Here is a 112,368-nt window from a genome sequence, read left to right on the forward strand (position 1 = left end):
AGTGCACCTTCTCGGGGAAGCGCGAGCGGCGGTTGTAGCGCGGCTTGTGCTCCGCGATCAGCCGCAGCTCGCGGACCTCCGCCTCGAGCGGGGTCGCGCACTCGAGGCCGGTGACGGTGGCGGCCAGGTTGACCATCTCGCCCATCCGCGACCGCGTCTCGGAGGCGGTGAAGTAGGAGCGGACCCGGGTCCGCAGGTCGCGGGAGGTCCCGACGTAGAGCACCTGGGAGCGCTCGTCACGGAAGAGGTACACGCCCGGGGCGTGGGGCAGGGCCTCGGCCAGGTGGCGCTTCTTGCGCTGGGCGGTGCTGACCCGCGAGGAGAAGGTCTGCAGCTCCTCCAGGGTGTGCACGCCGAGCCCGCCGAGCCGCTCCATCAGCCCGTGTAGCACGTCGACGGTGGCGCGAGCGTCGGACAGGGCGCGGTGGTTGGGGGTCGTCGAGGCCCCGAACAGCACCGCGAGGGACGACAGCTTGCAGTTGGGCGCGTCGTCGCGGGTGATCACGCGTCGTGCCAGCCGGGCGGTGTCCAGCACCTCGAAGGCCGGCCAGGCCCGCCCCTGGGCGGCCGCGAAGTGCTTGAGGAAGCCGACGTCGAACGGCGCGTTGTGGGCGACCAGGACGCAGCCGGCCGCGAACTCGAGGAAGGCGGGCAGCGCGGAGTCGATGGCGGGCGCGTCGGCGACCATCGAGTTGCTGATGCCGGTCAGCACCGCGATGAACGGGGGGATCGCGGTGTGCGGGTTGACCAGGGTCTGGAACTCGCCGAGGACCTCGCCGCCCCGGACCTTGACCGCGCCGATCTCGGTGATCATCGAGCCGCCGGCGGCGGAGCCGCCGGTGGTCTCGAGGTCCACCACGCAGAAGGTGAGGTCGCGCAACGGTCGGCCCAGCTCATCGAAGCTGCGTTGAGACTCCCAGCGGCTGGTCGCACTCTGAACGGCACTGCTCATGGCGGTGACGCTAGAGGCGGCCACCGACAATGCGGGTCAGGACGCGCGCATAGGGTGGCCGTGTGACCCAGGCCCCGCATCTGCCCGGCGTGCTGCGAGCCCGCGTCGTCGCGCTCGCGGCACAGGTGCTGCCCGAGGTCACCACGCTGCCGCCCGCCCTGCGCAAGGTCGCGGCCTTCGCCCCGCAGCGCCGGGCCCGGCTGGGAGCGACGGCGATCGAGCGGGCGCTCGGCGACGACGCCTTCAGGACCGCGGTGGCCACCCAGCTCGCCGCCGTGTCGCCGCTGGCCGCGGCGGTGCGGACCGGGCAGGCGGGGGCGCACGAGGGCGGCGACCACGACGGCGGCGACCGCGACGGCGACGACCACGACGGCGACGACGTGGAGGTCGGGGCGCTCATCTGGCTGCTGCGGCCGGCGGGGTGGTGCGAGGAGCTCGAGGAGGTCGTGGGACGTCTGGAGCAGCGCGCGGAGGCCCTCGCCGAGCAGCGGGAGTCGGCGGCCCTGGCGCAGCTGGCGCGCAGCCTCGAGGACGCCGAGGCGCTCAACCGCGAGCTGCGCGCCGAGCACCGGCGCACGGTCGAGGAGCTGAAGGCGGAGAACGCGTCGTTGCGGCGCAAACTGGGGGAGTCCCGGCTTGCGGAGCGCAGGGCCCGCGAGAGCGTGGCCGCGGCGAGCAACGAGGTCGCGGGCGCCTCGGCCCGGGTGGAGTCGGTGGTCTCGGCCGCGGAGGCCGAGAACCGGCGACTGCGTCGGCGCATCGAGGAGCTCGAGGGCGCGCTGGCCGCCGCGCGTCGCGCCGGCCGCGACGCGCAGGAGAGCGCCACCCTGCGGGCCCGGGTGCTGCTGGACACCCTGCTGGACTCCGCGCACGGGCTGCGCCGCGAGCTGGGCCTGCCCACCGCCTCGGGCTCTCCCGGTGAGCGGCTGGAGGCGGAGCTCGCCGCGGACGGGCAGCGGGGAGCGGCGCCGATCCCGGCGGCTCCGGCGCCGACCCCGGCGCTGCTCGAGCAGCTGTTGGCCATGCCCCGCGCCCGGCTCATCGTCGACGGCTACAACGTGAGCAAGAGCGCCTGGCCCGACTCCTCGCTGGACGCGCAGCGAGCGCGGCTGCTGAAGGCTCTCGCCCCCGTCGCCGCCCGTGGTGGCGCGGAGACCACGGTCGTCTTCGACGCCGCCTCCTCGACCACGCGGCCGCCCGCCACGGCGCCGCGGGGCGTGAAGGTGCTGTTCAGCCCGGTGGGGGTGATCGCCGACGACGTGATCCGCGACCTGGTGGCGGCGGAGCCGGGCGGCCGGGTGGTGGTGGTGGTCTCCAGCGACCGGGAGGTGGCCCGCGACGCCGCGCGCAACGGCGCCCGGCCGGTGCCCGCGGAGGTCCTGGTGCAGCTGCTGACCCGACAGCAGTAGAGGTCCCGGGGCGCCCGCGGGGCGTTCGTACGCCGGCGCGACACGCCGGGGGAGGCGGCTGGGGGCCGCATTGTCGGTGGCCCCTGCGAGCGTCCCCGACATGACGACACGAATCGACTGCGACGACTGCCAGGTGCGGGGGCTGCACTGTCACGACTGCGTGGTGACGGTGCTGCTCGGGCCGCCCCCGGAGCTGGAGTTCGACGACGACGAGCAGCGTGCCCTCGGCATCCTCGCGCAGGGAGGACTGGTGCCGCCGTTGCGGATGGTGCGCCCGGCCACCGGCCCCCAGGTCGAGTCCGCGTGAGACGCCACACGCGTGGGCCCGAGCCGGCGAGGTGGCGACGGCCACTGCGGCGGGCGCGCCCGGGCGGTCAGGCGGCGCGTTGACCGGGTGGGTGGCCCGGGTGGACCGGCAAGCTGGACCGGACAAGTGGGCGGAATCACGTTTGGGTTGTGGTGGACGGTTTGCCGCTGCCGCGACGGCGCACTAACGTGAGCCGCTGGTGCCCGTGGAAGCAGATCAGACCGATCTGCGCGGGCTCCGCGCCGAGTTCGGGGCTGGTCAGCTCACGCTGAGAAGCTCCGGAGCCGGGGAACCACGTTTCCCCTGGGGTGAATCCATCGCAAGGCGTGCGCACGTGCGCGTGGAGCGGTGGTAGGGCAGTCGTGCCCGAATCCGTCAGCTCACCCGGTAGGCGTACGACACGCAAGGGAGAACGCCCGCTCGTGCTTCACGGCCGGAAGCGACTCATCAGTGCCCTCACGGGCATCACAGCCATCATCGCGGTCGGGCTGGTCCCCGCCACCCCCTCCTACGCCGAACCGGACCTCGACACCGTCAAGGAGCGCGTCGACCGGCTCTACCACGAGGCCGAGCAGGCCTCGGAGCGCTACAACGACGCCAAGATCGAGCTGGCCGAGCTGACCAAGGACCTCGACTCGCTCAAGGCCGACGAGAAGCGCCAGGCCAAGGACCTCGCGGGCGTGCGCGAGCAGGTCCAGGAGTCGGTCGTGCGTCAGTACCAGGGTGAGTCGATCTCCACCGTGGGCCAGGTCGTCGTCTCCGAGGACCCCGAGTCGTTCCTCTCCCAGCTCTCGACCATGTCGACCTTCAACGACATGCAGACCGGCCTCTTCGACGACTACTCCACCGAGCTCGAGGCCCTCGACATCCGCCGCGAGGCCACCGAGGAGCGCGTCGAGGACATCGACGCCACCAAGAAGCGCCTCGGCAAGGAGAAGGCGGCGATCGACGCCAAGGTCGAGCAGGCGGAGAAGCTGCTCAACGAGCTCGAGGCCGAGGAGCGCGAGCGGCTGACGCGGACGGCCTCGCGCAGCGAGACCCGGCTGCCCGCGGACGCTCCCGCGGCCTCCGGTCGCGCGGGCGCGGCCATCCAGTACGCCATGGCGCAGGTGGGCGACGCCTACGTCTACGGTGCCGCCGGCCCCGACGCGTTCGACTGCTCGGGACTGACGATGATGGCCTGGGCGCAGGCCGGGGTCGGTCTCCCGCACTCCTCCAGCGGCCAGTCCGGCTCGGGCACGCGGGTCTCCTCCGACGACCTGCAGCCCGGTGACCTGGTGTTCTACTACAGCCCGATCAGCCACGTCGGGATGTACATCGGCAACGGCCAGATTGTGCACGCCGCCAACCCGGGCTCGGGTGTGACGGTCGCGGGCGTCTTCTCGATGCCCTTCTCCGGCGCGGTTCGCCCTGGCTGAGCCCGTCTCGTCGAAGGCCGGCCGTCCACTTCGGTGGATGGTCGGCCTTTCGCTGTCCCTGGCACTGCTCGCCGCCCTGGTCGTCGCGTTGCTGCGCGACGACGCGTACGTCGCCGATCCCGGTGCCTCCCCGGCCCCCACGGTGAGCGCCGGAGCCGCCGCGAAGGCGCTCGCCGACCTGGTCGACGCCGTGCGCGCGGGCGATCCGGAGGCGGCGGCCTCGCTGGCCGGTGCCGACGACACGGCCGCGGCGCCGCTGCTGCGGGCGGTCGTCGCCAACGCCGAGGCCCTCGACGTCACCGACTTCTCGCTGCGCTACGTGGACGAGACCGACACCTCGGGCGTCGACGGGGCCTGGTCGGCCGCGGTCGCGGCGACCTGGCGCTTCCGTGGCTTCGACCGGACGCCGGCCCGGGCCGAGATCGTGGTGGACTTCCGGGCCGACGGCCCCGGCGTCGAGGTCACCGGCATCGGCGGTGAGCAGGGCCGCTCGCCGCTGTGGCTGACCGAGGAGCTCGAGGTGCGTCGCAGCCCCACCACGCTGGTGCTGGTGGCCGGGACCCCGGATCGGGCCGACGCCTACGCGCGGCGCGCGGTGCGCTCGGTCGCCGTGGTCGGCGCGGTGCTGCCCCGGTGGCGTCCGCGGCTGGTGGTCGAGGTTCCCCGCTCCGCGGACGCGCTGCACCGCAGCGTCGGTGCCCCCGAGGGCGCCTACGACGCGGTGGCGGCGGTGACCACCACCGTGGACGGGTCGCTCAGCCCGACGGCGCCCACCCACGTGTTCGTGAACCCCGACGTCTACGGCAGGCTGCGCGGCCACGGCGCCCAGGTGGTGATGAGCCACGAGGCGGCGCACGTCGCCACCGGCGCCGCCACCTCCGCGTCGTTGCCGCTGTGGCTGCTCGAGGGGTTCGCCGACCACGTCGCCCTGCGCGACGTCGGGCTGCCGCTGACCACGACGGCCGCCCAGATCGCCGAGCAGGTACGCCGCGACGGCCCGCCCGCGGCGCTGCCGGGGGTCGAGGAGTTCGACACCGGCGCCACCCACCTCGGCGCCTCCTACGAGAGCGCCTGGCTGGCCTGCGAGGTCGTCGCCGACGTCGCCGGCGAGACGGCGCTGGTCAGCCTGTACCAGCGGGTCTCCGAGGGCGAGCCGCTGGCCCGGGTGCTGCGGCAGGAGACCGGTCTCGAGGTGGGCGAGCTGACCCGGCTGTGGCAGGCGCGCCTCACGGACCTGGCCCGATGACGCGCAGCGAGCGTGGCGTGGGCGTGGCGACGCTGCTCGTCGGCGGTGTCGCGTTCGTGGCCCTGGCCGCCGTGCTGGTGCCCTGGGACGCAGGTGGAGGCGGCGCCGTGTCGGCGCAGGAGGCGTTCAGCGCCGACCAGATCGCGCGGGGGGAGGAGTTCGCCCGCGGATCGCGGCTGCTGAGCTGGTCCTCGCTCGCGGTGTCGCTGCTGGTCTCGGCGGTGCTGGGCTTCACCCGGCTCGGCCGTGCGCTGATGGCGCGGATCCCCGGAGCCTGGTGGCTGCGGGTGGTGCTCGGCACTGCGGTGGTGCTGCTGATCGGGCGGCTGGTGACGCTGCCGTTCGGGCTCGCCCTGCTCGAGCGCCGGCGCTCCTACGGGCTCTCCTCGCAGAGCTGGGCCGGGTACGCCGTCGACGTGGCACGCAACGAGGCGGTCAGCGTGGTGGTCACCTCGGTGGTGCTGCTCGTGCTGGTGGGCAGCGCCCGGCGCTGGCGCCGTGCCTGGCCGGCCGTCGCGGGCGTCGTGCTCGCGGCGTTCGTGATGCTGGGCTCGTTCGTCTACCCGGTGCTGGTGGAGCCGCTGAGCAACGACTTCGCGCCGCTCCCCGACGGGGAGCTGCGCACCGCGGTCCTCGAGGTCGCCCAGCGTGAGGGCGTCGACGTCGACGAGGTGCTGGTCGCCGACGCCTCGCGGCGCACCACGACGCTGAACGCCTACGTCTCCGGTCTGGGCAGCACCCGGCGGGTGGTGCTCTACGACAACCTGGTGGACGACGTGCCCCAGGAGGAGGTTCTCGCGGTCGTCGCCCACGAGCTCGCCCACGCCGAGCACCACGACGTGCTGGTGGGCTCGACGCTGGGCGCTGTGGGCGTGCTCGTCGCCGTGGGTCTGCTGGGGGCGCTGCTGGGCTCGGGCGCCCGGTCCGACCCGGGGTCCGGCGCACGGCGCGGCAGCCGGGTCGCGGACCCGGCGGTGGTGCCGCTGGTGCTGGCGCTGGTCGCGGTGGGCACGCTGCTGGCCAGCCCGGTGGAGAGCACGATCAGCCGGAAGATCGAGACCCGCGCCGACGTGGTGGCCCTGGAGGCCACCGGCGACCGCTCCAGCTTCGTGGAGATGCAGCGTCGGCTGGCGCTGCGCTCGCTGTCCGATCCGACGCCGCCGGCCTGGTCGCAGTTCTGGTTCGGCACCCACCCCACGGTGCTGGAGCGGATCGCGCTGGCCGACCGGGTCGGCGACTGAGTCGCCTGCCCGGCCGACCGGCGAGGCTCAGGGCACGTAGAGCGCGGCGACCTCGTCGCGGAACTCGCGCATCACCACGTTGCGCTTGAGCTTCATGCTGGCGGTGAGCTGCCCGCCCTCCTCGGTCCAGTCCTGCGCGATGATCCGGAACTTGCGGATCGCCTCGGCCTTGGAGACCGCCTTGTTGGCGTCGTCGACCGAGTGCTGGATCGCGGCGCGCAGGTCGGGGTCGTCGACGTTGTCGGCGATCTTGGCGGACTTGCCGTGGTGCTCGGCCCACATCGGGAACACGTCGGGGTCGATCGTGACGAGCGCGGCGATGAAGGGCTGGCCGTCACCGACGACCATCACCTGGTCGATCAGGTGGTGCGAGCGCATCCGGTCCTCGAGGACGGCCGGGGCGACGTTCTTGCCCCCGGCGGTCACGATGATCTCCTTCTTGCGCCCGGTGATCCGGATGAAGCCCTCGTCGTCGACCTCGCCCACGTCACCGGTGTGGAACCAGCCGTCGCTCTCCATCGCCTCGGCGGTGGCCTCCTCGTTGCGCCAGTACCCGGCCATCACCTGGCCGCCCTTGAACAGCAGCTCACCGTCCTCGGCGACCCGCACCGACGTCCCGGGGAGGGGGCGTCCCACGGTGCCGATCTTCTGCTGGACCGGCAGGTTCGCGGCCAGCGCGGCGGTGGTCTCGGTGAGCCCGTAGCCCTCGCAGACGATCAGGCCGATGCCGCGGTAGAAGTGGCCCAGCCGCTCGCCGAGCGGGGCGCCGCCGGAGACGGCGTACTTGCAGCGTCCGCCGAGCGCCGCGCGCAGCTTGGCGTAGACGAGCCTGCTGAAGAGGGCGTGGCGTGCCCGCAGCAGCGGGGAGGGACCGCGCTTGCGGTCCAGGGCGCGCGAGTAGGCGATCGCGGTGGCCGCGGCCATGTCGAAGATCCGGCCCTTGCCGTCGGCGGCGGCCTTCTGGGAGGCGGAGTTGAAGACCTTCTCGAAGACCCGCGGGACGGCCAGGATGAACGTCGGGTGGAACTCGCCCAGGTCGTCGACGAGGTTGGCGATGTCCGCGCTGTGGCCCATCTTGACCCGTGCCTTGACGCAGCCGATCTGGATGATGCGCGCGAAGACGTGCGCCAGCGGGAGGAACAGCAGCGTGGAGGCGCCCTCCTCGAAGACCTCGTCGAGCTCGTGCACCGCCACGCCCAGCTCGAACATGAAGTTGCCGTGGGTCAGCATGCAGCCCTTGGGGCGCCCGGTGGTCCCGGAGGTGTAGATCAGGGTGGCCAGGTCGAGCGGGGTCGCGTGCGTGCGACGGCTCTCCAGCTCGGCGTCGTCGATGTCGGCGCCGAGGCTCTTGAGCACGTCGACGGCGTTGTCCTCCAGCGACCAGAGGTGGTTGAGCTGGTCCAGCCCGCCGCGCACCTGCGCCACCCGGGCGACGTGGTCGGAGTTCTCCGCGACGATGCCGCGGGCGCCGGAGTCCGAGAGGATCCAGGAGACCTGCTCGGCCGAGGAGGTCTCGTAGATCGGCACCGTGACCGCGCCGGCGAACCAGATCGCGTAGTCCAGCAGCGTCCACTCGTAGCGGGTCTTGGAGAGCAGGGCGATCCGGTCGCCGATCTCGATGCCGGCGGCGATCAGACCCTTCGCGACCGCGCTGACGTCGGCGAGGAACTCGGCCGCGGTGACGTCAACCCATCCCTGAGCGGTGTTGCGGCTGAAGACGACGGCGTCGGCCGCCTCGCGGGCGTTGGCCACGACGTCGTCGGTGAGATTCCCCGTTTGGGGGATCTCGATGTTCAGGGGCGTGGAGAACTCACGCACGAATTGCCTCCTGGAAGTCACCGGGTGTTGCCCACGGGCGGTGGCGGACGGCAGTGTCATGAGCGTCGGCCCGAAGGGTCTGCTGCGCAGGCTACCGCTGCTCGTCATACCGGTGGTATCCGGTACGCTCGCAGGTCTTGATCACCTGCGGTGGCCGACGGGCCCACCGCTGAGCACCGGGAGTCTCACGATGGCCGAGCAGACCACGTCCACTCTCCTCATCGAGGCCACTCCCGGCGAGGTGATGGCAGTGATCGCGGACTTCGAGTCGTACCCCGCCTGGGCCAAGGGCGTGCAGAAGGCCGAGGTGGTGAAGCAGAGCCCTGGCGAGCGCGCCGAGGAGGTCTTCTTCGCCCTCGACGTGGCCCCGATCAAGGACGAGTACACGCTCTCCTACGTCTGGGACGGCGACCGTCAGGTCACCTGGACGCTGGTCGAGGGCAAGATGCTCAAGGCCCTCGACGGCGCGTACGTGCTGCGCGACCTCGGTGACGGCACGACCGAGGTCACCTACCGGCTCTCCCTCGACGTCACCATCCCGCTGATCGGCATGCTCAAGCGCAAGGGGGAGAAGATCCTCATCGACACGGCGCTCAAGGGGCTCAAGAAGCGCGTCGAGCAGGGAGGCTGACCCCCGGGTCAGGTGCCAGGGTGCGCATACTTCTCTTCACCGGCAAGGGTGGGGTCGGCAAGTCCACCGTGGCGTCCGGTACCGCCGCGCTCGCCGCGGCCCAGGGCAGTCGCACCCTGGTCCTCTCCACCGACGCCGCCCACTCCCTGGCCGACGCCTTCGGCGCCAGTGTCGGGTCCGAGCCCACCGAGGTCGCCGAGAACCTCTTCGTGCAGCAGATCGACGCGCAGCTGCGCTTCGAGCAGTCGTGGGCCGAGATCCAGACCTATCTGCTGACCGTCCTCGACGTGGCCGGGGTGGACCGGGTGGCCGCCGAGGAGCTGACGGTGATCCCGGGCGCCGAAGAGGTGCTCGCGCTGCTCGAGCTGCGCCTGCACGCCCGGTCGGGGAAGTGGGACGTGATCGTCATCGACTGTGCGCCGACCGCAGAGACGCTGCGGCTGCTGGCTCTCCCCGAGGCGCTCGGCTGGTACATGGAGCGGGTGCTGCCGATGGAGCGCCGGGTGGTCAAGGCGCTGCGCCCGGTGCTCAACCGGGCCGCGGGCGTGCCGATGCCCGGCGACACCGTTTTCGACGCCGTCGAGCGGCTGCACGACGAGCTGCTGGAGGTCCACGAGCTGCTGTCCGGCCCCGAGGCCAGCGTCCGGCTGGTGCTGACCCCCGAGAGCGTGGTGCTCGCCGAGGCCCGCCGCTCCTACACGTCGCTGTCGCTGTTCGGCTACCGCGTGGACGGCGTCGTGGCCAACCGGATCTTCCCGGCCGAGGGGGCCGACGCCTGGCGCACGGGCTGGGTCCAGGCCCAGGACGCCGTGCTGGAGCAGGTCGAGGAGTCCTTCGCGGGGCTGCCGGTGTGGCGCTCGGTCTACCGCAGCGAGGAGCCGGTGGGCGTCGCGGCGCTGACCCGGCTGGCCGCTGAGGTGTACGGCGAGGACGACCCGTTCGCCGCTCCCTTGGGAGAGGGCCCGTTCCGGATCGCCCGGGGGAGCAGCGGCGCCCTGCTGCGCCTGCGTCTGCCCTTCGTCACCCGCCCCGAGGTCGACCTGGCCCGCAACGGCGACGAGCTGGTGGTGACCGTTGGCTCCTACCGGCGCCTGCTGTCGCTGCCCGCGAGCCTGTCGCGGCTGCGCGTCGCGGGTGCCCGGGTCGTCGACGGCGAGCTCCAGGTGCGCTTCGAGGAGACCGAGCGGTGACCGGCCCGAACGGTACCGACGACCGGAGCCGCCCGGGCGACCCCGGCGCCGAGCAGATCGGCGGCGTCGCCGAGGAGGCGGCCAAGCTGATGGGTGCGCTCGCCGGATGGGCGCGCGAGCACGGCAGCGACCTGGGACACGGACTGGGACACGGATGGGGCGACCTCGCCGGCCACGCCGGCGCAGCGGCCCGGCAGGCCGACGAGCACCTCGCCACCGGAGCGCGCGAGTGCAGCTGGTGCCCGGTCTGCCGCACGGTGCACGCGCTGCGCTCGCTCAGCCCGGAGGTCTGCGAGCACCTCTCGGTGGCGGCCTCCGCGCTGCTGCAGGCGGCCGGGGGCGTGCTGGCGACGGTGATGGCGGACGCGCGCGAGGGACGCCGGGAGCCCGACGTCGAGCGCATCGACCTCCAGGACGACTGGTCCGGGGACGACTGGCCCGAGGACGACTGGTCCGAGGACGAGTGGCCCGAGGACGACTGGTCGACCGACGGCTCCGGATCGGGCAGCGGATCAGTGAAGGACGAGCCCGCTACCGGGGCTCCCGAGCACGAAGGGCCGGTCGGCTGATGGCACTGGCATGCGGCATCGACGTCGGCGGCACCAAGATCGCCGGCGGGGTCGTCGACGAGCAGGGGCGGGTGCTGGCCGAGGCCCGCGTCGAATCGCCGGCGACCGACACCCAGGCCATCGAGGAGGCCATCGAGGTGCTCGTGGGCCGTCTGCGCCGCGAGCACGCGGTCCAGACTGTGGGCGTGGGCGCGGCCGGCTTCATCGACCGGACCCGCTCGACGGTGCTGTTCGCCCCGAACCTCGCCTGGCGCGACGAGAACCTCCGCCTCGACCTCGAGAAGCGGCTCGACCTGCCGGTCGTGGTCGAGAACGACGCCAACGCGGCCGCCTGGGGCGAGTTCGCCTTCGGTGCCGCGGCCGACGTCGACGACCTGGCGCTGGTCACCGTCGGCACGGGCGTGGGCGGCGGCATCGTCATCGACGGCAACCTGGTCCGCGGGGCCTTCGGCGTGGCGGCTGAGATCGGTCACGTCCGGCTGGTGCCGGGAGGCCGGCCGTGCGGCTGCGGCAACCTCGGCTGCTGGGAGCAGTACGCCAGCGGCAGTGCGCTGGTGCGCAACGCCCGGGAGGGCGCCGAGCGCGGAGACCCCGCCGCCGCCCCGCTCCTGGAGCGTGCCTCGGGCCGCGTCGAGCAGATCACCGGGCCGCTGGTGACCGCCGCGGCCCGCGCCGGGGACCCGTACGCGATCGAGCAGCTGCGCGAGATCGGGCGCTGGCTCGGCGAGGGCCTGGCCACGCTCGCGGCCGTGCTCGACCCGTCGGTGGTGGTGGTCGGCGGCGGTGTCTCCGAGGCCGGCGAGCTGCTGCTGGAGCCCGCCCGGGAGGCCTTCCGTGCCCACCTCACCGGTGGCGGGCACCGTCCGGTTCTCGACATCCGGCGAGCCTCGTTGGGCAACACCGCCGGCCTGATCGGCGCCGCCGACCTGTCTCGGCGCGCGTGAGCCCCGCACCACCCGCGCCGGTCTGGGTCGGCGTCGACGTCGGCGGCACCAAGGTGCTGGCCGGGGTCGTCGACGAGAGCGGCCGGGTGCTGCGCACGGCCCGGCGCTCCACGCCCGGGCGGCGCGTCTCCGTCGGGCTGGTCGAGGAGAGCCTGGTGGAGGCGGTCCTCGAGGCGGCGGCGGGGGCGCCGCTCGCCGGGGTCGGTGTCGCCGCGGCCGGGTTCGTCGACCGCGAGGGCGAGCGGGTCGTCTTCGCCCCGCACCTGCCCTGGCAGGGCGAGGAGGTCCGCTCCCGGCTGGCTCGGCGGTGGGACGTCCCGGTGCTGCTGGACAACGACGCCAACGCGGCCGCCTGGGCGGAGTGGACCTACGGCGCGGCCCGCGGGAACGGCGACACCGTGCTGGTCACCCTGGGCACCGGGATCGGGGGAGCGCTGGTCCTGGGCGGGCGGGTGCACCGGGGGCGCAACGGGATGGCCGGCGAGTTCGGCCACATGCAGCTGGTGCCCGACGGCAGAGCGTGCGAGTGCGGGGGGCGTGGCTGCTGGGAGCAGTACGCCAGCGGCAACGCCCTGGTCCGGTTCGTCCGCGCCCGGATGGTCGACGAGCCGACCTCGCTGCGCGAGAGCTGCGCGGGAGATCCCTCCTTGCTGACCGGTCCGATGGTCACCCGGGCCGCGGCCCAGGGGGACCCGGTGGCGCTCCAGGGGTTCGCCTCGGTGGGTGCCTGGCTGGGCGTGGGACTCGCCAACCTGGTCGCCGCGCTCGACCCGGACCGCGTGGTCGTCGGCGGCGGCGTCTCCGCGGCCGGCGAGCTGCTGCTGGCCCCGGCGCGCGCCGCGCTGGCCGGCTCGCTCGTGGCACACGGACACCGCGTCGTGCCCTCCGTCGAGGCAGCGCTGCTCGGCCCGCAGGCGGGCCTGGTCGGGGCCGCGGACCTGGTCCGCCGTGCCCACGTGGCGAACGGCGTCGCGGCGTCGCCGCCCTCTCGCTGAGGGGCCCTCAGAGCACCGCGCCATCGTCGAAGGGGTCCTGGCGGTCGCGCGGCATGTGGACCACGAGGTAGGCGAACCCGGCCACGAAGGCCCCCACCAGCAGGTAGCCCAGCCAGGCCGGCAGCGAGACGCCGGCGATCAGGCAGATCAGCAGCAGGGTCGGACTGCCCAGCAGCCCCAGCCACGACACCAGCCGTGGCAGTGGCACGTGCGGGATCGGCGGCGGGGGCGGCGGGACGAAGGCGTCGTCGTCGCGGTAGCCACTCTCGAGCATCTCCTCGGCCGCGTCCTCGGGGTGCTCGGCGGGGAAGTCCCCGGGGCCGGCCGCCACCGGTGCGGCGGGCTCGGGGGCGGGCTGGGACTGAGAGTCGGGCTGGGGCTCGGCGTCGATATCCGCGCGCTCGCCGAAGTTCTCCACGATCGCGCGCCAGGCGTCATCCTCGCTCTGCCGGTTCACCCCCTCGACCTTACGCCAGTGTCCCAGCGGCCGCCCGGGCGTTTCAGCGCCCGACGCGCGAGACGAACGCCGCCGACTCCTCGAAGATCACCGGCGCGTCGTTGTCCAGCGTGGCGACGTGGAAGCTGTCGTGCAGCAGCCGCTCGGTGACGTCACGCGAGGAGATCTTCGCCGCGATCATCCCGGCCGACGACGGGTCCACGACGTGGTCCTCGACGGAGCGGAACAGCAACAGCGGTGCGGTCACCTTCGCGAGGTCCGACTGCAGCGGCCGCCACGCCCGGACCATCGTGTCCAGGGCCCGCAGCGGGGTCCGGGCGTAGCCGTGCTCGTCCATGCCCGGCTTCTTGATGTCGTTGCCGATGCCGGGCATCGAGGGGATCACGTGCTTGAGCAGCGGCAGCGCGAGCAGCTGGCGGTTGGTGCTGGTCACCGCCGCGTTCACCACCATCACCCCGGCGACGTCACCGCCGCGGTCCGCGGCCAATCGCAGCGCCAGCGCGCCACCCATCGAGAGCCCGCCGACCACGACCGCGTCGCTCTGGGCGCACAGCCGGTCGAAGACGCGCGAGACCTCGCCGTACCAGTCGTCCCAGGTGGTGCGGTTGAGCTCGCGCCAGCTGGTGCCGTGCCCGGGGAGGCGGGGAACCTCGACGGCGTAGCCGCGGCACGCCAACGACTCGCCCCACGGCCGCATCGAGGCGGGGGAGCCGGTGAACCCGTGGCTGAGCAGGACGCCGATCCGGCGGCCTGCGGTGAGCTCGGGACGGGCGGGCGCGGAGAACGGCAGCGCCAGGGGATCGATCGCCATGCGCGGCATTGTGCCGCACGGCCCCGGGCAGCACCCCGCGACACGCACTCCTGCGCGGCCGCCTGCTGGGCGAGCAGGTGGGCGCTGGGGCGGGCAGGGTCTAAAGTGCCCCCGACGGTGGTCGCTGCGACCTCTCGTCAGCGAGGAGGTTCGAAGGTGCTGTACTGGTTCCTGAAGTGGGTGGCGCTCGGGCCGCTGTTGCGACTGGTCTTCCGACCGGTCGCCGAAGGCACGGAGAACGTGCCGTCGACCGGCCCGGCGATCCTCGCCAGCAACCATCTCTCGTACGCCGACTGGCTGTTCATGCCGCTGACGCTCACCCGGCGGGTGACGTTCGTGGCCAAGGCGGAGTACTTCACCGCCCCCGGCATCAAGGGCCGCCTGCAGAAGGCGTTCTTCGGCGGGTCCGGCCAGGTGCCCATCGACCGCTCGGGCGGCGGCGCCGCCGAGGGCGCCCTGCTGTCGGCCAAGAAGGTCCTCGCCGAGGGGGAGCTCTTCGGGATCTACCCCGAGGGCACCCGCTCCCACGACGGCCGGCTCTACCGCGGCAAGGTCGGCGTCGCCCGCCTCGCCCTGGAGACCGGGGTGCCGGTGATCCCGGTGGCGGTCGTCGGCACCGACCTGATCGCCCCGCCGGGCCGCAAGTTCGGCAGGATCACCCGGCCGATCGTGCGCTTCGGCAAGCCCCTGGACTTCTCCCGCTACGAGGGTCTGCAGAACGACCGCTACGTGCTGCGCTCGATCACCGACGAGATCATGTACGAGATCATGCGCCTGTCCGGGCAGGAGTACGTCGACATGTACGCCGCCAAGGCCAAGGAGCTCGCGAAGACCCAGCGACCCGGCCACAGCGACCCGACGGCGGAGAAGAAGGCATCCTGACCCGATCGCGCGGACCCTCGCGCCCCGCCGCGATGTGGCGCGAGTCGGCGGGTGCCGTGGCCGTCGAGGACCGGATGTTCCGGGCCCTGGCGGTGCTGCGCGTCGTGGTGCTGGCCAACGCGGTGGGCCTGAACCTGTGGCGGATCGGCAACTTCACGCACCCGGTGGCCGGGATCGCCGTGGTGGTCGCGATGGGGCTGTGGACGGGCTTCGCGATCTGGGCCTACGCCGCGCCGCGCCGGCGCGTCACCGCGCTGCTGGTGCTGGACCTGGCCCTGGCGATGGCCGCGCTGGCCGCCTCGCCGTTGCTCAAGGGCGAGGACTTCCGCGCCACCGTCCCCGGCTTCTGGGTGGCGGGCGCACTGATGGCCTGGGCCGTGCACTGGCGCGCGCTCGGCGGCCTGGTCGCCGGGGTCTGCCTGTCGGTCGTCGACCTGGCGGCCCGCGCCGAGATCACCCAGACCAACTACGGACACGTGTTCCTGCTGCTCATCGGTGGGCCGATCGTGGGCTACCTGTGCGGGTCGCTGCAGCGGATGGCGGTCGAGCGCGACCGCGCCGAGAGGGCCGCGGCCGCCGCCGAGGAGCGCGCCCGGCTGGCGCGCGCCGTGCACGACGGCGTGCTGCAGGTGCTGGCGCTGGTGCAGCGCCGCGGCGCCGAGCTGGGCGGCGCCGGTGCCGAGCTGGGTCGCCTGGCCGGCGAGCAGGAGGTCGCGCTGCGCGCGATGATCCGCCAGCAGGACTCGGTCCCCGACGCGGCGCAGGAGACCTCCGCGGGCGAGACCCTCACGGACCTGGTGGGTGCCTTCGAGCGGCTCGGCACCCGGCGCCCACCTCGTACCGTGGTCTCGGGGCCGGGCACGCCGGTGCCGATGCCCCGCTCGGTGGTCGAGGAGCTCGTGGCCGTCGCCGCGGCCTGCCTGGACAACGTCGCCCGGCACGTCGGCGACGACGCGCCGGCCTGGGTGCTCCTCGAGGACCTGGGCGACCGGGTGGTGGTGACCGTGCGCGACGAGGGCCCCGGCATCGCCCCCGGCCGGCTCGAGCAAGCCGTCGACGAGGGCCGGTTGGGCGTCAGCGGATCGATCCTGGGCAGGATGGGCGACCTCGGCGGCACCGCCGAGCTCGGCACAGGGTCCTTCGGGACCGAGTGGGAGCTCACCGTGCCGCGCACCCCAGCCCTGATGGAGGACGCGTGACGATCCACACCGAGCACCCCTTCCTGGACCCCGAGCCCGACCGCGAGCCGACCCGGCGGCTGCGCGCGCGGCTGGGCGGGGTCGTCAGCCTCTGGACCGCCGGTGACGAGGAGTCCGGGCGGGCCGGGCTGACGGTCTCCTCGCTGATGGTGGCCGGCGGCGAGCCGGGGGTGGTGCTGGCACTGGTCGACCCCGACTCCGACCTGCTCGACGTGCTCGAGTCCACCGGCCGCGCCGTGGTCGGCCTGCTCAGGTGGCCGCATCGCGACCTGGCCGACATCTTCGCCGGGACGGCACCCGCCCCCGGCGGGATGTTCGCCCAGGCCGAGTTCACCGGGACCCGGTGGGGTCCGCTGCTGGACTCGGTCACCACCTGGGCCGGGGTGCGGCTGGAGGAGACCACCGAGGTGGGCTGGTCCACGCTGGTGACCTGCGCGATCGAGCAGGTCACGATCGGCGACGAGCCGGATCCGCTGGTGCACCGACGTGGGCGCTACCAGCGCCCGATCACGGGGGAGTGAGATGAGCACGATCGACGGCGCAGGTCAGGTCATCCGGGTGATGGTCGTCGACGACCACCCGATGTGGCGCGACGCGGTGGAGCGCGACCTGCTGGCCGCGGGCCTGGACGTGGTCGCGGTGGCGGCCAACGGCCACGAGGCGATCGCCCGCTTCCCCGCCGCCCGGCCGCAGGTGGTGGTCCTGGACCTGCAGATCCCCGGCCCGAACGGCGTCGAGGTGACCGGGGAGATCCTGCGCCACGACCCGTCCGCGCGGGTGCTGATCCTGTCCGCCTCCGGGGAGCAGGCCGACGTCCTGGCGGCGGTGAAGGCCGGTGCCACGGGCTACCTGGTGAAGTCCGCCTCCCGCGAGGAGCTGCTCGACGCGGTCCGGCGGGTGGCTGCCGGCGACACCGTGTTCACCCCGGGGCTGGCGGGCCTGGTGCTGGGGGAGTTCCGCCGCCTCGCCGACGGGCCGGCGGCCCCCGACCCGGACGCGCCGCAGCTCACCGAGCGCGAGACCGAGGTGCTCAAGATGGTGGCCAAGGGGATGAGCTACAAGCAGATCGCCGAGCGCCTCGTGCTGTCCCACCGCACCGTGCAGAACCACGTGCAGAACACGCTGCGCAAGCTGCAGATGCACAACCGCGTCGAGCTGACCCGCTGGGCCATCGCGCAGGGACTCGACGGCGACGCGACGTGAGCGATCCGGTGCGCGGGCGGGCGGCGCCGATCCGGTGGCGCGGTGCCGGCCCGGACGACGCCTGGGCGCTGACGGACCTCGAGCGCAGCGCCAACCTGGCCTCGCTGGGCCACGTCTTCGCGCCCGAGCGGCACCCCTACCCGCTCGACGACGTGCTCGCCCGCTGGACGCTGATCCTCACCGAGCCGGGTGCCGTGGTGGAGGTGGTCGAGGGCGAGCAGCGGCTCGCCGCGGTCACGGCGTACGACGAGAGCACGCTGCGGATCCTGGCCGTGCATCCCGACGACTGGGGCCGCGGACTGGGCCGGGCCGGGGTGGAGCGGGCGGCCGCGGCCATCCGGCAGGGCTCGGCGCGGCGCGCGAGTCTGTGGTGCCTGGTGGAGAACCATCGCGCACGCGGGCTCTATGAGCACCTCGGGTGGCGGCCCACCGGCCAGCGCCGGCCGGCTCCCTGGCCGCCGTACCCCGTCGAGATGGAGTACGACCTCGAGCTGTGAGGGCTCAGCCGCGGGCCGGGTGCGGCCGGCCGCCGTCGGGGGAGGCGTCGACGAGGTCGTGCTGCACGCCGTAGCGGCTGCGCAGCCGGGCCTCCTGGTGCTCCCGCATCCGCAGGCCGCGCCGGGTCCGCAGGGCACGCAGCCGGGCGCTGCGGTCCAGGGTGGCGTTGACGCCGGCCAGCACCGGCCCCGCCGCGCGCACCAGGTGCTTGAGCCGGGTGTCGGGGATGGCCAGCTCATCGGCGATGTCGTCGCCGATGAACACCCGCTCCAGGGCGTGCACCACCGGTGGGGCCAGCCGGCGCAGCCAGGCGGGGCGCCCGGGCAGCAGCTGCTCGATCTCGGGGACCAGGAACTCGGTGTTGATGCTGCCGACCAGGCGGCGGCAGTAGTCGTCGACCTCGGGCCGGGTCAGCAGGTAGAGCTCCTCGAGCCGCTCCTGGTCGGCCCGGTCGTGGGGGAGCAGCGCCTCGTCGACCCCCATCAGGTAGCCCACGTAGCGCCAGCCCTCGTAGTAGGAGGCGACCTCGTGGGGCAGGTAGGGAGCCCCGATGGCGCGCATCCCGCGCACCGGGATCAGGCAGAACTCGATCAGCGTGTAGGCGAGGTAGGACTGGCAGATCGGCACGCCCCACGCGGCCTCGTCCCACTGCGCCGCGTCGCGCAGGTGGTGGCGCACCAGCGCGTGGATGATCCGCACCCGGACGGTGAGCTCGAAGCCCGCCCCGTCGCGGCGCAGGCCGCCGACGCGGTTGGTCTCCAGCAGCCAGGAGCCCACCTCGATGGTGCGCACCCCGGCGCTCTCGATGTAGCGACCGGTCATCTCCAGCGGCCGCGAGGCCGCGGAGTTGGCGTAGCCGGAGACCAGCGACGCGGCGCCCAGCACGATGCCGGCCTGACGGGCGTAGCGCGCGGTCTGCGCGTTGCCCGCCTCGACGCGGTCCAGGTCGACCCAGGAGGGCACGTGGTCGAGCTGGGCGAACAGCGCGCGCAGCGAGTCCGGCGCGTCCGCGACCGCGTCGATGCCCTCGCGGCAGGCCTGACGCAGCATCCGCATCGCCCGGCCGTGTCCGATCCGGGCGAAGTCCGCCACGAAGGCGTCGGCGAGCGGGTCCCCGTCCCACATCCCGGCGAAGTACGCCGCGGCGTGCTCACCGTGGCGGCGCAGCGCCTCGGCACGGTTGCGCACGCTCGTCGGCACCTCGGGACGATCCACGATGACAGTCATGCTGTCAGGATAGGGACTCGTGTGCTCCGCGTCACGCCGTCGTGCGCGGCCTATGCTCACCGGCGTGCCCTCCGATGCGCCCGACTCCCCGGCCAGCGCCCTGCTGAGCGTGGCCGACGCGCTCTACGCCTTGTCCCTGGCGGAGTTCACCGCTACCCGCGACGCCCGCGCCAAGGAGCTCAAGGCCGGCGACAAGGAGCTGGCCGCCCGGGTCAAGACACTGCGCAAGCCGTCGGTGGCCGCCTGGGTGGTCAACCTGCTGGTGCGCCGCGAGACCGACGAGGTGGACCAGCTGGTCGCCGTCGGCGAGGCGCTGCGCCAGGCCCAGGCCGACCTGGACGCCGGCCAGCTGCGCGAGCTCACCAAGCAGCGGCGGATGCTGACCGCGGCGGTGACCACCCGCGCTCGGCGGCTGGCGCGCGAGGAGGGCCACAAGGTCACCGAGGCCGTAGCCGAGCAGGTGGAGGCCACGCTCACCGCGGCGATGATCGACGCCGACTGCGCCCGCGCCGTGCGCAGCGGGCTGCTGGTCGGCGCGCTGGCGGTCACCGGGGTCGGGGAGGTGGAGCTCGCGGACGCGGTGGCGCTGCCGGACGCGCTGGGCTTCGAGGCGTCCCGTCAGGAGCGCGCCCACCCCGGGGAGGCCGGCGAGGCGCGCCCCGAGCTGCGCGTCGTACCCGATCCGGACGCGGAGGCGAAGGCGCGGCGGGCGGCCGAGGAGCGGCTGGCTGGCGCCCAGGAGCGACTCGGCGAGGCCGAGGCGGCACTGTCTTCGGCGACTGTGGAGGTCGAGGAGCTCGAGGCGCGCGGGCTGCAGCTGCACGGTGAGCTCGAGGAGCTGCGTCGGCGCATCGCCGAGCTCGAGACCCGGGCCGAGGAGGTCGAGGACGAGCTGGCCGACGCCGAGGACGTCCGGACCGAGGCCGAGCAGACCGTGGCCGAGGCGACCCGGGCGGTCGAGACGGCGCGGGCCGCGCTGAGCTGAGCTGAGGTGGGCTGAGCCCGGCTCAGCTCAGCTCGGCCCACCCCTTGGACCGCTCGACGGCCTCGCGCCACCGGGCGTGGGCGGCGTCCGCGTCAGCCCGGTCGCCGCTCGGCGCGAAGCTCCGGTCGAGCTGCCAGGTCTCGCGCAGGTCGTCGGTGGAGGACCACACGCCGGTGCCGAGGCCGGCCAGGAACGCCGCCCCCAGCGCCGTGGTGTCGACGATCCGGGGCCGCTCGACGGGCACGCCGAGCTGGTCGGCCTGGATCTGGCAGAGCAGGTCGTTGGCGCTGGCACCGCCGTCGGCGCGCAGCGAGACCAGCCCGGGCATCGTGTCCAGGACGTCGCGGACCTCGAAGGCGATGGCCTCGAGGGTCGCGCGGACCAGGTGCGCCCGGGTGGTGCCCCGGGTGATGCCGAGGATCGTGCCGCGCGCCTGCGGGTCCCAGTGCGGGGCGCCCAGCCCGGTCAGGGCCGGCACGAACACGACGCCCCCGCTGTCGGGCACGGTGGCCGCGACCGCCGCGGTCTCGGCGGCCGAGCCGACGATCTGCAGCCCGTCGCGCAGCCACTGCACGGCCGCGCCGGTGACGAAGATGGCGCCCTCGAGGGCGTAGGTGAGCTTGCCGTCGGGTGCGCGCCAGGCCGCGGTGGTCAGCAGCCCGGCGTCGCTGCGCACCGCGGTGCCGCCGGTGTTGGTGAGGATGAACGACCCGGTGCCGTAGGTGCATTTGGAGTCGCCCTCGTCGAAGCAGGTCTGCCCGAACAGGGCCGCCTGCTGGTCGCCGGCGAGGCCGGCGATCGGGAGGCTGAGGCCGGCGAAGACCCGGGGGTCGCTGGTCGCGATCTCGCCCCAGTTGGGCACCAGCTCCGGCAGCGCGTCGCGCGGCACCCCGAAGAGCTGGCACAGCTCGTCGGACCAGTCGCCGGTGGTCAGGTCGAAGAGCAGGGTGCGGCAGGCGTTGGAGACGTCGGTGACGTGCCAGGTGCCGCGGGTCATCCGGGCGATCAGGTAGGAGTCGACCGTCCCGATCGCGTACCGCCCGGACTCCACCAGGGCCCAGGTGTGCGGCTCGTGCTCGGCCAGCCAGCTCAGCTTGGTGCCGGAGAAGTAGGGGTCGAGCCGCAGCCCGGTCAGCTCGCGGACCCGGTCCTCGTGGCCCGCGTCGCGCAGCCGCACGCAGATGTCGGCGGTGCGCCGGTCCTGCCAGACGATCGCGCGGCGCGGGGACGACAGCGTCTCCCGGTCCCACAGCACGACGGTCTCGCGCTGGTTGGTGATGCCGATCGCCCGCAGGTCGTCGCCGTCGTACGCCGCGAGGACGCTGCGGGTGGCCTCGAGGGTGGCCTGCCAGATCTCCTCGGGGGAGTGCTCCACCCAGCCCGGGCGCGGGAAGTGCTGGGCGAACTCCTGGTAGCCGCGGGCCGCGATGGTGCCGGAGGAGGTGACCACGAGCGCGGTGACGCCGGTGGTGCCGGCGTCGATGGCGAGCACGCTCATCCGCGGGCCCCGTCCTGCCGGCCACCCTGCTGGCTGCCCTGTGCCCCGGCCCGCTCGCGCAGGAGGCCCAGCACCCGACGATCGATCCAGGACCCGGAGGGGGCCACCCGCATCTCGAAGTTCTCGGTGCCCACCCACTCGTGCAGGTCCGCGTGGCCCAGCGCGCGCACCATCGTCTGGATCTCGGCGGCCAGGTCCTCGGTGACCGCGACCTTCTCCTCCTCGCTCGAGGCGGTCAGGAAGAGGTCGTTGAGGTCGAGCAGGCGCTGCAGCTCGGTGCACGGCGCGACATGGTCGTCGACGCGCAGGTCGACCGCGACGTCGTCGAGGCCGCCGTACCCGGCATCCTCGCGGACCACCAGCAGCGCCGCCGACTGCCGCCCGCGCCGGTCCCCGCCGGCCTCGTCGCCGGCCACCAGCGCTGCCATCAGCCTGCGGGCCAGCGGCGCCTCGGGGTCGCTGGACTCGAAGGCCTGCTGCATCGCGGCGACCACCTCGGGACCGGTGAGGATGTTGCCCTGGATGGCGTACCCGTCGCCGACGATCCCGCCGGCCCAGTCGTAGCAGTTGGCCCCGGTGTGCGTGGCGGCCACGCCGTCGAGGTCGACGATGCCGACCTGGCGCTCCTCGCGCAGCTCGTCCTCCTCGAGCAGCCGCTGCAGCGCGACCGGTGCGGTGGCGCCGTCGTCGAGGTGCGCCAGGGCGAGGCCCTTGTAGGCGACGTTGGCGTGCGCCTGGGTGGCGATCGCGCCGATCCCGGCGACCGCGGCCGGCACGGCGCTGCCGACCGCCAGGAACTTCGAGGCCACGGCGACCCCCCAGGACTCACCGTCGGCGGAGCGGGCCACGATCGAGAACGTCATGGCGCTCAGGCTAGTGGCTCGCATCGACCGCGAGGCTGGTGACTCTGGTCATGCGACCTCGGTGCGTTGGTCCCCTCTGTGTCGACCGGCGACGTGGCAGGCTGTTGTCTTGAAGTCCGAATCGACGAGGCAAGAGGAGACACGATGCGCGTAGGTGTGCTGACCGGAGGCGGGGACTGCCCCGGTCTCAACGCGGTGATCCGAGCAGTCGTCCGCAAGGGCGAGACCGTCCACGGCTTCGAGTTCGTGGGCTACCGCAACGGGTGGGCCGGACCGCTGGAGGGGCTGACCATGCCCCTGGCGGTGGAGACCACACACGGGATCCTGCCGCGCGGCGGCACGATCCTCGGCTCGTCGCGGACCAACCCGTTCAAGATCGAGGGCGGCGTCGAGCGGATCAAGGACAACCTCGCCGCGGACGGTGTCGACGCGCTGGTCGCGATCGGTGGCGAGGACACCCTCGGGGTGGCCACCAAGCTCGCCGACCTCGGCGTCAACGTCGTCGGCGTGCCCAAGACGATCGACAACGACCTGTCCGGCACCGACTTCACCTTCGGCTTCGACACGGCGGTGAACATCGCCACCGAGGCGATCGACCGGCTGCACACCACCGCGGAGTCGCACAAGCGGGCCCTCGTCGTCGAGGTGATGGGTCGCCACGCCGGCTGGATCGCCCTGCACTCCGGCATCGCCGGCGGCGCGGCGATCGTGCTGATCCCCGAGCAACCCTTCGACATCGAGTCCGTGTGCGCTCACGTCGAGAGCCGTTTCGAGCACGAGTTCGCACCGATCATCGTGGTCTCCGAGGGCGCCACGCCCAAGGGCGGGGAGATGGCCCTGCAGACCGGCGAGCTCGACGCCTTCGGGCACGTGCGCCTCGGCGGCATCGGCGAGCGGCTCGCGCAGGAGATCGAGAGCCGCACCGGCAAGGAGGCCCGCTCCGTGGTCCTCGGTCACGTCCAGCGCGGCGGCACGCCGACCGCGTTCGACCGCTGGCTGGCCACCCGCCTGGGCCTGGAGGCCGCCGACGCCGTGGCCGAGGGCGACTGGGGCAAGATGATGGCGCTGCACGGCACCAAGATCGCCCGGGTCGACCTGTCGGTGGGCACCGGCGAGCTCAAGCTCGTCCAGCCCGACGACTACGCCGCCGCCGAGGTCTTCTTCGGCTGAGGCTGCGGTGCCGCTCTGACGGCACCGCCTGAGGGACAAGCGCGACTGACGCCGTACCGCCTGGGAGCAGGGGGTACGGCGTCAGTCGTCGTGCGAGGTCAGGCGTCGGCGATCTCGCGGAACCGCGCCGAGCGCGCCGCGTAGTCGCTGAACTCGTCGAAGCTGGTGGCGCCGGGGGAGAGCAGCACCACCCGCGCCGGGTTCTGCTCCGAGCGGGCCCAGGTGGCGGCCGCCTCGAGCCCGGCGAACCCGAGCAGGGTGGGCCCGTCCGGGCGCTGGCCGAGCACCGCCGGCGCGGTCTGGAGCAGCCGGGCTCCGGCGGCGCCGATGCACAGCACCGTGACCGGGGCCGAGCGCTCGGCCAGGTGCTCGAGCAGGGGCGAGAAGTCCAGGCCGCGGTCCTGGCCGCCGAAGACCAGCGCGACGTGGGTGTCGGGCCACGAGCCCAGCGCCGCCACCACCGCCTCGGGGGCGGTGGCGAGCCCGTCGTCGACCCAGACCCGCCCGTCGCTGGAGGGCACCGTCTCCAGGCGGTGCGCCAGCGGCCGGAAGGTGGTGACGGCGGCGAGCGCCTCGGGCTCGCACCCGGGCGGGATCAGCCCCAGGTCGCGGACCAGGAGCAGGGCCATCGCGATGTTCTGCGCGTTGTGGCGACCGGGCAGCGGGAGGTCCCCGGCCGCCAGGGTGCCCACGCCCGGCCACACCACGTCTCCGGCCGCCGAGACGTGCGGCGTCTCGGGCCCGGTCAGCGCGACCCGGGTCCCGGGGCCGGTGTGCTCGGCCACCCGCGCGCACAGCCGCGCGTCGGCGCCGTTGCTCACCACGAGCTCCGGGCCGAAGTCGAGCAGGTGCAGCTTGTCGGCGTAGTAGCGCTCGACCGAGCCGTGCCAGGGGAGGTGCTCGGGGAACAGGGAGGTCACCAGCGCCGCGTGCGGGGACACCGACAGCGACTGCGCCTGGTAGCTGGAGACCTCGACCACCGCCCAGGCCGGGGCCGGCGGCGCGTCGAGGACCGGGACGCCGATGTTGCCGACCAGGGCGCTGGGCACCCCGAGGTGGGCGAGCAGGTGGTGCACCAGGCTGGAGGTGGTGCTCTTGCCCTTGGTGCCGGTCACCGCGATCGTGCGCTCGCGGTTGTCGCTGAGCCAGAGGTCCAGCATGCTCGTCAGCGCCACCCCGCGCTCGGTCAGGGTGCGGTAGAGCTCGGAGGTGGCCGGGATGCCGGGGGACTTCACCACGACCTCGGCGGCCTCGAGCGCCGCCGCGGCCTCGGCGCCGTACGTCGTCGGCAGGCCGGGCTGCGCGTCGTACGCCGGGGCCGGGGGCCGGCCGTCGAGGTGGCTCTCGGGCCGGCTGTCGGGTAGCGCGATGACGGCGTCGATGCCGAGCGCGACCAGGTGGCGCTCGACCGCCCGGCCCTCGGTGCCGTAGCCCCAGATCGCGACCCGGCGCCCGATCAGGTCAGAGAACCGCACGGGCGGCCTTCTCCAGCGCGCCGGAGAGGAAGTGCCGCTCGGAGAACGAGAAGACCTCGGCCATCTCCTCCTCGCTGACCTGCACGTCGCGCAGCACCGGCAGCGCCAGCGTGGGGTGCTCGGCCCAGTCGGGGTGCCGGCGCAGCAGCGCCAGCGCGGCGCGGCACTCCAGCGGCTCGCCGACGCACTCGAACGGCTTGTGGCCCTCGCCCACCGCCAGCAGGTCCAGGAAGCCGGAGAGCTGCGCGGGGTCGGCGAGCAGGTCGGCGCCGAAGATCGCCAGGAGCTTCTCCCGCGGCAGGTACGGCGCGAGGGTGAGGAACACGAAGCGGCACTTGTCGCAGTCGGCGCACCAGGACCGGCGCTTGGACTCGTCGAGGTGGAAGGAGCGGTTGCAGCTGGTGAACACCGGGTGGTAGTCGGTGAGCGTGGCGAAGCGGCGCATGATCGCCAGCTCCGAGAGCGGGCGCAGGAACGACACGTACTCCAGCGGCGTGCCCAGCTCGGCCAGCGCCTCGCGCAGCAGCGACTCGAAGGCCAGGCCCTTGGACCACTGGTGGTTGACCTCGAACCCCTGCCAGGTGAGGTTCCCGTAGGAGGAGGACGCCTCGTTGGAGAACACCACCGCGTCGAGACCCGAGCGCAGCGCGGTCAGGCAGGCGATCACCGAGTTCATCGCGGTGACCGGGACGTGCCCGTTGTGCGCGCCGGCGGCGTTCCACTCGTGCAGCCGGGGGTCCAGGCGCCGCAGCGCGGTGAGCAGCGGCAACCCCGCGGCCTCGGCGGTCCGGGTGATCGGGTCGTAGGTGTTGACCGAGAACAGCCGCACCGAGAGGGGCAGCGAGCGCAACGACTCGATGGTGACGATCGAGTCCTTGCCGCCGCCGACGGCCACCAGCGCGCTGGCCGGCTCCGCGGGCGAGACGGTCTGCCCGGCGGCGCGCGGGGCGGCGCCCGCCCGCTCCGGGGCCTCGATCCGCGGGGTCAGGGCCGCGGGCAGGTCGTTGCGATAGGCGAACTCGCCCAGGCCCTTGCGGACCGTCTCGGCCAGGAACTCCCGCTCGGAGACGGTGAGCCCCGAGGGCACCTCGACGAGCTCCGGGACGACCGTCTTGTAGTAGCTGAGTCCGGCGACCAGCCACAGCCGGCGGGCCAGGGCGCGGAAGACGTCCTCATCGACGTCCGGGCTGGGCGGGCCGGGCAGGGTGACGACCTCGACGAAGTCGGCTGACTCGGCACCGTCGGTGATCCGGTAGTGGAGCTCGACGCGGGAGAGGTCCGCGGAGATCACGAGATCCTCGTAGACGAACCGCAGGGCGGAGGGCGAGGCGCTCAGGAGTTGCTGCACTCTGGCCAGTATAGGTCCGCCAGAGTTGGGAACGCTGCGGAGACGGGCCCTCGACCGGCGGGCCTAGGAACCGGAGGCCGAGATGGACCCGACAGCACAGGTGCAGCCCACCGCATCCGACGACGGCGCACCGGAGGAGCTCACCCGAGCGCTCGGCCCCAAGTTGTTGCTGCTCTTCATCGTCGGTGACGTGCTGGGCGCCGGCGTGTACGCCGTGACGGGGCAGATGGCCGGCATCGTCGGCGGCGTGGTGTGGCTGCCGTTCCTGGTCGCGTTCATCGTGGCCACGCTCACCGCGATGTCCTACCTGGAGCTGGTCACCAAGTACCCCCAGGCCGCGGGCGCTGCGCTCTACGCCCACAAGGCCTTCGGCCTGCACTTCGTGACGTTCCTGGTCGCGTTCGCGGTGATCTGCTCAGGCATCACCAGCGCCTCGACGTCCTCCAACGTGCTGGCGCAGAACCTGATCGGCGGCCTCGAGGGCGCCGGCTGGGAGACCGGGCTGGACCCGACGGGCACCGGCGCCATGCTGGTGGCGATGGCCTTCATGGTCCTGCTCGCGCTGATCAACCTGCGCGGGGTGGGGGAGTCGGTGAAGTTCAACGTGGTGCTCACCCTGGTGGAGATGACCGCGCTGGGCATCGTCATCGGGGTCGGGTTCTGGGCGATGACCCAGGGCGACGGGGACCTCAGCCGGATCACGATGTTCGAGTCGCCCGAGGACAAGGGGATGTTCCTCGCGGTGACCGCGGCGACCTCCGTGGCGTTCTTCGCGATGGTGGGCTTCGAGGACTCGGTCAACATGGTCGAGGAGACCCAGAATCCTGAGCGGATCTTCCCCAAGATGATGTTCACCGGCCTGGGCATCGCGGTGATCTTCTACATGCTGGTCGCGGTGGCGGTGGTGGCGGTGCTCACCCCCTCCGAGCTCGCCACCATCAACGAGTCCGAGGGCCGGGCGCTGCTGGAGGTCGTCAGCAAGGGCGCCCCCGACTTCCCGATCGACAAGGTCTTCCCGTTCCTCGCGGTGTTCGCGGTCGCCAACACCGCGCTGATCAACATGCTGATGGCCAGCCGGCTGCTCTACGGGATGGCCCGCCAGGACGTGCTGCCCCGCTCGCTGGGACGGATCTCGCACCGCTCCCGCGCGCCGTACGTCGCGATCATCTTCAGCACGCTGCTCGCCGTCGGCCTGATCTGGTACGTCTCCTCCGACCCCGACAGCACGGTGGTGAGCAGCCTCGCCGGCACCACCTCGCTGCTGCTGCTGGGCGTGTTCACGATCGTCAACGTGTCCTGCATGGTGCTGCGCCGCCGCGACCCGGATGCCCGGGGCACCTTCACCTCGCCCGGCCCCACCCCGGTGGTGGCCGGCCTGCTGTGCCTGTTCCTGCTGGGGCCGTGGGTCGACCGGGCCACGATCGAGTACCAGATCGCGGCCGTGCTGATCGGGATCGGCGTGGCGCTGTGGCTGCTCACCTGGCTCACCAACCGGGGGGTGCGCGCCAAGAAGACGGGCTTCCGCGACATCGACCACCTCTCGCAGTGACGACAGCGGCGAGCGGGCCGGTGCGGGCGCGGACGGATTCGGGCGGCGTGGCCGGGGCCGCGTAAACTTCCCGGGTGACCTTCCCCGACCTCGCCGACCTGCACGCTTTCGGCCCGGCCCAGCAGCCCAGCTACCCCGACGCCGGTGCCGTCGACGCCGCGGTCGCCAAGCTGCGCACCTTCCCGCCGCTGGTCTTCGCCGGCGAGTGCGACGAGCTGACCGAGAAGATCGCGGCGGTCACCCGCGGCGAGGCGTTCCTGCTCCAGGGCGGCGACTGCGCCGAGACGTTCGCCGGCGTGACGGCCGACAACGTGCGCAACAAGCTGCGGGTGCTGCTGCAGATGGCGGTGGTGCTGACCTACGCCGCCTCGGTGCCGGTGGTGAAGGTCGGCCGGCTCGCCGGCCAGTACGCCAAGCCCCGCTCCTCCGACAGCGAGACCCGCAACGGGGTCACGCTGCCCGCCTACCGCGGCGACGCGGTGAACGGCTTCGAGTTCACGCCGGAGTCGCGGATCCCCGACCCGCAGCGGCTGGTGGACGTCTACCACGCCTCCGCGGCCACGCTGAACCTGGTGCGCGCCTTCGTCACCGGCGGCTACGCCGACCTGCGCCAGGTGCACACCTGGAACACCGACTTCGTGCGCGAGTCGCCGGCCGGGCAGCGCTACGAGGCGATCGCCAACGAGATCGAGCGGGCGCTCAACTTCATCCAGGCGATCGGCGCCGACCCGGCCGAGTTCCACCGGGTCGACTTCCACTCCAGCCACGAGGCGCTGCTGCTGGAGTACGAACACGCGATGACGCGCATCGACTCGCGCACCCACGAGCCGTACGACGTGTCGGGGCACTTCGTCTGGATCGGCGAGCGCACCCGGCAGCTCGACGGGGCGCACGTGGAGATGCTCAGCCGGATCAAGAACCCGATCGGCGTGAAGCTCGGTCCCACCACCACCGCCGACGACGCGATCGCGCTGGCCGCCAAGCTGAACCCCGACAACATCCCCGGGCGACTCACCTTCATCACCCGCTTCGGCGCCGGCAAGATCCGCGACGGGCTCCCGCCGCTGATCGAGAAGGTGACCGCCGCCGGCATCGCCGTGGCCTGGGTCTGCGACCCGATGCACGGCAACACCTTCGAGGCCAGCTCGGGCTACAAGACCCGCCGCTTCGAGGACGTCATCGAGGAGGTCCAGGGCTTCTTCGACGTGCACCGCTCGCTCGGCACCTGGCCCGGCGGCATCCACGTGGAGCTGACCGGCGACGACGTCACCGAGTGCGTGGGCGGCGGCGAGGACCTGCTCGAGATGGACCTCGGCAACCGCTACGAGTCGGTCTGCGACCCGCGCCTGAACCGGGTGCAGTCGCTCGAGCTGGCCTTCCTGGTCGCCGAGATGCTGCGTGCGGCCGGGCCGCGCACGGCCTGATACCGACCGATGGCTGACGTCGTAGACCTGCGCTCGGACACGCTCACCCGTCCCACCGAGCAGATGCGCCGCGCGATGGCGCACGCCGAGGTCGGCGACGACGTGTACGGCGAGGACCCGACCGTGCGCGCGCTGGAGGAGCGGGTCGCGGGCCTGCTGGGCCACGAGGCGGCGCTGTTCACCCCGACCGGCTCGATGGCCAACGTGCTCGCCGTACGCACCGTGGTCGGGGTGGGCCAGGAGGTGCTCTGCGAGTCCTCGGCCCACATCGCCCGCGCCGAGCTCGGCGCCCACGCGGCGTACACCGGGCTGACCATGCGGACCTGGACCGCCGAGCGCGGCCAGGTCGACCTGGCCGCGGTGCGCCGGCTCTACGCCCCCGACATGGGTCCGTTCTTCGTGCCCACCGCCGCGGTCTCGGTGGAGAACACGCACAACTTCGCCGGGGGCGCGGTGCTGCCCCTGGAGGACCTGCGAGCCCTGCGCGCCTGGGCAGACGAGGTCGGCACCCGCATCCACATGGACGGCGCCCGGATCTGGAACGCCCACGTCGCCACCGGGACGCCGCTCGAGCAGTACGGCGCGGTGGCCGACGTGATGGCCGTGTGCCTGTCGAAGGGGCTGGGCGCGCCGGTGGGCTCGCTGGTCGTCGGCAGCGCCGAGGCGATCGCCGAGTCGCGGATCTGGCGCAAGCGGATGGGCGGCGGGATGCGTCAGGTCGGCATCCTCGCCGCCGCCGGCCTGCACGCCCTGGACCATCAGCTGGAGCGGCTTGCCGACGACCACGCGCACGCCCGGCTGCTGGCCGAGGCGTGCGGTGTCGACCCCGCCGGCGTGGACACCAACATCGTGGTCGTGGAGCGCCGCGATGCCGCCGAGGCCGCCGCGCTGGTGGCCGCCGCTGCGGCTGAGGGCGTCCGGGTGGCGACGGTGGGACCGACCACGGTGCGCCTGGTCACCCACCTCGACGTCAGCCGGGCCGACGCCGAGCGTGCCGCCGCGGTGCTCGCCCGGCTCGTCTGAGCCCGGCCTCGGCTGAGCCCGGCCTCGGCTGAGCCCGGCTCAGCGCAGCCGGCGCGCGATCTCCTCGGCTTCGGCCATCGAGGCGACCTCGACCATCTGGAAGCCCCGGGTGCCGCCTGGTGTGCCTATCACCCTCTCGAGGGTCCACGACCCCGGGGCTTGGACAACCCCCGAAATCGATCGTTTTCGGTGCGGACCTGGTGGCTCCAACGAAAACCCCCTTCACAACGTGGCACCGATTCCTGTCAGCCGAAACACCGGGAGGTTTCGGTTGCGACTTTCGGGAGGCAGATCTCCGTTTGTGGGCTATCGACAGTCGGTGAGGCACCATGCGGGGCATGAGATCCGTTGGTCGAGGGCTTGTGGCGTTCTCCGCCTGGGCTGGGCGGGTGCGCCCCAGGTATCTAATCGTGGGCGTCGTGCTCGTCAGTGTTGTTGCCTTGCTGGGCCTCCTAGGTTGGGAGATGCCGGCCGCGATCTTGTGGTCGGTGGTTGTGTTCCTGTCGGCCTTCTACGCGCTGCCGGCGCTGGTAGCAGCCGCCCAGGGGTTCCGGGAAGGACTCAAGGGCACTAAGCCGCAGCGCTGAATGCGTCAGCAGGCGAACCGACGCCCACGAGTTCGTCTCGGGTGGCCGAGGTGGTGTCGACGGGCCGGGATGGCCTTCCCATCATCGGGCGGACTGCAGGTCTCTCGTGGGAGTCGCCGCTCGTGAATGGTCGACCACAATTGGTCGGTTCTGAACGTCGCGAGTCCCCGAGGCCTTCCGTAGCTGCCGCCGACATCACGAGGCCGGAGCCCCGCCGCGCGCATGAGGGACGTGCTCAGAGCGTGTCGTCGCCGTCGCTGCCCTCGGAAGGAGCGAAGAGGGCAACCCAGGGCTTGACGAAGATGATGGCTACAGGGATGCACGGGCCCGTTATCCAGATCGCCGCTGCGGCAGTGGTGTGGCCCATGACTGCGACCACCGTCCCAGCCAGAGTTGTAGCGGCTAGGAAGCTCACCGCGAAGAGCATGGCGCGCCCTTCTGATGGGTTTCGACGCCGGCGACTCATATGTGGGATGCCTCGCTCGCTGGGGGCGGTGTTCGGTTCGCCGCTTGGGGTGCTTTCCAGTCTCCATGGTGCTCGTCGCGCCAGGAGCCGCGGGGCTCGATGGCTCCGCTGCTTCGCGGCGTTACGGACGTTCGGGGCGCGGCATGAGCGAGCGGAAGTGTCAGCCGACGGGGTCGATGAAGATCGCGATCAGGGTGCTCGGCAGCGCGAACACGGCGGTCGGGACCAGGATGGTCAGGGTCGTGTAATGAGCAGCCCATCCGAGCACTCGGCCGGCGCGAGATGTGGAAGGGTCCGTTCGCTGCCGGATACGTCTGGCCATCAGAAACGAGCCAGCCAGCAGCGTCGGCGTGGCCAGGGTGAGGGCTACGTATGCCCAGTCAATCGTCCCCGAGGCCGATTCGGTGTCACCTGACCAGGCCCAGACAAGAGCGCCGAGCAGGACGATTTGAGCCAGAGCCATAGGCATGCTCTGAGATGCGGCTCGACGCTCATCGCTCCCTGGCATGACCGAAGTCTGACGGGTGAATGCGTGCTTCGCCGAGTACGTCCGGACCAGTGAGTCGACGCGCGGGTTTCGCCAGACAGTGCGTTTTGTGTGAGGTGTCCGCTTCACCGTGCCAGGATCCGATGCCATGACTTCTTGGCGGGACGCAGCCTCCCCATCGGTCCAGGACGACCTCGACGGTCTACTCAACGTCGTACTGCCACTTGCGGAGGAGTTGCTCGGAAAGAACGGTGAGTTCTATCCGTTCGGGGGTTCTGTATCGAGCAAGGGTGAGTCGTCGCTGACCGCTGCCGATCCGGGGCTGGGGGAGCACCCCGCCTCTGATGAGGTATTGGGGCTGCTCTATGGCGCAGCGAGGGCCAATGCTGATGCCGCTCGAGCAGTGGCGTTCGTCGCAGACGTCCGGGCCAACGGTTCCGATGCGGTTCGAGTGGAACTTGAGCATCAAGAAGGGGCGGCGTTGGTCGTGCTGCTGCCCTACACGCGGAGCAGGTTCAAGAAGACACTGTCCTTTGGACAGATGAGCGCCGCGGAAAGCGAGCCCGAGGTCTGGATTGCTCCCTAGCGCGTCTTCGCGCAGGCAGCGAGCACGGCCGCTCGACCAGCGGCATGTGAGTGCGTTCTGTCCGGCATGATCGCCGACATGGAAGATCTTGTTGCTCGGGCTCTTGAGCGCCTGCAGGCAGCCAGTGTGCGGCTTGACCCAGGGTTGTCCGACGCCGAAGTCTCGCGGATCGAAGACCAGTTCAACTTCACCTTCGGCCCCGAACACCGTCAGTTGCTTCAGTCGGCTCTGCCAGCAGGTGAGCCCTCGTGGCCCGACTGGCGCAACGGATCACCGGAGAACCTGCGGGGCCGACTCAACTGGCCGATCGACGGCGTGGTCTTCGATGTGCACAACAACGCGTTCTGGCCCTCATCGTGGGGCGAACGTCCTGACGACCACGCCGAGAAAGAGCGCCACGCACGTGCCCATCTGGCTCGTGTTCCCCGATTGGTGCCGATCTTCTCCCATCGGTACCTGACGGTCGACCCTGAGTACCGACCCAGCCCTGTCTTCTCGGTGCACCAGGCCGACGTCATCTACTACGGCGACGACCTCCTTGACTACGTGGCCCACGAGTTCAAGGTCCCGCCCCTGCACCCGTCACCGGATCGCGCCCACGTCCCGTTCTGGTCAGATCTGGCTGAAGGCGCGGAGAGCCAAGACCTGTAGGACCCGCCCGCTCATCGACAGATGAGTGTGCTCGCGGGCTGTAGGGGGCGCGCTGGTTACGTGAGGTGCTCAGTGGTTCTCAGAGCTCTGTTGTTTCGATAGGCAGTGGGGAGCGTGTAGCCGCGGGATAGGTGACCGGGGGCCAAGGGCGCAGGGCGTCGGCATCGAAGGCGTCCACCTTGCCCCAGTCGCTGACCAGCCGGGTCTGCCAGCCGTCCGGTCGCTCGATGGTCGTTTCGTCCGCCCACCTCGACTCTTTGGACGATCGATTGAACTTTGGCAGAGAGTTCGCGGGGCTCCTCACCGCGCGGGTGAATCCTAGGGCGTGTCCCGACTTGGCGTCGGCTACCTCGAAGCACAGTTCGCCCCACCCCTCGTCGGTGATCCGCGCTACCGGGCGGGCCCGGCGCGTGCGCTGGGGATTGGTCTTCCATGGACCGGCCATGTCGAAGGACAGGTGGTGATCGAGGGTGTGCTGTCGTGCCTGCCGGAGGGCGTCTTGGGGCCATCCGCGCTCTTGTCCGATCCGCTGCATGGCGGTGTCTACGACCTCGAGGACGAGGCGTGCCCGGTCGGCTGGACTCATGTCAGCGACGCTGGGAGGCACGAGCACGCCGATGGTCTCGTCACCGGCTGGGTGGAGGCCGAGGCGAAGCTCGACCTTGGAGGTGAGCTCCGCCGGCTGAACTATGAACATCTGCACTGCTGATCGTCGGGCCTCGATGCCGAAGGTTGCTAGGGCCTCGCTGTATCGCTCGGTAACCCGTCGTGAGGTGCGCGCGAACGCATCCTCCGCGGGGGTGTCGCCCCATTGCCCGTCGACGGGGCCGCCATTGGGCCAAAACCAGACGTACTTCAACTTCGCCACGGTCTGCATCTTGCCTTGGCCCGAGGGCGGCCGGCCAAGGCATCCGAGGGTCAGGCCCCGGAGACAGACACGGCTGCGGTGAAAGTTCTGTGGAATGCCTACAACGACGCGCAACCGATCGTTTTCGGTTGGCCTCGGTGACCCGGTCGACGACCCGGTTCGACACGCCCAGGTGCGTCAACCGAAACTCTCAACCGAAACTGATTTGTGCCGGAACCGCGGCAGTACCGTTTTCGGGACGATCAACGAGGTTGGGGGAGTGGTGGGCGCTGTCGGGTATGCGGGGGTCTCGACCCGCGAGCGGGATCCTGCGGCACAGGCACCCGAGCTAGCTGCAGCTGGTGCCGTTCGGGTGTTCGTCGACCACGGCGAGTCCAGGCGGCTACCGGACCGGCCGCAGTGGGTCGTATGCCTGGGGTACATGCGGGCGGGGGACACCCTGGTCGTACGCGCGCTGGACCGACTCGCCGGCACCACGACGATGGCGATCGAGACGATCAACGAGCTCCACGAGCGCAGCGTGAACATCAAGTCCCTCACCGAGCCCGACATCGACACCGCCACCCCGATGGGACGTGCGCTGTTCGGGACCGTGGCCGTGTTCGCGCAGCTGCGTGTCGACACCATCCGGGAGAACGCCAGGCGAGGCTTGGAGCATCCTCGACCTGAGGGGCGTGTGGGTCCACGAGCGCGAGCGCAGGGGCCTGGAGGAGCACGCTGAGCGTCAGGAGGGCTCTGACGCCTGAGCCGCTCGTGGCGGTCTGCTCGGTGGGGTGCTGCGGTTGGGCGTGCGGATCTCGCGGGCGGTCCACCTGAGCACAACGCCGCGGTGGTCGGACCACTCGCCAGGCTGTGCGGGGCAGCGGACGCTGCGGAGGTGGGGCGCTGACTCAGGCGGCGGTCTCCGAGGGCTTTCCAGGCGCCGTGGCGCTATTCCCGGCGTGGTCGGTGGCGGGTCCAGTCGGGCGGCGCCGGGGCCGGGCAGTCGGTGTGTGGGCTGTCGTGCTCGTGGCTGTGGTGGGGCCGTCTGCGGGGTGGGGGTGGCTGGAACTCGGGTAGTCGGTCGTGGGCGTTGAGCCGGACCTGCCAGGGGCTGTGGTGCAGCGTGCGGTGGTGGTGGCCGCAGACCAGCACCAGGTTGTCCAGTGACGTGGCGCCGCCGTCGGCCCAGTGGGTGAGGTGGTGGGCGTGGCACATCACCGGGGGTCGGGTGCAGGCCGGGAACGCACAGTGCCGGTCGCGAACGACGAGCGCGCGCCACAGTGCCGGGGTGACCAGACGATGGGCGCGGCCCACGTCGAGTTGTTCACCTGGTCCGCCGAGGGCGACGGGGATCAGGTCGGCGTCGCAGGCCAGCCGTCGTGCGGTGGCCGCGGACAGGGTGAGGCCCTCATCGGTGACCCCCAGCCCCGAGGCCAGGTCATCAGGCAACGCCGCACCGAGCAGCGACCAGTCGATGCCACCGTCGCCGCTGGCAGGCGCCTGCCGGTCCAGGCACCCGGTCAGGGCGGTGTAGTCGATAGTGACGGTGACCCGCGGCCGGGCGCCGTGCGACTCCGGTGCCTGGTCGGTGTCCAGGGCGTGTTGGGCGGTCTGGATCAGCGCATCCCACAACCGCGCGCCGTGATCACGCGGATCCAGGACCTCCCCGGCACACCCCTCGTCGGGGTCGTCGCTCAACGCAGGCTGCGGCTTCGTCAACGGCAGCAGCGCGGCCTTGAGGACCGCGGCGTCCTCGACCGACCCGCGGCCCTTGAGGCGGATCCCGCCGGCGCCGTCGTCGACCAGGGACAGGAACCGGTCCAGGTGCGCGGCCCGCTCGGCGCGGTCCAGGGCCTTCTCCAGGTCGCGTTCGGTGCGTTCGGGGTCGACGACGTGGATCAGGTGGCGCGCGGCCTTGTTCAGCTCGGAGGCATCCAGGCGCTCGGCCTCGCCCAGCAACAGCGCCTCGGCCTCCGCCCGCAGCCGCGGGTTGCTGGGCAGTTGCTCGACCGCGTCCACGATCACCCCGGCCTGCTCGGGTGAGACCCGGCCCGCGCGCAGCGCGGCCAACGTCGCCTGCCGGTCGCCGCACAGCAACCCGGCGTGATCGACCGCCCGCTTGCCCTGCGCACGGCGCAGCCCACCCAGGTGGGTGAACCAGTCGCCGGTGGAGGCCCAGGCACGGTCGGTCTTGGCCGCGGCGCGGGCGTGGATCTCGGCCAGCATCTCGGCTTCGACCGCCGCCAGGTGCGCGCGGAGCCCCTCCAGCGCACCGACGCCGTCCAGCAGCTCCTCGGAGGTCCGGCTTGCCCACAGCACCGAGTCCAACCCCGCTAGGGCCTCCTCGGCGCGGGAGACCACCGCGACCGCGCCACCAGCTGCACCGTCACCGGTGCCGTCGGGGCCGAGTGTGATCTCCATGACACCCACTCAAGCAGCGACCACCGACAGTCCTGGCCGCTGACGCGACCCGAGCCCAAATCTGTGGACAACTAAATTTCCGCGCCTGGCGCCCGGGCCCGCTGGCCTCGCCTGCACTCTCCGAGCGCGCCTACGAAGACGGTCACCGGTTCACGACCGTGCCCGCAGCGTGATGCCGTCCAGCCCCTGGGCAGAAACCTCAGGGATCGGTGATCATGGCGAGGTGAGCGAACACGGCGACGCCACGCGGCCGCTGTCCGGTCCCGAGGACCCGGGACCGTTCTTCCACGGCACGAAGGCCGACCTGCGGCCCGGAGATCTGCTGGAGCCGGGGTTCAACTCCAACTTCGGGCAGCGTCAGCGGGCGAACTTCATCTACCTGACGGCCACCCTGGACGCCGCCACCTGGGGCGCCGAGCTGGCGGCCGGCGACGGGCCTGGGCGGATCTACCGGGTGGAGCCGACCGGGCCCTTCGAGGACGATCCGAACCTCACGGACAAGAAGTTCCCGGGGAACCCGACCCGTTCCTACCGCACGCGTGAGCCGCTGCGCGTCGTCGGGGAGGTCCTCGACTGGGAGCCGCACCCGCCCGCCGTGCTCCGGCAGATGCGCGAGCGCCTCGTGGAGCTCGAGCGCCAGGGCGTCGAAGCGATCAACGAGTGAGGCTCACACGGCGATGTGCGGGACCTCGGCCTCGATGCGTCGACGCGGCACCAGCTCGGTCACCAGCATCGCGGTCAGCACCAGTGCCCCGCCGAGCAGCATCCGCAGGGTCAGCGAGTCGTTGCCGAACCCGATCGCGAAGAAGGCCGCGAAGACCGGCTCCATGCTCATGATGATCGCGGCGCGGGTGGGGGAGAGGTGGCCCTGGGCCCAGGTCTGCCCGAGCAGGGCGAGGGCACCGGCGACCAGGGCCATGTAGACGATGGAGGCCCAGTCGCCCGGCGACTCGGGCAGTACGACGCCGTCGGGCGCCGTGGCGACGAGACAGACCACGGCGATCACCACGATCTGCAGGATCGACATCCCCAGCGCCTCCCCGGGCCGCGACCAGGCGCCCAGGCCGACGATGTGCAGGGCGTAGAGGACGGCCGAGAGCAGGGTGATCGCCTCGCCGTAGCCGACCGCGAGGCCGTCGAGGGTGAGCACGCCCAGACCGAGCGCCGCCAGCGCCACCGCGCCCCAGGTCAGCCCCGTGATCCGGGTGCGCAGCAGGAGCGCGGCGAGCAGCGGGGTGCACACGACGTACATGCCGGTGATGAAGCCCGACACGCTGGCCGAGGTGTGCGCGAGCCCGGCGGTCTGCAGGATCTGGGCCAGGCCGTAGACCAGCCCGAGCACCAAGGCGCCGCGTCGTGACGCGGGGGAGAGCCGCGCGATCGCCCGCGGCGCGACCAGCAGCATGGCGAGCGCCGCGATGGCGAACCGCACCGCGAGGAAGTCCAGCGTGGGGATCCGGTCGAGCAGGTCCTCGATCAGGAAGAACGTCGAGCCCCACGACGCCGTGATCGCCAGCAGGGCGAAGGTGGCGAGCAGCGAGGTCCGGCGAGCGCTCACTCGTGGGTGACGGCCGACCCCGCCGCCTCGAGGCGCAGCTGGCGCAGCAGCGCCATGTCCGGGTCGTCGGCGTCACGCGAGCCGGGGGTCTCCAGCACGAAGGGGACGCCGGCCGTGGCCGGGTGCGCGAAGAGCTCGCGGAAGGCGTCGACGCCGATGTGTCCCTGGCCGATCTTCTGGTGGCGGTCCTTGAAGGCGCCGCGCACGTCCATCGAGTCGTTGGCGTGGATCAGCCGCAGCCGGTCCGGCCCGCCGATCTCCACGATCCGGTCGACGACGGCGCTCGCGCCACCCGGCTCGTCGAGCGCCGCTCCGGCGGCGAACACGTGGCAGGTGTCCAGGCAGATGCCGGCGCGCGGGTGGTCGTCGAGCGCGGCGAGGTACGGCGTGAGGTCCTCGACCCCGGCGCACAGCGAGCGGCCCTGCCCCGCGGTCGGCTCGAGCAGGAGCCACGGTGCGGAGTCCGGATCGCCCGCGTCGAGCTCCTCGAGCAGCGGCAGCAGGCCGTCGCGGACCTGGCGCATCGCGGCGGCGTAGCGTGCCGCGCTCTGGTCGGCGTCGTCGGAGGGGTCGACGAACGACCCGGTGTGCACCACCACGCCCTCGGCTCCCATCCGCGCGGCGCGGCGCAGGTTGTGGGCCACGACGGCCACCGACTTCTCGTAGGTCGCGGGCGTGGGGGAGCCGAGGTTCACCAGGTACGGCGAGTGGACGAAGGCGCGGATGCCGCGCTCGGCACACGCGGCGCGGAAGCGTTCGTCCTCCTCGGCCCGGCCGGCCGACAGCGCCCAGCCGCGGGGGTTGCCGACGAAGACCTGGATGGTCTCGGCGCCGATCTGCTCGGCCGACGCGAGCGCCCCGGCGACCAGTCCCTTGCCGACCTGGACGTGGGTGCCGACCGGGTTGCGCCGGGCCAGATCGGGTGCCGGGGCGGCAGCTCCCGCAGTGAGGTCGGGGACGGTCAGGACGGGTGCGACGGACATGGCAGAAGGGTAGGCGAGCGAGGTCGGGGCCTCGCCTCCCGGACCCGGTGCCCGCATCCTGCCTCAGCTCAGGTAGAGCCTCAGATCACCCAGCGCCTCAGATCACCCAGAGGATGATCGTGCTGCCCTTGGCGACCTTGTCGCCCGAGCCGGGCGAGACCCGGAAGACGTAGCCCAGGCCGAGGTAGTCGGTGTGGTCGCGGACGTCCACCTCGAAGCCGAGCCCCTCCAGCTTCTCGCGGGCGTCCTCGATCCCGCTGGCCACCAGGCCGCCGGGGACCTCGACCATCTCGGGGCCCTCGGAGACCACCAGGGTGACGGTGTCGCCGCCGTAGAGGGTGCCGGAGTCGGGGGACTGCGAGATGACGTCGCCCTCGGCCACGTCGTCGGAGTTCTCCTTGCTCTGCTCGACCTCGAGGTTCTTGGCCTCGAACCAGGCCAGCGCCTTGGCCGCCTCCTTGCCGGTCCAGTCGCGGAGCTTGATCGGGCGCTGGCCCTTGCTGACGACCAGGCTGACCGCGATGCCGGGCTTGAGGCTGGTGCCCGCCTTGGGGTCGCTGCTCAGCACCGTCCCTGCGGGGACCGTCTCGTGGTAGCGCTCGACCCTGCGGCCGACGTCGAGGTTGGTCTTCTCGAGCGCCTGCTCGGCGCGGCGCTCGGTCATCCCACGCAGCTTGGGCACCTGGTAGCGCTCCTTGCCCAGCGAGAGGGTCAGGGTGACGACGTCGCCGTCCAGCGCCTTGTCGCCGGCGCCCGGGTCCGCGGCGAGCACCAGGTCGGCGGGGACCGTCTCGGAGTAGGCGCCCTCGCCCACCCTCGCCTCGAGCCCGGCGGCCTCGAGTCGCTGGACGGCCTTGGCCTCGCTCAGCCCGATCACCCCGGGGACCGGGGTGTAGCGGGCCACGGCGTACCACCAGGCGCCCGCCCCGGCCGTCGCGACGAGCAGTACGACCAGCAGCAGGATGACGGGGCGGCGCCGGCGCCGGGGGCGGGGCGGACGGTGGTCGAGCTCCACCACGCTGGTGTGCTCGCGGTCGTCGTCGGGGGCGGGAAGCATCGCGGCGGCGGCGGTGGGGTGGCTCGGGGCGGTCCGCGCCCTGCTCGGCTCGGGCAGCGGCACCGCGGCACGGTCGAACGCGTCGGGGGCGGTGTCGTGGAACGCCTGGTCGTCGGGGGAGATCAGCACCCGGCGGGGCCGCAGGTCGGCGGTCAGGTCGTCGTCGTCCAGGACGCCGTCGGCCAGGGCCTGGGCGACCCGGCGGACCTGGTGCAGCAGCACCGAGGCGTCGGTGGGCCGCTGGTCGCGGTCGCGGGCGGTGGCGCGGGCGACCAGCGCGTCGACGTACGCCGGCAGGCCGGGCACCAGCAGGGAGGGCGCGGGGATGTCCTCGTGGACGTGCTTGTAGGCGACCTGGATCGGCGACTCGCCCTCGTGCGGCTTGCGGCCGGTGAGCAGCTCGTAGAGCACCACCCCGGCGGCGTAGACGTCGGCGCGGGCGTCGGCCCGCCCGTCCACGACCAGCTCGGGGGCCAGGTAGGAGACGGTGCCGATCAGAACGCCACCGGTGGCGGTGTGCTGGGTGTCGGCGCTGACCGCCTTGGCCAGGCCGAAGTCGGCGACCTTGATCCGGCCGTCGTCGGCGATCAGCACGTTCTCGGGCTTGATGTCGCGGTGGATCAGCCCCGAGCCGTGCGCCGCGGCCAGCGCGGAGAGCACCGGCTCCAGCAGCGCCAGCGCCCGCGCGGGAGGCATCGGCGCCTCCTTGCGGATGACGTCGCGCAGGGTGTGCCCGGCGACGAGCTCCATCACCAGGTAGACCGACCCGGCGTCCTCGCCCTGGTCGTAGACCCCGACCACGTTGACGTGCGAGAGCCGTGCCGCGGCGCGCGCCTCGCGGACGAAGCGGGCCACGAAGTCGTGGTCGTCGCCCATCCCCGGGTGCATCACCTTGACCGCCACCACGCGGTCCAGGCGGGTGTCGGTGGCCTCGTACACGCTGGCCATGCCGCCGCGCGCGATGCGACTGCCGATCCGGTAGCGACCGTCCAGCAGTCGCCCGGTCAGCGGGTCGCCGGCGTCCCCGCCGGGGCGGGGTGGGCGCATGCGCTGAGCGGCACCGTGGTCCACGGGGAGTCCTCCGTCTGCCGGATGGGGAAGGATCCGACAGCCAATCGTACGGACGACTGGCGCGAACAGCCGGTTCGGCGGGCCTCTCCGGCGTGGCGTGGGCGCCCGCTCAGGCGGGCGGCAGGCCCTGGCTCAGCCGGCGGTGGATCGCCGCCACGTTCGCCACGTAGCCGCGGGTCTCGCGGTAGAGCCCGTGCTCGCGGACCGCGCCGAGCCCCTGGTAGTAGGCGGCCAACTGGTGGCGGCGGGAGTCGGTGAGGCCGTCGAGCACCCGCAGCAGCCACACACCCGCGGTCACGTTGTCGTCGAGGTGGTGCGGGTTCAGCGAGCGCCCGGCGTACAGCTCCATCCAGGTCGCGGTGTCGGGCAGGACCTGCATGGCGCCGATCGCGTTCGCCGACGAGACGCGGTCCATCTGCCAGCCCGACTCCTGCCAGGAGACGGCCAGCGCGAGGTGGGGGTCGACGCCGAGCCGGCGGGCCTCGGCGGTGATCGCGCGACGTACCTGCTCCCGGCTCACCTTCCCGGCTCCGCCGCCGCGGGCGCTCGGGGTCTGGCGGGCGGCGGGCTCGGGGCGCGTCGAGCGCTGGTGGGACCGCTTCTGGGAACGGTCCTTGCGGGCCGCGGCCACCACCACCGGGACCCGCACCTGCTGGCCCACCCGCAGGGTCGCCTCGGAGCCCAGGTGGTTGAGGTCCACCAGCTCCGCGGTCCAGGCGTGGTAGCGCACCGCGAGACCGGTGGCGGTGTCGCCGGGCTGCACGGTGTGGACGACGATGCGGCGCCCGGGCGGCAGCGGGTCGTGGGCGGCGGCGGTCACCGCCAGCGGGCCGGCGAGCAGCGCGCCGGCCAGCAGCGGAGCCACCGCGGGTCTGAGCAGACGCGGGCGGGGGAGGCGGGAGAGCAAGCGGGGGAACGTGCGGGGAAACGTGCGGGGCGTCGTCATGGTGACCGGATCCCTTCCGTCGGTCAGGCGCGCGCGGGGTCCCGAGTGGCCCCGGCCGGGGCGCGCCGGGCCGTGGTTCGACGGTAACGGTGTGACGCAAGGGATTGGGGATGCCAGTGTGGTTCGCCGATGTCGCGGTACGTCGAGGCGCATCATCGAGCCGGGGTGTGATTTCCGGGCCGCAGCCGCCGGTGGGACACTGTGCGCATGACCGCATCTCACGAAGCCGACCTCGGCGCCCTGGTCGCCGACTGGATCGACTGGGCCGAGGCCGCCCGCGAGCTCGGCGTGAGCGTCGGCAAGGTCCGCACGATGATCCGCGAGCACGAGCTGGCCGCCGCCGTCCCGGTCGAGGGCGAGGGCCAGAAGATCCCGGCCGACTTCCTCCAGGACGGCCTCGTCGTCAAGGGGCTGCCGGGGCTGCTGACCATGCTGCACGACGGTCACTTCGACGACCGCGAGTGCATCGAGTGGATCTTCACCGACCTCGACCTGCCCGGGCGCCCGATTGACGCGCTGCGCGAGAACCGCGGCTCGGAGGTCAAGCGGCGCGCGCAGGCGATGGCGCTCTGAGCCGACCCGGCTGAGCCCCCGATCCGGCTGAAGGGCCGACCCGGCTGAGGGGCCGGCCGGGACCGGTCGCGTCTCAGACGGCCCGGTCGGTCGCCGCGGCGGCCAGGGCGCGCAGCGCCGTACGCGCCTGCTCGTCGGCGCTCGCCCGGTCCAGCGCCGCGATCGAGATCCGCACCAGCTCGGAGATCACCGCCTCCACCTGGGTCCGCGCGCCGGCGTCGTCGATGATCTCGCGCAGCTCCTGCACCTGCGCCGCGTCGAGGGCGGTGCCCAGGGCCCGGTCGAGCACCTGTGCCCGGGCGGCGGGTGCCTCGTCCAGCGCGAGTGCGACCAGGACCGTGCGCTTGCCCTCCACCAGGTCGTCGCCGGCGGGCTTGCCCGTCGTCTCGGGGTCGCCGAACACGCCCAGCAGGTCGTCGCGCAGCTGGAAGGCCTCGCCCAGGGGCAGCCCGAACGCGCCCAGGGCGGCGAGCTGCTCCTCGTCGGCCCCGGCCAGGGCGGCGCCGATGTGCAGCGGGCGCTCGATGGAGTACTTCGCCGACTTGTAGCGCAGCACGGTCATCGCGGTGTCCACGTCGGCGCGTCCGCGCGCCTGCACGGACACGTCGAGGAACTGCCCGGCGACCACCTCGGAGCGGCACAGGTCGAAGACGTCGAGGGCGGGCGCCACGTCGGTGATCGGCAGCCCGCAGCGGCGCAGCAGCTCGTCGGCCCAGGTCAGCAGCAGGTCGCCGAGCAGGATCGCGGCCGCGGCGCCGTACTGCAGGGGGTTGCCGGTCCAGCCCTGCGCGCGGTGCTCGCTCTCGAAGGCGCGATGCGTCGCGGGCCGCCCGCGGCGGGTGTCGGAGGCGTCCATCAGGTCGTCGTGGACCAGGGCGCTGGCGTGCAGCAGCTCCAGGGCCGCGCAGGCGCGCAGCAGGGCCTTCTCGTCGGGGACGTCCGGGCGCACCGCCCGGTAACCCCACCAGCAGAACGCCGCGCGCAGGCGCTTGCCGCCGGCCACGCAGGTGCGGGCCTCGGCGATCAGCCGGGCGGCGTCGTCACCCAGCGGCGCCAGGCGGGTGACCTGCTCGTCGAGGAACTCCTCGAGCGTCTCCTGGATCTGCGCGCTGAACACGGCCGCGTCCCAGGTGGGCGGCACAGTTGTGGGCGGCACAGAAGTGGGAGGCACAGCATCGGCGGGGGCGGGCTGAGCCGACTCGGGCTCGGACACTGGCGAGGTCACCTTGATGAGACTAGCCAGTGGACGGTGCCGGGAACGGGAGGGGGCCGAACCTACAATCGCGCCATGGTCGATGCAGCTGCAGGTGGTCCCGAGAAGAGCCGAGCGGGTGCCCCGGCGGGCGGGAGCGTCCGCAGCATCGGCGAGCTGATCCGCGAGGGGGAGCGGTCGATCTCCTTCGAGTTCTTCCCTCCCAAGGACGAGGCCGGCGTCGAGCAGCTGTGGCGCGCGATCCGCGAGCTCGAGCCCTATCAGCCGACCTTCGTCTCGGTCACCTACGGCGCGGGCGGCACCACCCGCGACACCACCGTGCAGATCACCGGTCGGATCGCGCGCGAGACGTCGCTGCGGGCGATGGGGCACCTGACCTGCGTGGGGCACACCCGAGCGGACCTGGCCGAGATCGTGCGGGCCTACGCCGACGCCGGCGTGCGCAACATCCTGGCGCTGCGCGGAGACCCCCAGGACGGGCCGAGCGCCCCGTGGACGCCGACCGAGGGCGGGCTGACGCACGCCGTCGAGCTGGTCGAGCTGTGCCACGAGCTCGGCGACTTCTGCGTCGGAGTGGCGGCCTTCCCCGAGGGCCACCCGTCGGCGGAGTCGCTCGAGCACGACGCCCGGGTGCTGGCCGACAAGGCGCGCGCCGGCGCCGACTTCGCGGTCTCCCAGCTCTTCTTCCGCGCCGAGGACTACTTCTCGCTGGTGGAGCGGGTGCGGGCGCTGGGCGTCGACATCCCGATCCTGCCGGGCATCATGCCGATCACGAACGCGGGCCAGATCAAGCGGATGGCCGAGCTCTCGGGCGCCGCGCTGCCCGACGAGGTGACGTCGCGACTGGCCGCGGCCCAGGACCCCGCCGAGGTCCGCCGCGTCGGCGTCCAGATCGCCACCGAGCTGTGCCAGCAGCTGCTCGCCGGGGGAGCCCCGGGGCTGCACTTCTACACGCTGAATCGGTCGCGGGCGACGTTGGAGATCTTCGAGGCGCTGCGGATCACGGTCTAGCCGGGCTCACGCGTCGGCGTGCGCAGGCACGCTCAGGCGGGCCCGACCCGCTGGGCGACCAGCGCCGCGGAGAGGCCGACGAAGGGCAGGCCCGAGCCGGGGGTGGCGTGCGCGCCCGCGGCGTAGACCCCCGCCACGGGCGTCGTCGGACCGAGCCGGGCACGGACGGTGCCCCGGCCCTGCCACAGCAGCCCGAGCGGGGAGCCTCCCCACCGCTCGACGAGGTCGCGCGGCGAGCGGTCCACGCGCACCACCACCTGCTCGCGCACGTCGATGCCGTGGCGGGCCAGCGCGTCGAGGATGTCCTCGGCCAGCCTGCCGCGCCCGTGCACGGTCCAGGCGGAGCCCCCCTCGGGGGCCTGGCCGCCGGTGCGCACCACCAGCGTCGGATCGCCGTGCAGCACGACCTCGGCGCCGAGGTCGGGGACCTCCCCGCGCAGCCCGACGTGGCACACCACCGGGGGGATCGCGGGCATGGTGCGCCGGACGTGGACGGCGAGCGCGGGCAGCCGGCGCGGGTCGATCGCGCAGACCACGACGTCGGCGTCGAGGTCGCCGGCGGAGGTGGCCACCGCGACGGCCCGGCCCTCGCGCACGACGACGTCGCGGGCCTCGGTCCCGCTCAGCACGGTGACGCCCCGGGTGGCCAGCCGCTCGGTGAGCGCCTGCGAGAGGCGGGCCATCCCGCCGGGGACCGTCCAGGCGCCGAAGCGCTGCTGCAGGTAGGAGGTGAGGCCGAGCCAGGCCGGCGTGTTGCGCAGGTCGTGCCCGTCCGCGACCAGGTCGTGCCCGGCGACCAGGCGCAGCCGCTCGTCGCGCAGGCTGCGGCGCAGCCGCCGGTGCATCATCTCGCGGCTCTCGAGCAGCGCTCGGGCCTCGGAGCTGGCCAGGGCGGCATCGAAGGGGCGCTCGAGGTAGTCGCGGCGCAGCAGGTCCCAGACCGCGGCGTACGACGCGACGTAGGTGCACCACTGCTCGCCGAGCCCGGGCGCGAGGGCGTCGAAGGCGTGCAGCTGCGCGGCGCGCGAGCCGCCGTGCAGCGCCACGCTGGTGCCGTCCTCGAAGCGGTGCTCGCGGACCACCTCGCGCCCGAGGAGCTCCAGCTCGCGCTCGAGGGGGCGTCCGGACTTGCGGAAGAGGTCGCGCAGCACGGCCGGCAGCAGCGTGTACGTCGGGCCGGCGTCCCAGGTGTAGCCCTGCTCGTGGACCGATGACAGAGCGCCCCCGAGGGCCTGGCCCCGCTCGACGAGGGTGACCTCGTGTCCGAGCTTGGCGAGTCGTGCCGCCGAGGCCAACCCACCGAAGCCGCCACCGACCACCACCGCACGCGCCATGGCGTGCACCTTAGACCTAGACGAGCTGCGCCCTGGCGGCCCGCCGGGCCTTCCAGCGCTGCCAGCCCCGGCGCACGAGCTTGGCCAGGAACCAGGTCAGCACCAGGCCGAGGACGAGCAGGACGGCCGCGACCGCGGCGGCCGCGCGCGGGTGCTGGATCGCGAACCACACCACGGCCAGCACCGCGACGTCCTCGAGGATGCTCACCACGATGTTGCTGGCCGGCTCGGGCGAGGAGTTCACCGCCAGCCGGGTGCCGGCCTTCACCGCGTGCGAGGCCAGCGCCGTGGCGCCGCCGACGGTGCCGGAGACGGCCTGGCCGAGGGAGTCGGCGTCGCCCGCGAGCAGCACCCCGATCACCGCGCCGACGGTGGGCCGGATGGTCGTGGACACGGCGTCCCAGGTGGAGTCGAGCCAGGGGATCTTGTCGGCCACGAACTCGAGGGAGTAGAGCGCCAGGGCCAGCGCGAGGACGTCCCAGCGGGCGAGCACGTCGGGGACCTGCTCCAGTCCGCCGACCCGGTCGGCGACGCCCAGGACCAGGACCACGAGGTAGGCGTTGACGCCGCTCGCCCAGCCGCTGGAGAAGGCCAGGGACAGCGACTCCACGTCAGTGGCCCCCGATCTCCGCGTCGATGACGGCGTTCAGCGACTCGGGGTCGCGGCCGACCACCGTGGTGCCGTCGGAGGCGGTCAGGATCGGGCGCTGCAGGGCCCGGGGGTGCGCGGCCAGCGCGGCGAGCCACTGCGCGCGGTGCCCGGCGTCGCGGGGCAGGTCGATGCCGGCCTCGCGGGCCTCCTTGGAGCGGGCCACGTCCCAGGGCTCCAGCCCGAGTCGGTCGAGCACGGCCGCCAGCTCGTCGGCGCTGGGCGGATCGTCGAGGTAGCGGCGCACGGTGTAGTCGACGCCGGCCTCATCGAGCGTCGCCTGCGCCGTGCGGCACTTCGCGCAGGCGGGGTTGATCCAGATCTCCATGCGGGCCTTCCTGTCAGGTGGCGATGTCGGAGTGCGGTGACGCTAGTCGACGTCGATCTCGACCGCACCGGTCATCGCGACCAGCTCCTCGAACGTCGTGGAGAAGACGGCCGAGGGGTGGCCGGCGGCCGCCCACACCACGTCGTACCTGCGCAACCAGGAGTCCACGGCCGTCGGGATCGGGGCCGGGTGCGCGAACGGCGAGACCCCGCCGATCACCTGGCCGGTGTGCCGGCGGACGAAGTCGGGGGAGGCGCGGCGCAGCCGGTCGTGACCCAGTCGCGCGGCGGTGCGGGTGGTGTCGACGCGGTGGGCGCCGGAGGTGAGCACCAGCACCGGGCGGCCGTCGGCGTCGAAGAGCAGGCTGTTGGCGATCGCTCCCACCTCGCACCCGAGCGCCTCGGCGGCCAGCGCGGCGGTGTGGACCGCGTCGGGGAGCACGACGATCTCGCCGGACCCGCCGCGGCGCCGGTGCTCTTCGCGAAAACGGGTGATCGCGGGGTGCTCGCTCGGCATACTTCGACCCTAACGACACGAGGGAGCCTGATGAGCCGACGACCCACCGGGCAGATGCTGCGACGACTGCCGGGGCTCGGGCGGCTGGCGCCGGTGCGGATCGGGACGGCGCTGCTCCTCGCCCAGATCGTCCTGCTCGGCGTGGCGGTGGCGCTCACCGCGGCGCTGCGCGAGGAGCTGGTGGAGGTCTGGGCCGGGCGCAACCCGACGGCACGCGAGATCCTCGCCGACGGTGGCGTTCCGGCGATCGAGGAGAGCGCGCTGCAGGTGCCGGCCTTCGTGCCGGTGGCGGTCGTGCTGTTCCTGGTGATGGCGCCGCTGATCGGGGTCCTGCTGGCGTTCTGGCGTCACCAGGCCACGTGGTCGCGCAGCGCGCTGACCTCGCTGGCGGGCTTCGGGATCGTGGCGGCGGTGATCGGGCTGCGGGCCGATCCGCCCACGGTGCTCGCCGTGGTCGCCTGGCTCTCGATCGCGCTGTACGTCGCGCTGCTGCCCTGCCTGTGGCACCCCGAGGCCCCCTGAGGCCGAGCGGCTCTGCGCTCCCGCCCGGCGGCGCGCCGGGGGGTTGACGTCCTGTCGGTGGTGCGGTGTACCGTGGCGTTGTTCGAACACGCGTTCGAACAACGGGCCCGGTGGGGGCGACCTCGACCCCCGCCCCCTCCGGGCCCTCCGGGGTCGAGACCGGTGCGGGGTGGCGACGAAGGAGCGAGGCATGCGGCGTTACGACGACCCGGTGGAGGTCCGCAAGGGGCCGGTGGGAGGCCCGGGCTCGACGCTCGAGGGGCCCGAGCAGTTCCTCTGGCACGGCCGGCTGTGGAAGGTCAGCGACGTCATCGCGCACTGGGTGGAGACCGGCCCGTGGTGGCAGTCCGCGGGGGTGCGGGCGGTGATCGGCTCCGAGGAGTCCCGGGTCCCGGCCGACGGGGCGCTGCTGGCGCCCGACCTGCTCCGCGAGCGGGAGCTCTGGCGGGTGGAGGCCGGTCGCGGCGTGGCGACCGGCGGAGCGGGCCGGGGCGTCTTCGACCTGGCCTTCGACTGGGCCGACGGCGGCTGGCGCCTTGTCGGCTGTGTGGACTGAGGCGGCCCGCGATGCTCGAGGTCAGCCCCTACTCCCTGCCCGCGACCACCCACTCCTACCTCGCCCGCTCGGCCGAGTCGCTGCAGGAGGCGATCACCGCCGCCGACGTGCCGACCCGCTACGCCTGCGCGCACGTCTCGGCGCTGCGTGCCGCCGCCGCGCTGCTCGCCGCCCGGGCCCTGCCGGTCGCGAGCCGGCGGCGTCAGCAGAAGAACGCCTGGGTGCTGCTCGCCGAGGTGGCTCCCGAGCTGCGGGAGTGGGCCGCCTTCTTCGCGGCCGGCGCCGGCAAGCGCGCCGCCGCCGAGGCCGGCTCGACGCGGGCGGTGACCGAGCGTGAGGCCGACGACCTGGTCCGCGACGCCGACCGGTTCCTCGCGGTCGTGGAGTCGGCGCTCGGCCTGATGCCGCACGTGCCGCTCCCCGCCCGTGCGGTGGCTCCGGTCCGGCGCTCCGGGGTCGCCTGAACCTCTGAGGCGGGGCGGTTGTTGCGCCCGTGAGAAGAAGGCGAGAACACGGGGTTTCGGGTCTGGACGCCGAGCCCGCGGGGCGTCAGGCTGCGGGGGCCCGGCGCCCCGCCGGGCACTTCGTCGTCCTCTCCTGATCGGAGCCTCATGCCCCCCAGTCTCGGGTTGCGTCGCCGTCGTGCGGCGCAGGTGCTCTCCCTGTTCCTCCTCATCCCCCTGCTGGCGCTCGCGCCCGCCACCCCGCTCACCGCCCCTCTCCAGGGCGACTCGACGGGGCAGACCGCCCAGGCCGCCACGCCGATCACGGTGGCCGCGGCCCGCGCCACCCAGAACGGCTCGGTCGCCACCGTCCGGGGCTACGTCGTCGGGCAGCCGACCGCCTCCACGACGGTGGTGCGCAGCGGGTTCCCCAGCGACTACGCGCTGGCGATCGCCGACACCGCCGGTGTCACCGACACCACCAAGATGCTCTACGTCCAGATCCCCAGCGCCCTGCGCTCCGGGTGGGGCCTGAAGACCAACCCCGCCCTGTTGGGGCGCCAGATCGACGTGACCGGCGCGCTCGCGGCGTACTTCTCGCGCCCGGGCCTGACCAGCGCGACGGCGTTCGCCTTCGCCGGCGGCACCGGTGGGGACGGCGGCTCCGGCGGTGGGCAGACGCCTCCGCCGGCCACCGGCGGCTCGACGGACTACGACGCCACCTACTACGCCGCCGCGCTCGGCAAGAGCGGCGCGGCGCTGGAGTCGGCGCTGCACACCATCATCTCCCGCGGCGTCACCAAGCTCTCCTACGACGCGGTGTGGAACGCACTCAAGGTCACCGACCAGGACCCGTCGAACTCGGCCAACATCCGCACCCTCTACAGCGGGCTCTCGATGGCGAAGTCCAACAACGGCGGCGGGGTCACCCAGTGGAACCGCGAGCACGTCTGGGCCAAGTCCCACGGCGACTTCGGGACCGCCACCGGCCCGGGCACCGACCTGCACCACCTGCGCCCCGAGGACGTGAGCGTCAACTCCGCGCGCGGCAACCTCGACTTCGACGCCGGTGGCACCCAGAACTCCGAGGCGCCGGGCAACTACGCCGACGCCGACTCCTGGGAGCCCCGCAACGCCGTCAAGGGTGACGTGGCGCGGATGATCTTCTTCATGTCGGTGCGCTACGAGGGTGGCGACGGGTTCCCCGACCTCGAGGTCAACAACGTGGTCGGCAACGGCACCGCGCCGCTGCACGGCAAGCTCTCGGTGCTGCTGCAGTGGAACGCCCAGGACCCGCCGGACGCCTTCGAGAGGCGCCGCAACGACGTCATCTACGAGACCTACCAGCGCAACCGCAACCCGTTCATCGACCACCCGGAGTGGGCCGAGGCCATCTGGTGATCGCGCCCGGGTGCTGAGCGGGCGCGCCGGCGGCGTCCGGAAGCCCCCGCTTGACGCCTCCCTCGGGGCCGGGGCTATCGTTGACCTGTTCGAACAGACGTTCGAGTCAGTCAGGGGTCGAGCCGACTGTCCAGGAGGCGGCCCCCCATGCCCGACCCGTTCCCGCACCTGCACGTGGCCTCCGGCTACTCCCTGCAGTACGGCGCGTCCCACCCGCACACGCTCGTCGAGCGGGCGGCCGAGCACGGGATGGACACCCTCGCGCTGACCGACCGGGACGGGACCTACGGCGCGGTGAAGTTCGCCAAGGCGTGCCTGGCCGGCGGGATCCGCCCCCTCCTGGGGGTGGATCTCGCCGTCGCCCCGCTGGACGCCCGCTGGGCGGGGCCGGGGGAGGAGGCGGCGCCGCCCACGCCCCTGCGGACCCCCGTGCGCGGCGGCGCCCACCGCGACCCCCGGCTGCCGCGGGTGACGCTCCTGGCCGTCGGCCGGTCCGGGTGGGCGCGGGTCTGCCGGCTGGTCTCGGCCACCCACCTGGCCGGCGAGCGGGGGAAGCCGGTGGCGACCCTCGACCTGCTCGCCCCCCACCTCGCCTCCGGTGAGGTGATGGTGCTGCTCGGGCCGGGCTCCGAGGTCGGCCGGGCGATCGCCAGTCGTCGCGACGACCTGGCGCTGAGGACCCTGGCCGCGTGGCAGGCGGTGGTGCCGCGCGAGAGCCTGCTCGTCGAGCTGGTCTCGCACCGGCTGCCCGCCGGCCGGGCCGGCTGGGGGCCGGGCAGCTCCCCGCACGCCGCCCGGATGGCCGGGGTGGCGCGCCGGGCGGGCGTGCCCACGGTGCTGTCCAACGCGGTGCGCTACGCCGATCGCCGCGACGCCCCGACCGTCGACGTCCTCGACGCCGCCCGACGGCTGGTCGCGCTGGACCGCCGCCACGTCGACCGGGTCAACGCCGAGGGGTTCCTCAAGTCCGGCAAGCAGATGGCCGAGGTCGCCGAGGAGGTGGTCCGCCTGGCCGGGCTGGGCAGCGACCCGGTGCGCGAGGCCCGCGCGCTGCTGGCCCGCACCCGCGCGGTGGCCGACCGCTGCGCCCTGGACCCGCGCGCCGACCTCGGGCTGGGCGAGGTGCACTTCCCGGAGTTCCGGCTGGCGTCCGCGGGACCGGGCCTGGACCCGGCCGTGGCGAGCGCGGACGGGCTGCTGCGCGCGCGCTGCGAGGCGGCGATCGGCGCCCGCTACGGGTCGGCGCCGCGCCAGCGGATCTGGAAGCGCCTCGACGACGAGCTCGAGACGATCCGGCGGCTGGGCTACGCGTCGTACTTCCTGACCGTCGGCGACGTCACCGACCTGATCCGCGAGATGGGGGTGCGCTGCGCCGCCCGCGGGTCGGGCGCCGGCAGCCTGGTCAACTACCTGCTCGGGATCTCCGGGGTCGACCCGATCCGGCACGGCCTGCTGATGGAGCGCTTCCTCTCCCCGCTGCGCCGGGCGCTGCCCGACATCGACGTCGACGTCGAGTCCGCGCGCCGGCTCGAGGTCTACGAGGCGATCCTGGCGCGGTACGGCGGGGAGCGCTGCGTGTGCGTGTCGATGATGGACACCTACCGCGTGCGCCACGCCGTACGCGACGTCGGGGCCGCCCTGGGCATGCCGCCGGCGGAGACCGACGCGATCGCCAAGGCGTTCCCGCACATCCGGGCCCGCGACGCGCGGGCGGCGCTGCGCGAGCTGCCCGAGCTGCGCGCCAGCGGGCTGGGCCAGGAGCGCCTGGACCTGCTCTTCGGCCTCGTCGAGCGCCTCGACGGGCTGCCGCGCCACGTCGCGGTGCATCCGTGCGGGGTGCTGCTCTCGGACGCGACCCTGCTCGACCGGACGCCGGTGGAGGCGAGCTTCGCCGGCTTCCCGATGAGCCAGTTCGACAAGGACGACGTCGAGGACCTCGGCCTGCTCAAGCTCGACGTGCTCGGCATCCGGATGCAGTCCGCGATGGCCCACGCGGTGGCCGAGATCAAGCGGGTGGACGACCGGGAGGTCGACCTCGACGACGAGCGGCAGGTGCCCTTCGACGACCCGGTCACCTACGACCTGATCAGCTCGGCGAAGACCCTCGGCGTCTTCCAGATCGAGTCGCCCGGCCAGCGCGAGCTGGTCGGCAAGTCCGGGATCGAGTGCTTCGAGGACGTCATCACCGACATCTCGCTGTTCCGGCCCGGGCCGGTCAAGAGCGACATGATCCGGCCCTACCTCGAGGCCAAGCAGGGCTGGCGGGCGGCGTCGTACCTGCACGACGACCTGCGCCCGATCCTGGGACAGACCCGCGGCGTGGTGGTCTTCCACGAGCAGGTCATCGAGATGATCGCGCTCTTCGCCGGGATCGGCTACGCCGAGGCCGACGAGCGGCGCCGGGCGCTGGGGGACCCCGAGGGGATGGCCGACACCCGGCTGTGGTTCTTCCCGCGGGCCCTGGCCCGCGGCTACCCGCTGGCGGTGGTGGAGCGGGTCTGGGAGGTGCTGGCGTCCTTCGCGTCGTTCGGGTTCTGCAAGGCGCACGCGGCGGCGTTCGCGCTGCCGACCTTCCAGTCGGCGTGGCTCAAGGCGCACTGGCCGGCGCACTTCCTGGCCGGCGTGCTGACCCACGACCCGGGGATGTACCCCAAGCGGCTGATCCTCGACGACGCCCGCCAGCTCGGGATCACCGTCCTCGGCCTCGACGTGCAGGCCAGCGACCGGGCCTACACGGTGGAGCGGATCGGGGCCGGGCCCGCCGGCCCAGACGGGCAGGCCGAGCAGGGCGGGGACGGCGAGCCGGCCGGGTACGGCATCCGGCTCGCGCTCGCGGAGGTGAAGGGGATCAGCGAGGCGGAGGTCGACCGGATCGTCGCGGCCCGGCCCTACCACTCGCTCGCCGACCTGTGGCACCGCGCGCGGCCCTCGCGGCCGGTCCTCGAGCGGCTGGTGCTCGCGGGCGCCCTCGACTCGGTCTACGGGATCGGCGTCGGCGAGGGCGCGAGCGGCGCGGGAGCCGGCGAGGTGCACCGGCGCGGCCGGATCACCCGACGCGACCTGCTGCTGCAGGTGGCCGAGCTCGAGCGGCAGGACCGGGCGCTGGCGCGCTCGACGCGCGGACGCCGCCGGCCGGTGGCGGCCGGGCACGCCGTCGGGGTGCGCGACCTCGCGGCCGCCCAGTCCCGGGCGACCCGGGCGCCGGACCCGGTCTCGTCGGTGCAGCTGACCCTCGAGCTGGGGGACGCGCCGGGGGAGGGGGAGCCCAGCGGCCTGCCCGAGATGAGCCCCGAGGAGCGGATGCGCGCCGAGCTGGAGGTGCTCGGGCTGGACGCCAGCCGGCACGTGATGGACACCTACGCCGCCTTCCTCGACGAGCTCGAGGTGGTGCGCAGCAAGGATCTGCTGACCCGGCGCAGCCGCAGCGAGATCCTGGTGGCCGGGGTCAAGGTGGCCACCCAGACCCCGCCGATCCGCTCCGGGCGGCGGGTGGTCTTCCTGACCGTCGACGACTCCACCGGCCCGGTCGACGCGACGTTCTTCGAGGACGCCCAGGGGCCCTACGCGAGGACGGTCTTCCACTCCTGGCTGCTCCTCGTGCGCGGCGAGCTGCGCCGTACCGGCCGGCGGGGCGTCTCGCTGCGGGCCACCGGGTGCTGGGAGCTGCCCGAGCTGTTCGGGCTGTGGCAGGCGGCGCCGACGTCCGCGCAGGGGATCGAGGCGGTGCGGGCGGCGATGGCGGTCACCCCCGCCGGGTCGGGGGAGGCGCCCGGTCCGCGGCGGGTGCTGGTCCACTCCAGCGGGTTCACGATGTCTCCCTACGCCGACATCAAGCCGGCCGGCGAGGAGACCAGGAACGTCGCCCGCAAGCTGTGGCACCGCAGCCCCGGGAGTCCCGGATGAGCACACTAGGGTGGTGCCCATGCCAGTCAGCGGGCCCGCGATGGGATCAGCCAGCGAACGACGCAGCGCCGCACGTACGGCGGTCGTGTGGGAGGCACTGGGAGACGTGCTGCCCGACCTCCGTGCCGATGGCTCCGGTGCGGATGGCTCCGGTGCGCTCGACGTGCTCGACATCGGGGGCGGCACCGGAGGGTTCGCGGTCGGCGTCGCCGGCCTCGGGCACCGGGTCGCCGTGGTGGACCCCAGCCCCGACGCCCTGGCCGCCCTCACCCGCCGGGCTGCCGAGAGCGGCGTGGCCGACCGGATCACCGGCCAGCAGGGCGACCTCTCGGCGCTGCTCGACGTGCGTGCGCCCGCCAGCGCCGACGTGGTGCTGTGCCACGGGGTCCTGGAGTACGTCGACGACCCGGCCGCGGCGCTCGGCATCCTCACCTCGGTGCTGCGTCCCGGCGGGGTGCTCAGCCTCCTGGTCGCCCAGCGGCACGCCGCCGTCGTGGCTCGGGCGATGGCCGGCCACTTCCAGCAGGCCCACGCGCTGCTCGACGAGACCGAGGCGACCGGCCGCTCGGGACGGCGCTTCACCCACGACGAGATCGTGCCGCTGCTCGTCTCCGCCGGCTTCGACGTCACCGGCGTGCACGGCGTACGCGTGTTCGCCGACCTCGTTCCCGGCTCCCTGCTCGACCTCGAGCCGGGTGCGGCCCAGTCGCTGGTCGACCTCGAGCAGGCCGTCGCCGGCCGTCCCGAGTTCTTCCCCCTCGCCGCTCAGCTGCACCTGCTCGCCCGCCGCTGAGGCCGGCGTACGGAGGGCGCCGTTTGGTCACAGACGGCGTCTCCGCGGGCCTTCTGGTCGCCGTTTGGTCCCCAACGGCGGGCCTGGACGCGACGCCGGAGGCCCCCGATGACCGACCCCTCGACCGACTGCCCGGTGCTCCACGTCGACATGGACGCCTTCTACGCCTCGGTCGCGACGCGGGACCGGCCGGAGCTGGCCGAGGTCCCGGTCATCGTGGGAGGTGGGCACCGCGGGGTGGTGCTGTCGGCCAACTACCTCGCCCGCGAGTACGGCGTGCGCTCGGCGCTGCCGATGACCCGCGCCCGGCGGCTGTGCCCGCAGGCGGTGGTGATCGCGCCGGACTTCGAGCTGTTCGGGCGGGTGTCGTCGTCGGTGATGGAGAACTTCCGGCGGGTCACGCCGTTGGTGGAGACGCTCTCCCTCGACGAGGGCTTCCTCGACGTGCGGGGGAGCACCCGCCGGTTGGGCTCGCCCCTGCAGATCGCCGAGCAGTTGCGGGCCACCATCCACGACGAGCAGGGCATCACCTGCTCGGTCGGCGTCGCGGCCTCGCCCTCGGTGGCCAAGATCGCGAGCCGCCGGGCCAAGCCGGACGGGGTGGTGGTGGTCCCGCCCGCGACGCTCACCTCGTTCCTGCACCCCCTCGACGTCGGAGAGCTGTGGGGGGTGGGGGAGAAGACCCGCGCGCAGCTGCACCGGCTGGGCCTCTTCACGGTGGGGGACATCGCCCACACCCCCGTGCGCACGCTGCAGCGGGCGGTGGGGGCGGCCACCGGGAGCCACCTGCACGAGCTCGCCTGGGGCACGGACCGGCGCACGATCACGCCGCGGCGCGGTGACGAGGACCCCGAGCGCAGCATGGGCGCCGACGAGACCTTCGCCCGCGACACCGACGACCGGGAGGTGATCGTGCGCGAGGTGCTCCGGCTGTCGGCGAAGGTGGCCGGGCGCATGCGCGGCGCCGGGGTGGCCGGCCGGACGGTCACCCTGCGGGTCCGGTTCGCCGACTTCACCACGATCACCCGCTCGCGCACCCTCTCCGAGCACACCGACGTCACCCAGGAGATCTACCGCACCGCCACCCGCCTGTACGACGCGCTCGGCCTGCAGCGGGCCAGGATCCGGCTGGTCGGGGTCCGGGTGGAGGGGCTGGTGCCCCGCGGTGAGGTCCAGCGCCAGCTCGTCCTGGGGGAGCGTGAGCGCGGCTGGTCCGAAGCCGACCGTGCGGTGGATCGTGCGACCCGTCGGTTCGGGCCCGCCGCGGTCCGTCCCGCCAGCCTGTTGTCATGAATTTCCGACGCCGCGCTACCGCCGTGCCCACCCCCTGCCTAGACTGTCCGAAGACGCCGTGGCGTCGTCGAATGACCCACAGCGCGGATTGATCCGGGGAGGAATCGTGCCGCTCTCGGAAGAGGAGCTCCGACTGCTCGAGCAGATGGAGCGTGCCCTGGTCGAAGAGGACCCCAAGTTCGCGTCGACACTGCGGGGCAGCTCGCTGCGCCATGCCGCTCGACGTCGAGCGATCCTGGCGGGAGTCGGCTTCGTGGCCGGCATCGCGGTGCTGATGGCCGGGGCCATCCTCCAGGTCACTCCGCTGGGCATCGTCGGCTTCGTCATCATGCTCGCGGCGGCCACCATCGGCGTGTCCGCGCTGCGCCAACGACCTGCCGCCGAGCCCATGGGCATGACGGTCCAGGAGGGGCGTCACGGGTTCACCGTCATCGAGGGCGGTCGCTCCCGACGCCGGGGGCGTTCCTCGTCGCGTGGCTCCGGCTCCTTCATGGAGCGCATGGAGGAGCGGTGGCGCCGTCGCCGCGAGCGGGGCTTCTGACCGGCTCCGCCCGGTCCACCGACTACCGGCAGATCGACTACCGGTAGACGCCCGGTCCACCGACTACCGGTAGACCCCCGCCGGCGTCTCCTCGTCACGCTCGTGGCGGTGGTCGCCCCCGCCGCGACCGTCGTACCGGTCCTCGCGCTCGAAGACCGAGCGCGGCCACCAGGTGGACTGCAGCCGGCTCGACCGGCCGGCCCCGGCCGCGAGCGACTCTGCACACCGCTCGGTGTCGCGACGCAGCGAGGCGCCGTCCACCGGGGCGGCCGCGCGGGCGTAACGGTGACGCTCGACCGCCTGCGTGAGCCGGTCCAACGCCCCGGCCGCGTCCGGCGCGGCCTCGGGCCCCCGGCGGGGACGCTCGGGCGCCACCTGCGCCACCTGCGCGTCGGAGGGCGCGGGGACCGGGGCCAGCCACTGCGCCACCACGTCCCGGGTGGCGCGCGGAGACAGGCCCTCGGGCCACGGCAGGCGCAGGTCGAGCGCGCCGGCCCGCAGCTCGGTCCAGGCCGCGTCGGGGTCGCCGGCCTCCCAGCGCCGTGTGCGACGTACCCGGCGCAGGCCACGGGGCACCAGCAGCAGGACCGCCGTCAGCACCGTCGCGCCGATGCCGAGCACCGCCGCCCACGGGAAGCCCGCATCGGCCTCCGCGCTGGTCCCGACCTCGGGGAGCGGGGCATCGTCCGGCGCGGTCCGCGCCGAGGGCACCGGGCCGGGCGCCGAGCTCTCGGTGGGTGAGGGCTGCGTGGAGGGCTCGGGGGCGGAGGGGACCTCCTGGCGGGTGTACTCGGGGACGCTGGTGGCGCGGGTGGGGGGAGTGGGCTCGAAGCGCACCCAGCCGGCGCCGGGGAAGTAGAGCTCGGGCCAGGCGTGCATGTCCCAGCTGCTGTAGCGCCAGGTGCCCGGACCGATCTTGTCGGGCAGCAGGAAGCCGACGGCGACCCGGGCCGGGATGTCGAGGGCGCGCGCCATCACGGCCATGGCGGAGGCGAACTGCTCGCAGTAGCCCACCCGGCCGCCGTCGGCGGAGAGGAAGGCCTCCAGGGCGCTTCCCCCGTTGCCCGGCTCGGCGCGCTCGAGGGAGTAGGTGAAGCCGCCGTGGAGGCGGAACCAGCTCTGCAGGGCCACGGCCTTCTCGAAGCGGGTCCGGGCCTCGCGGGTCACGCTGTCGGCCAGGGAGGTGACCGTCTCGGGGAGGTCGGAGGGCAGATCGGTGAAGGTGTCGTCGACATCGTCGGCCCCGCCCGGAGCGGCGGCCAGGTCGCCGGCCTCGAGGCCGAGCTCGAGCGCGGTGGCGCTGTAGGTCAGCCGGCTGGTGTCCAGGCCGTCCTCGCTGGCGAGGAAGTCCATGGTGTCGAGGTCGTACTTCCAGGCGCCCTGGGCGGTGACCCGGCCGGCGAGCGGCGGGGTCGGCAGCCACGCCGAGCGGAACTCGTCCTCGACGCGGAAGTCGTAGTCGATCTCCCGGCGGGGCACCGAGGGGTCGACCCCGGCGGGGCCCGGCAGCTCGCCGTCCGCGCGCTGCTCGTCGGGGAGACTGCGGGTGCCGGAGGTCCAGGCTTCGCTGCTGAAGTTCGTGAGCACCGAGATGCGCAGGTACTGCGGTGCCGGGTCCGTGGTCTCGACCGTGATCAGTGGGACGTCGCCACCGCGCAGCAGGTCGCGGCGCAGGTCGGTCATCGGGTTCTCGAGCTTGATCTCGTCGTCGTCGCCGCCGCCCGGGCCCTGCCCCAGCACCGACAGCGAGAGCGTGGGGATCGCGAGGGGGACGGTCAGGGCGAGGACCGTGGCGATCGCCCCGATCAGCGTCGCGCTGGCCCGCAGCGGGGGACTGTCGACCACCGTCGGACGGGCCTGGTCCAGGGCGAGGTCGCCGCTGCCCCCGTGCGCGACCGGACGTCCCCAGCGGCCGATCTGCTCGCTGCCCTGCACGTAGAGCAGAGCGAGGAAGCCGACCGCCACCGCGACGAAGACCCACCAGTCGACCGAGTCGCCGAGGACGTTGAGCGGCAGCGAGTACGCACAGAGCAGGGGGAGCCCGGCCAGCGGCACCCGGCGCAGCGTGCAGGCCAGGAAGTCGACCAGCACGATGCAGACCAGGCCGGCGAGCATCAGCAGCGGGTGGATTCCGGCGACGTTGGCGGGCACCGGAGCCGCGTAGCGTCCGGCCGCGTCCACGGCTGCGCGCAGCGCCGCCTCCGCGTCGGCGAGGGCGGTGGGCGTGGGCAGGATCGAGCCGGTCAGCTCGCTGAGCAGGAGCACCGCCCCCAGCGCCAGCTGGGCGAGGAGCACGAGGACCGCGGGCAGCCGCAGCCGCCGCGCCAGGACACCGGTGAGCGTGATCAGCAGGCCGGCCATCACCAGCGGGACCAGGAAGTCGCCCGCGCGCTCGGTGAGGCCGCGCCAGGACAGGAGCGTGAGCCAGGTGGTGGCGAGCGCGACCAGTCCCATCACCAGCGCCGGGGGGCGCGAGCGCCCGGCGCTCATGGGGTCGCTCCCGCGCCCGCCGGCGAGACCAGGCGTCGGCCCAGCTCCTCCCAGACCGTCGGCAGTCGGTCGCGTGGCCCCAGGCGCGCCGCGCGCCAGCCCTGCTGGCCGAGCATCTCCGCGGACCGGGACAGGGGACCTGGCGAGGGGGACGGGCCGGCCTGGGGTGCACCCGAGGGACGCCCGGGATCCCAGGCGTCGACGTCGAGGGTGAGCGCCATCGCCGAGCCGCCGTGGTGGCGCATCCGGCGCAGCACCGGCAGGTCGGAGCCGTCGAGGGCGCCCAGCACCGCCACCACCATCCCGTGCTGGGTGGTCTCCAGCAGCCAGCCGCTGTCGATGCGGTCCAGGGCGACCAGCGGGACCACCGCCAGCGCCTGCAGCAGCGGACCCGTCTCGAGGTCGACGTCGTGGGCGTGCCACCCGGTGCTGGGCTCCTCCCCGGCGGCGGTGACCAGGCGTACGGCGAAGCCGCGCCGCGCCATGTGGACCGCGATCGAGGCGGCGGCCGACACGGCGGTCTCGAAGGAGCTGGCCAGGCCGCGGCCCCGGTGGGCGCGGTGCCGGTTGTCCAGGAAGATCGTGGCGCGCGACTGCCAGGGCTGCTCCTCGCGGCGCACCATCAGCTCGCCCACCCGTGCCGAGCTGCGCCAGTGCACGCGCCGCAGGTCGTCGCCGAGCCGGTACTCGCGCACCGTCACGTCCTCGGCGCTGCCGGTGTTGAAGGAGCGCGGCCGGTTGTCGCCCGAGCCCGTCCAGGTGCCGCCCAGCGCGATGGCCGGCAGTGCCACGGTCCGCGGGGTCACGGTCAGCTCCGAGGTGGAGTGGAAGGAGCGTCCGAGCTCGACGAGGCCGAAGGGGTCGCTGACCCGCACCGACATCGGGCCGATCTCGTAGTGGCCGCGCACCTCGGAGCGCACCTGGTAGGTCACCTCGCGGTGCCACCCGCGCCCGACGCCCTCCAGCACGAAGCGAGGCCGGGTGCCCAGGACGTAGGGGACCTGGTCCTCCAGCAGCAGCGCCCCCTGAGGCGTGCGCCCGTCGTTGCGCAGCCCCAGCCGCACCACGGCCGGTTGTCCGGCGGGAACGAGCTCGGGCTGGACCGAACGGCGCAGCGAGAGCTGGTAGTGACCGCGGGCGAGGACCAGGCAGGTGACCAGCGGCAGGGCCATCACCAGCACGCCGACCCGGGTCAGCGCCGGCTGGCCCAGGGCGATGGCGCAGCCCACGGCAGTGGCGCCGGCGGCGAGGAACGAGCGCCCGCGCACGGTCAGCCCGCTCAGCGCGGTGCGGACGGTGGCGAGGGGCGGGTACCTCATCGGGTCTCCCTGGCTCAGGCGCCGCCGGTGGGCGGTGCCCCGACGGGGACGGGCACCGACGCCACGACGGAGTCGAGGATCGCGGCCGCGCTGCGCCCGCTCATGGCTGCCTCGACGCTCGGCATCAGCCGGTGTGCGAGGACGGGGGAGGCGAGCGCGGTGAGGTCGTCGGGCACCACGTAGTCGCGTCCGTGCATCGCGGCCCGCGCCTTCGCGGCCCGCACCAGGTGCAGGGTGGCGCGCGGAGAGGCGCCCAGCGTCAGCTCGCGCGAGCGCCGGGTCGCGGTGGTGAGGGCGACGGCGTAGCGCTGCACCGGCTCGGCGACGTACACCTGCGCGACGATGCTGATCAGCTTGCGCACCTCCGCCGCGTCGGTGACCGGCTCGAGGTCGTCGAGCGGGTTGCTCCCGGTGTGCGAGGAGAGCATCGCGATCTCCGCGCTCTCCACCGGGTAGCCCACCGAGAGCCGCGCCATGAATCGGTCCCGCTGCGCCTCCGGCAGGGCGTAGGTGCCCTCCATCTCGATGGGGTTCTGGGTGGCGATCACGATGAACGGCGTGTCGAGCTGGAACGTGGTGCCGTCGACGGTGACCTGGCGCTCCTCCATGCACTCGAGCAGCGCGGACTGCGTCTTGGGGGAGGCGCGGTTGATCTCGTCGCCCACCACCACGTTGGCGAAGATGCCGCCGGGGCGGAACTCGAACTCGCGGGTGTCCTGGTTGAAGATCGACACCCCGGTGACGTCCGAGGGCAGCAGATCGGGTGTGAACTGGATGCGCCGCACGGAGCAGTCGATGCTGCGGGCCAGGGCCTTGCTCAGCATCGTCTTGCCCACCCCGGGCACGTCCTCGATCAGCAGGTGCCCCTCGGCGAGGAGCACGACGAGCGCTGCGGTGACCACCTCGGGCTTGCCCTCGATGACCCGCTCGACGTTGGCCCGGACTCGGCCGGTCACCCGGGCCAGGGTCTCCAGGTCGGCGCTCTCCGGTGTCGCTGCAACCACGTGCGCTCCCTCCCCGTCCTCACGGCCCGGGGCCACGCCCGCACCTGCGCCCACGGTAGGCGGTGGCGGCAACCTACCCGCCCGTCCCCACCATCCGCCCCACTTCGCTCCACCCGGCTGCGCCGCCAGCGCCGGATTCTCCCCACCGGCGCTCCACCCGAGGCCGGACCGGCCGGTGCGCACCCGGTCGAAGCCGCGCTGACCTGGGCAGACGCACATTCTGCCAGGGCTGGCCCCCGGTCGGCACCCCTCAGTCGGCGACCGGGCGGTCGCCCCGCTGACGGCCCAGACGGGCGGAAATCCGCCTCGAAACACGGCCGGAATGGTTGACGGTGGGGAAGCGTGGAGTATGGTGGAGCGCAGTGGAGGAAGAAGTGCTGACCTGTGGAGGTGGCCGATGTTCTTCGGCACCTACACACCGAAGCTCGACGACAAGGGACGGCTGTTCCTTCCGGCGAAGTTCAGGGAGGAACTGGCGGAGGGACTCGTGGTGACTCGTGGTCAGGAGCGGTGTCTGACGATCTGGTCGATGGAGGACTTCGGTCGCCTGACCGAGCGGCTCCGGGAGGCTCCGGTCACCAACAAGGGAACGCGGGACTACGTCCGGATGCTGTTCGCCGCCGCCTCGCAGGAGGTGCCGGACAAGCAGGGCCGGATCTCCATCCCGTCGGTACTGCGGGACTACGCCTCGCTCACCAAGGACGTGATGGTGATCGGCGCGATGAACCGGATCGAGATCTGGGACCCGGGCTCGTGGGAGACGTACTCGCAGGAGCAGGAGCAGAAGTTCGCCGAGCTCAGCGACGAGGTCTTCCCGGGGATCTGATCCCCACCAGCACAGCAACAAGCAGCACAGCAGCACCGCAGTTAGCAGCACAGCACCACCGCAGGACAAGAGAAGAACGAACTCGCAGGACGAGGTCTCGTGCCCGCTCCGACGGCGCCATCTGGGGCAACTTCCCCGGCTCCAGAGGGCCACTTCCCAATCCGGGGAGCGGGCAGGGACCTGGTCAGGCGAGTTCGTTCATTCCACGTCCGGCACCAGCAGGACCAGCAGGACCAGCAGTGCCCATGAGGGGCAGGGAGCGCAGCAACGTCGTGGGGGTCGAGACCATGGGCATGACACCGGTGCAGGTGACGCCCGGCTCACGCCGGGTGCGCCACCAGGCGCGTGAGGCACTCGCGGTGATGGCGTTCAGCGCGGTGACCTCGCTGGTCCTCGCCGTCGCCCTGATGCTCGCGCTGAGCCTGGGGCGCTAGGTCAGACGATGAGCGATCCCCGACACGTCCCGGTCCTGCTCGACCGGGTCGTCGCCCTGCTGGCACCCGCGCTCGAGCGCGAGGGGGCCGTGCTCCTCGACTGCACCCTCGGCCTCGGCGGTCACAGCGAGGCGGTGCTGACCCGGATCCCCGGCGCCCGGGTCGTCGGCATCGACCGCGACCCGCAGGCCCTGGCGCTCGCCGGCGAGCGGCTGGCTCCCTTCGGGGACCGCTTCACCGGGGTGCACGCGGTCTACGACGAGATCCCCGCGGTCCTCGACGACCTCGCTCTGCGCACCGTCGACGCCGTGCTCTTCGACCTCGGCGTCTCCTCGATGCAGCTCGACGTGGCCGAGCGCGGCTTCGCCTACCGCGTGGACGCCCCGCTGGACATGCGGATGGACGGCAGCACCGGCCCGACCGCCGCCGACGTGCTCAACACCTACGACGCCCGCGAGCTGACCCGCGTCCTGCGCGAGTACGGCGAGGAGAAGTTCGCCTCGAAGATCGCCCGGGCGGTGGTGCGCGAGCGCGAGAAGGAGCCGTTCACGACCTCGGGGCGCCTCGTCGAGCTGCTCTACGCCGAGATCCCGGCCCCCGCCCGCCGTACCGGAGGGCACCCGGCGAAGCGGACCTTCCAGGCGCTGCGGATGGAGGTCAACGACGAGCTCGCCGTGCTGCGCCGCGCGCTGCCGGCCGCGATCGCCGCGATCGGCGTGGGCGGCCGGGTGGTGGTGGAGAGCTACCACTCCCTGGAGGACCGGATGGTCAAGCAGGCCTTCACCGAGGCCACCCGCAGCACCGTGCCGGTCGACATGCCGTTCGTGCCCGAGGGGATGGAGCCGGCGCTGCGCCTGGTCACCCGGGGCGCGGAGAAGGCCGACGAGCACGAGATCGCCGAGAACCCCCGTGCCGCCAGCGTCCGTCTGCGCGCCCTTGAACGCGTCCGTCCCACCGAAGGGGTCACCCGATGAGCAGCACGGCACCGCAGCCTCGCCCCCGCTCGGCGCAGAGCGCCCTTCCCCGACTGGCGGGAGCGGGCCTGGAGCGCGCCCGGCTGAGCGTCGTCCCCGGGACCCGGCCGCAGGTCACCCGGGCGCCGTTCGTCGCCCTGGTGACGCTGTTGCTGCTCGGTGGCGTCGTCGGGCTGCTGCTGTTCAACACCTCGCTGCAGCAGAACTCCTTCGCCGCGACCGCGCTGGAGGCCCAGGCCAAGTCGTTGAGCGCGCGCCAGCAGACGCTGCAGATGGAGCTCGAGGAGCTGCGCAACCCCCAGCGGGTGGCCCGTGAGGCGCGTGGGCTGGGGATGGTGCTGGGGGCCTCGCCCACCTTCCTGCGGCTCGAGGACGCCGAGGTGATCGGCGCCGCGCCGGAGCCCGCCGCACCCGGCTCCGACGTCCGCATCGAGCCCCGCCCGCCGGTCAAGCCCTCCGTGCTCAACCCGCCGGTCCGGGTGGTCGAGGTGCCGGCGCCCGCGCCGGCCACCGAGCTGCCCACCGACGACACCCCGCGCGCCGGCGAGCGCGCCAAGCCGAAGTTCCGGGCGGACACGGCCCCGCGTTGAGCCGATCGGGCCCTCGCTGCCGGTAGAAATGGAGCGGCGGCGCACAGACCCCTGCGCCCCCGCTCGCCCCCGAACCAGACACGGAGACCCCGTTGCCAGCACCGCGCCCCCGGCCCACCGGCCGACCGACCGGATCCCGTGCCCCGCGCGGGAGGATGCGCCGCGGCTCGGCGCTGTTCCGGCTGCGGATCGGGTTCGTGCTGATCGCGATGGTGCTGTCGGTCTTCGGCGCGCGGCTGGTGCAGCTGCAGGGACTCGACCCGAAGGCGTACGCGGAGATGGCGGCGCAGGCCAACACCAAGGAGGTCACGCTGCCGGCGGATCGCGGGGCGATCCTGGACCGCAACGGCGTCGCGCTGGCCAGCTCGGTCGACGGCGTGATGATCATCGCCGACCCGATGCTGACCGCCGAGCACGCCCCCGAGCTGGCCAAGCTGCTCTCCACCCGCCTCGACGCCCGCTACGACGTCGACTACATCGACGTGCTCGAGAAGCTCCGCGCCGAGGGCCGACGCTACGAGTACGTCGCGCGCCGCATCCCCTCCGCGCTCGCCGAGGAGGTGCTCGAGGAGGCCGAGGAGCTGGGCTACCTGGGGCTGAGCACCGAGAGGGACCCGCTGCGCGACTACCCCAACGACGACGTGGCCGCCAACCTGGTCGGGTTCATGGGCACCGACGAGCCGCTGGCCGGGCTGGAGCTCACCTTCGACCACCTGCTGGCCGGCAAGGACGGCTCCACCCAGTTCGAGGGCGCCGGCGGCAACCGGCTGCCGCTGGGGGAGAGCAGCACCGTCGAGCCGGTCGACGGCACCGACCTCAAGCTGACCATCGACCGTGACGTGCAGTGGTACGTCCAGCGGGTGCTCCGCCAGACCGTGGAGGACTCCGGCGGCGAGTCCGGCGTGGCGATCGTGATGGACAGCCGCACCGGCGAGCTGATCGCGCTGGCCGACCACCCGACGTTCGACGCGAACTCGTGGCTGCTGGTGGACAAGGAGGACCGCGGCTCGCGCGCCGTCAGCGACGTCTACGAGCCCGGCTCGGTCGAGAAGGTGCTGACCGTGGCGGCGCTGCTGGACGCCGGGCGGGTCACCCCCCGGACCCGGATCGCGGTGCCCAGCCGGATCCCCAGCGGGGACCGCACCATCGGGGACTACTGGGAGCACGGTCCGCTGCGGCTGACCCTGGCCGGCACCCTGGCGAAGTCCTCCAACATCGGCACCGTCCTGGCCGCGGACAAGCTGAGCGCCGAGGAGCTGCACGGCTACCTGCGCGACTTCGGGCTCGGCCAGCGCACCGACGTCGGCATCCGCGGCGAGTCGGCCGGCATCCTGTCCGACGGGAGCCGCTGGGACGAGATGACCAAGGACCGGATCGCGTTCGGGCAGTCGATGTCGGTCAACGCCCTGCAGATGGTGACCGCGGTGAACACCGTGGCCAACAAGGGCGTCCGGGTCTCCCCGAGCCTGATCCAGGGCACGGCGACCACCGAGGACGGCGTGGAGGTGGGCTCGGGCACCACGCGCGCCGAGCGGGTGATCAGCGCCCGGGCCGCGACCCAGACCGCCCAGATGATGGAGCTGGTGCTCGACCCCGAGGACGGGGTGGCCCCGGGAGCGGCCGTGGACGGCTACCGGGTGGCCGGCAAGACCGGGACCGCCCAGCGTGTCGACGAGGAGTGCCAGTGCTACCGGCCGGGGGACAACACGGTGTCGTTCGCCGGCTTCGCCCCTGCCGACAAGCCCCGGTTCACCGTCTACGTGATGATCCAGAGCCCCAGCAACGGCGGCGGCGGCGGCTCGGTGGCAGGCCCGGCGTTCTCCAAGATCATGGGCCACGCGCTGCGGCGCTACGGTGTCCCGCCGACTGGGTCGCGAGCGCCCAGGCTGCCGGTGGAGTGGTGAGCCCAACGGGTAATCTCGCGCCGTGGTGAACCCAGCCTCCGACTCTGCCCCTGCCCACCCGATCAAGCCCTCCGGCCCCTCGGTCCGACCGCTCGACGTACGCCCGATCGCCCTGGCCGACCTGACCGCCTGGCTGGGGGAGCGCTCGGTCGTCGTCCGCGCCGAGAACGTCGCGGACGCGCTGGTGACCGGGATCTGTCTGGGCTCGCAGCGGGTCCAGGCCGGTGACCTGTACGCCGCACTGCCGGGGGCGCGGGTGCACGGCGCCGCGTTCACCGCAGACGCGCTCGAGGCCGGTGCGGTCGCGGTGCTCACCGACGAGGCGGGTGCCGCGCAGGTCCCCGCGGGCGTGCCCCTGCTGGTGGTGGACAGCCCGCGCTCGGTCCTCGGCGCACTGGCCTCGCACGTGTACGGCGAGCCCACCGAGAGCCTGCGGATGATCGCGGTGACCGGGACCCAGGGCAAGACCACCACCACCCGGCTGGCCGAGTCGGGGCTGCAGCGCGCCGGAGTCCCGGCCGGAGTCGTCGGCACGGTCGGCACCCGCGTGGCCGGGCAGGACGTCCCCACCTCGCTGACCACGCCCGAGGCCCCCGACCTGCACGGCCTCTTCGCGATGATGCGCGAGCGCGGCGTGACGGCCTGCGCGATGGAGGTCTCCAGCCACGCGCTGGTGATGGGGCGCGTCGACGGCATCGTCTTCGACGTCGCGGTCTTCACCAACCTCGGCCGCGACCACCTCGACTTCCACGCCGACGTGGAGGACTACTACCGCGCCAAGGCCTCGCTCTTCACGCCGCAGCGGGCCCGGCGCGCCCTGGTCAACCTCGACGACGCCCACGGCCGGCGACTGGCCCGCGAGGCCCGGATCCCGGTGCGCACCTTCTCGCTGAGAGACCCCGCGGCAGATTGGCGCGCGGTCGACGTCGAGCTGGCCGCCGACGGCTCCCGGTTCACCGTCGAGGGTCCGGACGGGGTCCGGGTGGCCGCCGGGGTGCCCCTGCCCGGCGACTTCAACGTCGCCAACGCGCTGGCCGCGGTGGCCGCGTGCGCCGAGGCCGGCTTCGACCCGGGCGAGATCGCCGCCGGTATCGCCGAGGGAGCCGGCGTCCCCGGACGGCTGGAGCGGATCGACGCGGGCCAGGACTTCGAGGTGGTCGTCGACTACGCGCACAAGCCGGACGCCGTCGAGGCGACGCTGGCCACCCTGCGCCCGCTCACCGAGGGACGGCTGATCGTGGTGCTCGGGGCCGGTGGCGACCGCGACCCCGGCAAGAGGCAGCTGATGGGGGAGATCGCGGCCCGGCTGGCCGACGTCCTGGTGGTGACCGACGACAACCCGCGCGGCGAGGACCCCGCCGCGATCCGGGCGGCGGTGCTGGCCGGCGCGTCCGGACCCGGCGAGGTGCTGGAGATCGGCGACCGGCGCGCCGCGATCCGCGAGGCGCTGCGCCTGGCGGTGGCCGGCGACATCGTGCTGATCGCCGGCAAGGGCCACGAGACCGGCCAGGAGGTGGGCCAGGTGGTCCACGACTTCGACGACCGGGTGGTCGTGCGCGAGGAGCTGGTCGCGCGATGATCGCGATGTCCCTGACCGAGATCGCCGACGCGGTGGGCGGCGCGGTCCACGACGCCGGCAGCGCCGACGTCGTGGTGCACGGACCGGCGTTCGTGGACAGCCGGCGGGTGGAGCCCGGCGGGCTCTTCGTCGCCGTGCCCGGCGAGCAGGTGGACGGCCACGACTACGCACGCGCCGCGGTCGGGGCCGGGGCTGCGGCGGTGCTCGGCACCCGCGCGACCGGGGTGCCGACGGTGGTCGTCGAGGACGCCGTGCTCGCCCTGGGGCGGCTGGCGCGCCACGTGCGCGAGCGCCTCACCGGCACCACCGTGCTGGCGCTGACCGGCAGCCAGGGCAAGACCGGCACCAAGGACTACCTCGCCCAGCTGCTGGCGACCCAGGGCCCCACGGTGGCCACCGCCGGCAACTTCAACAACGAGATCGGCGTGCCGCTCACGGTCCTGCGCGCGACGCCGGAGACGGCGTACCTGGTCGTGGAGATGGGGGCGCGCGGCCTCGGCCACATCGCCTACCTGTGCGACATCGCCCGCCCCAGCATCGCCGCGGTGCTCAACATCGGCTCCGCCCACCTCGGCGAGTTCGGCACGCGCGAGCGGATCGCGCAGGCCAAGGGGGAGATCCTCGAGGCGCTGCCCGCCGACGGGGTGGCGGTGATCAACGCCGACGACGACCTCGGCGCCGCGATGGCACCGCGCACCCGGGCCCGGGTGCTGCGCTTCGGGCGCGCCGACGACGCCGACCTCACCTGGTACGACGAGGAGGTCGACGACCTCGACCGCCCCGGCGCCGACTTCGTGCTGCGCACCGAGCGGCCCGAGCGCCGGATCCGCCAGCGCCTGCGGCAGTCGGGCGCCTTCCAGCTGCACAACGCCGCCGCCGCGCTCGCGATGGCGGTGGCGGCGGGGATGGAGTTCCCGGCCGCGGTGTCCGCCCTGGGCGACGTGGCGGCCACCTCGCCGTGGCGGATGGAGGTGCACGAGCGCAGCGACACCACGGTCGTGCTCAACGACGCCTACAACGCCAACCCGGCCGCGATGCGCGCGGCGCTGTCCTCGCTGTCCTCGATCGGCCGGCGGCGCGGGCGGCGCACGGTCGCGGTGCTGGGGGAGATGCGCGAGCTGGGGCCGGGCGCTGCCGCGGCCCACGCCGAGGTCGGCGCGGACGCGGCGCGTGCGGGCGTCGACGTGCTGGTGGTCGTCGGCGAGGAGGCGCGCGCCATCGCCGACGGCGCCCGGGACGTGCCCGGCTGGGGCGGCGTGGCCATCGTCACCACGTCACGTGACGAAGCGATCCGATGGGTGGGCGAGAATGTCTCGCCGGGCGACGTGGTGCTCGTCAAGGCCTCGCGCGGCGTGGGCCTCGAGCACGTCGCACAAGCACTTCTGGAACAAGGGAGCAATCCACGATGAGAGCGATCCTGCTCGGCGGCGGCCTGGCGCTGATCATCTCTCTTCTCGGCACGCGGGTCGCGATCACCGTGCTGTCACGCAAGGGCTATGGCCAGGAGATCCGCGACGACGGCCCCACCAGCCACCACACCAAGCGCGGCACCCCCACCATGGGTGGCCTGGTGATCATCCTGGCCACGGTGGTGAGCTACTTCCTCGCCAAGCTGATCACCTACCCGACGAACAAGGAGCTGCCCTCGGCGTCCGCGCTGCTGCTGCTGTTCCTGTTCGTGGGGCTCGGCCTGGTCGGCTTCCTCGACGACTTCATCAAGATCTACAAGCAGCGCAGCCTCGGGCTGCGCAGCAAGGCGAAGATGATCGGGCAGACCCTGATCGCGGTCGTCTTCGCGCTGCTCGCCCTCTCCCCGTGGATGGAGGACGAGCGGGGCCGGACCCCGGCGTCGAACCACATCTCGTTCATCCGCGACATCGACTGGCTGGGTCTGCCGCTGATCCTCGCGGTGCTGTTGATCTGGCTGATCATCGCCGGCACCAGCAACGCGGTGAACCTCACCGACGGGCTCGACGGACTGGCCACCGGCGCCTGCGCGATGGTGTTCGCGGCCTACACGCTGGTGAACATCTGGCAGTTCAACCAGGCGTGCGGCATCGAGCCGGGCCCGACCTGCTACGAGGTGCGCGACCCGCTGGACCTCGCCGTGGTCGCCGCCTCGATCACCGGTGCCTGCTTCGGCTTCCTGTGGTGGAACGCCTCCCCGGCCCAGATCTTCATGGGCGACACCGGCTCGCTCTCCCTGGGCGGGGCTCTGGCCGGACTCGCCATCCTGACCCGCACCGAGCTGCTGCTGGTGATCCTGGGCGGCCTGTTCATCATCGAGACCCTCTCGGTGATGATCCAGGTGGGCTACTTCAAGCTCTCCAAGGGGCGGCGCGTCTTCCGGATGGCGCCGCTGCACCACCACTTCGAGATGCTCGGCTGGGAGCAGGTGACGGTCGTCATCCGGTTCTGGATCATCACCGGCATCTGCGTCGTCGCCGGGCTCGGCATCTTCTACACCCAATGGGTGGCCAGCACGTGACGCCCGCCGAGGTCGATGCGCTCGGGCGCACCAGCCGCTGGTCCGGGGTCCGGGTCGTCGTCGCCGGCTTCGGGCGTGACGGGTTCGCCTGCGCCGACAACCTCAACCATCTCGGCGCCGACGTGCTCGCCCTCGACGAGACCGCGGGGGAGGACCGCGCGGAGCCGGCCGAGCTGCTCGAGGTGCTCGGCGCCCGGGTCCGCCTGGGCGAGGGTGCGGCCGACACGCTGCCCGAGGACACCGACCTGCTCGTGGTGACCCCGGGCTGGCACCTCGAGGGCCCGCTGCTGGAGCAGGCCCGCGCCCGCGGCGTGCCGGTCTGGGGGGAGGTCGAGCTGGCCTGGCGGCTGCGCGATCCCGCGCACCACACCCCCTGGCTGGTGGCCGCCGGCGACGGGGACACCGAGCCGGTCGTGGAGATGCTCGCCTCGATCCTGCGCGCCAGCGGCCGGCGCACTGACGTCGTCGGCGTCTCCGGTCTGCCGGTCGTGGAGGCGGTGATGGACACCGAGCGCTACGACGCCCTGGTGGTCCGCCTGGACGCCACCCGGCTGCGCCACTGCCGCTCGATGAGCGCGCAGGCGGCGGTGGTCCTCGGGGCCCACGACGGCGTCGAGGACCTGGCCCGCGCCTACGAGAACGTGCAGGTGGCCTGCGTGTACGACGCGGCCGACCCCGACGTGGAGATGCTGGTGCGCGAGGCGGACGTCGTGGAGGGCGCCCGTGCCGTCGGCTGCACCCTGGGGATGCCCGCGGTGGGGATGCTCGGGCTGGTCGAGGACATCCTCGCCGACCGCGCGTTCATCGAGGCGCGCCACACCAGCGCCGCCGAGCTGTGCACGGTCGGGGACCTCCCCGACGGCGAGCCCCGCACGGTGGCCGCGGCGCTGAGCGCCGCGGCGCTGGCCCGTGCCCACGGCGTCGCGCGCGGCGCCGTACGCGACGGGCTGCGCGGGTACGTCCCGCCCCACCGCGAAGGGTGACCCTGCTCGCCCTTGCGGCGACACGCGCCGGATGTCCCGGTCATCGGCGCGACGGCCGGGGAGACTCGTGGCGACGTCGTCCCACCGGGGACGCGCAGGGCCGGGAGGAGCGTGAGGGGCCGCGATGACGACCGTCCCGCCGGACACCCGACGGCGCTCGCGCCCGACGGACGCCGAGCCGGACCCGGCACCGCGCTCGGGGCTCCTGGACACCCTGCGGGAGGCGCGCACCACGGTGCAGCACACCGCCAGCGGCATCCGCCACGCGCTGGACCGGCCGCTCACGTCGTACTACCTGCTGCTGGGCGCCTCCGCGCTGCTGCTGACCATCGGGTTGATCATGGTGCTCAGCTCCTCGAGCGTCTACGCCTACGAGCACATGGACAACTCCTACGGGATCGTCGAGCGCCAGCTGGTGTGGGTGCTCATCGGCCTGCCCTGCGCCTGGATCGCCTCCCGGCTGTCGTACCGCTTCTTGTGGGTGATCAGCTGGCCGGCGATGGTGATCGCGATCGTGATGCTCGCGCTGACCAAGACCTCGCTCGGCGTCGAGGTCAGCGGCAACACCAACTGGCTCGCGCTCGGCCCGGTCCAGCTGCAGCCCTCGGAGATCGCGAAGCTGGCGATCGTGCTGTGGGCCGCGGGCGTGTACGCGCACAAGGAGCAGCTGCTGGACCGGCTCAGCCACGTGTTCCTGCCGGTCGTGCCCGGCCTGCTGCTGGTGATCGGGCTGGTGCTGTGGCAGGGCGACCTGGGCACCGCGCTAGTGCTCGGCGCCATCCTGATGGCGCTGCTGTGGGTGGTCGGCGCGCCGGCCCGCTTCTTCGTCGCCGCGGTGGTGGCCGCCGGCGTGGCCCTGGCCGCGCTGGCCTCGACCAGCCCGGAGCGCCTGGACCGGATCCGGAACTTCGTCGACCCGTTCAAGGACTACCAGGACGCCGGCTGGCAGCCCGCGCACGGGCTGTTCGCGCTGTCCTCGGGCAGCTTCTTCGGCCGCGGCATCGGCGCCAGCCAGCAGAAGTGGGGCGACCTGCCCGAGGCCCACACCGACTTCATCTTCGCCGTCCTCGGCGAGGAGCTCGGCCTGGTCGGCACGCTGCTGGTGCTCGCCCTGTTCTTCACCATCGCCTACGCCGCCATCCGGGTCGCCCTCACCACCACCGAGCCGTTCGTGCGCTACGCGACGTTCGCGATCGTGGTGTGGCTGCTGGGCCAGGCGATGATCAACATCGGTATGGTGCTGGCCCTGCTCCCCGTCATCGGCATCCCGCTCCCGCTGGTGTCGTACGGCGGGTCGGCGCTGCTGCCCTCGCTGGTGGCGCTCGGCCTGCTGATCGGCTTCGCCCGGCGGGAGCCGGAAGCCGCGCGCGCCCTCGCCGCGCGGCGTCGCACCCGGACGGCCGGGCGCTCCGCCCCGTGGTCGTCGCGTCGGGGCCGATAGATTCGGTCCTCGGAAAGGTCCTTCATGCGCGTTCTTCTCGCCGGCGGTGGCACCGCCGGACACACCTCCCCCCTGCTCGCGACCGCCGACGCCCTGCGTCGGCTCGCGCCCGACACCGAGGTCACCTGCCTGGGCACCTCCCGGGGCCTGGAGACCCGGGTGGTGCCGGAGGCCGGCTACCGCCTCGAGCTGATCCCGCCGGTGCCGCTGCCGCGCCGGCCCTCGGGCGAGCTGCTGCGGGTCCCGGGCCGGCTGCGCGCCGCGGTGCGCGAGACCCTCGCCGTCTTCGACCGGGTCCGCCCCGACGTCGTCGTCGGCTACGGCGGCTACGTCTCGATGCCGGCCTACCTGGCCGCCCGCCGTCGGCGCGTGCCCCTGGTCGTGCACGAGCAGAACGCCCTGCCCGGGCTGGCCAACAAGGTCGGCGCCCGGCTCGCGCAGCACGTCGCGGTCAGCTTCCCCGACACGCCGCTGCCCCACGCCCGCTACGTCGGGCTGCCGGTCCGCTCGCTGATCTCCAGCCTGGACAGGTCCGCCGCACGTGCCGAGGGCCGCGCCTTCTTCGGGCTCGATCCCGACCGGCCCACGCTGCTGGTCACCGGAGGCTCCCAGGGCGCCCGGCGGATCAACGAGGCGATCACCGGTGCGGCGACGACGCTGGCCGAGGCCGGCGTGCAGGTGCTGCACGTGGTCGGGCCCAAGAACGAGCTCCCCGACTCCCCGGACGCGCAGGTGCCCTACGTGGTGGTGAACTACGTCGACCGGATGGACCTCGCCTACGCCGCGGCCGACCTGGTGGTCTGCCGCGCCGGCGCCTCGAGCGTCACCGAGGCCGCCGCCGTCGGCCTGCCCGCGGTCTTCGTCCCGCTGCCGATCGGCAACGGCGAGCAGGAGCACAACGCGCGCCCCGTGGTCGACGCCGGGGGAGCGCTGCTCGTCTCCGACCAGGCGCTCACCCCGGAGTGGGTCGCGGCCACGGTGCCCGGCCTGCTCGCCGACCCCGACCGGCTCGCGGCGATGGGGGCGTCCGCCTCCGCGCTGATCCCGCGCGACGCGGACGAGCAGCTGGCCCGGATCGTGCTGGGGGCCGCCCGATGAGGATCCCCGTACCCGAGGTGCTGCTGCCCGCCGACCAGCTGGGCCGGGTGCACTTCGTCGGCATCGGCGGAGCCGGCCTCTCCGGGATCGCCCGGATCATGCTCGAGCGCGGGATCGCGGTCAGCGGCTCCGACGGGGCCGACTCGCCGGTGCTCGACGACCTGCGCGCGCTCGGGGCCCGGGTGCACGTGGGCCACGCCGCCGAGCACGTCCACGACGTCGACACCCTGGTCGTCTCCACCGCGGTGCGCGAGACCAACCCCGAGGTCGTCGAGGCCCGGGCCCAGGGGCTGCGCCTGCTGCCCCGCTCGGCGGCCCTGGCCGCGGTGATGCACGGACGGCGCACCCTCGCGGTGGCCGGCACCCACGGCAAGACCACCACCACGTCGCTGCTCACCGTCGCCCTGCAGCGGGCCGGTGCCGACCCGACGTACGCCATCGGCGGGACGCTGAGCGCCACCGGCACCAACGCCCACGAGGGCTCCGGCGACCTCTTCGTGGCCGAGGCCGACGAGAGCGACGGCGCGTTCCTGGTCTATCGCCCCCACGCCGCGATCGTGACCAACGTCGAGGCCGACCACCTCGACGTGTGGGGCACCGAGGAGGCCTACCGCGCCGCGTTCGTGGAGTTCCTCGACCGGATCGACCCCGACGGCTTCCTGGTCTGCTGCCTCGACGACCCCGGCGCCGCCGAGCTCGCCGAGCGGGCGCGCGAGCGGGGGATGACGGTCGTCGGGGTCGGCGAGTCGGCCCAGGCCGACCTGCGGGCCAGCGACCTGAGCTTCGTGGGCACCACCTCGACCTTCACCGTCCACGACGCCGGCCGCGAGCTGGGGCAGGTGCGGTTGCAGATCCCGGGGCGTCACTACGTGCTGGACGCGCTCGCCGCGCTGGCCGTCGGCCTGCGCCTCGGGTTCCCGTTCGCAGCCCTGGCCGAGGGGCTCGGCTCGTTCACCGGCACCCGCCGGCGCATGGAGCTCAAGGGCGAGGCCGCGGGCGTGCGGGTCTACGACAGCTACGCCCACCACCCCAAGGAGATCGACGGGGACCTGCAGGCCGCCCGCGCGGTGGCCGGGGACGGCCGGCTGGTGGTCGCCTTCCAGCCTCACCTGGTCTCGCGTACCCGGATCTTCGGCGAGGCGATGGGCCGCGCGCTGGGCGCCGCCGACGAGGTCGTGGTCCTGGACGTCTACCTCGCCCGCGAGGACCCCGACCCCGCGGTCACCGGGCGGCTCGTCGCGCAGGCGGTGCCGCTGGCCGGCGATCGGGTGGCCTTCGTCCCGGCGTTCGACGAGGTCCCCGGCGAGCTGGCGGCCCGGGCCCGACCCGGGGACGTCGTGCTGACCCTCGGTGCCGGAGACGTGACGGTCCTGGGGCCGCGCCTGCTCGAGCTCCTGGGCAGCCGCTGATGGTGCGCGACCCCTCGCGTGCGCGGACCGGTGCGGGCGCCGGTGCGAGCTCCGACCCCGGTGCCGAGCGCACCCGGCAGCGCTTCGAGCGCCGCCAGCGCGCCCGTCGCTGGCGGACGTGGCGGGTGGTCCTGGCCGGGGCCGGGCTCGCCGTCGCGCTCGGGCTCGGGGTCTGGCTGGTGATGTTCTCCTCGGTGCTCGCCGTGCACGGTGTCAGCGTGGAGGGCAACGCCCTGCTCGAGGACGACGAGGTGCGCCGGGTCGCCGACGTGCCGTCGGGGGAGCCGCTGGCCCGCCTCGACCTGGACGCCGTCCGCGCGCGCGTCGCCGCGCTCGCCGCCGTCCGCTCGGTCGACGTCTCGCGGCAGTGGCCCGACGGCGTCGTGGTGCGCGTGGTGGAGCGCGAGGCGATCGCCGTCGTGCCCGCCGGCGATCGGTTGCGGGGGATGGACGAGGAGGGGGTGCTGTTCCGGACCTTCGCCCGCGAGCCCGGTGACCTGCCCCGCCTGGAGCTCGCCGCGGGGATCCGCAGCGAGGCGATGCTCGAGGCCGCCCAGGTGGTCTCCGCCCTGCCCGCCGACCTGCTGGCCGACGTCGACCACGTCGCGGTCGCCACCGTGGACCAGATCGTGCTCGAGCTGCGCGACGGGCGCACCGTGGACTGGGGGAGCGCCGAGCAGTCGACGGACAAGGCCCGCGTCCTCGACGCCCTGCTCCAGGCGCGCGAGGCGCGCCACTACGACGTGAGCGTGCCGGGGCAGCCCACCACCAGCGACGTCGACTGAGCGCCTCGACGCCGAATTTCTCGATCCGCCACTCGGTGCTGGGCGTGTCGGTTGGACCTGAGTCCTGCGGTTGCCTACCTTCGTCTGCAACGCGAGGTTGACATAACTATAACCCTCAGGTTGAGGGTTAGGGTCTTCCGGCTCGATCGGTGGCCTCGCAGCACGCGGTTCGAAGAACCCAACCGCACGATCCTCATACGAAGCAGCACCCGGATGTCCGGGCCGACGTCGGCCGGGACTCGATCAGCGAAGGGCTTGAGCAGCCGTGGCAGCAGCGCAGAACTACCTGGCCATCATCAAGGTCGTGGGTATCGGTGGTGGCGGGGTCAACGCCGTCAACCGCATGATCGAGGTAGGGCTCAAGGGTGTCGAGTTCATCGCGATCAACACCGACGCCCAGGCCCTCCTGATGAGCGACGCCGACGTCAAGCTGGACATCGGTCGTGACCTGACGCGCGGCCTCGGTGCCGGCGCGGACCCGAGCGTGGGCGGCCAGGCGGCCGAGGACCACGCCGACGAGATCGAGGAGGTCCTCAAGGGCGCCGACATGGTCTTCGTGACCGCCGGCGAGGGAGGCGGCACCGGCACCGGCGGCGCGCCGGTCGTGGCGCGCATCGCTCGCTCGCTGGGCGCCCTGACGATCGGCGTGGTGACGCGGCCGTTCGCCTTCGAGGGGCGTCGCCGGGCCAACCAGGCCGAGGAGGGCATCTCGCAGCTGCGCGACGAGGTCGACACCCTCATCGTCATCCCCAACGACCGGCTGCTCTCGATCAGCGACCGCAACGTGTCGATCCTCGACGCCTTCAAGCAGGCCGACCAGGTGCTGCTGCAGGGTGTCTCGGGCATCACCGACCTGATCACCACCCCCGGCCTGATCAACCTCGACTTCGCCGACGTGAAGTCGGTGATGGCGAACGCGGGCTCGGCCCTGATGGGCATCGGCTCCGCGCGCGGTGAGGACCGTGCGGTCGCCGCCTCTGAGATGGCGGTCTCCAGCCCCCTGCTCGAGGCGTCCATCGACGGCGCCCACGGCGTCCTGCTCTCCATCGCCGGCGGCTCCGACCTCGGCCTGTTCGAGATCAACGAGGCTGCCGCGATGGTGGCCCAGGCCGCCCACCCCGAGGCCAACATCATCTTCGGTGCCACCATCGACGACGCGCTCGGCGACGAGGTGCGCGTCACCGTGATCGCCGCCGGCTTCGACGGCGGAATGCCGAAGAAGCGCGACGAGGGCACGGTGCTGCGGCGCGCGCCCGCTCAGCAGAGCCAGGAGGAGACCCGCGCGGCCGCCCAGCAGCAGCGCCAGGCTCCCGCCCAGCAGGCGCCGCGCCAGCCTGCTCCCGCCGTGCCCGCCGGTCAGGGGCTGCGTGGTGGCCAGAGCCAGTCGGCCCCCAGCCAGGGGCAGTACGGGGGCAACCAGGGCGGCCAGAACCAGGGCGGTCAGAACCAGGGCGGCCAGAACCACGGCCAGAGCCAGGGCGGCCAGAGCCAGGGCCAGGGTCAGGCCCCGGCGCAGGAGCGTCGCCCCGTCGCCCCGCAGCCCACGCGCCCCACGCGCCAGGTCGAGTTCGACGACGACGAGCTCGACGTCCCCGACTTCCTGAAGTGAGTCGTGTTCGCGTTCCGTGACCGGCGTGGTGCGGTGGAGGTCGCCTTCACCGATCGCCACGCCGGTGACGGCCGCTGCCTCAATCTCAGCCTCGTGCGTGACGGCGCCCCGGTCACCGGGTCGGCCGACTCGCCGGGCCTCACCGAGGTCGCCGAGGCGTTCTGCCCCGGGCGCACCCCGGTCGGGCTGACCCAGGTGCACGGCGGCGCGGTCGAGGTCGTGGACGAGAGCTGGGCGGGGGAGGAGATCGTGGCCGACGGCCTGGTCACCGCCGCGCCGGGTGTCCCGCTGCTGATCCGGACCGCGGACTGCGTCCCGGTGCTGCTGGCCGGCTCCGGCGTGGTCGGGGCAGCCCATGCCGGGCGACCCGGGCTGGTGGCCGAGGTGGTGCCTGCGGTGGTGGCGCGGATGCGTGCGCTGGGCGCCACGGATCTGCACGCCTGGGTGGGGCCGCACGTGTGCGGGCGCTGCTACGAGGTGCCCGAGCAGATGCGCCGCGACGTCGCCGACGTCGTGCCGCAGGCATGGGCGCAGACCTCGTGGGGCACGCCCGCCCTCGACATCGGTGCCGGGGTGCGCGCGCAGCTCGACGCCCTCGGCGTGACCAGCCTCGCTGCGGGCCGGTGCACGCGCGAGGACCCCGACCTGTGGTCGCACCGCCGTGAGGGCGCGCGAGCCGGTCGGCTCGGCGCCCTGGTGATGAGGACGGGATGAGCAGGCTCGATCAGCTCGCCGCCAACCTCGACACCGTGCACTCCCGGATACGCACGGCCTGTCGCGACGCCGGACGCGAGGCGGACGAGGTCACCCTCGTGGTGGTCACCAAGTTCTTCCCCGCCTCCGACGTGCGCGCGCTGGCCGAGCTCGGCGTGCGCGACGTGGCGGAGAACCGGCACCAGGAGGCCCAGGAGAAGTGGCAGCAGTGCGCGGACCTGGGCCTGCGCTGGCACTTCGTCGGGGGCCTGCAGAGCAACAAGGCGGCCGCGGTCGCGTCGTACGCGGACGTGGTGCAGTCGGTCGACCGCCCACGGCTGGTCGGGGGACTGGTCAAGGGAGCCGCCCAGCGGGGCACGGTACTGGACTGCCTGGTGCAGGTCAGCCTGGATCCGCCGGGCGCGGGGCAGGGGCGCGCCGGCGCGCCGCCGGACCAGGTGCTCGCCCTGGCCGACGAGGTGGCCTCGCACCGCGAGCTGCGACTGCGCGGGCTGATGGCGGTGGCCCCGCTCGGGGAGGACCCCCAGGCGGCCTTCGCACGGCTCGCCCGGCTGCGCGCGGAGCTGCTGCAGAGCCACCCGGAGGCCACCTGGCTCTCGGCGGGGATGAGCGGCGATCTGGAACAGGCGGTGGCCGCCGGCGCGACACACGTGCGCGTCGGGAGCGCCATCCTCGGCGAGAGGCCGGTGATCAAGTAGTGTCAACCATCAACACAGCGTCCCTTCAGGGGCGCAGGAGTTCCGGAGGACGACAGTCATGAGCGGCGCGATGCGCAGGATCGGCGAGTACCTCGGCCTGCTCGAGGACACCGGTCGGTACGACGAGTACGAGGGCGAGTACGACGAGACGCCGGCCGAGCGCGCGCCCGCGCCCCGGCCCGGCAAGGTCGCCCCCGTGGAGCCGCGGCCGGTCTCCGACCTCTCCGAGCGTCGTCGTCCGACGCCGGTGGCGACCGGGGTGGTGGCCGAGCTGTCCCGGATCACCACGCTCCACCCACGCACCTACAACGAGGCGCGCACGATCGGTGAGAACTTCCGCGAGGGGGTGCCGGTGATCATGAACCTCTCCGAGATGGACGACTCCGACGCCAAGCGCCTGGTCGACTTCGCCGCCGGTCTCGTCTTCGCCACCCGCGGGACCATCGAGCGGGTGACCAGCAAGGTGTTCCTGCTCTCGCCCGCCAACGTCACGGTGGCGGCCGAGGACAAACAGCGCATCGTCGAGGGCGGTTTCTTCAATCAGAGCTGACAGCTGAGATGCAGATACTCGGACAGGTCATCGAAGGCCTGCTGTGGGCGTTCATCGCCCTGCTGTGGGTGCGCTTCGTCGTGGACTGGGTGCAGGTCTTCGCCCGCTCCTGGTCGCCGAGCGGCCCGCTCCTGGTCGTGTTGGAGATCGTCTACTCCATCACCGACCCCCCGATCTTGGCGCTGCGCCGGGTCATCCCGCCGCTGCGCCTGGGGTCCGTGGCCCTGGACCTGAGCTTCATCCTGGTCCTGCTGATCGCGTACCTGCTGAAGTACCTGAACGCTGCGCTGCTGCTGAGCTAGCCAGCCCCTACTGTCTGCGCCTGGGCCGCTAACCCGGATCAGGGGCCAGGCGCTACAGTTCGACCGAAAGCCGAGAAGTATGCCGACTAACGAATGGGTGAGGTCATGCCGCTGACGCCTGAGGACGTGAGTAACAAGCGTTTCACTCCCGTCCGCCTGCGCGAGGGTTACGACATGGGGGAGGTCGACCAGTTCCTCGATGAGGTGGAGGCCGAGCTTGCTCGCCTCACGAAGGAGAACGAGGAGCTTCGCTCCAAGCTCGCCGCCGCCCAGTCGGGTGGCAAGAGCGCATCTCCCGCGCCGTCGTACGAGAAGCCGGCCCCCGCGCCGGTGGAGGACAAGCCCGCTCCGGCTCCGGCCCCCGCTCCTGTCGCGGCTGCGCCCGCGGCTCCGGCGGAGACCATCCGGGTGGAGACGGTCCCGCAGGCGTCCAACGCTGCGGCTCGCCTGCTCGAGCTGGCCACGCGCAACGCCGACGAGCTCGTCGACGAGGCCAAGAACGAGGCCGACAAGATCGTCGGCGAGGCCCGCACCAAGGCCGAGCGCCTGGAGTCCGAGGCCAAGAGCAAGGCCGACCGGCTCGAGGCGGACGCCCGGACCCGTTCGCAGATGCTCGACTCCGAGACCGCGGAGCGTCGTCGTCAGATGTTCGGCGACCTCGAGAAGGAGCGCGACAAGCTCAGCAGCGAGGTCGAGACGCTGCGCTCCTTCGAGCGTGAGTACCGGGCCCGGCTCAAGAGCTACTTCAGCCAGCAGCTGGAGGCGCTCAGCGGCTCCCCGGAGACGGCTGCCCCCTCGGGGGACAGCGCTCCGGCTCCCAAGCGCCTGCGCTCGATCCTGGGCGACGAGCAGGACTGAGACAGGCCGGCTCGCGCCGGACGATCTCACACGACGGCCGGATCCCTGCGGGGGTCCGGCCGTCGTCGCGTCCGGGCCCGGCTGGGCGTGGTCGATTGAGTCCCCCCGAAGAAGTCGCTACTCTCCCGACACCCGGCGTGGTTCTCCGATCACGTGGTGCAGTCCGAGGAGGAGCAGCAGTGGACAAGGCTTCGGCAAGACGGCCAGCCCCGACCAAGGCGAAGAAGGCACCCGTGAAGAAGACCGCCACCAAGAACGGCACCCAGCAGGTCGAGCGCAACGACGGCGTGGCTTCGCTCGTGGTCAAGGAGGGCGAGCAGCCCTGGACCACAGCGGAGCTCGACGAGGTCCTGGTCGAGTTGCACGATCACCGCGACCGGCTCGTCCAGCACCTGCACGACCAGGAGGTCGAGCTGGCCGGGCTGATGAAGGACGCCGGTGACGGGGCCGGCCACGACCAGGCGGACATGGGCGCGACGAGCTTCGAGCGCGACCACGAGCTCGCGGTGGTCAACCACGAACGGGAGATGCTGGCGCAGATCGACCGGGCGCTGGCCCACATCGACGACAGCTCCTACGGGGTGTGCGAGTCGTGCGGGCAGGCGATCGGCAAGATGCGGCTGATGGCTTTTCCGCGTGCGACACTGTGCATGTCATGCAAGCAGCGCGAGGAACGTCGCTGAGTCACAGCGACCCCACTGGTCCAGTTCCCCCATCCACCCGAGGCCGCCTCAGACTGCTGTTCGTCGCGGTCGCGCTGGTGGCCTACGCGGTGGACGTCATCTCGAAGATCGTGGCCGTCGAGAAGCTCACCGGGCGCCCCGACGTCGAGCTGGTCGGCAGCTGGTTCACCCTGCACCTGATCCGCAATCCCGGAGCCGCGTTCAGCGCCGGCACCGAGTACACGGTGGTCCTCAGCTGCATCTCGATCGTCGCCGCCTGCGTCGTGCTGCTGCTGAGTCGGCGGCTCGGCAGCCCGCTGTGGTCGGTCGGTCTCGGCCTGCTGATGGCGGGCATCCTCGGCAACCTCACCGACCGGCTGCTGCGCGCGCCGGGCCCCCTGCGCGGGCACGTGATCGACTTCCTCCGCCTGCCCAACTGGCCGATCTTCAACTTCGCCGACATCTTCATCAACGTGGCAGCGGGCGTGATCATCCTGCAGGCGATCCGCGGGATCAGGCTCGACGGGGGCCGCACCGACGACCACGACCGGCCCGACGGCGACGAGGGCGAGGGGGCCGACCCCGAAGGCCCGGACGGGCCGACGGCCCAGGAGGACAAGCAGTGAGCGTTCCCGCAGACCACCGGGTCGTGTGGGTGCCCGACGGGCTCGCCGGCGAGCGGGTCGACATCGCCATCGCCCGGATGTTCGGGTTCTCCCGGACCCGGGCCGCCGAGCTGATCGTCCAGGGCCACGTCCAGGTCGACGGCGCCACCCCCGGCAAGTCCGACCGGGTCGACCCGGGCGCGATGCTGGACGTCACGATCCCCGCGGTCGTCGACCAGCTGGCGATCGTCCCCGAGGTCGTCGAGGGCATCAAGATCATCCACGACGACGACGCCATCGTGGTGATCGACAAGCCCGTCGGCGTCGCGGTCCATCCCTCGCCGGGCTGGTCGGGCCCCACCGTGGTCGGGCACCTGGCCGGCGCCGGGTTCCGGATCTCCACCAGCGGTGCCTCCGAGCGCCAGGGCATCGTCCAGCGCCTCGACGTGGGGACCTCCGGGGTGATGGTGATCTGCAAGTCCGAGCGCGCCTACTCCGTGCTCAAGAACGCCTTCCGGCACCGCACGGTCGACAAGACCTACCACGCGTTGGTCCAGGGGCATCCCGATCCTCTCGAGGGCACCGTCGACGCGCCGATCGGGCGTCACCCCAAGGCGGACTACAAGTTCGCGGTGATGGCCGACGGCAAGCACAGCATCACCCACTACCAGACCCTCGAGGCGCACCGCTTCGCCAGCCTCCTCGAGGTGCACCTGGAGACCGGGCGCACGCATCAGATCCGGGTGCACATGTCGGCCCTGAAGCACCCCTGCGTGGGCGACCTCACCTACGGGGCGGACCCCACGCTGGCCAAGCGGGTCGGACTGGAGCGGCAGTGGCTGCACGCCGTACGGCTGGGCTTCGAGCACCCGGACTCCGGGGAGTACGTCGAGTACGAGTCGCCCTACCCCGACGACCTGGCGGCGGCGCTGGAGACCATCCGTGACGAGCGATGAGGACGCGCTGACGCTGCGTCCGGCAGTCGCCGAGGACCTCGGACCTCTGGGCGACCTCTACCTGCGCGTGCGCGCCGCCGCGATCCCGGCGATGCCGGCGCAGGTGCGCCCGATCGCGCAGGTGCGCGCCTGGTTCGCCGGCTGGGACCTGACCGTGCGCGAGACCTGGGTGGCGCAGCGCGCCGACGGCGCCCTGGTGGGCTACGCCGTGCTCGAGGGGGACTGGCTGGACTCGCTCTACGTCGCTCCCGAGGTCGCCGGGCAGGGGATCGGCTCGGCGCTGCTGGACCTGGTCAAGCAGCTGCGCCCCGGGGGCTTCGGCCTGTGGGTCTTCGAGAGCAACCTCCCGGCCCGGCGCTTCTACCGCCACCACGCGCTGGTGGAGCTCGAGCGCACCGACGGCTCGGAGAACGAGGAGCGCTCGCCGGACCTGCGGCTGGCCTGGGCGGGGGAGCGCGCTGTCGGTGGTGTCGACCATGATCGACAGTAGCGGTCGCGTAGGCTGGCGTCCTTCCCCACGACGACGCCCGGTGCCCGCGCCGAGGCCGCTGAGGCATGCCGTTTCACCGTGTAAAGCTCGACCGTTCCACCCGATTCCCTGAGGAGCATCCCCGACGATGGCGACTGGTTCCGACGGCTTCGCGCACCTGCACGTCCACACCGAGTACTCGATGCTCGACGGCGCCGCGCGCCTGGGCGAGATGTTCGAGCGCACCGCCGAGCTCGGCATGGACACGATCGCGATGACCGACCACGGCAACGTCTTCGGAGCCTTCGACTTCTACTCCAAGGCCAAGGCGGCCGGGGTGAAGCCGATCATCGGGATGGAGGCCTACCTCACCCCGAACACGCCCCGCGGCGAGCGCAAGCGGGTCCGCTGGGGCGACGGCGGCGGCGACGACGTCTCGGGCAGCGGCGCGTACACCCACATGACGCTGCTGGCCAGCTCGACCGCCGGGATGCACAACCTGTTCCGGCTCTCCACCCGCTCCTCGCTGGAGGGCTTCTTCTACAAGCCCCGTGCCGACCGTGAGCTGCTCGCGCAGTACGCCCCCGGCTTGATCGGGACCACCGGCTGCCCCTCCGGCGAGATCCAGACCTGGCTGCGGCTGGGCAACTACGAGAACGCCCGGGCCTCGGCCGGCGACTTCCAGGACATCTTCGGCGCCGAGAACTTCTTCCTCGAGCTGATGGACCACGGCCTGTCCATCGAGAACCGGGTGCGCGACGACCTGCTGCGGCTGTCCAAGGACCTCAACATCCCGCCGATCGCCACCAACGACTCGCACTACACGATGCCGGGGGACGCGAAGGCCCACGAGCACCTGCTCTGCGTCTCCTCCGGCTCCACGATGGCCGACCCCAAGCGGTTCCGCTTCGACGGCGACAGCTACTACATCAAGTCGCCCGCCGAGATGCGCGACCTGTGGCAGCACAAGTACGGCCTCAAGGAGGCCTGCGACAACACGCTGCTGATCGCCGAGCGCTGCGAGGTCGAGTTCACCGAGGGCAACGGCACGTTCATGCCCCGCTTCCCCTGCCCCGAGGGCGAGGACGAGACCTCGTGGCTGGTCAAGGAGGTCGAGAAGGGCCTGCACTTCCGCTACCCCCAGGGCATCCCGGACAAGGTCCGCAAGCAGGCCGACTTCGAGGTCGGCGTGATCACCCAGATGGGCTTCCCCGGCTACTTCCTGGTGGTCGCGGACTTCATCAACTGGGCCAAGAACAACGGCATCCGGGTCGGCCCCGGCCGCGGCTCGGGCGCCGGCTCGATGGTCGCCTACGCGATGCGCATCACCGACCTCGACCCGCTCGAGCACGGGCTGATCTTCGAGCGCTTCCTCAACCCCGACCGCGTCTCGATGCCCGACTTCGACATCGACTTCGACGAGCGTCGGCGCAGCGAGGTGATCCGCTACGTCTCGGAGAAGTACGGCGACGACCGCGTCTCCTACATCGTCACCTACGGCACCATCAAGGCCAAGCAGGCCGTCAAGGACTCCAGCCGGATCCTCGGCTACCCCTTCGCGATGGGCGACCGGATCACCAAGGCGATGCCCGCCGCGGTGATGGGCAAGGACGTGCCGCTCAAGGAGCTGTTCGACCCCGCGCACAAGCGCTACGGCGAGGGCGGCGAGTTCCGCTCGCTCTACGAGGCCGACAACGACGTCAAGCAGGTCGTGGACACCGCGATCGGCATCGAGGGCCTCAAGCGGCAGTGGGGCGTGCACGCGGCCGGCGTGATCATGTCCAGCGAGCCGCTGATCGACGTGATCCCGCTGATGAAGCGCGAGCAGGACGGCGCGATCATCACGCAGTTCGACTACCCGACCTGCGAGCGCCTCGGCCTGATCAAGATGGACTTCCTGGGCCTGCGCAACCTCACCGTCCTCGACGACGCGCTGATCAACATCCGGCGCAACCGCGGCGAGGAGGTCGTCCTCGAGGACCTCGAGCTCACCGACGAGACCACCTACCGGCTGCTCCAGCGCGGCGACACCCTGGGCGTCTTCCAGCTCGACGGCGGGCCGATGCGCGCGCTGCTGCGCTCGATGCGCCCGGACACCTTCGAGGACATCTCGGCCGTGGGCGCGCTCTACCGCCCGGGCCCGATGGGCGCCGACTCGCACAACAAGTACGCCCGCCGCAAGACCGGGCGCGAGCCGGTGGAGCCGCTGCACCCCGAGCTGGCCGACGCGCTGGCCGAGATCCTGGGCGAGACCTACGGGCTGATCGTCTACCAGGAGCAGGTGATGGCGATCGCCCAGCAGCTGGCCGGCTACACGCTGGGCCAGGCCGACCTGCTGCGGCGCGCGATGGGCAAGAAGAAGAAGTCCGAGCTGGACAAGCAGTTCGCGACCTTCTCCGCCGGCATGAAGGAGCGCGGCTTCTCCGCGCAGGCGATCAAGGCGCTGTGGGACACCCTGCTGCCGTTCTCGGACTACGCGTTCAACAAGGCGCACTCCGCGGCGTACGGGCTTGTCTCCTACTGGACGGCCTACCTCAAGGCCAACTTCCCGGCCGAGTACATGGCCGCGCTCCTGACGTCCGTCAAGGACGACAAGGACAAGATGGCCATCTACCTCAACGAGTGCCGCCGGATGAAGATCCAGGTGCTTCCCCCCGACGTCAACGAGTCCGAGGCGACCTTCACCCCGGTCGGCACCGACATCCGCTTCGGCCTGACCGCGATCCGCAACGTGGGCGCCCACGTGGTCGAGGGGATCGTCGCGGCCCGCGCGGAGAAGGGCAACTACACCGACTTCAACGACTTCATGGAGAAGGTCCCCGCCAACGTCTGCAACAAGCGGGTGATCGAGTCGCTGGTCAAGGCCGGCGCCTTCGACGAGATGAAGCACCGGCGCCGGGCGCTGGTGGCGATCCACGAGTCGGCCGTCGACCAGTACGTCGACATCAAGCGCAACGAGGCGATCGGGCAGGACTCGCTCTTCGGGGGCCTGGACGAGGAGTCCGGGGGCGGGTTCGGGATCTCGGTGACCATCCCGGACATCGACGAGTGGGACAAGATGACGCTGCTCGGCCACGAGCGCGACATGCTCGGCCTCTACGTCTCCGACCACCCGCTCTTCGGTCTCGAGCACGTGCTGTCCAACGGCACCGACTGCACCATCGGTCAGCTGATGCTCGACGAGGACCGTCCCGACGGCTCCACGATCACCATCAGCGGCCTGGTCACCTCGGTGCAGCGCAAGATCACCAAGCGCGGTGACGCCTGGGCGATGGTGACGCTCGAGGACCTGGACGGGGCCATCGACGTGCTGCTGTTCCCCAGCTCCTACCAGCTGGCGAGCCCCTACCTCACCGAGGACGCCATCCTCACCGTGAAGGGCCGACTCTCGCGCAGCAAGGACCAGCCCGAGCTGCACGGCCAGGAGGTCTCGGTCCCCGACCTGTCCGAGGGCCCGGCCGGGCCGGTCGTGATCAGCCTGCCCTCGACGCGGTGCACCGCCCCCGTCGTGGAGCAGCTGCGCGACGTGCTCGGCACCCACCCGGGGATGACCGAGGTCCAGCTGCGCCTGCTGACCCGCAGCTCCACCACGCTGATGCGCCTCGACGACCGGCTCCGGGTGACCCCCAGCCCTGCCCTGTTCGCCGACCTCAAGCAGCTGCTGGGCCCCGGATGTCTGACCAGCTGAGCCAGCCGTGGGGCGCGCGGCCCGACCGGTCGGGTGCCCGCGGCGCACGCTCACCCCGGACGCTCTCGCGGGCGCTGGCGCTGGTCGGCGCCGTGATCGTGCTCTACGTCGTGGTGGCGGCCGGCGCGGGCTGGCTGTGGGAGCGGTGGTGGACGCCGCCGGAGGGCCTCGTCTACGAGGGGACCTGGGGCCTGCCGAGCGTTCAGCAGCCGCGCGTCTTCGACGGCACCGGCGGCTATGTGCTGCTCGCCGTGGTGGCCGGGCTCCTGCTCGCGGTCGTGCTGGGCCTGGTCGTGACCCACCACGAGCTGGCGGTGCTGGCCGGGGTGGTGGTGGGCTCCTGCCTGGCCGCCTACGTGATGGCCGTGGTGGGGCACTCGCTCGGCCCCGCGGACCCGGCCACGCTGGCCGCGGACGCACCCGACCTGACCACCCTGCCCGGCGAGCTGCAGGTCAGCGGCCGCAGCCCCTGGCTGGCCTTCCCGCTGGGGTCGCTGACCGGGCTGCTGGCGGTGTGGCTGCTCGTCAGTCGCCCGCGCGGCCGGCGCCAGGGCCACGACCGGACCCCGCCGATCCCCGGCTGATCGGCGCGATGAGCGCGCCGGTGACCGCGACCAGGTCGCGCGGCGCCAGCTCCACCTCCAGGCCGCGCCGACCGGCCGAGACGTGGATCGCTGCGTGGCGCAGGGCGGAGTCGTCGAGCACCGTGGGCAACGCCCGGCGCTGCCCGACCGGGGAGATGCCGCCGGTGACGTAGCCCGTGGCGCGCTCCGCACGCGCCGGGTCGGCCATCACCGCCTTGGCGCACCCCAGGGCGCGGGCGAGCGCCTTCAGGTCCAGCTGCCCCGAGACCGGCACCACCGCGACCGCGAGGTCGCCGTCCGCGGCGACGAGCAGGGTCTTGAACACCCGCTCGGGGTCGACCCCCAGCGCCTGCGCCGCCTCCTGGCCGTACGACGCGGCGCGCGGGTCGTGGGCGTAGGCGTGCACCGTGTGGGCGATCCCGGCCCGGGTCAGTGCCACCGTCGCCGGCGTCGCGCCGGCCTGCCTCCGGGCCATCGCCTGCACCCTCAGTTGGGGGACCAGCCGGTGCGGGCCACCTGGGTGGCCGGCAGCGAGGGGATCACGTTCATCGCGCGCAGCTCGGCGCGGAACAGGTCGGTGACCAGGGTCAGGCGCAGCGCGGTGCTCTCGGCCTCGAGCAGCGCTTGGCGGTCGGGCAGGGGGAGCGGCGCGATCGAGGCCAGGGTCCAGGCCAGCCAGGCGGGGTCCTTGGGCAGCGCGCCGGGGTGCGGGTCGCCGCGGAAGCCGATCAGCGACGCGCGGTAGGCGGTGAAGGTGGCGCGGGCCCGCTCCGCGATCGCGGCGGGCACCGGGTCGTCGGCCTCGCCGAGCACCTCCACCTCGCCGCGGGGGAAGGGGCCGGTGACGTCGAGCCCCTCGAGCCGGATCCGGTCGCGGCCCACCGCGACGATGTCGAAGGTGCCGTCGGGGTGCGGCTGCACCTCGGTGAGCTGGAGACGACAGCCGACCCGGTACAGCGACTGGGTGCCGTGGTCGCCCACCTCGTAGCCCTCCCGGATCGCGACCGACGCGAACAGCCGCCGCGCCGGGTCGGGCTCGCGCAGCAGGTGGTGGACCAGCGCCCGGTAGCGGTCCTCGAAGACGCGCAGCGGCACCGAGACACCGGGGAACAGCACGGTGTTCAGTGGGAACATCGGCAGCGTGGTGGGCTCGGCTCCGGCCATGGCGTGGAGCATAGACCGCGCGACCCCGTCGCCCGGGCACCGCGGGCGTCCACGCCATCGCGGCGATTCTGGGGCGTAGGCGCGCCGCACTAGAATCACACCCATGATTCGCCGGATCGACCTCCGGGGCGCCGCCACCTCCGCCGCCCCCTTCGACTACCGGACCGCCGTGCCGCGGGCCGACTTCGACATCGAGGCTGCGATCCCCGTCGTGCATCCGATCTGCGAGGCCGTGCGCGAGCGCGGCGTCGAGGCGATCGCCGAGTTCTCCGCGAAGTTCGACGGTGTCCAGCGCAGCGACATCGCCGTCCCGGCCGAGGCGCTCGGCGACGCCCTCGAGCGGCTCGACCCCCAGGTCCGCGCCGGGCTGGAGGAGTCGATCCGCCGGCTGCGCGCGACCTGCGAGGCCGAGCTCGAGCAGGACGTGGTCACCGACCTCGGCCCCGGGGCGCGGGTCACCCACCGCAAGGTGCCCGTCGGCCGGGTCGGGCTCTACGTGCCCGGCGGGCTGGCGCCGCTGGTCTCCAGCGTGATCATGAACGTGGTGCCGGCCCAGGTGGCCGGCGTCGGCTCGATCGCGCTGACCTCGAGCCCGCAGAAGGAGCACGGGGGACTGCCGCACCCGACGATCCTGGCCGCCTGCGCGCTGCTCGGCATCGACGAGGTGTACGCCGTCGGTGGCGCCCAGGCGATCGCGATGTTCGCCTACGGCGCCGGCCCGTGCCGCCCGGTCGACCTGGTCACCGGGCCCGGCAACATCTACGTCGTCTCCGCCAAGCGGCTGCTCAAGGGCGTCGTCGGCATCGACTCCGAGGCCGGGCCGACGGAGATCGCGATCCTCGCCGACGACACCGCGGTGCCCTCCCACGTGGCCGCCGACCTGATCAGCCAGGCCGAGCACGACCCGTTGGCGGCCTCGGTGCTGGTCACGCCGTCCCTGCGGCTGGCCGACGAGGTGGAGGCCGAGCTCGACAAGCAGGTCGCCCGGACCCGCCACGTCGAGCGGGTCCGCACCGCGCTGTCGGGGCGCCAGTCCGCGATCGTGCTGGTCGACGACGTCGAGCAGGGCCTGGCGGTGGTCGACGCCTACGCCGCCGAGCACCTCGAGATCCAGACCGCCGACGCCGAGGCGGTGGCCGCCCGGGTGAACAACGCCGGCGCCATCTTCGTCGGCCCCTACGCGCCGGTCTCGCTGGGCGACTACTGCGCCGGGTCCAACCACGTCCTGCCGACCGCGGGCTGCGCCTGTCACTCCTCGGGGCTGTCGGTGCGCGCCTTCACCAAGTCCGTGCACGTGGTGGCCTACGACCGTGCGGCGCTCGCCGAGGTCGCCGACCACGTGGTGACGCTGGCCGACGCCGAGGACCTGCCCGGACACGGCGACGCGGTGCGCGCCCGCTTCGAGGAGCGGTGAGCACGCTGGAGACCTGGCTGCCGCTGCGCGAGGAGCTGCGCGGCATCGAGCCGTACGGCGCGCCGCAGCTCGACGTCCCGGTCCAGCTCAACGTCAACGAGAACCCCTACGGCCCGTCCGAGGCGGTGGTCGCCGACGTGGCCGCCTCGGTCGCGGCGGTGACCGGCACGCTGAACCGCTACCCCGACCGGGAGTTCAGCGAGCTCCGGGTCGCGCTCGCGGACTACCTCGGGCACGGGGTGCGCCCCGAGCAGGTCTGGGCGGCCAACGGGTCCAACGAGGTGATGCTGCAGCTGCTCCAGGCCTTCGGCGGGCCCGGGCGCCGCGCGCTGTCGTTCGCCCCGACGTACTCGATGTACCCCGAGTACGCCCGGGACTCGGTCACCGAGTGGGTCGTGGGACGCCGCGAGAGCGACTTCTCCCTCGACCTCGAGGCCGCCCGCCTGCTGGTGCTCGAGCAGCGCCCCAGCGTGGTGCTGCTGCCCTCGCCCAACAACCCGACCGGCACCGCGCTGCCGCCCGAGGCGGTCACCGTGCTGTGCGAGGCGGCCGCGAGCTACCAGCCCGGCGGCATCGTGGTGGTCGACGAGGCCTACGGCGAGTTCCGCCGTACCGGCACACCCAGCGCGCTGGAGCTGCTCGAGCGGCACCGCAACCTGGTGGTCTCGCGGACGATGAGCAAGGCGTTCGCGCTGGCCGGGGCCCGGGTCGGCTACTTCGCCGCGGCGCCGGAGATCTGCGACGCCATCCGGGTGGTCCGGCTGCCCTACCACCTCTCCGCGGTCACCCAGGCCGTGGCGCTGGCGGCGCTGCGCCACGCGCCGGAGCTGCTCGGCCGGGTCGACGACCTGCGCGCCGAGCGGGACCGCACCGTGCAGTGGCTGGCCGAGCAGGGGCTGCAGGTCGCCGAGAGCGACGCGAACTTCGTGCTGTTCGGCCGGTTCGCCGACCGGCACGCGACCTGGCAGGCTCTCCTCGACCGCGGGGTCCTGATCCGCGAGACCGGCCCCGAGGGGTGGCTGCGCGTCTCGATCGGCACCCCGGAGGAGATGACAGCATTCAAGAACGCACTGACCGAGGTCATGGAAGAGGGACAGCGATGAGCCGTACGGCCACGATCGATCGAGCGACCAAGGAGTCGAAGGTCCACGTCGAGGTGGACCTGGACGGCACCGGGCGCCACGAGGTGTCCACCGGGGTGGGCTTCTACGACCACATGCTCTCGGCCTTCTCCCGGCACTCGCTGGTCGACCTGGTGGTGCGCACCGAGGGCGACATCCACATCGACGCCCACCACACCGTCGAGGACACCGCGATCGTGCTCGGTCAGGCCCTCGGCCAGGCGCTGGGGGACAAGCGCGGGATCCGGCGCTTCGGCGACGCCCTGGTGCCTCTCGACGAGGCGCTCGTCCAGTGCGCCGTCGACGTCTCGGGGCGGCCCTACTGCGTGCACGTCGGCGAGCCCGAGGGGCAGGTCTTCGTGGCGATCGGCGGCGACTACCAGGGCTCGCTGACCCGCCACGTCTTCGAGACGATCTCCTTCCACGCCCAGCTGGCGCTGCACGTGCGGGTGATCTCCAGCCGCGACCCGCACCACCTGGTCGAGGCGCAGTTCAAGGCCTTCGCGCGGGCCTTCCGCGACGCCGTCGCCCTCGACCCGCGTGAGAGCGGCGTGCCGTCCACCAAGGGGACGCTCTGAGCGCCGACGCGGGGGAGCCGACCCCCCGCCGTCCCCACGTCGTGGTGCTCGACTACGGCTCGGGCAACCTGCGCTCCGCGGTGCGCGCGATGGAGCGCGCGGGCGCGGAGGTCGAGCTCACCGCCGACCGCCGAGCCGCCGAGGAGGCCGACGGCCTGCTGGTCCCCGGCGTCGGTGCGTTCGCCGCCTGCATGGAGGGCCTGCGCGCCGTCAAGGGCCACGAGATCATCGGCCGGCGGCTGGCCGGCGGCCGCCCGGTGCTGGGCATCTGCGTGGGCATGCAGATCCTGTTCTCGCGCGGCGTCGAGCACGGTGTCGAGACCGCCGGCTGCGACGAGTGGCCCGGCGTGGTGGAGCGGATCCAGGCGCCGGTCGTCCCGCACATGGGCTGGAACACCGTCGAGGTGCCCGAGGGTTCCACGCTCTTCGCCGGCATCGAGCACGAGCGGTTCTACTTCGTGCACAGCTACGGCGTGCGCGAGTGGAGCCTGGTCACCAACGACCGGACCCGGGCACCGCTGGTGACCTGGGCCGAGCACGGCGGCGACCGATTCGTCGCCGCGGTGGAGAACGGGCCGCTCACCGCCACCCAGTTCCACCCCGAGAAGTCCGGCGACGCCGGCGCGGCGCTGCTGCGCAACTGGGTCGCCTCCCTGCCCACCCGCTGAACCTGCCGCCGACCCCCCTCTGCCCGGGCGGCGTCCACCGCCGCCCAGCCCCTGTGAAAGGCCGTCATGTCCTCCTATCTCGAGCTCCTTCCCGCCGTCGACATCGCCGGCGGCCAGGCCGTCCAGCTGGTCCAGGGCGTCGCCGGCTCGGAGAAGCGCTTCGGCGACCCCGTCGAGGCCGCCCTGCGCTGGCAGGAGGCCGGCGCCGAGTGGCTGCACCTCGTGGACCTCGACGCGGCCTTCGGGCGGGGCGAGAACCGTGAGCTGCAGGCCCGGATCGTCGGCGCCCTCGACATCAAGGTCGAGATGAGCGGCGGGATCCGCGACGACGAGTCGCTCGAGGCCGCGATGGCCACGGGCTGTCGCCGCGTGAACATCGGCACCGCCGCGCTGGAGCACCCCGAGTGGTGCGCCCGGGCGATCGCGACGTACGGCGACCGGGTGGCCGTCGGGCTGGACGTGCGCGGGCGGACCCTGGCGGCCCGCGGCTGGACCCGCGACGGCGGCGACCTCTACGACGTGCTCTCCCGCCTCGACGCCGAGGGCTGCGCGCGCTACGTGCTCACCGACGTGAACAAGGACGGGATGCTGCAGGGCCCCAACCTGCAGCTGCTGCGCGACGTGTGCGCGGCCACCGACCGCCCGGTGGTCGCCTCGGGCGGGATCACCGAGCTGGCCGACCTGGAGGCCCTGCAGTCGCTGGTGGGCGAGGGCGTCGAGGGCGCGATCATCGGCACCGCGCTCTACGAGGGCCGGTTCACCCTCGAGGAGGCGCTCGCGCTGACGCTGCCCTCCCAGGCCGGCGCATGAGCCTCGCCGTACGGGTGATCCCGTGCCTGGACGTGGACGCCGGGCGGGTGGTCAAGGGGATCAACTTCCAGGAGCTGCGCGACGCCGGCGACCCGGTGGAGCTGGCCCGCACCTACGACGCCGAGGGCGCCGACGAGCTCACCTTCCTCGACATCTCCGCCTCCCACGAGGGACGCGCCACCACGATGGAGATCGTGTCGCGCACCGCCGAGGAGGTCTTCATCCCGCTCACCGTCGGGGGCGGGATCTCCTCGGTCGCCGACGTGGACCGGCTGCTGCGCGCGGGCGCGGACAAGATCGCGGTCAACACCGCCGCCATCCGGCGCCCCGAGCTCGTCGCCGAGATCGCGGACCGGTTCGGCAACCAGGTCCTGGTGCTCTCGGTGGACGCGCGCCGCGCCACCGACACCGAGTCCGGCTTCGAGGTGACCACGCACGGCGGGCGGCAATCGGCGGGGCTGGACGCGATCGGCTGGGCGGTGCGCGCCGCCGAGCTGGGCGCCGGCGAGATCCTGCTCAACGCCATGGACGCGGACGGCACCCAGGACGGCTTCGACCTCGAGCTGCTGCGTGCCGTGCGCCGCGAGGTGAGCATCCCGGTGATCGCCTCGGGCGGGGCCGGTGCGCTCGAGCACTTCGCGCCGGCGGTGCAGGCCGGGGCCGACGCGGTGCTCGCCGCGACCGTGTTCCACTTCGGCACGCTGCGCGTCGGCGAGGTCAAGCAGACGCTGGCCGCAGCCGGTCACCCGGTCCGCTGACGCGCCTGCCTCACCGACGAGGGCTCACAGCCCCCGGTCCGCGGCCCGCAGCCGGGTGACCCGCGCGGCCGGCCCCTCGAAGACGAGCCCCTCGCTGGGGCGCCCGAACGCGAACAGCAGCAGCTCCGAGGGCAGCCCGCTCACCCGCACCGGGTCCTCGCCGCGGCGCAGCGTCGCCGTCGCGCCCGGCCCGGCGGCGCCGTCGGTGCGCCGTACCTCCACCGGCACCCCGGCTGGGCGGACCAGAGCGGGCCCCACCGCGCGCAGCGCGCCCCACAGCGCGGACTCGGCGTCCGCGGACAGCTCGCGGGGCTGCCAGGACGGGACCGCGCGACGCAGGTCCTCGTGGTGGACGAAGAACTCAGCCGTGTTCGCCACCCGGTCCAGCGGGCCCACCAGCCGGAAGGGCAGGGCCGGACGGCGCAGCCTGGCCACCAGCGTGGCGAGCTCCTGGGTCCGGAGCCTGTCCATCCCACGCTCGGTGAGCCCGGACAGCGGCGCCACCATGATGCCGGCGGCGGCCAGCGGCCGGTGCTCGCGCAACACCAGGTGGGCGACGAGGTCGTGCGTGGTCCAGGACCCGCTGCAGGTGGGCGCCGTGGGGCCGCGCTCGAGGGCCAGGTCGCACAGCGCCGCACGCTCGGCGCGCGCCAGCCGAGGTTCGGCGGGGACGTGGTCGGGTCCCCGCCCGGTCGTGGGATTCGGGCTCATGCGAGCCGAGCATACGGGCGCCGCCCGGGCACGGGGGGCTGTCGGCGCCCGGGAATAGGCTGACGGGCGCTGCGGGTTGGCCCCGGAGCAGCCGTGCCCGCCCGGGCACGCGCCGCACGCAGCGAGTGGGAGCAGGTGGCACACAGGTGACGAGGACCGACCGCGGGTCGACCATGCGCGAGGGCTTCGCGGTCCTCGGGGTGGCGATCCGGCGTGAGCCCTGGATCTTCACGCTGTCGACGCTGGGCAGCGTGCTCTTCGGGGCGCTGACGGTCGCCGACGCGTGGGTGCTGGGCTGGGCCACCGACCACGTGGTGCTGCCGGCCTTCCGGGACGGCGAGATCGGCGCCGGGATGCTGTGGGCGGTGCTGGGCCTGTTCCTCGGCGTCGCGATCCTGCGCGCGGTGGGCATCGTGGCGCGCCGGCTCGGCGCCGGCATCATGCAGTACCGGATGCAGGCCCACTACCGGCGTGCCGTCACCCGGCAGTACCTCTCCCTGCCGATGGAGTGGCACCAGCGCCACCCGACCGGTCAGCTGCTCTCCAACGCGAACGCCGACGTGGAGGCGGCCTGGGGGCCGATCGCGCCGCTGCCGATGGCCGTGGGGACGGTGGCGATGATGGTGATCGCGGTCGCCCAGATGCTGGCCGCCGACCTCGTCCTCGCGGGCGTGGGGCTGCTCGTCTTCCCGGCCGTGATCCTCGCCAACCTGGCCTACCAGCGCTACGCGTCGCCGCTGATCACCCGCGCCCAGGCACTGCGCGCGGAGCTCAGCGAGATCGCCCACGAGTCCTTCGACGGCGCGCTGGTCGTCAAGACGCTGGGCCGTGAGGGGGAGGAGACCGAGCGCTTCGGCGCGAAGGCCGCCGAGCTGCGCGACGTGATCATCAAGGCTGGCCGGATCCGGGCGGCCTTCGACCCGGCGCTGGCGGCGCTGCCCAACATCGGCGTCCTGGTCGTGCTGGCCCTCGGGGTTTCCCGGGTGCTCGCCGGCCAGACCGACGCCGGCGCCGTGGTGACCGTGGCCTACCTGCTGACGATCGTGTCCTTCCCGATCCGCTCGATCGGCTGGCTGTTGGGGGAGCTCCCGCGCAGCGTGGTCGGCTTCCGCCGGGTCACCGCGGTGCTCGAGGCCACCGGCGAGATGCAGTACGGCGAGCGCGTCGTGCCGCGCCCGGACGCAGCCACCGGCGCCCGCCTCGACGTCGAGCACCTGGCCTACTCCTACGTCCCCGACGAGCCGCTGCTGCGCGACCTGGACTTCTGCGTCGAGCCCGGCCGCACCGTCGCCATCGTGGGCGCCACCGCGTCCGGCAAGAGCACGATCACCACCCTGCTCACCCGGTTGGTCGACCCCGACCGGGGCCGGATCCTCATCGACGGCGAGGACGTGCGCGAGCTGGCCCACGGCGAGCTGGCCGAGACCGTCGCGGTGGTCGCCCAGACGGCCTTCCTCTTCGACGACACGGTGCGCGGCAACATCGCGCTGGGCGCCGACGTCAGCGACGAGGAGATCTGGGCCGCGTTGCGCGCCGCCCAGGCCGACGGGTTCGTCGCCGCGCTGCCCGGCGGCCTCGACGCCCAGCTCGGCGAGCGGGGCACCTCGCTGTCGGGTGGCCAGCGCCAGCGGATCTCGCTGGCGCGCGCCCTGGTGCGTCGTCCCCGGCTGCTGATCCTCGACGACGCCACCTCCGCGGTCGACCCCGAGGTGGAGGCCCGGATCCTCGAGGCGCTGCGCGGCTCGGGCGCCGGCACGACGCTGGTCGTGGTGGCCTACCGCAAGGCGACCATCGCCCTGGCCGACGAGGTGGTCCATCTCGAGGACGGCCGGGTCGCGGACCGGGGCACCCACGCCGAGCTGCTGTCCCGCAGCCCGTCGTACTCCCGGCTGGTCAACGCCTACGAGCACGACCTCGACGGCGAGCCGGGCCCCGGCGGCCCGGGTGCCGAGCTCGCCTCCAGCACCACCACAGGAACCACGACCGGCACCACGACCGGCACCACGACGGGAGAGCAGCGATGAGCGCCAGCACGCAGACGGTGCGCGCCGCGGGCGTCTCCGGCACCCGGATGGAGACCGGCGAGGACATCTCGATGCTCGCCACCCTGCGCCGCGGCATCCACCACTCCCCGGAGCTCAAGGACGGCATCGTCGCCACGATGCTGCTCGCGTTGCTCTCCACCCTGGGCCAGGTGGTCGTGCCGATCGCGGTGCAGCAGACCCTGGACAAGGGCATCAACGGCCCCGGTGGCCCGGACGTCGGCTTCACCGTCCGGATGGGGCTGCTGGCCGGGCTCGCGGTGGTGGTGACCGGCGTGGCGACCTTCGCGATGACGGCCCGGCTCTACGCCAGCGCCGAGCGGGGCCTGGCCACGCTGCGCACCAAGGCCTTCCGCCACGTCCACGACCTCCCGCTGCTCACCCAGAACACCGAGCGGCGAGGCTCCCTGGTCTCGCGCGTCACCAGCGACGTGGACCAGGTCAGCCAGTTCCTGGTCTTCGGCGGGATCCTCTTCATCGTCAGCGTCGGGCAGGTCCTGGTGGCGACCGTGGTGATGGTCGTCTACAGCTGGCAGCTCGCGCTGGTCGTGTGGATCTGCTTCGCGCCGCTGTTCGCGTCGCTGCGCTTCTTCCAACGCAAGCTCTCCGACGCCTACGGCGTGGTGCGCCGCCAGGTCGCGACGATGCTCTCGGCCATCTCCGAGCCCGTGGTGGGAGCGGCCGTCGTCCGGGCCTACGCGGTGCAGGGGCGCACCCAGGCACGCATCGACCAGGCGATCGAGCGTCACAAGGCGGCCAGCACCAAGGCGCAGGGCTTCACCGCGGTCTCCTTCTCCCTGGGCGGCGTCTCGGCCGGCCTGGCCAACGCCGGAGTGCTCATCGGCGGCATCTGGCTCGGCTTCGCCGGCGACATCACCGCCGGGGAGGTGCTCGCCTTCGCGTTCATCGTGACCCTGTTCGTCGGCCCGGTGCAGATGGGCACCCAGATCCTCACCGACGCCCAGAGCGCCATCGCCGGCTGGCGCCGCGTGATCGGGATCCTGGACACCCCCGCCGACCTGGTCGACCCCGGAGAGCGGGGGCACGTGCTGCCGGCCGGGCCCATCGACGTCTCCTTCGACCAGGTCAGCTTCGCCTACCCCGGCGGCCCGCCGGTGCTGCGCGAGGTGAGCCTGGACATCGCCGCCGGCACCCGGGTGGCGATCGTGGGGGAGACCGGCTCGGGCAAGTCCACCTTCGCCAAGCTGCTCACCCGGCTGATGGACCCCTCCCAGGGCGCCGTCCTGCTCGACGGCATCGACGTGCGCGACATCAGCCAGACGTCGTTGCGCAGCAGCGTGGTGCTGGTGCCGCAGGAGGGCTTCCTCTTCGACGACACGATCACCGCCAACGTCCGCTACGGCAGGCTGGACGCGACCGAGGCCGAGATCCTCGCCTCGGCAGGCGAGCTCGGCCTCGCCGACTGGGTGGCCGCGCTGCCGCGCGGACTGGAGACCCGGGTGGGCCAGCGCGGGGAGTCACTGTCGGCCGGCGAGCGCCAGCTCGTGGCGCTCCTGCGCGCCCACCTGGCCGACCCCGACCTGCTGGTGCTCGACGAGGCGACCAGCGCGGTCGACCCGGCGCTGGAGATGCGCATCGGGCGGGCGCTCGAGCGGTTGATGGGCGGGCGGACCTCGGTCACCATCGCGCACCGCCTGTCCACGGCCGAGAAGGCGGACGAGGTGATCGTGGTCGACCAGGGGCGAGTGGTCCAGCGTGGTCCGCACCGCGAGCTGGTCGGCCAGGAGGGGGTCTACGCGGGGCTGCACTCGTCCTGGGTCGCGCAGCAGGGGAGAATGGAGGAGTGATGAGCACTCTGGACCCCACGATCGCCGCCCGCCTCAAGCTCACCGCCGAGGGTCTCCTGCCGGCCGTGGTCCAGCAGCACGACACCGGCGAGGTGCTGATGCTGGGCTGGATGGACGAGGACGCCCTGGCCCGCACGCTGACCACCGGCCGGGCCACCTACTGGAGCCGCAGCCGCCGCGAGTACTGGGTCAAGGGCGAGACCTCCGGGCACCGCCAGTGGGTCAAGGAGGTGCGCCTGGACTGCGACGGCGACACCCTGCTGGTCAAGGTGGACCAGGAGGGCGCCGCGTGCCACACCGGTGACCGCACCTGCTTCGACGCCGTCCTGCTCGAGCAGGACGCCCCGTTCGCCGGCGAACCCGCCTGATGGGCGGCTCGCCGTCCCCGCGCCGCACCTTCGGTCCGGTCGTGCTGCTCGGGCTCGCCGCCGGCACCCTGGCCGCGGTGGCCTCCACCAAGACCTGGGCCGAGGTGGGCGATGCCCAGGGTGCCGCGATGATCGGCGCCGGCCTGGACCAGGGAGGCGGGCAGATGCCGCTGGCCTCCGCGCTGAGCCTGGTCGTGCTGGCGGCCTGGGGGGTGCTGCTCGTCACCCGGCGCCGGGTGAGGCGGCTGGTGGCGGTGATCGGCCTGCTGGCGAGCCTCGGGACGCTGGCGACCGTCGTGGCCGGCTGGTGGCAGGTCCCCGACTCGCTGGAGCGCCGCTACGCCGACGTGGGCGTCACCCAGATCGACGTCTCCTTCACCGGCTGGTACCCGGCCGCGCTGATCGGGGCGCTGCTGTGCGTGCTGACCACCGGGCTGGCCCTGCGCTGGCTGGGGCGCTGGCCCGAGATGGGCAGTCGCTACGACGCCCCCGGCGCGTCCTCGGGTCCCCGGACCCAGGCTCCGCCGCAGGAGCGCAGCAGCCTCGACCTGTGGAAGTCGCTGGACGAGGGGCGCGACCCGACCGACTGAGCCGGGCCCTAGACTGTGCCCCGACGCATTCGCCTGACCCGAACGAGGAGCACTCAGCAGATGGCTGACAACCACGGCAACACCCCCGCGGCCTGGACCGGCGTGACGGTGGCATTCCTGGGATTCCTCGTCGGCAGCATCGCCTGCCTGTTCGACCCGGTCAACATCCCGCTGCTGTGGGTGGGCATCGGGCTGGGGCTCGCCTCGCTGCTCGTCTTCGCCGTGATGGTGAAGATGGGGCTGCACGACTCCGGACACTGAGTCCGCGATGGCCGCGGCGCAGGTGCGACCCGGGCCGGGAGGCCTCCTCGGGTCCGAGCACCCGCTGCCGCCACGCTCGCGCCGGATGCTGGCGCCGCTCGCGAGCGGCGCAGCCGTCGGCGCCCTCACCTACGCCCTGCACCTGCGTGACCCCAACGTGCAGAACAGCTGGGGGGTCTGCCCCTTCTCCTGGGGCACCGGCCTCGACTGCCCCGGCTGCGGTGCCCTGCGCGCCGTCCACGCCCTGACCGACCTCGACCTGGCCGCCGCGGCCTCGAGCAACCTGGTCCTGGTCGTGACCGCGCCGCTGCTGGTGGCCCTCTGGATCGGATGGGCACGCCAGCAGTGGCGCGGAGACGCCGAGCCGATGGTGAGCTCACGCACCCGGCTGCGCATCGGCACGGTCGTCATCGCCGCGCTGCTGGCCTTCGCGGTGCTGCGCAACCTGCCCGGCTTGGAGTGGCTCGCCTCCTGAGGGTCAGGAGGTGGTGACCTCACCCTCGAACATCGCGTTGCCGGTCGCGAAGAGCACGATCCCCGCCAGGATGCCGAGCACCGTCAGGATGATCGCGATCAGGCCGCAGATCTTGCCGGCTCGGGCCATCCCGGCGCCGCCGATCGTCCCGCCGGACGCCTCGATCTCCTGGAGCGCCTTGTTGCCGATGAGGTACGCCGCGATGCCCACGGGCCCGCAGCAGACCAGCCCCACGATCCCCAGGATCAAGGACAGCATCGCCCTCGGGTGGTCGCCCTGCGGCTGGCCGGCTCCGTAAGGCTGCTGACCGTAGCCGGACGGAGGCGGCGGTGCGTTGTAGCTCATGTGTTCCCCTGTCGCTCGATGGATGTTGCGCGAGACCCTATCCACGCCGGCCGCGGCGGAGGCACCGGGCGCCCGCAACCGCGCGAAGCCGGCCGTGCCCACCCCCGGACGCAGCGCCGTGCCGGCTGGGCCGCCGTGAGAGGCTGTGGGCGTCCCCGCACACCGTCCCGGAGGTTCTATGTCCGTGCTCGCCGACATCGTTGCCGGCGCGAGGCTCGACCTCGCCCGCCGCGAGGCGGAGGTGAGCCTGGCCGACCTGCGCGCGGCTCTGGCAGACGTCGACGCCCCCCGTGACCCGATGCCGGGCTTCCGGGCGTCTGGCTCGAGCGTCATCGCGGAGGTGAAGCGCGCCAGCCCGAGCAAGGGCGCCCTGGCCGACATCCCGGATCCGGCCCTGCTCGCGGCGGCCTACGCCCGCGGGGGTGCCGCCGCGATCAGCGTGCTCACCGAGGAGCGCCGATTCGGTGGCAGCCTGGCCGACCTGCGCGCCGTCCGAGCCGCCGTCGACGTGCCGCTGCTGCGCAAGGACTTCATCGTCACCAGCTACCAGTTGGTGGAGGCGCGTGCCGCCGGCGCCGACCTGGCGCTGCTGATCGTGGCCGCCCTCGACGACGACGAGCTGTGCCGCCTGTACGACGAGGCGCGCGAGCTGGGGCTGACGCCGCTGATCGAGGTCCACGACGAGGCCGAGACGGAACGGGCGGTGAGCCTGGGCGCCGAGCTGATCGGGGTCAACGCACGCAACCTCAAGACGCTGGCCATCGACCCGGACGTCTTCGGCCGGCTGGCGCCGCTCATCCCCGACGACCGGGTCAAGGTCGCGGAGTCGGGCATCTTCGGCCCCGACGACGTCGCCCGCTTCGTCGGCCAGGGGGCCCGCGCGGTACTCGTGGGCGAGGCCCTCGTCCGCGACGGCGACCCCGAGAGCGCGGTCCGGGCCATGTCGGGGATCGTCGCGCAGCACGCACAGTCAGGAGCACAGCAGAGATGACCGTGGACCACGGGGCCGACGAGCGCGGCTTCTTCGGCGACTTCGGTGGCCGGTTCATGCCGGAGGCGCTGGTCGCGGCGCTCGACGAGCTCACCGTGGCCTGGGAGGAGGCGATGGCCGACCCCGGGTTCGTGGGGGACTTCGAGACGATCCTGCGCGAGTACGCCGGCATCCCCAGCCCGCTGTACGAGGCGACCCGGCTCTCCGAGCGGGTCGGCTGCCGGATCCTGCTCAAGCGCGAGGACCTCAACCACACCGGCGCCCACAAGATCCGCAACGTGATGGGCCAGGCGCTGCTCACCAAGCGGATGGGCAAGACCCGCGTGATCGCCGAGACCGGCGCCGGCCAGCACGGCGTCGCCAGCGCCACGGCCGCCGCCTACTTCGGCCTCGACTGCACCGTCTACATGGGCGCGGTCGACACCCGGCGGCAGGCGCTGAACGTCGCGCGCATGCACCTGCTCGGGGCGAAGGTGGTGCCGGTCGAGTCCGGCAGCGCGACGCTCAAGGACGCGATCAACGAGGCGCTGCGCGACTGGGTCGCCAGCGTCGACCACACCGCCTACCTGTTCGGCACCGCCGCCGGCCCGCACCCGTTCCCGAGCATGGTGCGCGACTTCACCCGCGGCATCGGCGACGAGGCCCGCCAGCAGTGCCTGGAGCGCTACGGCCGGCTGCCGGACGCGGCCGCGGCGTGCGTCGGCGGCGGCTCCAACGCGATCGGCATGTTCGCGGCGTTCCTCGACGACGCCGACGTCGCGCTCTACGGCTTCGAGGCGGGCGGTGAGGGCGTCCACACCGGACGCCACGCCGCCACCATCGGCGCCGGGGACAGCGGCGTCCTGCACGGGGCACGCACCTACGTCCTGCAGGACGAGGACGGGCAGACCGTGGAGTCGCACTCGATCTCCGCCGGCCTGGACTACCCCGGCGTCGGCCCCCAGCACGCGCACCTCGCGGCGACCGGCCGGGCGACGTACCTGCCGGTGACCGACGCCGAGGCGATGGACGCGCTGGCGCTGCTGAGCCGCACCGAGGGGATCATCCCGGCCGTCGAGTCCGCCCACGCGATCGCCGGTGCGCTGCGCGTCGCCGAGCGGCTGGCGCAGGAGAAGGGGCCCGAGGCGCAGATGCTGATCTGCCTGTCCGGGCGTGGCGACAAGGACATGGAGACCGCGATCGAGTGGTTCGGTCTCGGCGACCCCGACCGGGTCACCGCGGCGCCGGCCGGCGACCCCGACACCGACCCACGGTCACAGAGCAGCGAGACGGAGGTGGCACGGTGAGCGTCAAGCGTGCCTTCGACGCGACCCGCGCGCAGGGCCGCGCGGCCCTGGTCGGCTACCTGCCGGCCGGGTTCCCCGACGTGACGGGGTCGATCGAGGCCCTCAAGGCCATGGTCGACGCGGGCGTCGACGTGGTCGAGGTGGGTCTGCCCTACAGCGACCCGGTGATGGACGGACCCACGATCCAGGCGGCCGCCCAGCAGGCGCTGGAGGGCGGGGTCCGCACCAGCGACGTGCTGCGCACCGTCGAGGCGGTGGCCGCCACCGGGGTCCCGACCGTGGTGATGACCTACTGGAACCCGGTGGAGCGCTACGGCGTCGAGCGCTTCGCCGCCGACCTCGCCGCGGCCGGGGGAGCGGGCCTGATCACGCCCGACCTCACCCCCGACAGCGGCGCGGAGTGGATCGCGGCGGCCGACGCGCACGGGCTCGACAAGATCTTCCTGGTCGCGCCGTCCTCCACGCCGGAGCGGATCGCGATGACCACGGCCGCGTGCCGGGGCTTCGTCTACGCCACCGCGGTGATGGGCGTGACCGGCGCCCGCGCCACCACCAGCGACCTGGCCGGACCGCTGGTCGCGCGCACCCGCGCGGTCACCGACCTGCCCATCGGCGTGGGCCTCGGCGTCTCCAACGGCGACCAGGCCGCCGAGGTTGCCGGCTACGCCGACGGCGTCATCGTGGGCTCGGCGTTCGTGCGCACGCTGCTGGACCACCCGCACGACCGAACGGCCGGGCTGAAGGCGCTCACCGCGCTCACCGAGGACCTCGCCGCGGGGGTGCGCCGTGGCTGAGCGTCGCCGCGGACGGGCGCTGGCCACCGGCGTGCTGGCCGCGGCCCTCGGTCTGGGCCTCGCCGGCTGCGCGGTCGGCACGCCCGACGACCGGGCCGCCACGGTGGCCGGCGGGCAGGACGACGACGGGATGCACGGAACCGTGCTGGACGACCCCTACGTGGTGCCCCCCGCCGCGCTGCGCGACACCGAGGGCGCGTCGTACTCCCTGGTCGAGGACACCGAGAAGCCGCTCACGCTGGTGTTCTTCGGCTACACCAGCTGCCCCGACATCTGCCAGATGGTGATGGCGTCGATCTCCTCGGGGCTGACCCGGCTCGACGACGCCCAGCGCGAGCAGGTCGACGTGGTCTTCGTGACCACCGACCCGGCCCGCGACGACGCGCAGGTGCTGCGGCGCTACCTCGACAACTTCGGCGACGACATCGTCGGGCTGACCGGCGAGCTGGACACGATCCTCGAGGTGGCCAAGGGGCTGCACGTGGCCGTCGAGCAGGGGGAGGAGCTGCCCTCGGGCGGCTACGACATCACCCACGGCACCCAGGTCTTCGCGGTGACCGAGCAGGACGTCGCACCGGTGTTCTGGAACCAGGACACCACCTCGGCGCAGTTCGCCGAGGACATCGCCCAGTTGCTCGCGAGCTGAGGAGCCCCTCGTGTCCCTGCCGGTGACCCTGTGGTCCATACCCAGCCCGTCGGAGTCGATCTGGTACCTCGGCCCGCTGCCGCTGCGCGGCTACGCGCTGGCGATCATCCTGGGGATCGTGGCCGCGGTGTGGATCGGCGAGCGCCGCTGGGTGGCCCGGGGCGGTACGGCGGGCGAGATCGTCGACCTCGCCGTGTGGGCCGTGCCGTTCGGGCTGGTCGGCGGCCGGCTCTACCACGTGCTCACCGACTGGAGGCTCTACTTCGGGGAGGGCGAGAACCCGGTCACCGCGCTATACATCTGGCAGGGCGGCCTCGGCATCTGGGGCGCCATCTCGCTCGGTGCCCTGGGAGTGGTGATTGGGGCCCGGGCCAAGGGCATCCGGCTGCTGCCGGTGCTCGACGCGATGGCGCCCGGCGTCCTGGTGGCCCAGGCCATCGGGCGGTGGGGCAACTGGTTCAACCAGGAGCTCTACGGCCAACCCACCGACCTGCCCTGGGGGGTGGAGATCGACGCGGCGCACCGCCCGGTGGAGTACCTCGACCAGGCCACCTACCACCCCACGTTCCTCTACGAGTTCGGGTGGAACCTGGCGGCCTTCGCCGTGGTGATCTGGCTTGACCGGCGCCTGCGGCTGGGTCACGGCCGGGTGGTGGCGCTCTATGTGATGGCCTACACGCTGGGCCGGGGCTGGATCGAGATGCTGCGCATCGACGACGTGCAGCTCGCGGACGTGTTCGGGCTGCGGCTCAACGTGTGGACCTCGATCGTGCTGTTCCTGCTCGCCGCCGGCTACTTCTGGTGGGCCACTCGGCACCGCCCGGGCCGCGAGGAGAGCGTCTACACCGACGCACGGCTGGCCGAGACGGCCACGGAGATTGCTGAGTAGGCTCGTCCCATGGGCCTCGGAGGTCCGCCCTCGGCGGACACCGGCAGCGAGCACCCCGACGTCACCGGCGGGTGGCTGCGACCTGCCGTGTTCGGGATGATGGACGGCCTGGTCTCCAACTGCGCGCTGATCACCGGCGTGGCCGGCGGCACCGCCGACTCCGAGGGCTCCGGCGCGGTGGTGCTGGCGGGCCTGGCGGGCCTGGCCGCCGGTGCCTTCTCGATGGCCGCGGGCGAGTACGCGTCGGTGGCCAGCCAGTCCGAGGCCGCCGAGCGCGAGGTGCGCGAGGAGCGCGAGGAGATCCTGGACAACCCGGAGGCGGAGATCGCCGAGCTGGCGCGGACCTACGTGGCGCGCGGGGTGAGCCCGGAGCTCGCCACCGAGGTCGCCCGCCAGATCCACCGCAACGTGGACGCCGCCGTCTCGGCGCACGCCCACGAGGAGCTCGGCGTGGACCCCGACGACCTGGCCTCGCCCACGCTCGCGGCCGTCTCCTCGTTCTGCGCGTTCTCGGTGGGGGCGCTGGTGCCGCTCGTGCCGTTCCTGCTCGGCCGCGGCGCCCTGGCGGCCTCGGTGGTGCTGACCCTGCTGGCGCTCTTCGTGTGCGGCGCCGTGGTCACCCGGGTGACCAGCCGGGCGTGGTGGTTCGGCGGGTTGCGCCAGGTCGCCCTGGGCGGCGCCGCCTTCGCCGCGACGTACGTCGTGGGGGCCGGGGTGGGCACCCAGGTGTAGGCGCGCGAGCGGTCCGCGGTGTGGGATCTGCGACACCCGCGGGGGGTCCGCCGGGTGATAGCCTGAGGAGTCTGCTTGGGCCAATGTCGTCCCCTGTCTGATCCCACCTGCACAGCCATCCCGTCTCCGGCCCGGACCCGCTCGCGCGCCCGGGCGGCGAGACGCAGAAGACGACGGGAGAATGCTCTCCATGCACGCATTCCCGGCGCCCCAGGGCCTCTACGACCCCCGCCACGAGCACGACGCCTGTGGTGTGGCCTTCGTCGCGACCCTGACCGGCGTAGCCAGTCACGACATCGTCGCCAAGGCCCTCACGGCCCTGCGCAACCTCGACCACCGCGGCGCTGCCGGCGCCGAGCAGAACTCCGGGGACGGGGCGGGGATCCTGCTCCAGGTCCCCGACGCGTTCCTGCGCGAGGTGGTCGACTTCGAGCTGCCCACCCCGCAGGCCTACGCCGTCGGTACGGCGTTCCTGCCGGGTGACGAGGACAGCGTCGCCAAGACGAAGACACGCATCGAGGAGATCGCGGCCGAAGAGGGTCTCGCGGTGCTCGGCTGGCGCGAGGTCCCGATCGACGCCTCCAACGTCGGCGCGCTCGCGCGCGGCGTGATGCCGTCGTTCAGCCAGATCTTCGTCGCCGGCGCCGGCGGCCGGGTTACCGGGATGGCGCTGGAGCGCCTCGCCTTCTGCCTGCGCAAGCGGGCCGAGCGGGAGACCGACGTGTACTTCCCGTCGCTGTCCTCGCGCACCATCGCCTACAAGGGCATGCTCACCACCGAGCAGCTCGACGAGTTCTTCCCCGACCTGCTCGACGAGCGGGTGGCCTCCGCGCTCGCCGTCGTGCACTCGCGGTTCTCGACGAACACCTTCCCGAGCTGGCCGCTGGCCCACCCGTTCCGGTTCATCGCCCACAACGGCGAGATCAACACCGTGATGGGCAACCGCAACTGGATGCGGGCCCGCGAGGCGCTGCTGGCCTCCGACATCATCCCCGGCGACCTCGAGCGGCTCTACCCGATCTGCACCCCGGGCGCCTCGGACTCCGCCTCGTTCGACGAGGTCCTCGAGCTGCTCCACCTCGGTGGCCGCTCCCTGCCGCACTCGGTGCTGATGATGATCCCCGAGGCGTGGGAGAACCACACCGAGATGGACGAGCGGCGCCGGGCGTTCTACCAGTTCCACTCCGCGGTGATGGAGCCCTGGGACGGTCCCGCGTGCGTCGTGTTCACCGACGGCTCCCAGATCGGCGCGGTGCTCGACCGCAACGGCCTGCGGCCCTCGCGCTACTGGGTCACCGACGACGGGCTGGTCGTGCTGGCCTCCGAGGTCGGCGTGCTCGACCTCGACCCGGCCACCATCGTCCGCAAGGGACGCCTGCAGCCGGGGCGGATGTTCCTCATCGACACCGACGAGCACCGCATCATCGAGGACGAGGAGATCAAGTCCGAGCTCGCCTCGGAGCACCCCTACGACGAGTGGCTGCACGCCGGGCTGATCCACCTCGACGACGTGCCCCAGCGTGAGCACATCGTGCACACCCACGCCTCGGTGACGCGGCGCCAGCAGGTCTTCGGTTACACCTCCGAGGAGCTGCGGATCCTGCTCACCCCGATGGCCAACACCGGCGGCGAGCCGCTCGGCTCGATGGGCACCGACACGCCCATCGCGGCGCTCTCGGACAAGCCCCGGCTGATCTTCGACTACTTCAGCCAGCTGTTCGCCCAGGTCACCAACCCCCCGCTGGACGCCATCCGCGAGGAGCTCGTCACCTCGCTGAACGGCTCCATCGGCCCGGAGTCCAACCTGCTCAAGCCGACGCCGGCCTCGTGTCGTCAGGTCGTGCTGCCGTTCCCGGTGATCGACAACGACGACCTGGCCAAGATCCGCCACATCAACCGTGACGGTGACATGCCGGGCTTCATCACCCACGTCTCGCGCGGCCTCTACGAGGTCGAGGGCGGGGGAGCGGCCCTGGCCCGCCGCATCGACGAGATCTGCCAGGAGGTCTCCGAGGCGATCGCCGGGGGCGCGCGGGTGATCGTCCTCTCGGACCGGCACTCCACCGCCGAGCTGGCCCCGATCCCGTCCCTGCTGCTGACCGGGGCGGTGCACCACCACCTGGTGCGGGAGAAGACCCGCACCCAGGTCGGGCTCCTGGTCGAGGCCGGGGACGTCCGCGAGGTCCACCACGTCGCCCTGCTGGTCGGCTACGGCGCGGCGGCGGTGAACCCCTACCTGGCGATGGAGTCCGTCGAGGACCTCGCCCGCGAGGGCCACTACGTCAAGACCGAGCCCGAGCAGGCGGTGCGCAACCTGGTCAAGGCGCTCGGCAAGGGCGTGCTCAAGGTGATGTCCAAGATGGGCGTCTCCACCGTGGCCTCCTACACCGGTGCCCAGATCTTCGAGGCCGTCGGGCTCTCGCAGACGGTCGTCGACAAGTACTTCACCGGCACCACCTCCAAGCTCGGCGGCATCGACCTCGACACGATCGCCGAGGAGGTCGCGCGGCGCCACGCCGCGGCGTACCCCCGCGGCGGCCTGGTCCCGGCCCAGCGCGAGCTGGCCACCGGCGGCGAGTACCAGTGGCGTCGCGACGGTGAGCCGCACCTGTTCGACCCCGAGACGGTCTTCCGCCTCCAGCACGCCACTCGCAACGGCCGCTACGACGTGTTCAAGCAGTACACCGCGCGCGTCGACGAGCAGTCCGAGCGGCTGATGACGCTGCGCGGGCTCTTCGAGCTCAAGGACGCCGAGGCGCTGGGCAGGACGCCGCTGCCGATCGAGGAGGTCGAGCCGGTCTCCGAGATCGTCAAGCGCTTCTCCACCGGGGCGATGTCCTACGGCTCCATCAGCATGGAGGCTCACGAGACGCTCGCGATCGCGATGAACCGGCTGGGCGGCAAGTCCAACACCGGTGAGGGCGGCGAGGACGCCGAGCGGCTCTACGACCCCGAGCGGCGCAGCTCGATCAAGCAGGTCGCCTCCGGGCGCTTCGGGGTGACCGCGGAGTACCTGACCAACTCCGACGACATCCAGATCAAGATGGCGCAGGGCGCCAAGCCCGGCGAAGGCGGCCAGCTGCCCGGCCACAAGGTCTACCCCTGGGTGGCCAAGACCCGGCACTCCACGCCGGGCGTGGGCCTGATCTCGCCGCCGCCGCACCACGACATCTACTCGATCGAGGACCTGGCGCAGCTGATCCACGACCTGAAGAACGCCAACCCGGCGGCCCGCATCCACGTGAAGCTGGTCTCCGAGGTCGGCGTCGGCACCGTCGCGGCGGGCGTCTCCAAGGCGCACGCCGACGTGGTGCTGATCTCGGGCCACGACGGCGGCACCGGCGCGTCCCCGCTGACGTCGCTCAAGCACGCCGGCGGACCCTGGGAGCTCGGCCTCGCCGAGGCCCAGCAGACGCTGCTGCTCAACGGCCTGCGCGACCGGATCGTGGTCCAGGCCGACGGCCAGCTGAAGACCGGGCGCGACGTGGTCATCGCCGCGCTGCTGGGGGCCGAGGAGTTCGGCTTCGCCACCGCCCCGCTGGTGGTCTCCGGCTGCGTCATGATGCGCGTGTGTCACCTCGACACCTGCCCGGTGGGCGTGGCGACCCAGAACCCGGTGCTGCGCGAGCGGTTCACCGGCCGCCCGGAGTTCGTCGTCAACTTCTTCGAGTACGTCGCCGAGGAGGTGCGCGAGCTGCTCGCCCAGCTCGGCTTCCGCACGCTCGAGGAGGCCGTCGGCCACGCCGAGGCGCTCGACACCCGCCGGGCCGTGAGCCACTGGAAGGCCGAGGGGCTCGACCTGACGCCGATCCTGCACGTGCCCGAGCTCCCCGAGGGCACGGCGCTGCACAACACGACCGAGCAGTACCACGCCCTCGACAAGGCGCTCGACAACGAGCTGGTGCGCCTCTGCGCCCCGGCGCTCGAGAGCGGCGAGCCGGTGCGTGCGCAGCTGGCGATCCGCAACGTCAACCGCACGGTCGGCACGATCCTGGGCCACGAGGTCACCAAGCGCTACCGCGCCGCCGGTCTCCCCGACGGCACCATCGACCTCACCTTCACCGGGTCGGCCGGGCAGTCGTTCGGCGCCTTCGTCCCGCCGGGCATCACCCTGCGCCTCGAGGGCGACGCCAACGACTACGTCGGCAAGGGCCTCTCGGGTGGGCGGATCGTGGTGCGGCCCGACCGCACCGCGACGTTCGCGCCGCACGAGCAGATCATCGCCGGCAACACCATCGCCTACGGCGCCACGTCGGGGGAGATCTACCTGCGCGGCGGGGTGGGCGAGCGGTTCTGCGTGCGCAACTCCGGCGTCCACGCGGTGACCGAGGGCGTCGGCGACCACGCCTGCGAGTACATGACCGGCGGCCGGGTGGTGGTGCTGGGCAAGACCGGGCGCAACTTCGGCGCCGGCATGTCCGGCGGCGTGGCCTGGGTGCTGGACCTCAAGCGCCACCGGGTCAACACCGAGCTGGTCGAGATGGGGCCGGTCGAGGGGGAGGCGGCGCTCGAGCTCGAGCAGATGGTCCGCCGCCACCTCGAGGAGACCGGCTCGAGTGTCGCCGAGGAGCTGCTGGCGGACTGGGAGACGTCGCTGCAGCGCTTCACCGAGATCATGCCCACCGACTACCGCCGGGTGCTCGAGGCCAAGGCCGCCGCAGAGGCGGCCGGGCTGAGCGAGAGCGACACCGCGGCCGCGATGATGGAGGCTCTCCATGGCTGACCCGAAGGGTTTCTTGAAGCACGGCCGCGAGAGCGCCGAGCGACGCCCCGTCGAGGAGCGCGTGCACGACTGGAACGAGGTCTACCCCGGTGGGGCGGGACGGGCGCTGCTGCCGATCATCAACACCCAGGCGAGCCGCTGCATGGACTGCGGCATCCCGTTCTGCCACCAGGGCTGCCCGCTGGGCAACCTGATCCCGGAGTGGAACGACCTGGTCTGGCGCGACGACTGGAAGGGCGCCATCGACCGGCTGCACGCCACGAACAACTTCCCGGAGTTCACCGGGCGGTTGTGCCCGGCCCCGTGCGAGACGGCCTGCGTGCTGGGCATCAACCAGGACCCGGTGACGATCAAGAACGTCGAGGTCGCCATCGCCGACAAGGCGTGGGAGTCCGGCTTCGTCACGCCTCAGCCCCCGGAGTGGCTCTCGGGGCGCACCGTCGCCGTCGTGGGCTCCGGGCCGGCCGGCCTGGCCGCCGCCCAGCAGCTCACCCGGGCCGGTCACACGGTCGCGGTCTACGAGCGCGCCGACCGGATCGGCGGACTGCTGCGCTACGGCATCCCCGAGTTCAAGATGGAGAAGCAGCACGTCGACCGGCGCGTGGAGCAGATGCGCCGCGAGGGCACCGTCTTCCGCGCCGGCGTGGCGGTGGGCGAGCAGATCACCGGCGAGGAGCTGCGCGGACGCTACGACGCGGTCGTGCTGGCGGTCGGGTCCACGGTGCCGCGCGACCTGTCCGTCCCGGGCCGGGAGCTGGCCGGGATCCACCAGGCGATGGAGTTCCTGCCGCAGGCCAACCGGGTGGCGCTCGGCGACGAGGTCGAGGGCCAGATCACCGCGACCGGCAAGCACGTGGTGATCATCGGCGGCGGCGACACCGGCGCCGACTGCCTGGGCACCTCCACCCGGCAGGGTGCGGCGAGCGTGACCCAGCTGGAGATCATGCCGCAGCCCGACCAGGCGCGCCCGGCCGGCCAGCCGTGGCCGACGTACCCGATGGTCTTCCGGGTCTCCTCGGCCCACGAGGAGGGCGGAGAGCGCGTCTACGCGGTCTCCACCCAGGAGTTCCTCGGCGACGAGGACGGCAACGTCCGGGCCCTGCG

At 72.9% G+C, this 112,368-nt stretch carries 109 protein-coding genes and 1 riboswitch (2 of these 110 only partly in view); of the genes, 80 read left to right on the forward strand and 29 right to left on the reverse strand.

Annotated features, from left to right (window positions below; genetic code table 11):
- Positions 1-952, reverse strand: the 5' portion of a protein-coding gene (locus AC6EI4_RS13765; protein WP_498451787.1) for a DEDD exonuclease domain-containing protein. Its footprint begins 830 nt before the window's first position; only the first 952 of its 1,782 coding nucleotides appear in the window; it begins with the start codon at positions 950-952; its stop codon lies off the left edge, out of view.
- Positions 953-1,014: 62 nt separating this feature from the next.
- On the opposite strand from AC6EI4_RS13765, the gene AC6EI4_RS13770 reads away from it, so the two are divergent.
- The 5 genes from AC6EI4_RS13770 to AC6EI4_RS13790 all read left to right on the forward strand — a co-directional run bounded on the left by AC6EI4_RS13770 (position 1,015) and on the right by AC6EI4_RS13790 (position 6,573).
- Positions 1,015-2,361, forward strand: coding sequence for an NYN domain-containing protein (locus AC6EI4_RS13770; RefSeq protein ID WP_498451788.1), 1,347 nt, complete (start codon positions 1,015-1,017; stop codon positions 2,359-2,361).
- A gap of 100 nt (positions 2,362-2,461) precedes the next feature.
- The gene (locus AC6EI4_RS13775; protein ID WP_498421886.1) at positions 2,462-2,668 is read left to right on the forward strand and encodes a hypothetical protein; all 207 of its coding nucleotides are present in this window, start codon (positions 2,462-2,464) and stop codon (positions 2,666-2,668) included.
- A gap of 256 nt (positions 2,669-2,924) precedes the next feature.
- Positions 2,925-3,077: riboswitch (cyclic di-AMP (ydaO/yuaA leader) on the forward strand.
- A 13-nt stretch (positions 3,078-3,090) separates the two neighbouring features.
- Entirely contained in the window at positions 3,091-4,086 is a 996-nt protein-coding gene (locus AC6EI4_RS13780; protein WP_498421885.1) for a C40 family peptidase, read from the forward strand.
- A 37-nt stretch (positions 4,087-4,123) separates the two neighbouring features.
- On the forward strand, positions 4,124-5,332 hold the full coding sequence (locus AC6EI4_RS13785) for a hypothetical protein (protein ID WP_498451789.1): 1,209 nt from the start codon (positions 4,124-4,126) through the stop codon (positions 5,330-5,332).
- Positions 5,329-6,573, forward strand: a complete 1,245-nt coding sequence (locus AC6EI4_RS13790; protein ID WP_498421883.1) for a M48 family metallopeptidase — start codon at positions 5,329-5,331, stop codon at positions 6,571-6,573. The genes AC6EI4_RS13785 and AC6EI4_RS13790 overlap by 4 nt, the downstream gene beginning before the upstream one ends.
- Before the next feature lie 27 nt (positions 6,574-6,600).
- On the opposite strand, the gene AC6EI4_RS13795 is transcribed toward AC6EI4_RS13790, so the two are convergent.
- On the reverse strand, positions 6,601-8,391 hold the full coding sequence (locus AC6EI4_RS13795) for an AMP-dependent synthetase/ligase (protein ID WP_498421882.1): 1,791 nt from the start codon (positions 8,389-8,391) through the stop codon (positions 6,601-6,603).
- Positions 8,392-8,581: 190 nt separating this feature from the next.
- Here AC6EI4_RS13795 and AC6EI4_RS13800 point away from each other — a divergent pair, with 190 nt between their 5' ends.
- Genes AC6EI4_RS13800 through AC6EI4_RS13820 form a run of 5 tightly spaced genes read left to right on the forward strand, consistent with a single transcriptional unit; the run spans position 8,582 to position 12,720 of the window.
- Positions 8,582-9,022 (forward strand): SRPBCC family protein, encoded by a 441-nt coding sequence (locus AC6EI4_RS13800; protein ID WP_498421881.1) that lies wholly within the window; start codon positions 8,582-8,584, stop codon positions 9,020-9,022.
- A 20-nt stretch (positions 9,023-9,042) separates the two neighbouring features.
- The gene (locus AC6EI4_RS13805; RefSeq protein ID WP_498421880.1) at positions 9,043-10,212 is read left to right on the forward strand and encodes an ArsA family ATPase; all 1,170 of its coding nucleotides are present in this window, start codon (positions 9,043-9,045) and stop codon (positions 10,210-10,212) included.
- A complete protein-coding gene (locus AC6EI4_RS13810; RefSeq protein ID WP_498451923.1) occupies positions 10,209-10,781 on the forward strand; it encodes a hypothetical protein in 573 nt (190 codons plus the stop codon). Before AC6EI4_RS13805 ends, AC6EI4_RS13810 begins: the two co-directional genes overlap by 4 nt.
- Complete coding sequence (locus AC6EI4_RS13815) at positions 10,781-11,725, forward strand: ROK family glucokinase (protein ID WP_498451790.1); 945 nt, start codon at positions 10,781-10,783, stop codon at positions 11,723-11,725. The genes AC6EI4_RS13810 and AC6EI4_RS13815 overlap by 1 nt, the downstream gene beginning before the upstream one ends.
- On the forward strand, positions 11,722-12,720 hold the full coding sequence (locus tag AC6EI4_RS13820) for an ROK family protein (RefSeq protein WP_498451791.1): 999 nt from the start codon (positions 11,722-11,724) through the stop codon (positions 12,718-12,720). Before AC6EI4_RS13815 ends, AC6EI4_RS13820 begins: the two co-directional genes overlap by 4 nt.
- A gap of 7 nt (positions 12,721-12,727) precedes the next feature.
- On the opposite strand, the gene AC6EI4_RS13825 is transcribed toward AC6EI4_RS13820, so the two are convergent.
- Positions 12,728-13,177 (reverse strand): hypothetical protein, encoded by a 450-nt coding sequence (locus tag AC6EI4_RS13825; protein ID WP_498421877.1) that lies wholly within the window; start codon positions 13,175-13,177, stop codon positions 12,728-12,730.
- Between the two features lie 43 nt (positions 13,178-13,220).
- A complete protein-coding gene (locus AC6EI4_RS13830; RefSeq protein ID WP_498421876.1) occupies positions 13,221-13,988 on the reverse strand; it encodes an alpha/beta hydrolase in 768 nt (255 codons plus the stop codon).
- 156 nt (positions 13,989-14,144) lie between these two features.
- Here AC6EI4_RS13830 and AC6EI4_RS13835 point away from each other — a divergent pair, with 156 nt between their 5' ends.
- From AC6EI4_RS13835 to AC6EI4_RS13855, 5 genes are read left to right on the forward strand one after another with little or no spacing between them, the layout of a single operon-like run.
- Positions 14,145-14,870, forward strand: a complete 726-nt coding sequence (locus AC6EI4_RS13835) for a lysophospholipid acyltransferase family protein (protein ID WP_498421875.1) — start codon at positions 14,145-14,147, stop codon at positions 14,868-14,870.
- Positions 14,871-14,902: 32 nt separating this feature from the next.
- Complete coding sequence (gene macS, locus AC6EI4_RS13840) at positions 14,903-16,069, forward strand: MacS family sensor histidine kinase (protein ID WP_498451792.1); 1,167 nt, start codon at positions 14,903-14,905, stop codon at positions 16,067-16,069.
- Positions 16,066-16,590, forward strand: a complete 525-nt coding sequence (locus AC6EI4_RS13845) for a flavin reductase family protein (RefSeq protein ID WP_498421873.1) — start codon at positions 16,066-16,068, stop codon at positions 16,588-16,590. The genes macS and AC6EI4_RS13845 overlap by 4 nt, the downstream gene beginning before the upstream one ends.
- 1 nt (position 16,591) lies before the next feature.
- Positions 16,592-17,272, forward strand: coding sequence for a response regulator (locus AC6EI4_RS13850; protein WP_498421872.1), 681 nt, complete (start codon positions 16,592-16,594; stop codon positions 17,270-17,272).
- On the forward strand, positions 17,269-17,769 hold the full coding sequence (locus AC6EI4_RS13855) for a GNAT family N-acetyltransferase (protein ID WP_498421871.1): 501 nt from the start codon (positions 17,269-17,271) through the stop codon (positions 17,767-17,769). Before AC6EI4_RS13850 ends, AC6EI4_RS13855 begins: the two co-directional genes overlap by 4 nt.
- A gap of 4 nt (positions 17,770-17,773) precedes the next feature.
- On the opposite strand, the gene AC6EI4_RS13860 is transcribed toward AC6EI4_RS13855, so the two are convergent.
- Positions 17,774-18,997 carry an oxygenase MpaB family protein gene (locus AC6EI4_RS13860; RefSeq protein ID WP_498421870.1) on the reverse strand — a complete coding sequence of 408 codons (1,224 nt, stop codon included), beginning with the start codon at positions 18,995-18,997 and terminating at the stop codon, positions 17,774-17,776.
- 64 nt (positions 18,998-19,061) lie between these two features.
- Here AC6EI4_RS13860 and AC6EI4_RS13865 point away from each other — a divergent pair, with 64 nt between their 5' ends.
- Entirely contained in the window at positions 19,062-19,982 is a 921-nt protein-coding gene (locus AC6EI4_RS13865) for a hypothetical protein (RefSeq protein WP_498451793.1), read from the forward strand.
- 22 nt (positions 19,983-20,004) lie between these two features.
- Here AC6EI4_RS13865 and glpK read toward each other — a convergent pair whose 3' ends face one another.
- Entirely contained in the window at positions 20,005-21,480 is a 1,476-nt protein-coding gene (gene glpK, locus AC6EI4_RS13870; protein WP_498451794.1) for a glycerol kinase GlpK, read from the reverse strand.
- On the reverse strand, positions 21,477-22,343 hold the full coding sequence (locus AC6EI4_RS13875) for a DUF1028 domain-containing protein (protein ID WP_498451795.1): 867 nt from the start codon (positions 22,341-22,343) through the stop codon (positions 21,477-21,479). The genes glpK and AC6EI4_RS13875 overlap by 4 nt, the downstream gene beginning before the upstream one ends.
- 144 nt (positions 22,344-22,487) lie before the next feature.
- On the opposite strand from AC6EI4_RS13875, the gene AC6EI4_RS13880 reads away from it, so the two are divergent.
- Positions 22,488-23,513 (forward strand): 6-phosphofructokinase, encoded by a 1,026-nt coding sequence (locus AC6EI4_RS13880; RefSeq protein WP_498421866.1) that lies wholly within the window; start codon positions 22,488-22,490, stop codon positions 23,511-23,513.
- 98 nt (positions 23,514-23,611) lie between these two features.
- Here AC6EI4_RS13880 and murD read toward each other — a convergent pair whose 3' ends face one another.
- Together murD and AC6EI4_RS13890 are read right to left on the reverse strand one after the other, a co-directional pair.
- Positions 23,612-24,988: a UDP-N-acetylmuramoyl-L-alanine--D-glutamate ligase gene (gene murD / locus AC6EI4_RS13885; protein WP_498451796.1), complete on the reverse strand. Its 1,377-nt coding sequence runs from the start codon at positions 24,986-24,988 to the stop codon at positions 23,612-23,614.
- A complete protein-coding gene (locus AC6EI4_RS13890) occupies positions 24,975-26,336 on the reverse strand; it encodes a MurL-like N-terminal domain-containing (protein ID WP_498451797.1) in 1,362 nt (453 codons plus the stop codon). Before AC6EI4_RS13890 ends, murD begins: the two co-directional genes overlap by 14 nt.
- An 82-nt stretch (positions 26,337-26,418) precedes the next feature.
- Here AC6EI4_RS13890 and AC6EI4_RS13895 point away from each other — a divergent pair, with 82 nt between their 5' ends.
- The 4 genes from AC6EI4_RS13895 (at position 26,419) to AC6EI4_RS13910 (ending at position 30,919) form a co-directional block, all read left to right on the forward strand.
- Entirely contained in the window at positions 26,419-27,885 is a 1,467-nt protein-coding gene (locus AC6EI4_RS13895) for an APC family permease (RefSeq protein WP_498451798.1), read from the forward strand.
- A 74-nt stretch (positions 27,886-27,959) separates the two neighbouring features.
- The gene (locus tag AC6EI4_RS13900; protein WP_498451799.1) at positions 27,960-29,309 is read left to right on the forward strand and encodes a class II 3-deoxy-7-phosphoheptulonate synthase; all 1,350 of its coding nucleotides are present in this window, start codon (positions 27,960-27,962) and stop codon (positions 29,307-29,309) included.
- 9 nt (positions 29,310-29,318) lie between these two features.
- Entirely contained in the window at positions 29,319-30,332 is a 1,014-nt protein-coding gene (locus tag AC6EI4_RS13905; RefSeq protein WP_498451800.1) for a threonine aldolase family protein, read from the forward strand.
- Between the two features lie 410 nt (positions 30,333-30,742).
- On the forward strand, positions 30,743-30,919 hold the full coding sequence (locus AC6EI4_RS13910; RefSeq protein WP_498451801.1) for a hypothetical protein: 177 nt from the start codon (positions 30,743-30,745) through the stop codon (positions 30,917-30,919).
- 235 nt (positions 30,920-31,154) lie between these two features.
- Here the strand turns inward: AC6EI4_RS13910 and AC6EI4_RS13915 are convergent, their stop codons facing one another.
- Both AC6EI4_RS13915 and AC6EI4_RS13920 read right to left on the reverse strand, forming a co-directional pair.
- Positions 31,155-31,346, reverse strand: a complete 192-nt coding sequence (locus tag AC6EI4_RS13915) for a hypothetical protein (RefSeq protein WP_498421859.1) — start codon at positions 31,344-31,346, stop codon at positions 31,155-31,157.
- Between the two features lie 199 nt (positions 31,347-31,545).
- Positions 31,546-31,848 carry a hypothetical protein gene (locus AC6EI4_RS13920; RefSeq protein WP_498451802.1) on the reverse strand — a complete coding sequence of 101 codons (303 nt, stop codon included), beginning with the start codon at positions 31,846-31,848 and terminating at the stop codon, positions 31,546-31,548.
- Positions 31,849-32,020: 172 nt separating this feature from the next.
- On the opposite strand from AC6EI4_RS13920, the gene AC6EI4_RS13925 reads away from it, so the two are divergent.
- Positions 32,021-32,458: a hypothetical protein gene (locus tag AC6EI4_RS13925; RefSeq protein ID WP_498451803.1), complete on the forward strand. Its 438-nt coding sequence runs from the start codon at positions 32,021-32,023 to the stop codon at positions 32,456-32,458.
- A 66-nt stretch (positions 32,459-32,524) separates the two neighbouring features.
- Positions 32,525-33,109, forward strand: a complete 585-nt coding sequence (locus AC6EI4_RS13930; RefSeq protein WP_498421856.1) for a hypothetical protein — start codon at positions 32,525-32,527, stop codon at positions 33,107-33,109.
- A gap of 79 nt (positions 33,110-33,188) precedes the next feature.
- On the opposite strand, the gene AC6EI4_RS13935 is transcribed toward AC6EI4_RS13930, so the two are convergent.
- The gene (locus AC6EI4_RS13935; RefSeq protein ID WP_498451804.1) at positions 33,189-33,977 is read right to left on the reverse strand and encodes a hypothetical protein; all 789 of its coding nucleotides are present in this window, start codon (positions 33,975-33,977) and stop codon (positions 33,189-33,191) included.
- Positions 33,978-34,071: 94 nt separating this feature from the next.
- Between AC6EI4_RS13935 and AC6EI4_RS13940 the strand changes: the two genes are divergently transcribed.
- Positions 34,072-34,698, forward strand: a complete 627-nt coding sequence (locus AC6EI4_RS13940; protein WP_498451805.1) for a recombinase family protein — start codon at positions 34,072-34,074, stop codon at positions 34,696-34,698.
- Between the two features lie 209 nt (positions 34,699-34,907).
- Here AC6EI4_RS13940 and AC6EI4_RS13945 read toward each other — a convergent pair whose 3' ends face one another.
- Positions 34,908-36,380 (reverse strand): HNH endonuclease signature motif containing protein, encoded by a 1,473-nt coding sequence (locus AC6EI4_RS13945; protein ID WP_498451806.1) that lies wholly within the window; start codon positions 36,378-36,380, stop codon positions 34,908-34,910.
- A gap of 223 nt (positions 36,381-36,603) precedes the next feature.
- On the opposite strand from AC6EI4_RS13945, the gene arr reads away from it, so the two are divergent.
- The gene (gene arr / locus AC6EI4_RS13950) at positions 36,604-37,044 is read left to right on the forward strand and encodes an NAD(+)--rifampin ADP-ribosyltransferase (protein WP_498451807.1); all 441 of its coding nucleotides are present in this window, start codon (positions 36,604-36,606) and stop codon (positions 37,042-37,044) included.
- A 3-nt stretch (positions 37,045-37,047) separates the two neighbouring features.
- Here arr and AC6EI4_RS13955 read toward each other — a convergent pair whose 3' ends face one another.
- The 4 genes from AC6EI4_RS13955 to AC6EI4_RS13970 form a co-directional block, all read right to left on the reverse strand.
- Positions 37,048-37,938, reverse strand: coding sequence for a DMT family transporter (locus tag AC6EI4_RS13955; protein WP_498451808.1), 891 nt, complete (start codon positions 37,936-37,938; stop codon positions 37,048-37,050).
- The gene (locus tag AC6EI4_RS13960; RefSeq protein ID WP_498451809.1) at positions 37,935-38,921 is read right to left on the reverse strand and encodes a deoxyribonuclease IV; all 987 of its coding nucleotides are present in this window, start codon (positions 38,919-38,921) and stop codon (positions 37,935-37,937) included. The genes AC6EI4_RS13955 and AC6EI4_RS13960 overlap by 4 nt, the downstream gene beginning before the upstream one ends.
- Before the next feature lie 97 nt (positions 38,922-39,018).
- Positions 39,019-41,025, reverse strand: a complete 2,007-nt coding sequence (pknB, locus tag AC6EI4_RS13965; RefSeq protein WP_498451810.1) for a Stk1 family PASTA domain-containing Ser/Thr kinase — start codon at positions 41,023-41,025, stop codon at positions 39,019-39,021.
- A 133-nt stretch (positions 41,026-41,158) separates the two neighbouring features.
- Positions 41,159-41,956 carry a lytic transglycosylase gene (locus AC6EI4_RS13970; RefSeq protein WP_498451811.1) on the reverse strand — a complete coding sequence of 266 codons (798 nt, stop codon included), beginning with the start codon at positions 41,954-41,956 and terminating at the stop codon, positions 41,159-41,161.
- A 246-nt stretch (positions 41,957-42,202) separates the two neighbouring features.
- Here AC6EI4_RS13970 and AC6EI4_RS13975 point away from each other — a divergent pair, with 246 nt between their 5' ends.
- A complete protein-coding gene (locus tag AC6EI4_RS13975) occupies positions 42,203-42,568 on the forward strand; it encodes an Rv2175c family DNA-binding protein (protein ID WP_498451812.1) in 366 nt (121 codons plus the stop codon).
- A 73-nt stretch (positions 42,569-42,641) separates the two neighbouring features.
- On the opposite strand, the gene AC6EI4_RS13980 is transcribed toward AC6EI4_RS13975, so the two are convergent.
- Positions 42,642-43,685 (reverse strand): polyprenyl synthetase family protein, encoded by a 1,044-nt coding sequence (locus AC6EI4_RS13980; RefSeq protein WP_498451813.1) that lies wholly within the window; start codon positions 43,683-43,685, stop codon positions 42,642-42,644.
- Between the two features lie 171 nt (positions 43,686-43,856).
- Between AC6EI4_RS13980 and metF the strand changes: the two genes are divergently transcribed.
- Positions 43,857-44,792: a methylenetetrahydrofolate reductase [NAD(P)H] gene (gene metF, locus AC6EI4_RS13985; RefSeq protein WP_498451814.1), complete on the forward strand. Its 936-nt coding sequence runs from the start codon at positions 43,857-43,859 to the stop codon at positions 44,790-44,792.
- Positions 44,793-44,824: 32 nt separating this feature from the next.
- On the opposite strand, the gene AC6EI4_RS13990 is transcribed toward metF, so the two are convergent.
- From AC6EI4_RS13990 to AC6EI4_RS14005, 4 genes are read right to left on the reverse strand one after another with little or no spacing between them, the layout of a single operon-like run.
- Positions 44,825-46,126 (reverse strand): phytoene desaturase family protein, encoded by a 1,302-nt coding sequence (locus tag AC6EI4_RS13990; RefSeq protein WP_498451815.1) that lies wholly within the window; start codon positions 46,124-46,126, stop codon positions 44,825-44,827.
- A gap of 16 nt (positions 46,127-46,142) precedes the next feature.
- Positions 46,143-46,736 (reverse strand): DUF4126 domain-containing protein, encoded by a 594-nt coding sequence (locus tag AC6EI4_RS13995; protein WP_498451816.1) that lies wholly within the window; start codon positions 46,734-46,736, stop codon positions 46,143-46,145.
- Position 46,737: 1 nt separating this feature from the next.
- A complete protein-coding gene (locus AC6EI4_RS14000) occupies positions 46,738-47,103 on the reverse strand; it encodes an ArsC/Spx/MgsR family protein (protein ID WP_498451817.1) in 366 nt (121 codons plus the stop codon).
- Between the two features lie 42 nt (positions 47,104-47,145).
- Positions 47,146-47,619: a YbaK/EbsC family protein gene (locus tag AC6EI4_RS14005; protein ID WP_498451818.1), complete on the reverse strand. Its 474-nt coding sequence runs from the start codon at positions 47,617-47,619 to the stop codon at positions 47,146-47,148.
- 30 nt (positions 47,620-47,649) lie between these two features.
- On the opposite strand from AC6EI4_RS14005, the gene AC6EI4_RS14010 reads away from it, so the two are divergent.
- The 8 genes from AC6EI4_RS14010 (at position 47,650) to AC6EI4_RS14045 (ending at position 57,071) form a co-directional block, all read left to right on the forward strand.
- Positions 47,650-48,141 carry a hypothetical protein gene (locus AC6EI4_RS14010; protein WP_498451819.1) on the forward strand — a complete coding sequence of 164 codons (492 nt, stop codon included), beginning with the start codon at positions 47,650-47,652 and terminating at the stop codon, positions 48,139-48,141.
- A 190-nt stretch (positions 48,142-48,331) separates the two neighbouring features.
- The gene (locus AC6EI4_RS14015; RefSeq protein WP_498451820.1) at positions 48,332-48,697 is read left to right on the forward strand and encodes a DUF6504 family protein; all 366 of its coding nucleotides are present in this window, start codon (positions 48,332-48,334) and stop codon (positions 48,695-48,697) included.
- Positions 48,698-48,708: 11 nt separating this feature from the next.
- Positions 48,709-49,161, forward strand: coding sequence for an SAV_6107 family HEPN domain-containing protein (locus AC6EI4_RS14020; protein ID WP_498421839.1), 453 nt, complete (start codon positions 48,709-48,711; stop codon positions 49,159-49,161).
- A gap of 147 nt (positions 49,162-49,308) precedes the next feature.
- Entirely contained in the window at positions 49,309-50,541 is a 1,233-nt protein-coding gene (locus tag AC6EI4_RS14025; protein ID WP_498451821.1) for an endonuclease, read from the forward strand.
- A 147-nt stretch (positions 50,542-50,688) separates the two neighbouring features.
- The gene (locus tag AC6EI4_RS14030; protein ID WP_498451822.1) at positions 50,689-54,444 is read left to right on the forward strand and encodes a DNA polymerase III subunit alpha; all 3,756 of its coding nucleotides are present in this window, start codon (positions 50,689-50,691) and stop codon (positions 54,442-54,444) included.
- 19 nt (positions 54,445-54,463) lie between these two features.
- Entirely contained in the window at positions 54,464-55,237 is a 774-nt protein-coding gene (locus tag AC6EI4_RS14035; protein ID WP_498451823.1) for a methyltransferase, read from the forward strand.
- Between the two features lie 108 nt (positions 55,238-55,345).
- Complete coding sequence (dinB, locus tag AC6EI4_RS14040) at positions 55,346-56,530, forward strand: DNA polymerase IV (protein ID WP_498451824.1); 1,185 nt, start codon at positions 55,346-55,348, stop codon at positions 56,528-56,530.
- Positions 56,531-56,636: 106 nt separating this feature from the next.
- On the forward strand, positions 56,637-57,071 hold the full coding sequence (locus AC6EI4_RS14045; protein ID WP_498421834.1) for an SCO2097 family morphological protein: 435 nt from the start codon (positions 56,637-56,639) through the stop codon (positions 57,069-57,071).
- A 63-nt stretch (positions 57,072-57,134) separates the two neighbouring features.
- On the opposite strand, the gene AC6EI4_RS14050 is transcribed toward AC6EI4_RS14045, so the two are convergent.
- Genes AC6EI4_RS14050 through AC6EI4_RS14060 form a run of 3 tightly spaced genes read right to left on the reverse strand, consistent with a single transcriptional unit; the run spans position 57,135 to position 61,884 of the window.
- The gene (locus AC6EI4_RS14050) at positions 57,135-59,561 is read right to left on the reverse strand and encodes a transglutaminase TgpA family protein (protein ID WP_498451825.1); all 2,427 of its coding nucleotides are present in this window, start codon (positions 59,559-59,561) and stop codon (positions 57,135-57,137) included.
- A complete protein-coding gene (locus AC6EI4_RS14055) occupies positions 59,558-60,880 on the reverse strand; it encodes a DUF58 domain-containing protein (protein WP_498451826.1) in 1,323 nt (440 codons plus the stop codon). Before AC6EI4_RS14055 ends, AC6EI4_RS14050 begins: the two co-directional genes overlap by 4 nt.
- A 14-nt stretch (positions 60,881-60,894) precedes the next feature.
- Positions 60,895-61,884 (reverse strand): AAA family ATPase, encoded by a 990-nt coding sequence (locus AC6EI4_RS14060; protein ID WP_498421831.1) that lies wholly within the window; start codon positions 61,882-61,884, stop codon positions 60,895-60,897.
- Between the two features lie 397 nt (positions 61,885-62,281).
- On the opposite strand from AC6EI4_RS14060, the gene mraZ reads away from it, so the two are divergent.
- From mraZ to AC6EI4_RS14185, 25 genes are all read left to right on the forward strand, one after another.
- Positions 62,282-62,710, forward strand: a complete 429-nt coding sequence (gene mraZ / locus AC6EI4_RS14065) for a division/cell wall cluster transcriptional repressor MraZ (RefSeq protein ID WP_498421830.1) — start codon at positions 62,282-62,284, stop codon at positions 62,708-62,710.
- A gap of 245 nt (positions 62,711-62,955) precedes the next feature.
- Positions 62,956-63,144: a hypothetical protein gene (locus AC6EI4_RS14070; RefSeq protein WP_498421829.1), complete on the forward strand. Its 189-nt coding sequence runs from the start codon at positions 62,956-62,958 to the stop codon at positions 63,142-63,144.
- Positions 63,145-63,152: 8 nt separating this feature from the next.
- Entirely contained in the window at positions 63,153-64,118 is a 966-nt protein-coding gene (rsmH, locus tag AC6EI4_RS14075; protein WP_498421828.1) for a 16S rRNA (cytosine(1402)-N(4))-methyltransferase RsmH, read from the forward strand.
- Complete coding sequence (ftsL, locus tag AC6EI4_RS14080) at positions 64,115-64,708, forward strand: cell division protein FtsL (RefSeq protein WP_498451827.1); 594 nt, start codon at positions 64,115-64,117, stop codon at positions 64,706-64,708. The genes rsmH and ftsL overlap by 4 nt, the downstream gene beginning before the upstream one ends.
- 155 nt (positions 64,709-64,863) lie before the next feature.
- The gene (locus tag AC6EI4_RS14085; RefSeq protein ID WP_498421826.1) at positions 64,864-66,612 is read left to right on the forward strand and encodes a peptidoglycan D,D-transpeptidase FtsI family protein; all 1,749 of its coding nucleotides are present in this window, start codon (positions 64,864-64,866) and stop codon (positions 66,610-66,612) included.
- A gap of 25 nt (positions 66,613-66,637) precedes the next feature.
- Entirely contained in the window at positions 66,638-68,191 is a 1,554-nt protein-coding gene (locus AC6EI4_RS14090; RefSeq protein ID WP_498422258.1) for a UDP-N-acetylmuramoyl-L-alanyl-D-glutamate--2,6-diaminopimelate ligase, read from the forward strand.
- Positions 68,188-69,600: a UDP-N-acetylmuramoyl-tripeptide--D-alanyl-D-alanine ligase gene (locus tag AC6EI4_RS14095; protein ID WP_498451828.1), complete on the forward strand. Its 1,413-nt coding sequence runs from the start codon at positions 68,188-68,190 to the stop codon at positions 69,598-69,600. Before AC6EI4_RS14090 ends, AC6EI4_RS14095 begins: the two co-directional genes overlap by 4 nt.
- Positions 69,597-70,679, forward strand: a complete 1,083-nt coding sequence (gene mraY / locus AC6EI4_RS14100) for a phospho-N-acetylmuramoyl-pentapeptide-transferase (protein ID WP_498451829.1) — start codon at positions 69,597-69,599, stop codon at positions 70,677-70,679. Before AC6EI4_RS14095 ends, mraY begins: the two co-directional genes overlap by 4 nt.
- Complete coding sequence (locus tag AC6EI4_RS14105; RefSeq protein WP_498451830.1) at positions 70,661-71,662, forward strand: Mur ligase family protein; 1,002 nt, start codon at positions 70,661-70,663, stop codon at positions 71,660-71,662. Before mraY ends, AC6EI4_RS14105 begins: the two co-directional genes overlap by 19 nt.
- Positions 71,663-71,786: 124 nt before the next feature.
- Positions 71,787-73,103: a putative lipid II flippase FtsW gene (gene ftsW / locus AC6EI4_RS14110; protein ID WP_498421822.1), complete on the forward strand. Its 1,317-nt coding sequence runs from the start codon at positions 71,787-71,789 to the stop codon at positions 73,101-73,103.
- 24 nt (positions 73,104-73,127) lie between these two features.
- The gene (gene murG / locus AC6EI4_RS14115; RefSeq protein ID WP_498451831.1) at positions 73,128-74,201 is read left to right on the forward strand and encodes an undecaprenyldiphospho-muramoylpentapeptide beta-N-acetylglucosaminyltransferase; all 1,074 of its coding nucleotides are present in this window, start codon (positions 73,128-73,130) and stop codon (positions 74,199-74,201) included.
- On the forward strand, positions 74,198-75,610 hold the full coding sequence (murC, locus tag AC6EI4_RS14120; protein WP_498421820.1) for a UDP-N-acetylmuramate--L-alanine ligase: 1,413 nt from the start codon (positions 74,198-74,200) through the stop codon (positions 75,608-75,610). The genes murG and murC overlap by 4 nt, the downstream gene beginning before the upstream one ends.
- Complete coding sequence (locus AC6EI4_RS14125; RefSeq protein ID WP_498421819.1) at positions 75,610-76,395, forward strand: cell division protein FtsQ/DivIB; 786 nt, start codon at positions 75,610-75,612, stop codon at positions 76,393-76,395. Before murC ends, AC6EI4_RS14125 begins: the two co-directional genes overlap by 1 nt.
- A 265-nt stretch (positions 76,396-76,660) precedes the next feature.
- A complete protein-coding gene (gene ftsZ, locus AC6EI4_RS14130; protein WP_498451832.1) occupies positions 76,661-78,004 on the forward strand; it encodes a cell division protein FtsZ in 1,344 nt (447 codons plus the stop codon).
- A gap of 3 nt (positions 78,005-78,007) precedes the next feature.
- Positions 78,008-78,718 carry a purine nucleoside phosphorylase YfiH/LACC1 family protein gene (locus AC6EI4_RS14135; protein WP_498451833.1) on the forward strand — a complete coding sequence of 237 codons (711 nt, stop codon included), beginning with the start codon at positions 78,008-78,010 and terminating at the stop codon, positions 78,716-78,718.
- Positions 78,715-79,416: a YggS family pyridoxal phosphate-dependent enzyme gene (locus tag AC6EI4_RS14140; protein WP_498451834.1), complete on the forward strand. Its 702-nt coding sequence runs from the start codon at positions 78,715-78,717 to the stop codon at positions 79,414-79,416. The genes AC6EI4_RS14135 and AC6EI4_RS14140 overlap by 4 nt, the downstream gene beginning before the upstream one ends.
- 58 nt (positions 79,417-79,474) lie before the next feature.
- Positions 79,475-79,966 carry a cell division protein SepF gene (locus AC6EI4_RS14145; protein ID WP_498421815.1) on the forward strand — a complete coding sequence of 164 codons (492 nt, stop codon included), beginning with the start codon at positions 79,475-79,477 and terminating at the stop codon, positions 79,964-79,966.
- Positions 79,967-79,974: 8 nt separating this feature from the next.
- Positions 79,975-80,268 carry a YggT family protein gene (locus AC6EI4_RS14150; RefSeq protein WP_498421814.1) on the forward strand — a complete coding sequence of 98 codons (294 nt, stop codon included), beginning with the start codon at positions 79,975-79,977 and terminating at the stop codon, positions 80,266-80,268.
- Between the two features lie 105 nt (positions 80,269-80,373).
- Positions 80,374-81,126, forward strand: coding sequence for a DivIVA domain-containing protein (locus tag AC6EI4_RS14155; RefSeq protein ID WP_498451835.1), 753 nt, complete (start codon positions 80,374-80,376; stop codon positions 81,124-81,126).
- 233 nt (positions 81,127-81,359) lie between these two features.
- Positions 81,360-81,809 (forward strand): TraR/DksA family transcriptional regulator, encoded by a 450-nt coding sequence (locus tag AC6EI4_RS14160; protein ID WP_498421812.1) that lies wholly within the window; start codon positions 81,360-81,362, stop codon positions 81,807-81,809.
- A 77-nt stretch (positions 81,810-81,886) separates the two neighbouring features.
- Positions 81,887-82,414: a signal peptidase II gene (locus AC6EI4_RS14165; protein ID WP_498451836.1), complete on the forward strand. Its 528-nt coding sequence runs from the start codon at positions 81,887-81,889 to the stop codon at positions 82,412-82,414.
- Positions 82,411-83,349 carry an RluA family pseudouridine synthase gene (locus AC6EI4_RS14170; protein ID WP_498421810.1) on the forward strand — a complete coding sequence of 313 codons (939 nt, stop codon included), beginning with the start codon at positions 82,411-82,413 and terminating at the stop codon, positions 83,347-83,349. Before AC6EI4_RS14165 ends, AC6EI4_RS14170 begins: the two co-directional genes overlap by 4 nt.
- On the forward strand, positions 83,336-83,839 hold the full coding sequence (locus AC6EI4_RS14175) for a GNAT family N-acetyltransferase (RefSeq protein WP_498421809.1): 504 nt from the start codon (positions 83,336-83,338) through the stop codon (positions 83,837-83,839). Before AC6EI4_RS14170 ends, AC6EI4_RS14175 begins: the two co-directional genes overlap by 14 nt.
- 127 nt (positions 83,840-83,966) lie before the next feature.
- Positions 83,967-87,506, forward strand: a complete 3,540-nt coding sequence (gene dnaE / locus AC6EI4_RS14180; RefSeq protein ID WP_498421808.1) for a DNA polymerase III subunit alpha — start codon at positions 83,967-83,969, stop codon at positions 87,504-87,506.
- Positions 87,491-88,090, forward strand: coding sequence for a hypothetical protein (locus AC6EI4_RS14185; RefSeq protein WP_498421807.1), 600 nt, complete (start codon positions 87,491-87,493; stop codon positions 88,088-88,090). Before dnaE ends, AC6EI4_RS14185 begins: the two co-directional genes overlap by 16 nt.
- Here AC6EI4_RS14185 and ybaK read toward each other — a convergent pair.
- Positions 88,032-88,565 (reverse strand): Cys-tRNA(Pro) deacylase, encoded by a 534-nt coding sequence (gene ybaK, locus AC6EI4_RS14190; RefSeq protein ID WP_498421806.1) that lies wholly within the window; start codon positions 88,563-88,565, stop codon positions 88,032-88,034. The genes AC6EI4_RS14185 and ybaK overlap by 59 nt on opposite strands.
- Before the next feature lie 11 nt (positions 88,566-88,576).
- On the reverse strand, positions 88,577-89,254 hold the full coding sequence (locus AC6EI4_RS14195) for an LON peptidase substrate-binding domain-containing protein (protein ID WP_498421805.1): 678 nt from the start codon (positions 89,252-89,254) through the stop codon (positions 88,577-88,579).
- Between the two features lie 103 nt (positions 89,255-89,357).
- Between AC6EI4_RS14195 and hisD the strand changes: the two genes are divergently transcribed.
- The 6 genes from hisD to hisF all read left to right on the forward strand — a co-directional run bounded on the left by hisD (position 89,358) and on the right by hisF (position 94,603).
- Positions 89,358-90,668: a histidinol dehydrogenase gene (gene hisD, locus AC6EI4_RS14200; protein ID WP_498421804.1), complete on the forward strand. Its 1,311-nt coding sequence runs from the start codon at positions 89,358-89,360 to the stop codon at positions 90,666-90,668.
- Positions 90,665-91,771: a histidinol-phosphate transaminase gene (locus AC6EI4_RS14205; RefSeq protein ID WP_498421803.1), complete on the forward strand. Its 1,107-nt coding sequence runs from the start codon at positions 90,665-90,667 to the stop codon at positions 91,769-91,771. The genes hisD and AC6EI4_RS14205 overlap by 4 nt, the downstream gene beginning before the upstream one ends.
- Complete coding sequence (hisB, locus tag AC6EI4_RS14210) at positions 91,768-92,367, forward strand: imidazoleglycerol-phosphate dehydratase HisB (protein WP_498421802.1); 600 nt, start codon at positions 91,768-91,770, stop codon at positions 92,365-92,367. The genes AC6EI4_RS14205 and hisB overlap by 4 nt, the downstream gene beginning before the upstream one ends.
- Before the next feature lie 41 nt (positions 92,368-92,408).
- Positions 92,409-93,035, forward strand: coding sequence for an imidazole glycerol phosphate synthase subunit HisH (gene hisH / locus AC6EI4_RS14215; RefSeq protein ID WP_498421801.1), 627 nt, complete (start codon positions 92,409-92,411; stop codon positions 93,033-93,035).
- A gap of 66 nt (positions 93,036-93,101) precedes the next feature.
- Positions 93,102-93,845, forward strand: coding sequence for a bifunctional 1-(5-phosphoribosyl)-5-((5-phosphoribosylamino)methylideneamino)imidazole-4-carboxamide isomerase/phosphoribosylanthranilate isomerase PriA (priA, locus tag AC6EI4_RS14220; RefSeq protein WP_498421800.1), 744 nt, complete (start codon positions 93,102-93,104; stop codon positions 93,843-93,845).
- Positions 93,842-94,603: an imidazole glycerol phosphate synthase subunit HisF gene (gene hisF / locus AC6EI4_RS14225; RefSeq protein ID WP_498421799.1), complete on the forward strand. Its 762-nt coding sequence runs from the start codon at positions 93,842-93,844 to the stop codon at positions 94,601-94,603. The genes priA and hisF overlap by 4 nt, the downstream gene beginning before the upstream one ends.
- A 24-nt stretch (positions 94,604-94,627) precedes the next feature.
- On the opposite strand, the gene AC6EI4_RS14230 is transcribed toward hisF, so the two are convergent.
- Entirely contained in the window at positions 94,628-95,314 is a 687-nt protein-coding gene (locus tag AC6EI4_RS14230; protein ID WP_498451837.1) for a TIGR03085 family metal-binding protein, read from the reverse strand.
- Positions 95,315-95,460: 146 nt separating this feature from the next.
- Here AC6EI4_RS14230 and AC6EI4_RS14235 point away from each other — a divergent pair, with 146 nt between their 5' ends.
- Genes AC6EI4_RS14235 through AC6EI4_RS14260 form a run of 6 tightly spaced genes read left to right on the forward strand, consistent with a single transcriptional unit; the run spans position 95,461 to position 100,858 of the window.
- On the forward strand, positions 95,461-97,338 hold the full coding sequence (locus tag AC6EI4_RS14235) for an ABC transporter ATP-binding protein (protein WP_498451838.1): 1,878 nt from the start codon (positions 95,461-95,463) through the stop codon (positions 97,336-97,338).
- Entirely contained in the window at positions 97,335-99,164 is a 1,830-nt protein-coding gene (locus AC6EI4_RS14240) for an ABC transporter ATP-binding protein (protein WP_498451839.1), read from the forward strand. Before AC6EI4_RS14235 ends, AC6EI4_RS14240 begins: the two co-directional genes overlap by 4 nt.
- Entirely contained in the window at positions 99,164-99,532 is a 369-nt protein-coding gene (hisI, locus tag AC6EI4_RS14245) for a phosphoribosyl-AMP cyclohydrolase (protein ID WP_498451840.1), read from the forward strand. The genes AC6EI4_RS14240 and hisI overlap by 1 nt, the downstream gene beginning before the upstream one ends.
- The gene (locus AC6EI4_RS14250; protein WP_498451841.1) at positions 99,532-100,122 is read left to right on the forward strand and encodes a Trp biosynthesis-associated membrane protein; all 591 of its coding nucleotides are present in this window, start codon (positions 99,532-99,534) and stop codon (positions 100,120-100,122) included. Before hisI ends, AC6EI4_RS14250 begins: the two co-directional genes overlap by 1 nt.
- Before the next feature lie 60 nt (positions 100,123-100,182).
- Positions 100,183-100,383, forward strand: coding sequence for an HGxxPAAW family protein (locus tag AC6EI4_RS14255; protein ID WP_498421793.1), 201 nt, complete (start codon positions 100,183-100,185; stop codon positions 100,381-100,383).
- A 7-nt stretch (positions 100,384-100,390) separates the two neighbouring features.
- Positions 100,391-100,858, forward strand: coding sequence for a DUF2752 domain-containing protein (locus AC6EI4_RS14260; protein ID WP_498451842.1), 468 nt, complete (start codon positions 100,391-100,393; stop codon positions 100,856-100,858).
- 3 nt (positions 100,859-100,861) lie between these two features.
- Here AC6EI4_RS14260 and AC6EI4_RS14265 read toward each other — a convergent pair whose 3' ends face one another.
- Positions 100,862-101,203, reverse strand: coding sequence for a DUF4190 domain-containing protein (locus AC6EI4_RS14265; RefSeq protein WP_498451843.1), 342 nt, complete (start codon positions 101,201-101,203; stop codon positions 100,862-100,864).
- 178 nt (positions 101,204-101,381) lie between these two features.
- Between AC6EI4_RS14265 and trpC the strand changes: the two genes are divergently transcribed.
- The 8 genes from trpC to AC6EI4_RS14305 form a co-directional block, all read left to right on the forward strand.
- A complete protein-coding gene (gene trpC / locus AC6EI4_RS14270) occupies positions 101,382-102,194 on the forward strand; it encodes an indole-3-glycerol phosphate synthase TrpC (RefSeq protein ID WP_498451844.1) in 813 nt (270 codons plus the stop codon).
- Positions 102,191-103,480 carry a tryptophan synthase subunit beta gene (trpB, locus tag AC6EI4_RS14275; RefSeq protein WP_498451845.1) on the forward strand — a complete coding sequence of 430 codons (1,290 nt, stop codon included), beginning with the start codon at positions 102,191-102,193 and terminating at the stop codon, positions 103,478-103,480. Before trpC ends, trpB begins: the two co-directional genes overlap by 4 nt.
- Complete coding sequence (gene trpA / locus AC6EI4_RS14280) at positions 103,477-104,274, forward strand: tryptophan synthase subunit alpha (protein ID WP_498421788.1); 798 nt, start codon at positions 103,477-103,479, stop codon at positions 104,272-104,274. The genes trpB and trpA overlap by 4 nt, the downstream gene beginning before the upstream one ends.
- The gene (locus AC6EI4_RS14285; RefSeq protein WP_498421787.1) at positions 104,267-104,920 is read left to right on the forward strand and encodes an SCO family protein; all 654 of its coding nucleotides are present in this window, start codon (positions 104,267-104,269) and stop codon (positions 104,918-104,920) included. The genes trpA and AC6EI4_RS14285 overlap by 8 nt, the downstream gene beginning before the upstream one ends.
- Before the next feature lie 10 nt (positions 104,921-104,930).
- On the forward strand, positions 104,931-105,809 hold the full coding sequence (lgt, locus tag AC6EI4_RS14290; RefSeq protein WP_498451846.1) for a prolipoprotein diacylglyceryl transferase: 879 nt from the start codon (positions 104,931-104,933) through the stop codon (positions 105,807-105,809).
- Positions 105,810-105,818: 9 nt separating this feature from the next.
- Positions 105,819-106,541 (forward strand): VIT1/CCC1 transporter family protein, encoded by a 723-nt coding sequence (locus AC6EI4_RS14295; RefSeq protein WP_498451847.1) that lies wholly within the window; start codon positions 105,819-105,821, stop codon positions 106,539-106,541.
- 190 nt (positions 106,542-106,731) lie between these two features.
- Complete coding sequence (gene gltB, locus AC6EI4_RS14300; RefSeq protein WP_498451848.1) at positions 106,732-111,264, forward strand: glutamate synthase large subunit; 4,533 nt, start codon at positions 106,732-106,734, stop codon at positions 111,262-111,264.
- Positions 111,257-112,368, forward strand: the 5' portion of a protein-coding gene (locus AC6EI4_RS14305) for a glutamate synthase subunit beta (RefSeq protein ID WP_498421783.1). 355 nt of this gene lie beyond the right edge of the window; the window shows 1,112 of its 1,467 coding nt (coding positions 1-1,112); the start codon lies at positions 111,257-111,259; its stop codon lies beyond the right edge, outside the window. Before gltB ends, AC6EI4_RS14305 begins: the two co-directional genes overlap by 8 nt.

It is taken from the genome of Nocardioides sp. Z43_10, assembly GCF_059766615.1.

Excerpts from the sequence above, each read along its gene's own strand:
- AC6EI4_RS13800 (WP_498421881.1), top strand. The coding sequence starts at position 8,582 with ATGGCCGAGCAGACCACGTCCACTCTCCTCATCGAGGCCACTCCCGGC.
- AC6EI4_RS14295 (WP_498451847.1), top strand. The coding sequence starts at position 105,819 with ATGGGCCTCGGAGGTCCGCCCTCGGCGGACACCGGCAGCGAGCACCCC.
- AC6EI4_RS14125 (WP_498421819.1), top strand. The coding sequence starts at position 75,610 with ATGGTGCGCGACCCCTCGCGTGCGCGGACCGGTGCGGGCGCCGGTGCG.
- trpB (WP_498451845.1), top strand. The coding sequence starts at position 102,191 with ATGACCGTGGACCACGGGGCCGACGAGCGCGGCTTCTTCGGCGACTTC.
- AC6EI4_RS13905 (WP_498451800.1), top strand. The coding sequence starts at position 29,319 with ATGGCTGACGTCGTAGACCTGCGCTCGGACACGCTCACCCGTCCCACC.
- rsmH (WP_498421828.1), top strand. The coding sequence starts at position 63,153 with ATGAGCGATCCCCGACACGTCCCGGTCCTGCTCGACCGGGTCGTCGCC.
- AC6EI4_RS13915 (WP_498421859.1), bottom strand. The coding sequence starts at position 31,346 with ATGCTCTTCGCGGTGAGCTTCCTAGCCGCTACAACTCTGGCTGGGACG.
- AC6EI4_RS13975 (WP_498451812.1), top strand. The coding sequence starts at position 42,203 with ATGACCGCATCTCACGAAGCCGACCTCGGCGCCCTGGTCGCCGACTGG.
- AC6EI4_RS14055 (WP_498451826.1), bottom strand. The coding sequence starts at position 60,880 with ATGAGGTACCCGCCCCTCGCCACCGTCCGCACCGCGCTGAGCGGGCTG.
- AC6EI4_RS14140 (WP_498451834.1), top strand. The coding sequence starts at position 78,715 with ATGAGCAGGCTCGATCAGCTCGCCGCCAACCTCGACACCGTGCACTCC.
- AC6EI4_RS14030 (WP_498451822.1), top strand. The coding sequence starts at position 50,689 with ATGCCCGACCCGTTCCCGCACCTGCACGTGGCCTCCGGCTACTCCCTG.
- AC6EI4_RS14025 (WP_498451821.1), top strand. The coding sequence starts at position 49,309 with ATGCCCCCCAGTCTCGGGTTGCGTCGCCGTCGTGCGGCGCAGGTGCTC.
- AC6EI4_RS13860 (WP_498421870.1), bottom strand. The coding sequence starts at position 18,997 with ATGACTGTCATCGTGGATCGTCCCGAGGTGCCGACGAGCGTGCGCAAC.
- glpK (WP_498451794.1), bottom strand. The coding sequence starts at position 21,480 with ATGAGCGTGCTCGCCATCGACGCCGGCACCACCGGCGTCACCGCGCTC.
- AC6EI4_RS13925 (WP_498451803.1), top strand. The coding sequence starts at position 32,021 with ATGACTTCTTGGCGGGACGCAGCCTCCCCATCGGTCCAGGACGACCTC.
- pknB (WP_498451810.1), bottom strand. The coding sequence starts at position 41,025 with ATGCGCCCACCCCGCCCCGGCGGGGACGCCGGCGACCCGCTGACCGGG.
- AC6EI4_RS13785 (WP_498451789.1), top strand. The coding sequence starts at position 4,124 with ATGGTCGGCCTTTCGCTGTCCCTGGCACTGCTCGCCGCCCTGGTCGTC.
- AC6EI4_RS13775 (WP_498421886.1), top strand. The coding sequence starts at position 2,462 with ATGACGACACGAATCGACTGCGACGACTGCCAGGTGCGGGGGCTGCAC.
- AC6EI4_RS13850 (WP_498421872.1), top strand. The coding sequence starts at position 16,592 with ATGAGCACGATCGACGGCGCAGGTCAGGTCATCCGGGTGATGGTCGTC.
- murC (WP_498421820.1), top strand. The coding sequence starts at position 74,198 with ATGAGGATCCCCGTACCCGAGGTGCTGCTGCCCGCCGACCAGCTGGGC.
- dnaE (WP_498421808.1), top strand. The coding sequence starts at position 83,967 with ATGGCGACTGGTTCCGACGGCTTCGCGCACCTGCACGTCCACACCGAG.
- AC6EI4_RS13960 (WP_498451809.1), bottom strand. The coding sequence starts at position 38,921 with ATGTCCGTCGCACCCGTCCTGACCGTCCCCGACCTCACTGCGGGAGCT.
- AC6EI4_RS14230 (WP_498451837.1), bottom strand. The coding sequence starts at position 95,314 with ATGAGCCCGAATCCCACGACCGGGCGGGGACCCGACCACGTCCCCGCC.
- AC6EI4_RS13790 (WP_498421883.1), top strand. The coding sequence starts at position 5,329 with ATGACGCGCAGCGAGCGTGGCGTGGGCGTGGCGACGCTGCTCGTCGGC.
- AC6EI4_RS13880 (WP_498421866.1), top strand. The coding sequence starts at position 22,488 with ATGCGCGTAGGTGTGCTGACCGGAGGCGGGGACTGCCCCGGTCTCAAC.
- dinB (WP_498451824.1), top strand. The coding sequence starts at position 55,346 with ATGACCGACCCCTCGACCGACTGCCCGGTGCTCCACGTCGACATGGAC.
- AC6EI4_RS14000 (WP_498451817.1), bottom strand. The coding sequence starts at position 47,103 with ATGGAGATCTGGATCAACCCCGCCTGCGCGAAGTGCCGCACGGCGCAG.
- AC6EI4_RS14070 (WP_498421829.1), top strand. The coding sequence starts at position 62,956 with ATGAGGGGCAGGGAGCGCAGCAACGTCGTGGGGGTCGAGACCATGGGC.
- trpC (WP_498451844.1), top strand. The coding sequence starts at position 101,382 with ATGTCCGTGCTCGCCGACATCGTTGCCGGCGCGAGGCTCGACCTCGCC.
- AC6EI4_RS13875 (WP_498451795.1), bottom strand. The coding sequence starts at position 22,343 with ATGACGTTCTCGATCGTGGCCCGCTCCGCCGACGGTGAGTCCTGGGGG.
- AC6EI4_RS14265 (WP_498451843.1), bottom strand. The coding sequence starts at position 101,203 with ATGAGCTACAACGCACCGCCGCCTCCGTCCGGCTACGGTCAGCAGCCT.
- AC6EI4_RS14005 (WP_498451818.1), bottom strand. The coding sequence starts at position 47,619 with ATGCCGAGCGAGCACCCCGCGATCACCCGTTTTCGCGAAGAGCACCGG.
- macS (WP_498451792.1), top strand. The coding sequence starts at position 14,903 with ATGTGGCGCGAGTCGGCGGGTGCCGTGGCCGTCGAGGACCGGATGTTC.
- ftsL (WP_498451827.1), top strand. The coding sequence starts at position 64,115 with ATGAGCAGCACGGCACCGCAGCCTCGCCCCCGCTCGGCGCAGAGCGCC.
- hisB (WP_498421802.1), top strand. The coding sequence starts at position 91,768 with ATGAGCCGTACGGCCACGATCGATCGAGCGACCAAGGAGTCGAAGGTC.
- AC6EI4_RS14095 (WP_498451828.1), top strand. The coding sequence starts at position 68,188 with ATGATCGCGATGTCCCTGACCGAGATCGCCGACGCGGTGGGCGGCGCG.
- AC6EI4_RS13930 (WP_498421856.1), top strand. The coding sequence starts at position 32,525 with ATGATCGCCGACATGGAAGATCTTGTTGCTCGGGCTCTTGAGCGCCTG.
- ftsW (WP_498421822.1), top strand. The coding sequence starts at position 71,787 with ATGACGACCGTCCCGCCGGACACCCGACGGCGCTCGCGCCCGACGGAC.
- AC6EI4_RS14015 (WP_498451820.1), top strand. The coding sequence starts at position 48,332 with ATGCGGCGTTACGACGACCCGGTGGAGGTCCGCAAGGGGCCGGTGGGA.
- AC6EI4_RS14260 (WP_498451842.1), top strand. The coding sequence starts at position 100,391 with ATGGCCGCGGCGCAGGTGCGACCCGGGCCGGGAGGCCTCCTCGGGTCC.
- hisF (WP_498421799.1), top strand. The coding sequence starts at position 93,842 with ATGAGCCTCGCCGTACGGGTGATCCCGTGCCTGGACGTGGACGCCGGG.
- AC6EI4_RS14255 (WP_498421793.1), top strand. The coding sequence starts at position 100,183 with ATGGCTGACAACCACGGCAACACCCCCGCGGCCTGGACCGGCGTGACG.
- AC6EI4_RS14020 (WP_498421839.1), top strand. The coding sequence starts at position 48,709 with ATGCTCGAGGTCAGCCCCTACTCCCTGCCCGCGACCACCCACTCCTAC.
- AC6EI4_RS13830 (WP_498421876.1), bottom strand. The coding sequence starts at position 13,988 with ATGGCGATCGATCCCCTGGCGCTGCCGTTCTCCGCGCCCGCCCGTCCC.
- AC6EI4_RS14050 (WP_498451825.1), bottom strand. The coding sequence starts at position 59,561 with ATGAGCGCCGGGCGCTCGCGCCCCCCGGCGCTGGTGATGGGACTGGTC.
- mraY (WP_498451829.1), top strand. The coding sequence starts at position 69,597 with ATGAGAGCGATCCTGCTCGGCGGCGGCCTGGCGCTGATCATCTCTCTT.
- AC6EI4_RS14195 (WP_498421805.1), bottom strand. The coding sequence starts at position 89,254 with ATGGCCGGAGCCGAGCCCACCACGCTGCCGATGTTCCCACTGAACACC.
- AC6EI4_RS14035 (WP_498451823.1), top strand. The coding sequence starts at position 54,464 with ATGCCAGTCAGCGGGCCCGCGATGGGATCAGCCAGCGAACGACGCAGC.
- mraZ (WP_498421830.1), top strand. The coding sequence starts at position 62,282 with ATGTTCTTCGGCACCTACACACCGAAGCTCGACGACAAGGGACGGCTG.
- AC6EI4_RS13815 (WP_498451790.1), top strand. The coding sequence starts at position 10,781 with ATGGCACTGGCATGCGGCATCGACGTCGGCGGCACCAAGATCGCCGGC.
- murG (WP_498451831.1), top strand. The coding sequence starts at position 73,128 with ATGCGCGTTCTTCTCGCCGGCGGTGGCACCGCCGGACACACCTCCCCC.
- AC6EI4_RS14240 (WP_498451839.1), top strand. The coding sequence starts at position 97,335 with ATGAGCGCCAGCACGCAGACGGTGCGCGCCGCGGGCGTCTCCGGCACC.
- priA (WP_498421800.1), top strand. The coding sequence starts at position 93,102 with ATGTCCTCCTATCTCGAGCTCCTTCCCGCCGTCGACATCGCCGGCGGC.
- hisI (WP_498451840.1), top strand. The coding sequence starts at position 99,164 with ATGAGCACTCTGGACCCCACGATCGCCGCCCGCCTCAAGCTCACCGCC.
- AC6EI4_RS14185 (WP_498421807.1), top strand. The coding sequence starts at position 87,491 with ATGTCTGACCAGCTGAGCCAGCCGTGGGGCGCGCGGCCCGACCGGTCG.
- hisD (WP_498421804.1), top strand. The coding sequence starts at position 89,358 with ATGATTCGCCGGATCGACCTCCGGGGCGCCGCCACCTCCGCCGCCCCC.
- AC6EI4_RS14155 (WP_498451835.1), top strand. The coding sequence starts at position 80,374 with ATGCCGCTGACGCCTGAGGACGTGAGTAACAAGCGTTTCACTCCCGTC.
- AC6EI4_RS13940 (WP_498451805.1), top strand. The coding sequence starts at position 34,072 with ATGCCTACAACGACGCGCAACCGATCGTTTTCGGTTGGCCTCGGTGAC.
- metF (WP_498451814.1), top strand. The coding sequence starts at position 43,857 with ATGGTCGATGCAGCTGCAGGTGGTCCCGAGAAGAGCCGAGCGGGTGCC.
- AC6EI4_RS14105 (WP_498451830.1), top strand. The coding sequence starts at position 70,661 with ATGGGTGGCCAGCACGTGACGCCCGCCGAGGTCGATGCGCTCGGGCGC.
- AC6EI4_RS13945 (WP_498451806.1), bottom strand. The coding sequence starts at position 36,380 with ATGGAGATCACACTCGGCCCCGACGGCACCGGTGACGGTGCAGCTGGT.
- AC6EI4_RS13990 (WP_498451815.1), bottom strand. The coding sequence starts at position 46,126 with ATGGCGCGTGCGGTGGTGGTCGGTGGCGGCTTCGGTGGGTTGGCCTCG.
- AC6EI4_RS14250 (WP_498451841.1), top strand. The coding sequence starts at position 99,532 with ATGGGCGGCTCGCCGTCCCCGCGCCGCACCTTCGGTCCGGTCGTGCTG.
- AC6EI4_RS14145 (WP_498421815.1), top strand. The coding sequence starts at position 79,475 with ATGAGCGGCGCGATGCGCAGGATCGGCGAGTACCTCGGCCTGCTCGAG.
- AC6EI4_RS14150 (WP_498421814.1), top strand. The coding sequence starts at position 79,975 with ATGCAGATACTCGGACAGGTCATCGAAGGCCTGCTGTGGGCGTTCATC.
- AC6EI4_RS13920 (WP_498451802.1), bottom strand. The coding sequence starts at position 31,848 with ATGGCTCTGGCTCAAATCGTCCTGCTCGGCGCTCTTGTCTGGGCCTGG.
- gltB (WP_498451848.1), top strand. The coding sequence starts at position 106,732 with ATGCACGCATTCCCGGCGCCCCAGGGCCTCTACGACCCCCGCCACGAG.
- ybaK (WP_498421806.1), bottom strand. The coding sequence starts at position 88,565 with ATGGCCCGGAGGCAGGCCGGCGCGACGCCGGCGACGGTGGCACTGACC.
- AC6EI4_RS13895 (WP_498451798.1), top strand. The coding sequence starts at position 26,419 with ATGGACCCGACAGCACAGGTGCAGCCCACCGCATCCGACGACGGCGCA.
- AC6EI4_RS14010 (WP_498451819.1), top strand. The coding sequence starts at position 47,650 with ATGAGCCGACGACCCACCGGGCAGATGCTGCGACGACTGCCGGGGCTC.
- AC6EI4_RS14085 (WP_498421826.1), top strand. The coding sequence starts at position 64,864 with ATGCGCCGCGGCTCGGCGCTGTTCCGGCTGCGGATCGGGTTCGTGCTG.